109 protein-coding genes, 1 tRNA gene and 3 pseudogenes (1 of these 113 running past the window's edge) are annotated in these 115,343 nt (G+C 56.2%); 82 read left to right on the forward strand and 31 right to left on the reverse strand.

The genetic code is table 11. From position 1 onward, the window contains the following. Positions 1-177 precede the first annotated feature (177 nt). From K0F75_RS03065 to K0F75_RS03075, 3 genes are all read right to left on the reverse strand, one after another. A complete protein-coding gene (locus tag K0F75_RS03065) occupies positions 178-507 on the reverse strand; it encodes an Arc family DNA-binding protein (protein WP_219060378.1) in 330 nt (109 codons plus the stop codon). A gap of 454 nt (positions 508-961) precedes the next feature. Beyond that, on the reverse strand, positions 962-1,147 hold the full coding sequence (locus tag K0F75_RS03070; protein WP_219060380.1) for a PA3371 family protein: 186 nt from the start codon (positions 1,145-1,147) through the stop codon (positions 962-964). 41 nt (positions 1,148-1,188) lie between these two features. Beyond that, positions 1,189-1,434 carry a hypothetical protein gene (locus K0F75_RS03075; RefSeq protein WP_219060382.1) on the reverse strand — a complete coding sequence of 82 codons (246 nt, stop codon included), beginning with the start codon at positions 1,432-1,434 and terminating at the stop codon, positions 1,189-1,191. A gap of 323 nt (positions 1,435-1,757) precedes the next feature. On the opposite strand from K0F75_RS03075, the gene K0F75_RS03080 reads away from it, so the two are divergent. Further along, positions 1,758-1,834: transfer RNA gene (locus K0F75_RS03080), tRNA-Arg, on the forward strand. A 14-nt stretch (positions 1,835-1,848) separates the two neighbouring features. Here the strand turns inward: K0F75_RS03080 and K0F75_RS03085 are convergent. After that, positions 1,849-2,178: a DUF6388 family protein gene (locus tag K0F75_RS03085; RefSeq protein WP_219060384.1), complete on the reverse strand. Its 330-nt coding sequence runs from the start codon at positions 2,176-2,178 to the stop codon at positions 1,849-1,851. A gap of 116 nt (positions 2,179-2,294) precedes the next feature. Beyond that, positions 2,295-2,534, reverse strand: a complete 240-nt coding sequence (locus K0F75_RS03090; protein WP_219060385.1) for a hypothetical protein — start codon at positions 2,532-2,534, stop codon at positions 2,295-2,297. A 510-nt stretch (positions 2,535-3,044) separates the two neighbouring features. On the opposite strand from K0F75_RS03090, the pseudogene K0F75_RS26145 reads away from it, so the two are divergent. Together K0F75_RS26145 and K0F75_RS03095 are read left to right on the forward strand one after the other, a co-directional pair. Next, positions 3,045-3,320 (forward strand): annotated as a pseudogene (locus K0F75_RS26145) (PAS domain-containing protein); the annotation flags it as partial. Positions 3,321-3,557: 237 nt separating this feature from the next. Continuing rightward, on the forward strand, positions 3,558-4,610 hold the full coding sequence (locus K0F75_RS03095; protein ID WP_374028597.1) for a methyl-accepting chemotaxis protein: 1,053 nt from the start codon (positions 3,558-3,560) through the stop codon (positions 4,608-4,610). Positions 4,611-4,682: 72 nt separating this feature from the next. On the opposite strand, the gene K0F75_RS03100 is transcribed toward K0F75_RS03095, so the two are convergent. From K0F75_RS03100 to vioA, 18 genes are all read right to left on the reverse strand, one after another. Then, a complete protein-coding gene (locus K0F75_RS03100) occupies positions 4,683-8,558 on the reverse strand; it encodes a CHASE domain-containing protein (RefSeq protein ID WP_219060840.1) in 3,876 nt (1,291 codons plus the stop codon). Between the two features lie 120 nt (positions 8,559-8,678). Continuing rightward, positions 8,679-10,382, reverse strand: coding sequence for an EAL domain-containing protein (locus K0F75_RS03105; RefSeq protein ID WP_219060387.1), 1,704 nt, complete (start codon positions 10,380-10,382; stop codon positions 8,679-8,681). Between the two features lie 475 nt (positions 10,383-10,857). Next, positions 10,858-11,931, reverse strand: a complete 1,074-nt coding sequence (locus K0F75_RS03110; protein WP_219060388.1) for a diguanylate cyclase — start codon at positions 11,929-11,931, stop codon at positions 10,858-10,860. A gap of 176 nt (positions 11,932-12,107) precedes the next feature. After that, the gene (locus K0F75_RS03115; RefSeq protein WP_219060841.1) at positions 12,108-12,914 is read right to left on the reverse strand and encodes a glycosyltransferase family 2 protein; all 807 of its coding nucleotides are present in this window, start codon (positions 12,912-12,914) and stop codon (positions 12,108-12,110) included. Between the two features lie 14 nt (positions 12,915-12,928). Continuing rightward, complete coding sequence (locus tag K0F75_RS03120) at positions 12,929-13,285, reverse strand: EamA family transporter (protein WP_219060389.1); 357 nt, start codon at positions 13,283-13,285, stop codon at positions 12,929-12,931. Then, entirely contained in the window at positions 13,282-14,121 is an 840-nt protein-coding gene (locus K0F75_RS03125; RefSeq protein WP_219060390.1) for a sugar phosphate isomerase/epimerase, read from the reverse strand. Before K0F75_RS03125 ends, K0F75_RS03120 begins: the two co-directional genes overlap by 4 nt. Further along, on the reverse strand, positions 14,118-14,966 hold the full coding sequence (locus K0F75_RS03130) for a pyridine nucleotide transhydrogenase (protein ID WP_306823017.1): 849 nt from the start codon (positions 14,964-14,966) through the stop codon (positions 14,118-14,120). The genes K0F75_RS03125 and K0F75_RS03130 overlap by 4 nt, the downstream gene beginning before the upstream one ends. Further along, a complete protein-coding gene (locus K0F75_RS03135) occupies positions 14,914-16,404 on the reverse strand; it encodes a hypothetical protein (protein WP_219060391.1) in 1,491 nt (496 codons plus the stop codon). Before K0F75_RS03135 ends, K0F75_RS03130 begins: the two co-directional genes overlap by 53 nt. Further along, positions 16,388-17,377 (reverse strand): FAD-dependent oxidoreductase, encoded by a 990-nt coding sequence (locus K0F75_RS03140; RefSeq protein WP_257604251.1) that lies wholly within the window; start codon positions 17,375-17,377, stop codon positions 16,388-16,390. The genes K0F75_RS03135 and K0F75_RS03140 overlap by 17 nt, the downstream gene beginning before the upstream one ends. Next, positions 17,361-17,495, reverse strand: coding sequence for an FAD-dependent oxidoreductase (locus K0F75_RS25565; RefSeq protein WP_257604252.1), 135 nt, complete (start codon positions 17,493-17,495; stop codon positions 17,361-17,363). Before K0F75_RS25565 ends, K0F75_RS03140 begins: the two co-directional genes overlap by 17 nt. Next, positions 17,495-18,526 (reverse strand): glycosyltransferase, encoded by a 1,032-nt coding sequence (locus K0F75_RS03145; protein WP_219060392.1) that lies wholly within the window; start codon positions 18,524-18,526, stop codon positions 17,495-17,497. The genes K0F75_RS25565 and K0F75_RS03145 overlap by 1 nt, the downstream gene beginning before the upstream one ends. 590 nt (positions 18,527-19,116) lie before the next feature. Next, positions 19,117-22,374 (reverse strand): glycosyltransferase, encoded by a 3,258-nt coding sequence (locus K0F75_RS03150; RefSeq protein WP_219060393.1) that lies wholly within the window; start codon positions 22,372-22,374, stop codon positions 19,117-19,119. A 301-nt stretch (positions 22,375-22,675) separates the two neighbouring features. Then, the gene (locus K0F75_RS03155) at positions 22,676-23,407 is read right to left on the reverse strand and encodes a bifunctional 2-polyprenyl-6-hydroxyphenol methylase/3-demethylubiquinol 3-O-methyltransferase UbiG (RefSeq protein ID WP_219060394.1); all 732 of its coding nucleotides are present in this window, start codon (positions 23,405-23,407) and stop codon (positions 22,676-22,678) included. A gap of 2 nt (positions 23,408-23,409) precedes the next feature. Continuing rightward, positions 23,410-24,189: a phytanoyl-CoA dioxygenase family protein gene (locus K0F75_RS03160; protein WP_219060395.1), complete on the reverse strand. Its 780-nt coding sequence runs from the start codon at positions 24,187-24,189 to the stop codon at positions 23,410-23,412. After that, positions 24,189-24,746: a GNAT family N-acetyltransferase gene (locus tag K0F75_RS03165; protein WP_219060396.1), complete on the reverse strand. Its 558-nt coding sequence runs from the start codon at positions 24,744-24,746 to the stop codon at positions 24,189-24,191. The genes K0F75_RS03160 and K0F75_RS03165 overlap by 1 nt, the downstream gene beginning before the upstream one ends. Then, positions 24,743-25,723 (reverse strand): hypothetical protein, encoded by a 981-nt coding sequence (locus K0F75_RS03170; protein ID WP_219060397.1) that lies wholly within the window; start codon positions 25,721-25,723, stop codon positions 24,743-24,745. The genes K0F75_RS03165 and K0F75_RS03170 overlap by 4 nt, the downstream gene beginning before the upstream one ends. After that, positions 25,716-26,525, reverse strand: a complete 810-nt coding sequence (locus tag K0F75_RS03175) for a WbqC family protein (RefSeq protein WP_219060398.1) — start codon at positions 26,523-26,525, stop codon at positions 25,716-25,718. Before K0F75_RS03175 ends, K0F75_RS03170 begins: the two co-directional genes overlap by 8 nt. Before the next feature lie 3 nt (positions 26,526-26,528). Next, positions 26,529-27,647 carry a dTDP-4-amino-4,6-dideoxy-D-glucose aminotransferase VioA gene (gene vioA, locus K0F75_RS03180; protein WP_219060399.1) on the reverse strand — a complete coding sequence of 373 codons (1,119 nt, stop codon included), beginning with the start codon at positions 27,645-27,647 and terminating at the stop codon, positions 26,529-26,531. Between the two features lie 380 nt (positions 27,648-28,027). Between vioA and K0F75_RS03185 the strand changes: the two are divergent. Together K0F75_RS03185 and K0F75_RS03190 are read left to right on the forward strand one after the other, a co-directional pair. Next, positions 28,028-28,396: pseudogene (locus K0F75_RS03185) on the forward strand (glutamine synthetase); the annotation flags it as partial. An 81-nt stretch (positions 28,397-28,477) separates the two neighbouring features. Beyond that, positions 28,478-29,836: an MFS transporter gene (locus K0F75_RS03190; RefSeq protein ID WP_219060400.1), complete on the forward strand. Its 1,359-nt coding sequence runs from the start codon at positions 28,478-28,480 to the stop codon at positions 29,834-29,836. Positions 29,837-29,957: 121 nt separating this feature from the next. On the opposite strand, the gene K0F75_RS03195 is transcribed toward K0F75_RS03190, so the two are convergent. From K0F75_RS03195 to flgA, 4 genes are all read right to left on the reverse strand, one after another. Then, the gene (locus tag K0F75_RS03195; protein WP_219060401.1) at positions 29,958-30,707 is read right to left on the reverse strand and encodes a flagellar brake protein; all 750 of its coding nucleotides are present in this window, start codon (positions 30,705-30,707) and stop codon (positions 29,958-29,960) included. A gap of 84 nt (positions 30,708-30,791) precedes the next feature. Then, complete coding sequence (locus K0F75_RS03200) at positions 30,792-31,259, reverse strand: flagella synthesis protein FlgN (RefSeq protein ID WP_219060402.1); 468 nt, start codon at positions 31,257-31,259, stop codon at positions 30,792-30,794. Positions 31,260-31,308: 49 nt separating this feature from the next. Next, positions 31,309-31,632, reverse strand: a complete 324-nt coding sequence (flgM, locus tag K0F75_RS03205; protein WP_219060403.1) for a flagellar biosynthesis anti-sigma factor FlgM — start codon at positions 31,630-31,632, stop codon at positions 31,309-31,311. Between the two features lie 142 nt (positions 31,633-31,774). After that, entirely contained in the window at positions 31,775-32,536 is a 762-nt protein-coding gene (flgA, locus tag K0F75_RS03210; protein WP_219060843.1) for a flagellar basal body P-ring formation chaperone FlgA, read from the reverse strand. A 79-nt stretch (positions 32,537-32,615) separates the two neighbouring features. Here flgA and K0F75_RS03215 point away from each other — a divergent pair, with 79 nt between their 5' ends. The 7 genes and pseudogenes from K0F75_RS03215 (at position 32,616) to K0F75_RS26030 (ending at position 39,749) form a co-directional block, all read left to right on the forward strand. Beyond that, positions 32,616-33,545: a chemotaxis protein CheV gene (locus tag K0F75_RS03215; protein ID WP_219060404.1), complete on the forward strand. Its 930-nt coding sequence runs from the start codon at positions 32,616-32,618 to the stop codon at positions 33,543-33,545. 54 nt (positions 33,546-33,599) lie between these two features. Continuing rightward, positions 33,600-34,427, forward strand: coding sequence for a protein-glutamate O-methyltransferase CheR (gene cheR, locus K0F75_RS03220; protein WP_219060405.1), 828 nt, complete (start codon positions 33,600-33,602; stop codon positions 34,425-34,427). A 267-nt stretch (positions 34,428-34,694) separates the two neighbouring features. Further along, complete coding sequence (gene flgB / locus K0F75_RS03225; RefSeq protein ID WP_219060406.1) at positions 34,695-35,102, forward strand: flagellar basal body rod protein FlgB; 408 nt, start codon at positions 34,695-34,697, stop codon at positions 35,100-35,102. Positions 35,103-35,105: 3 nt separating this feature from the next. Continuing rightward, entirely contained in the window at positions 35,106-35,549 is a 444-nt protein-coding gene (gene flgC / locus K0F75_RS03230; protein ID WP_219060407.1) for a flagellar basal body rod protein FlgC, read from the forward strand. Positions 35,550-35,564: 15 nt separating this feature from the next. Continuing rightward, positions 35,565-36,266, forward strand: coding sequence for a flagellar hook assembly protein FlgD (locus K0F75_RS03235; RefSeq protein WP_219060408.1), 702 nt, complete (start codon positions 35,565-35,567; stop codon positions 36,264-36,266). A gap of 28 nt (positions 36,267-36,294) precedes the next feature. Continuing rightward, entirely contained in the window at positions 36,295-37,608 is a 1,314-nt protein-coding gene (flgE, locus tag K0F75_RS03240; protein ID WP_219060409.1) for a flagellar hook protein FlgE, read from the forward strand. Positions 37,609-37,937: 329 nt separating this feature from the next. After that, positions 37,938-39,749: pseudogene (locus K0F75_RS26030) on the forward strand (flagellar hook-basal body complex protein). Positions 39,750-39,923: 174 nt separating this feature from the next. Here K0F75_RS26030 and pseH read toward each other — a convergent pair. Together pseH and K0F75_RS03255 are read right to left on the reverse strand one after the other, a co-directional pair. Next, a complete protein-coding gene (gene pseH, locus K0F75_RS03250; protein ID WP_219060410.1) occupies positions 39,924-40,472 on the reverse strand; it encodes a UDP-4-amino-4,6-dideoxy-N-acetyl-beta-L-altrosamine N-acetyltransferase in 549 nt (182 codons plus the stop codon). 122 nt (positions 40,473-40,594) lie between these two features. Further along, positions 40,595-40,804 (reverse strand): hypothetical protein, encoded by a 210-nt coding sequence (locus K0F75_RS03255; protein WP_219060411.1) that lies wholly within the window; start codon positions 40,802-40,804, stop codon positions 40,595-40,597. Positions 40,805-41,095: 291 nt separating this feature from the next. Between K0F75_RS03255 and K0F75_RS03260 the strand changes: the two genes are divergently transcribed. From K0F75_RS03260 to K0F75_RS03550, 59 genes are all read left to right on the forward strand, one after another. Beyond that, entirely contained in the window at positions 41,096-41,836 is a 741-nt protein-coding gene (locus K0F75_RS03260; RefSeq protein WP_219060412.1) for a flagellar basal body rod protein FlgF, read from the forward strand. 46 nt (positions 41,837-41,882) lie between these two features. After that, on the forward strand, positions 41,883-42,671 hold the full coding sequence (gene flgG / locus K0F75_RS03265) for a flagellar basal-body rod protein FlgG (protein ID WP_219060413.1): 789 nt from the start codon (positions 41,883-41,885) through the stop codon (positions 42,669-42,671). 93 nt (positions 42,672-42,764) lie between these two features. Then, positions 42,765-43,478 (forward strand): flagellar basal body L-ring protein FlgH, encoded by a 714-nt coding sequence (gene flgH / locus K0F75_RS03270; RefSeq protein WP_219060414.1) that lies wholly within the window; start codon positions 42,765-42,767, stop codon positions 43,476-43,478. A gap of 13 nt (positions 43,479-43,491) precedes the next feature. Beyond that, the gene (locus K0F75_RS03275; protein WP_219060415.1) at positions 43,492-44,601 is read left to right on the forward strand and encodes a flagellar basal body P-ring protein FlgI; all 1,110 of its coding nucleotides are present in this window, start codon (positions 43,492-43,494) and stop codon (positions 44,599-44,601) included. A 10-nt stretch (positions 44,602-44,611) separates the two neighbouring features. Then, positions 44,612-45,907, forward strand: coding sequence for a flagellar assembly peptidoglycan hydrolase FlgJ (gene flgJ / locus K0F75_RS03280; protein WP_219060416.1), 1,296 nt, complete (start codon positions 44,612-44,614; stop codon positions 45,905-45,907). Between the two features lie 10 nt (positions 45,908-45,917). Next, positions 45,918-47,987: a flagellar hook-associated protein FlgK gene (gene flgK / locus K0F75_RS03285; protein WP_219060417.1), complete on the forward strand. Its 2,070-nt coding sequence runs from the start codon at positions 45,918-45,920 to the stop codon at positions 47,985-47,987. A 13-nt stretch (positions 47,988-48,000) separates the two neighbouring features. Continuing rightward, positions 48,001-49,590 carry a flagellar hook-associated protein 3 gene (locus tag K0F75_RS03290; RefSeq protein ID WP_219060418.1) on the forward strand — a complete coding sequence of 530 codons (1,590 nt, stop codon included), beginning with the start codon at positions 48,001-48,003 and terminating at the stop codon, positions 49,588-49,590. A 114-nt stretch (positions 49,591-49,704) separates the two neighbouring features. Beyond that, entirely contained in the window at positions 49,705-53,292 is a 3,588-nt protein-coding gene (locus K0F75_RS03295; RefSeq protein WP_219060419.1) for a glycosyltransferase, read from the forward strand. Between the two features lie 238 nt (positions 53,293-53,530). Continuing rightward, positions 53,531-56,461, forward strand: coding sequence for a TIGR00180 family glycosyltransferase (locus K0F75_RS03300; RefSeq protein ID WP_219060420.1), 2,931 nt, complete (start codon positions 53,531-53,533; stop codon positions 56,459-56,461). A gap of 27 nt (positions 56,462-56,488) precedes the next feature. Then, the gene (pseB, locus tag K0F75_RS03305) at positions 56,489-57,490 is read left to right on the forward strand and encodes a UDP-N-acetylglucosamine 4,6-dehydratase (inverting) (RefSeq protein WP_219060421.1); all 1,002 of its coding nucleotides are present in this window, start codon (positions 56,489-56,491) and stop codon (positions 57,488-57,490) included. After that, on the forward strand, positions 57,487-58,656 hold the full coding sequence (gene pseC, locus K0F75_RS03310) for a UDP-4-amino-4,6-dideoxy-N-acetyl-beta-L-altrosamine transaminase (protein ID WP_219060422.1): 1,170 nt from the start codon (positions 57,487-57,489) through the stop codon (positions 58,654-58,656). Before pseB ends, pseC begins: the two co-directional genes overlap by 4 nt. A gap of 34 nt (positions 58,657-58,690) precedes the next feature. Further along, positions 58,691-59,311: a pseudaminic acid biosynthesis-associated methylase gene (locus K0F75_RS03315; RefSeq protein ID WP_219060423.1), complete on the forward strand. Its 621-nt coding sequence runs from the start codon at positions 58,691-58,693 to the stop codon at positions 59,309-59,311. Beyond that, positions 59,308-60,018: a pseudaminic acid cytidylyltransferase gene (gene pseF, locus K0F75_RS03320; protein ID WP_219060424.1), complete on the forward strand. Its 711-nt coding sequence runs from the start codon at positions 59,308-59,310 to the stop codon at positions 60,016-60,018. The genes K0F75_RS03315 and pseF overlap by 4 nt, the downstream gene beginning before the upstream one ends. Continuing rightward, a complete protein-coding gene (gene pseG / locus K0F75_RS03325; RefSeq protein ID WP_219060425.1) occupies positions 60,015-61,523 on the forward strand; it encodes a UDP-2,4-diacetamido-2,4,6-trideoxy-beta-L-altropyranose hydrolase in 1,509 nt (502 codons plus the stop codon). The genes pseF and pseG overlap by 4 nt, the downstream gene beginning before the upstream one ends. Further along, positions 61,516-62,568: a pseudaminic acid synthase gene (gene pseI, locus K0F75_RS03330; protein ID WP_219060426.1), complete on the forward strand. Its 1,053-nt coding sequence runs from the start codon at positions 61,516-61,518 to the stop codon at positions 62,566-62,568. Before pseG ends, pseI begins: the two co-directional genes overlap by 8 nt. Before the next feature lie 228 nt (positions 62,569-62,796). Further along, the gene (locus K0F75_RS03335; protein WP_219060427.1) at positions 62,797-63,723 is read left to right on the forward strand and encodes a ketoacyl-ACP synthase III; all 927 of its coding nucleotides are present in this window, start codon (positions 62,797-62,799) and stop codon (positions 63,721-63,723) included. 80 nt (positions 63,724-63,803) lie between these two features. Then, a complete protein-coding gene (locus K0F75_RS03340; RefSeq protein ID WP_219060428.1) occupies positions 63,804-65,096 on the forward strand; it encodes a motility associated factor glycosyltransferase family protein in 1,293 nt (430 codons plus the stop codon). Continuing rightward, on the forward strand, positions 65,093-65,356 hold the full coding sequence (locus K0F75_RS03345; RefSeq protein WP_219060429.1) for a hypothetical protein: 264 nt from the start codon (positions 65,093-65,095) through the stop codon (positions 65,354-65,356). The genes K0F75_RS03340 and K0F75_RS03345 overlap by 4 nt, the downstream gene beginning before the upstream one ends. 385 nt (positions 65,357-65,741) lie before the next feature. Further along, positions 65,742-66,899 (forward strand): flagellin, encoded by a 1,158-nt coding sequence (locus K0F75_RS03350; protein WP_219060430.1) that lies wholly within the window; start codon positions 65,742-65,744, stop codon positions 66,897-66,899. A 289-nt stretch (positions 66,900-67,188) separates the two neighbouring features. Further along, entirely contained in the window at positions 67,189-68,040 is an 852-nt protein-coding gene (locus K0F75_RS03355; protein WP_219060431.1) for a flagellin domain-containing protein, read from the forward strand. A 74-nt stretch (positions 68,041-68,114) separates the two neighbouring features. Beyond that, positions 68,115-68,465: a flagellar protein FlaG gene (locus K0F75_RS03360; protein ID WP_219060432.1), complete on the forward strand. Its 351-nt coding sequence runs from the start codon at positions 68,115-68,117 to the stop codon at positions 68,463-68,465. A gap of 81 nt (positions 68,466-68,546) precedes the next feature. Next, the gene (gene fliD, locus K0F75_RS03365; protein ID WP_219060433.1) at positions 68,547-69,962 is read left to right on the forward strand and encodes a flagellar filament capping protein FliD; all 1,416 of its coding nucleotides are present in this window, start codon (positions 68,547-68,549) and stop codon (positions 69,960-69,962) included. Between the two features lie 130 nt (positions 69,963-70,092). Further along, positions 70,093-70,476: a flagellar export chaperone FliS gene (gene fliS, locus K0F75_RS03370; protein ID WP_219060434.1), complete on the forward strand. Its 384-nt coding sequence runs from the start codon at positions 70,093-70,095 to the stop codon at positions 70,474-70,476. A gap of 23 nt (positions 70,477-70,499) precedes the next feature. Further along, complete coding sequence (locus K0F75_RS03375) at positions 70,500-70,796, forward strand: flagellar protein FliT (protein WP_219060435.1); 297 nt, start codon at positions 70,500-70,502, stop codon at positions 70,794-70,796. A 171-nt stretch (positions 70,797-70,967) separates the two neighbouring features. Further along, positions 70,968-72,443 (forward strand): sigma-54 dependent transcriptional regulator, encoded by a 1,476-nt coding sequence (locus K0F75_RS03380; RefSeq protein WP_219060436.1) that lies wholly within the window; start codon positions 70,968-70,970, stop codon positions 72,441-72,443. Between the two features lie 139 nt (positions 72,444-72,582). Further along, entirely contained in the window at positions 72,583-73,782 is a 1,200-nt protein-coding gene (locus K0F75_RS03385) for a PAS domain-containing sensor histidine kinase (RefSeq protein ID WP_219060844.1), read from the forward strand. Beyond that, a complete protein-coding gene (locus K0F75_RS03390; RefSeq protein WP_219060437.1) occupies positions 73,782-75,227 on the forward strand; it encodes a sigma-54 dependent transcriptional regulator in 1,446 nt (481 codons plus the stop codon). The genes K0F75_RS03385 and K0F75_RS03390 overlap by 1 nt, the downstream gene beginning before the upstream one ends. 189 nt (positions 75,228-75,416) lie before the next feature. Further along, entirely contained in the window at positions 75,417-75,743 is a 327-nt protein-coding gene (gene fliE / locus K0F75_RS03395; protein WP_219060438.1) for a flagellar hook-basal body complex protein FliE, read from the forward strand. A 14-nt stretch (positions 75,744-75,757) separates the two neighbouring features. Then, entirely contained in the window at positions 75,758-77,542 is a 1,785-nt protein-coding gene (gene fliF, locus K0F75_RS03400; RefSeq protein WP_219060439.1) for a flagellar basal-body MS-ring/collar protein FliF, read from the forward strand. After that, the gene (gene fliG / locus K0F75_RS03405) at positions 77,535-78,554 is read left to right on the forward strand and encodes a flagellar motor switch protein FliG (protein ID WP_219060440.1); all 1,020 of its coding nucleotides are present in this window, start codon (positions 77,535-77,537) and stop codon (positions 78,552-78,554) included. The genes fliF and fliG overlap by 8 nt, the downstream gene beginning before the upstream one ends. Before the next feature lie 10 nt (positions 78,555-78,564). After that, the gene (gene fliH, locus K0F75_RS03410; RefSeq protein ID WP_219060441.1) at positions 78,565-79,386 is read left to right on the forward strand and encodes a flagellar assembly protein FliH; all 822 of its coding nucleotides are present in this window, start codon (positions 78,565-78,567) and stop codon (positions 79,384-79,386) included. Then, entirely contained in the window at positions 79,376-80,734 is a 1,359-nt protein-coding gene (gene fliI, locus K0F75_RS03415) for a flagellar protein export ATPase FliI (protein ID WP_219060442.1), read from the forward strand. Before fliH ends, fliI begins: the two co-directional genes overlap by 11 nt. 6 nt (positions 80,735-80,740) lie before the next feature. Beyond that, on the forward strand, positions 80,741-81,190 hold the full coding sequence (gene fliJ, locus K0F75_RS03420; protein ID WP_219060443.1) for a flagellar export protein FliJ: 450 nt from the start codon (positions 80,741-80,743) through the stop codon (positions 81,188-81,190). 91 nt (positions 81,191-81,281) lie between these two features. Continuing rightward, on the forward strand, positions 81,282-81,587 hold the full coding sequence (locus tag K0F75_RS03425; protein ID WP_219060444.1) for an STAS domain-containing protein: 306 nt from the start codon (positions 81,282-81,284) through the stop codon (positions 81,585-81,587). Positions 81,588-81,590: 3 nt separating this feature from the next. Next, a complete protein-coding gene (locus K0F75_RS03430) occupies positions 81,591-83,297 on the forward strand; it encodes a fused response regulator/phosphatase (RefSeq protein ID WP_219060445.1) in 1,707 nt (568 codons plus the stop codon). A gap of 81 nt (positions 83,298-83,378) precedes the next feature. Beyond that, positions 83,379-83,693, forward strand: coding sequence for an Hpt domain-containing protein (locus K0F75_RS03435; RefSeq protein ID WP_374028598.1), 315 nt, complete (start codon positions 83,379-83,381; stop codon positions 83,691-83,693). Between the two features lie 65 nt (positions 83,694-83,758). Then, the gene (locus tag K0F75_RS03440; protein WP_219060447.1) at positions 83,759-85,153 is read left to right on the forward strand and encodes a flagellar hook-length control protein FliK; all 1,395 of its coding nucleotides are present in this window, start codon (positions 83,759-83,761) and stop codon (positions 85,151-85,153) included. Between the two features lie 216 nt (positions 85,154-85,369). Beyond that, positions 85,370-85,864 carry a flagellar basal body-associated protein FliL gene (fliL, locus tag K0F75_RS03445; RefSeq protein WP_219060448.1) on the forward strand — a complete coding sequence of 165 codons (495 nt, stop codon included), beginning with the start codon at positions 85,370-85,372 and terminating at the stop codon, positions 85,862-85,864. A gap of 9 nt (positions 85,865-85,873) precedes the next feature. Then, positions 85,874-86,842, forward strand: coding sequence for a flagellar motor switch protein FliM (fliM, locus tag K0F75_RS03450; RefSeq protein WP_219060449.1), 969 nt, complete (start codon positions 85,874-85,876; stop codon positions 86,840-86,842). A gap of 62 nt (positions 86,843-86,904) precedes the next feature. Beyond that, complete coding sequence (gene fliN, locus K0F75_RS03455; protein ID WP_219060450.1) at positions 86,905-87,369, forward strand: flagellar motor switch protein FliN; 465 nt, start codon at positions 86,905-86,907, stop codon at positions 87,367-87,369. Continuing rightward, positions 87,370-87,813 (forward strand): flagellar biosynthetic protein FliO, encoded by a 444-nt coding sequence (gene fliO, locus K0F75_RS03460; protein ID WP_219060451.1) that lies wholly within the window; start codon positions 87,370-87,372, stop codon positions 87,811-87,813. It begins immediately after the preceding gene. Next, entirely contained in the window at positions 87,813-88,571 is a 759-nt protein-coding gene (fliP, locus tag K0F75_RS03465) for a flagellar type III secretion system pore protein FliP (protein ID WP_219060452.1), read from the forward strand. The genes fliO and fliP overlap by 1 nt, the downstream gene beginning before the upstream one ends. 19 nt (positions 88,572-88,590) lie before the next feature. Then, on the forward strand, positions 88,591-88,860 hold the full coding sequence (gene fliQ / locus K0F75_RS03470; protein WP_219060453.1) for a flagellar biosynthesis protein FliQ: 270 nt from the start codon (positions 88,591-88,593) through the stop codon (positions 88,858-88,860). A gap of 4 nt (positions 88,861-88,864) precedes the next feature. Next, positions 88,865-89,650, forward strand: coding sequence for a flagellar biosynthetic protein FliR (gene fliR, locus K0F75_RS03475; protein WP_219060454.1), 786 nt, complete (start codon positions 88,865-88,867; stop codon positions 89,648-89,650). A gap of 1 nt (position 89,651) precedes the next feature. Next, positions 89,652-90,788, forward strand: a complete 1,137-nt coding sequence (gene flhB, locus K0F75_RS03480) for a flagellar biosynthesis protein FlhB (RefSeq protein WP_219060455.1) — start codon at positions 89,652-89,654, stop codon at positions 90,786-90,788. 112 nt (positions 90,789-90,900) lie between these two features. Further along, positions 90,901-93,030 (forward strand): flagellar biosynthesis protein FlhA, encoded by a 2,130-nt coding sequence (gene flhA, locus K0F75_RS03485; RefSeq protein ID WP_219060456.1) that lies wholly within the window; start codon positions 90,901-90,903, stop codon positions 93,028-93,030. A gap of 11 nt (positions 93,031-93,041) precedes the next feature. Further along, positions 93,042-94,364 carry a flagellar biosynthesis protein FlhF gene (flhF, locus tag K0F75_RS03490; protein WP_219060457.1) on the forward strand — a complete coding sequence of 441 codons (1,323 nt, stop codon included), beginning with the start codon at positions 93,042-93,044 and terminating at the stop codon, positions 94,362-94,364. A gap of 111 nt (positions 94,365-94,475) precedes the next feature. Then, entirely contained in the window at positions 94,476-95,309 is an 834-nt protein-coding gene (gene fleN, locus K0F75_RS03495; RefSeq protein WP_219060458.1) for a flagellar synthesis regulator FleN, read from the forward strand. Next, a complete protein-coding gene (gene fliA, locus K0F75_RS03500) occupies positions 95,306-96,046 on the forward strand; it encodes an RNA polymerase sigma factor FliA (RefSeq protein WP_219060459.1) in 741 nt (246 codons plus the stop codon). The genes fleN and fliA overlap by 4 nt, the downstream gene beginning before the upstream one ends. Positions 96,047-96,309: 263 nt before the next feature. Then, on the forward strand, positions 96,310-96,684 hold the full coding sequence (locus K0F75_RS03505) for a chemotaxis response regulator CheY (RefSeq protein WP_219060460.1): 375 nt from the start codon (positions 96,310-96,312) through the stop codon (positions 96,682-96,684). A 19-nt stretch (positions 96,685-96,703) separates the two neighbouring features. After that, a complete protein-coding gene (locus K0F75_RS03510) occupies positions 96,704-97,492 on the forward strand; it encodes a protein phosphatase CheZ (protein WP_219060461.1) in 789 nt (262 codons plus the stop codon). Positions 97,493-97,525: 33 nt separating this feature from the next. Further along, positions 97,526-99,751, forward strand: a complete 2,226-nt coding sequence (locus K0F75_RS03515) for a chemotaxis protein CheA (protein WP_219060462.1) — start codon at positions 97,526-97,528, stop codon at positions 99,749-99,751. Between the two features lie 51 nt (positions 99,752-99,802). After that, positions 99,803-100,963, forward strand: coding sequence for a chemotaxis response regulator protein-glutamate methylesterase (locus tag K0F75_RS03520; RefSeq protein ID WP_219060463.1), 1,161 nt, complete (start codon positions 99,803-99,805; stop codon positions 100,961-100,963). Then, positions 100,963-101,703, forward strand: coding sequence for a flagellar motor protein (locus K0F75_RS03525; RefSeq protein WP_219060464.1), 741 nt, complete (start codon positions 100,963-100,965; stop codon positions 101,701-101,703). Before K0F75_RS03520 ends, K0F75_RS03525 begins: the two co-directional genes overlap by 1 nt. A gap of 10 nt (positions 101,704-101,713) precedes the next feature. Then, entirely contained in the window at positions 101,714-102,601 is an 888-nt protein-coding gene (motD, locus tag K0F75_RS03530) for a flagellar motor protein MotD (RefSeq protein WP_219060465.1), read from the forward strand. A 44-nt stretch (positions 102,602-102,645) separates the two neighbouring features. After that, on the forward strand, positions 102,646-103,434 hold the full coding sequence (locus K0F75_RS03535; RefSeq protein ID WP_219060466.1) for a ParA family protein: 789 nt from the start codon (positions 102,646-102,648) through the stop codon (positions 103,432-103,434). Between the two features lie 105 nt (positions 103,435-103,539). After that, complete coding sequence (locus K0F75_RS03540; RefSeq protein ID WP_219060845.1) at positions 103,540-104,358, forward strand: CheW domain-containing protein; 819 nt, start codon at positions 103,540-103,542, stop codon at positions 104,356-104,358. A 54-nt stretch (positions 104,359-104,412) separates the two neighbouring features. Beyond that, on the forward strand, positions 104,413-104,892 hold the full coding sequence (locus K0F75_RS03545; RefSeq protein ID WP_219060467.1) for a chemotaxis protein CheW: 480 nt from the start codon (positions 104,413-104,415) through the stop codon (positions 104,890-104,892). Continuing rightward, positions 104,893-105,321, forward strand: coding sequence for a DUF2802 domain-containing protein (locus tag K0F75_RS03550; RefSeq protein WP_219060468.1), 429 nt, complete (start codon positions 104,893-104,895; stop codon positions 105,319-105,321). A 17-nt stretch (positions 105,322-105,338) separates the two neighbouring features. Here the strand turns inward: K0F75_RS03550 and K0F75_RS03555 are convergent, their stop codons facing one another. Further along, positions 105,339-105,662, reverse strand: coding sequence for an EscU/YscU/HrcU family type III secretion system export apparatus switch protein (locus tag K0F75_RS03555; protein ID WP_219060469.1), 324 nt, complete (start codon positions 105,660-105,662; stop codon positions 105,339-105,341). Continuing rightward, positions 105,662-107,239 carry a flagellar hook-length control protein FliK gene (locus K0F75_RS03560; RefSeq protein WP_219060470.1) on the reverse strand — a complete coding sequence of 526 codons (1,578 nt, stop codon included), beginning with the start codon at positions 107,237-107,239 and terminating at the stop codon, positions 105,662-105,664. Before K0F75_RS03560 ends, K0F75_RS03555 begins: the two co-directional genes overlap by 1 nt. Before the next feature lie 197 nt (positions 107,240-107,436). On the opposite strand from K0F75_RS03560, the gene ccmA reads away from it, so the two are divergent. The 11 genes from ccmA to K0F75_RS03615 all read left to right on the forward strand — a co-directional run. Beyond that, the gene (gene ccmA, locus K0F75_RS03565) at positions 107,437-108,072 is read left to right on the forward strand and encodes a cytochrome c biogenesis heme-transporting ATPase CcmA (protein ID WP_219060471.1); all 636 of its coding nucleotides are present in this window, start codon (positions 107,437-107,439) and stop codon (positions 108,070-108,072) included. Next, a complete protein-coding gene (gene ccmB, locus K0F75_RS03570) occupies positions 108,069-108,740 on the forward strand; it encodes a heme exporter protein CcmB (protein WP_219060472.1) in 672 nt (223 codons plus the stop codon). The genes ccmA and ccmB overlap by 4 nt, the downstream gene beginning before the upstream one ends. 79 nt (positions 108,741-108,819) lie before the next feature. After that, positions 108,820-109,605 (forward strand): heme ABC transporter permease, encoded by a 786-nt coding sequence (locus K0F75_RS03575; protein ID WP_219060846.1) that lies wholly within the window; start codon positions 108,820-108,822, stop codon positions 109,603-109,605. Then, the gene (gene ccmD, locus K0F75_RS03580; protein WP_219060473.1) at positions 109,602-109,778 is read left to right on the forward strand and encodes a heme exporter protein CcmD; all 177 of its coding nucleotides are present in this window, start codon (positions 109,602-109,604) and stop codon (positions 109,776-109,778) included. The genes K0F75_RS03575 and ccmD overlap by 4 nt, the downstream gene beginning before the upstream one ends. Further along, positions 109,775-110,242, forward strand: a complete 468-nt coding sequence (gene ccmE, locus K0F75_RS03585; protein WP_219060474.1) for a cytochrome c maturation protein CcmE — start codon at positions 109,775-109,777, stop codon at positions 110,240-110,242. The genes ccmD and ccmE overlap by 4 nt, the downstream gene beginning before the upstream one ends. A gap of 4 nt (positions 110,243-110,246) precedes the next feature. Beyond that, a complete protein-coding gene (locus K0F75_RS03590) occupies positions 110,247-112,220 on the forward strand; it encodes a heme lyase CcmF/NrfE family subunit (RefSeq protein ID WP_219060475.1) in 1,974 nt (657 codons plus the stop codon). Beyond that, complete coding sequence (locus K0F75_RS03595) at positions 112,217-112,753, forward strand: DsbE family thiol:disulfide interchange protein (RefSeq protein ID WP_219060476.1); 537 nt, start codon at positions 112,217-112,219, stop codon at positions 112,751-112,753. Before K0F75_RS03590 ends, K0F75_RS03595 begins: the two co-directional genes overlap by 4 nt. Further along, positions 112,750-113,220 (forward strand): cytochrome c-type biogenesis protein, encoded by a 471-nt coding sequence (locus tag K0F75_RS03600; protein WP_219060477.1) that lies wholly within the window; start codon positions 112,750-112,752, stop codon positions 113,218-113,220. Before K0F75_RS03595 ends, K0F75_RS03600 begins: the two co-directional genes overlap by 4 nt. Further along, on the forward strand, positions 113,217-114,455 hold the full coding sequence (gene ccmI, locus K0F75_RS03605; RefSeq protein WP_219060478.1) for a c-type cytochrome biogenesis protein CcmI: 1,239 nt from the start codon (positions 113,217-113,219) through the stop codon (positions 114,453-114,455). Before K0F75_RS03600 ends, ccmI begins: the two co-directional genes overlap by 4 nt. 12 nt (positions 114,456-114,467) lie before the next feature. Continuing rightward, positions 114,468-114,890 carry a hypothetical protein gene (locus K0F75_RS03610; protein WP_219060479.1) on the forward strand — a complete coding sequence of 141 codons (423 nt, stop codon included), beginning with the start codon at positions 114,468-114,470 and terminating at the stop codon, positions 114,888-114,890. Between the two features lie 172 nt (positions 114,891-115,062). Then, positions 115,063-115,343, forward strand: partial view of a hypothetical protein gene (locus K0F75_RS03615; RefSeq protein WP_219060480.1) — the start only. It continues 301 nt past the right edge of the window; only the first 281 of its 582 coding nucleotides appear in the window; the start codon lies at positions 115,063-115,065; its stop codon lies beyond the right edge, outside the window.

Here is a 115,343-nt window from a genome sequence, read left to right on the forward strand (position 1 = left end):
GCCCCGTATCTTTCGGTACGGAGCATTTTCGTTGAGCCTTGTGCAGATTGCTAGGTTTTCACACAGTCTGTGAAGGCGGTTTTTTTTAGCTTGAAAAAAAGTACGACAGCGACCCGATAATAAAAATACCCATAAAAAAGCCAGCTGGATGCTGGCCTGAATATTTTGATCTCGCTGTCAGGACTCGTCGTCGACAGCGTTTTCGGTATCGTGAGCAATCAGCGAAACAAGTGCGTTTTGCTGGCGATGAGAGAGTTGGCGGAACCGCTGCAGCAATTCGCGCTCGTGCATGGACAGTTCCGGGCTGTCGAGACGCAGACTTGGCTCGTCGCCCAGCGCGCCTTCTTGAATCAAGCTCTGCTCAAGGCGAGCAATGATCTCGGAGTTCATGCTGCGGTGATGATTTTTGGCAACCTCATACACGCGGTCACGCATGCCATCAGGTAGTCGTACTACGAACTTGTCAGCCGTGCGGCTGGAATAAGTAGCCTGTTTCATAGGGCTCATATATTTAACCGGTTAGTTCAGAGGGAGCGGTTTTAGCAATTGGCCGCAAGATGTCATGTTGAGACAGCCTTTCTGGACAAATGTTCAACCTGAATGTCAAAGAGGTCAGCATCATGCCTGACTTTTGCCAGTTCCTTGGCGCCAATTCTGTGACAAATATTGAGCCTCATAAAGGCGGTTCGCCAGCACCAATTATCAGAATTGCGGGCTGCTTTGCAAAGTATTCATGTTGCCGACGATCCGAAAGTCCTATTTTAGGCCGATTCAGGCGCCATGTGGTGCACAACAGGCTTCTCATGAGCGTAGAGCGGTTTGATCGATTTGCCAGGGACCATGGGTAAATCAAGCAAATGAAGAGGGCGGGAGATAGTTCTGAGGCGTGCGCGGTCAAATGACCCGTTAGGGTAACGGGTGCTTACTTGCCTTTACAGGTGGAAGCAGAACGGCAGTAAGGTCAGCGCAGCAGCGGGTCGAATTTGATTTTGCGGCCGACGACCAGCGCCACAATGAAGAGCACGATAAACAGGCCACTGGCGATTTTAAGCAAAGAGCTCATGGCATTCGCATCCAGCGGAAGCAGCATATCGATGACGATTGCCATCAGTGCCAGGACCAGAAATGACAGTGCGGATTTTGACATGGCAGTTCTCGTAGGGATTGATACCGGAAAAAATCAGGCGATTAAAAAACCCAACGTTCGGAACGATCAAGCGACAGCGGCATGACGTCGTTGCTGTCATTGGCAAGCATAGCCTTGTTGTTGGAGGACTGGTCGGTCATCACTGCGAAATGTGAAGCCTGCTGCACAAGGTGGTGCGGCTGTACCGGAGCACTGACCTGTCCATCGTCGCTGCTGTTGCCTTGAAACTGAAATGTCACCAGCGCGACGAGGGCAGCAGCATTGAGGAACGAAAGGGCAATGTTCATATTAAGTACCTCCACCTGGAACTTTTTGCAGGGGTTTCCTGTATGAGTAGCTTGTGCATGCCCTGTGCCAAATGAAAATCATTAAAAATATGATTTAAATCAATAGCTTGCACTTGTATTGGTGTGCGCCTGTCTTGCAGTTTGCAATGATGGCCTTTTGCGACAGTGCAATTTGCATGATTACAAACGGGGACGTCATCCAGAACCGTTTCATAGGCGCAGTACTACGGCTTAAAAAGCCAAGGACGACATGACAAAATCATGCAGTGCCGTTAACATGCACGCCGTCCCTGCTGGTGCCTTTCCTGTGCTCCAGCACTCGTGTCTCAGTAGCTCAATTGGATAGAGCATCCCCCTCCTAAGGGGAAGGTTGGCAGTTCGAACCTGCCCTGGGACACCATATTTTTCAGGCACTCAAGCCTTCAGGCCGTGCATCTCGCAATACTCCGTCCACTCCATGCCCGCCATCTCGGCAACTTCCTTGTGCACCTCAATCCGCTGCGCCTCAAATTCTTCAGGGGAGGCCGCCGTCAATTGCAGGGTCAGCTCCCAGGCAAAGAAGCCCAAGCGCTCGGCCTCAGCCTCAAACGCCTGGTGCAGTCGCTCATCGCGGTATTGCGTCATTGGCACGCCGACGGCTTGGGCCTCGAGCGGATTCAGGTTGTCCAATTCTTCGCGGAGGGCAGGGTGCTCCGCGAGAAATTTATCCAGTGCGATTTGGTGCGGCTGTTCAGTTTGGATCATGCAAAGTCCTTAATCGGCTGTGGGTATCGATGTGATTGATCAACTCGTCGTCTATGCCGCCCTGATTTTGTCGGGCGGCATGTCTTGCGTTGGCGTGTTGAATTCCATGAGGATCTTTAATCGTCCGACCTTCGTCCGAGCCTTCCGGTTTTTAAGCTGTCCGTGTACCTGCGAAGCATGTATTCATTTTCTTGAAGCGACAGGATTACCTTCCCTATAAGCTGAGAGGCTTGCTCATTACCCCCCTCGATCAGCTGCGCTGAAAAATCTGAAAGCTGACTCATCGTCTGCTTTAGATTGTCAGCAACATCACCAAGATCGCTTTCCATCGAGCCATTTTTTTGTAGTTTTCTCATCACGCCGCCCTGGCAAAAAAAATCGTTGTAACCGTTGGCTATCGTTTGTTTTGAAGTGCTCGGTCCCTTTTGATTTTAGCCGCTGCTTTCCCTTGCCGTGGTTTTCCGTTATCGAATGAGTGCGCTAGCCAGCTGCATGAAGAGCGTAAGGGCCGCAGGCCATCTGTTCGAGCAGAAAAATCCAGGCATACCCTTGTCTTTTCCGAGCCTGACACTCGTACTGTCCTCGCTGCGCATCCGACCTGAGCCGCGCGCGTCACTGCGAAAATGCGCTGGCATTGCCGGCCGTTTTCATAGACATAACAATGGGAGACGTCCAGAACGAACCATACCTGATGTACGGTGAGGTTTATTGATCTAATGTGTACATACTTAAACAAAGTTGAACTGTTTATTGTCGTGCTTAAGATGTTTTCATGCTTTTTAACTGTTTAGTTAAGTGCGCGATAGGCGCAGTGATTTTGTGGACTATGATGTCGGGATGACAGTAATCTCATGCGGGTATCAATCATGCGTACACCTCGTTCTATCACTGCAGTGGAACAAGTATTTCCGATTGAGCAACGCCTGATCTCGGCGACTGATACTCATGGAAAAATCACTTATTGCAATGATGAGTTTGCAAAAATAAGTGGCTATTCTCGGGAGGAACTCGTGGGGAATCCACATAATTTAGTGCGTCACCCCGACATGCCTTCTGCCGTTTTTGGATTGATGTGGAACTACCTGAAAGCAGGTAAAAGCTGGATGGGTATTGTAAAAAATCGGTGTAAGAACGGTGACTACTATTGGGTCAGTGCCTATGTCACGCCGATCCTCGAAGACGGCCATATAAAAGGCTACGAGTCTGTCAGGGTCAAGCCGACTCAAGCGCAAGTAAAGCGTGCGCAGGTGCTTTATGAGCGTTTACGTGCGGGTAAAAAAGCGGTTCCAAAAAGACGACACCTCGTGGCCACACTGAAAACAATGACCGTCCCAGTCATCGCGGGAGCGGGGGCTGTTGGCGTGATTGGGATGGCCTCTATGCCCGTCGCCCAAGGGGTCACGGCCGGGCTGTTTATTGCGGCAGGTTGGTGGTCGGGTAGTCGGTTTAATGCCCAGTTGACTCAGATTATTAAAAGCTCGCCTGATGCCTTCACGGACCCGGTCAGTGCGCTCACTTACAGTGATGCTTATGGAACGTCAGCTCAGGTCGAAATGATCTTGATCAGTGAAGATGCGCGCCTCAAAACGGCCCTGACTCGCCTGAGCGATCTCGCGAACCAGGTGTCTGAAGCGGCTGCACATTCCTCGCTGCTGTCTAGTCAAACGGAACAGGCCTTGCTGGAACAGAGAGCTGAGACGGACATGACAGCTGCTGCGGTGACGGAGATGGCCGCCTCGATCACTGAAGTCGCCAGGCATGTGCAGCAAACAGCCACTGAAGCGAACACTGCCAACGAACTGGCGGAGCAAGGTGGCAAAGTAGCCGGGGACTCTCGCGACGCCATTCAACTTCTGGCCGGTACGGTAACCAGTATTAGTAATGCTGTGGATAATCTTGCCAATGAAACCCAGCAAATCATGACGGCTGCCGGGATGATTCAGTCCATTGCCGATCAAACAAATCTACTGGCACTTAACGCGGCCATTGAGGCCGCAAGAGCGGGCGAGCAGGGACGTGGTTTTGCGGTCGTCGCAGATGAGGTTCGTGCACTGGCGGGGAAAACGCGTGAATCCACGCAGCAAATCCAGCGTGTCATCGAAACCCTTAAAAAGGGGGCTGACGAGGCCGTAAGCATTGCCCGGTTAGGTATACAGGAGGCCGATCACGGCGTTGAGCATGTGATAGGCGCACAGCGAGCACTCCAGGGTATTCGCGAGGCGATTGAGCGAATAAGTGGTATGGGCCAACAAATGGCCGCAGCCTCTGAAGAACAGGCCCATGTAGCGGAAGATATTGCCCGACAAATTAATAATATGGCAGGCACGGTTGAGATCACGGCCAGGAACGCTAACGCCGCAGTCATTCGTGGCAATGAGCTTGAAAGTACCTCTCGTGGTTTGCGGGCATTGGTTGAGCGGTTTAATCGATAGTGATCTGATCGGCCACGCCCAAATAAATCCCGGGGTGGCCTCGCTATTTAATTAAACAGTACCCATCGTATTTTAAAGCAGGGTGAAGTGCCCGTCAGTGGTGTCAATGGCCGTGGGGTGTGCGATATCAAACTGAACATGCAACTGTTCAACGCTTTCCGTAAGAAGTTGACTTAATTCGTTCAGGCTATGGGCAGCAAGGAGGCGGTCCTCAGTCTGAAAGTTCCCGTGGATCAGTTGCTGTTCAAACTGACTGGCTCGAAGCGACAGGGCCACAGCGCCCATGGTACCCGCACTGCCTTTAATCGCGTGCAACACGGAGGCTGCACTGACCCTGTTTTGTTGTTCGATGTGCTGTTGTAGTTGGGTTATTTGCTGCTGTAATTCAGGACCAAAACCCCTCAATACATTACGAATAAGATCAATATTTCCACCCAAGCGATGGATCATCGATGCGCGTTGCTCGATGATCCACGTACTTTCTTGTTCATGCTCTGTAGTAGTAATCGCTTGCTGGATGATCTCACGCCCTGTCTGAGCGATCAGGGTCGTAATCAGTTGTTCCAGGTCGATGGGCTTGCCAACATGCTCGTTCATGCCCGCGGCGAGACAGGTTTGACGGTCACTTTTTGACGCGTTGGCGGTCATCGCTATGATTGGAAGGGTCGCGAAGCGAGGATTGGCGCGGATGCGCCGGGTGGCCTCCAGGCCGTCGATATCCGGCATCTGTATGTCCATCAACACCGCATCGAACGAGTGAGCATCCGTCATGATCATGCCGACGCCTTCAACGCCACCCTCGGCCAGTAGAACCTGAGCCCCCTCACCGCTAAGAAGCGCCTCGGCGATCTGCCGGTTTATCATGTTGTCCTCGACCACCAACAGACGCAGGCCCGCGAGTCGATTTGACGAGTGAAATGCGGGTGATTGGGCGTTGGGGGAGGGCATGCCAATGCCCTTTATAGCCCGCTGGACGGTATCAGCCAGTTGTTGGGGCGTTACTGGTTTGGTGAGGAGTTCAACGAAGGGGGCATCTCGCTCTTGGTAAACATCGGCCAGCATCTCTCGCCCATAGGCGGTGATCATGATGACGATTGGAGGAGGGAGGCCAGCGCCTTGCTTACGGATCATTTGAGCTGCACTTAGCCCATCCATATCGGGCATCTGCCAGTCCATAAGGACCACGCTATAACGTTCACCTCGCTCTTGGGCTTCCCTTACTCGCTCTACGGCCTTGACGCCCCCGCTGACATAATCTGCTTTCCAGCCTAGCTCATTCACTGTCCGCAGGAGTAGCCCTCCGACGGTGGTATTGTCATCGGCAATTAATATGCGCAGGGCTGAGTCTACGTCTGCACAGGGTGCGTCACGCGGCGATTTTTGCGCTACATCAAGTGTGATATCGAACCAGAAACGGCTGCCAACGTCGGGCTGGCTATCAACCTGAAGCACTCCGCCCATCAGTTTTACCATGCGCCTGCAAATCACCAAGCCAAGACCCGTGCCGCCAAAACGTCGAGTGGTGGAGGCCTCCGCTTGAGTGAAACCATCGAAAATTCGTTCAAGTTGCTCTGGACTTATGCCGATGCCGGTATCCGTAATGGCGATGCGCAGGGACGCAGTATCGGCGGAGCGCCTTAACTGTTTGATGCTGACCACTACTTGGCCTTTTGCTGTAAATTTTAGAGCGTTACCGGCCAGGTTGATCAGAATTTGTTGGAGTCGAAGGCTATCGCCGATCAACACGGCAGGCAGATCAACGTCAAGATCGAACATCACTTCGACCTCCTGCTGTCCATGGTTACCCGCCAATACCACGGCAAGATCGCGCATTAAGGGTTCAAGTTCAAAGGGATGTAAATCCAGTTGCAACTTGTCGGCCTCGATCTTCGAGTAGTCGAGAATGTCATTGAGCAGGCCCAGGAGTGATTTGGCTGCGCTCTGTGCCTTGGTCGCGTAATCGAATTGACGGACATTCAGCTCGGTCTGCAGGACCAGTTGCAGCATGCCGAGGACTGCATTCATCGGGGTCCGTATCTCATGGCTCATATTTGCCAGGAAAGAAGATTTGGACGCACTCGCCGCGTCTGCCTGCTCCTTGGCATGCCGCAGGCGGGACTCCAGCTCCCGCTGGGCGGTAATGTCCATGGCAATGCCCAGATAACCGCCTATCTGCCCTGTCTCATCGCGCATGGCGGTGACTACCAGCGTGACCGGGAAACGCGAACCATCCTTGCGCACGTAATTCCAGTCGCGCGTTTCTGCCGTTCCCTCGATTTCCGATTTGTGCACCAGTACGCGGAAGCCTTCAATGGGGTGGCCGTACTCCTCTGTCAACGCAGCTCCGCGGGCAGCTAACTCCTCGGGTACATGGACTAACGCAGACGTGCTGATATTCAATACTTCATCGGCGTGGTAACCCAGCAAACGCTCCGCGCCCCGATTGAATACGCGAATGATCCCCTGAAGATCTGTCGCGATGATCGACACCTCGGAAGCAGAGTTCAGCACGCTGCCCAGCAGAACATTCAGTTCACTCAACTCTGAGGTGCGCTGAGCGACTTGCACTTCAAGGCTTGAGTTAAGCTCAAGGATTTTTGCTTCAGCGGCCTTTTGGGCAGTGATGTCCCGTACCGTTTTGGAGGCCCCGACGATGTGGCCATTTTCGCCGTAGATTGGCGAGACGGTGACCGACGTATCAATCAGGCTTCCATCGCGACGTCGGCGTAGTGTTTGAAAGCTCTGAATGCGCTCTCCACAACGGATGCGATTCAAGATATTGCTTTCTTCGTCCTCTTTACCCTCAGGCACAATCAAGCTGGCAAGAGGTTGGCCGACGGCGTCTTCGGCGCTATAACCAAACAGGTGTTCAGCGCCTTTATTCCAGCTGGTAATGACACCGTTCAGGGTCTTTCCGATGATGCCGTCCGATGAGCTTTCGACGATTGCCGCCAACCACGCCTGCTGGGCAACAACTACCCGTCGACGCTCGCGGTTCAGGTTCGCCAGCGCAACCAATGCGGCCAGCAGCAGGCTGACTAGCCCACCCAGAGAGAGCGCGAGCTTTGGCGATAGCTGATGCAGGCGTTCTATAAACAACGGGTGGGCACTGAATTCGATTTGCCAGCGCCGACCAAAGACTTCTCGCTCCAGGCGACGGGCAAATAATTTCTCCATATTTGGCGGATCACCGGGGCTGGTGTAGAACGTCTTCTGCCCCGCCGTTGTGATGTCACTTAACTCCAAATGAACCGCCTCATTCTGTCCAGGCAATCCCGCTAGCACGTCTGCTATCCACAGCGGTGCGAAACTCCAGCCAAAGGCCGTTTCCTCTCGTTCGGCAACAGTCGCCGGGGCAGAATTCCCCCTGTAGATGGGCATTAAAATCAAAAATGACTGCTGATGCTTGTCATCGGCTTGAGCCAAATAAATGGGCCCGGTCAGCTTGACCTCTCCTGTACGAAGGGCCGTCTCGGCGGCTGCCCGGCGGTTTTGTTCCGATGCGATATCCAGACCCAATGCAGGCAGATTGTGTTCTGTGGGCTCAATGTACTGAATGACGAAGCGCTCACCTGAATGAGGCATGAGTTGATGAATAGCAAAGTCAGGTTGTCCGTCAGCCTTGGCGGTCTCTAGAAACGTACCCTCGCTACCTGCTGGTACGCGCCGAATAAAGCCAAAACCCATGGCGCCCGGGAATTCAGCTTTTAGGTCACGGGTCAGGCTGTAGCGATGGAATGCATCGCGGGTAATCGAGTACTCGCCCGCCGTGAGCACCGCCCCGCGTGCGCCACGCAAGCCGTATTGATAGAGGTTCAAGCGGCTCACTACGGCGTCAGCGGCCTCTTCTGCCTCGCTGGCCACTGCGGCCTGTGCCTCATGCTCATTAATGCGGTTGATAAAAAAAGCGGTGAGCAGACTGATGAGCAGGCCAAGCCCGAGTGTCATGGCCACGCTGCGATTGATGATGGCGAATGTGGTTCTATTTTTCACAAGGTCATACCCACTGGAAGATTTTATTGCCAGCAAACAATAAGTGAGCAGTACGGCTTCAAAATAAGTGCGGTGTCATGGGGTGACGTCATTCGTTGCGGCTTCAGCCAGGAACGTGCACATGTGCGCAAAAGGAATGGGGCGGGAGTAGAGGAAGCCCTGCATGATGTTGCACCCCAGTGAACGTAGCGTTGCCGCTTGCTCGCAGGTCTCTACCCCTTCGGCCACCAACTCGAGCCCCAGCGCCTCGGCGAACGCGATGATTGCCACAATGATTGCCGCATCGCTTTTATCGACGAGCAGATCCTTCACGAAACTCTGATCGATCTTCAGTACATCAATCGGGAATCGTTTGAGGTAAGTCAGGTTCGAATAACCGGTTCCAAAATCGTCAATTGAAATGCGTACGCCGAGCGCTCGAAGGGCTATCAAGGTTTCCCGGGTGTTATAGAGGGGGCTGGCGTGTACCCCTTCGGTAATTTCAAGCTCCAGTAATTCAGGGCTTAATCCCGAGTCGGCGAGGATATTCATGACCATGCCGAGAAAGGACTCTTCCTGAAGCTGCACGGCGGAAATGTTGACGCTGACAGGAATGGCCTGACCATGTTCATAAAACTTCTTGGCGTCCATGCAGGCCTTTAACAGGACAAACTGGCCAATGGGGACGATCAAGCCGGTTTCCTCGGCCAGAGGAATGAAGTCCATGGGCGGTATAAAGTTGCCGTCGCCATCGCGCCAACGTATCAATGCCTCCACACCCATCACGCGGTTGTCACGGGCATCGATCTTGGCTTGATAAAACACGTCGAAAAGACCGTGCTCTAACGTATTACGCATACCTTGCTCAAGCAGCTGTTTAGCTCGAATACTGCTTTCAATGTCCGAGGAGAAGAATCGATAGCGATTGCGCCCTTCCTGCCGGGCTCGACACATGGCCGAGTCTGCATGCTGGTACAGCGAATCCAGGCTATGGCTGTCATCGGGGAACACGCTGATACCAATACTGGCGGACAGATCGTAACGGTTCGCCTGGATGGAAAACGGAGCGGAAACTGCCGACAGAAGCCGCACGGTTAGAGCGCCTATGGCGTCAACACCGCTGACGTCGGGAAGAAGGATGATGAACTCTTCACCGCGCTGCCGACTGACGGTGTCGACTGCCTGCGAGCATGCTGTCAGCCGTGAACTCACTTCACGCAGCAACTCGTCGCTAACGGATTGACCAAATGAGTCGCTGATCGCTTTTAAGTTGTCCAGATGAATCAAGAGCATCGCAACTTGCCCCTGACTCGACTGAGCATTTTGCAGGGCCTGTTCAATACGATCCTGCAACAAAAAACGGTTCGGTAAACCGGTTAACGCATCATGATTGGCTAGTTTTTTTGCTTCATTGCGCAACGCGATATGCGCCTTGATGCGCGCGCGAGCCAAGGGGATATTCAGTGGTTTTTGGAGAAAATCAATACCGCCGTAATCAAGCGCTCGCAGCTCGTTTTCCGTCTGTGTATGAGAGGTAACGAAAATAACGGCAGCATCACACGTTTTGGGATCGGATTTCAGCGCCCTGCAGACTTCAAAGCCATTCATGCCGGGCATTTCAATGTCGAGTAGCACAACATCAGGTCCCCACCGACGGGCTGCCAGAATTGCGCTTCGACCATCGGTCGCGAGCTGAACATTGCCCAAGTCTCGTACGGCTTCGCTTAGCATCCTGATATCAGTGGTCTGGTCATCGACAACCAAAATAACGGGCTCAAGGCCAAAAATCTTCCTGTGCATTGCGTTGATCCCTGATCGGTTTTCCAGATATTAGTGAGCTTTTCGATGAGTTTTTGCGCTGAAGTGAGGGGGCCTAAAGCCTGATTTAGCATTGCAGACCGGGAAGGCGCCACGTTTGAAGCTCAAACACTTGCCCAGTCCCTTCCTGGACATTCATCATTGGAAAAGTGCGAGTTTAATAGGTCGCCGCTGCGGACTCAGGCCTGCTGAGCGGGCAACGATGTGTTCAATACAAGGTAAGGCGGAGTAGGTGAAACACCTAATTGATGGCTTTTTAATATCATAGACCAAAGATCGTTCTGCACACTAGTTATAAACCAAACAGCACAAAATACTACTCAGTAAAAAGCGTGAATTTTCCTCTGGTGTGTTCAACTTTGTGCAGGTTCATTTAAGTTTGTATGAGTCTTGATACTTGAGGTGATTAGGTGTTTAAGATTGGAGGCTTTGGCACTTTGATTTTTTCACATACTTATTATGTGGTTATTTTGGAAGTGCTTTGAGCTGTTTCGAAACAGGCAACTTGGTTGCGCCCACGCGCTTTTGCTTCGTACAGTGCCAAATCCGCCTGTTTGAACCATTCATTGAACAACATTGGATTGTCGAATGCGGTTAGGCCGATGCTTAAGGTCGCAATGGCCGTCTGTTTTTGACCGAATACAGCGTCAGCGACCTCTACCCTCACCCTGTCAAGCACCTGAAAGGCGGTCACCCTGTCGGTATCAGGCAGGAACACACAAAACTCATCCCCACCGAATCTCGCGACAATATCAGTCGAACGCAGGTGAGACCTGAGTGCGGAAGCCACGTGTCGCAGCACTTCATCCCCAACGAGGTGGCCATGCGTGTCGTTAATCTGCTTGAAATGATCCAGGTCTACGAGTGCGAGACAGCCGTTCGAGACGCCATACCCGCAGCGTTTATATTCGTTTTCGAGCAGCGCGTTCCAGTAACGACGGTTGTAGAGACCTGTCAGGCTGTCGGTCTCACTCAACTCACGCAACACTTCACGGTTCTGCCCTAGTCGGAGCGCCAGTCTGTATAGCGTCCAACCGATGACCAATGGCTGGATGACGATCATTGGTATCGACGAGTAAACCACCAAGGGGCTGCTATAAAGCGAGAAACTTAAGCCGAATATCGCGACGGAGACGGCGATTCCCACCATTTTGGCCAGCCAGCCGCGTAATACAAAGGCCATCCCGCCTGTAGCAACGTTGTTCATTGCCAGCATCGAGAGCATCACTACGCTGGGGAGCAAGTTGAACCCTATGGTCGCGACCCAAAACGCGGAAAAAGCTGAGTCAAGCAGAACACTGCGCCGTTCAATATGCGCTGGATGTTCGGCGGAGCGTGCCAGTGCGAAGGCTATCCACGGCCAAACGAAGCAAAAAGTGATGAGCAGTGCCCACATGAAAGGTGGACGACCTTGCTCCCAAAAGACCCCGGCGACGCAGAAAAAACCAGCTGCCAGCCCTATCGCACGAGGCATCAATGCACGTTTTGCGAAGGCTTGGCTCCTGTTCCTTGCTCCGAATGAACTCGTCATCACTGTATCCATACATCCCGATTATGCAGCTACGGCCTCGCTCAAGGGCTGGCCAAATCGAGCATGAAAATGCATGCGCGCTCGATAATTTAACAGACTTATCGGGTTGTATATCAAAATGCCATCGTTTGCGGCGGAAATGCTCCTGGAGGCTTGTAAGCTGCACTGATTACAACCTACGGGTTGTAAGCCCCAAAACAGGCTCGAAACAGCACCTCAAGCACCGACAGGTTGCCCTTGACGCTGCTGATTTTGGTTGGCACTTCGCCTTTGGGGTAACGCCTCACCGTCGGTAGCTCGACGCAGCGATAACCCAGCTTCGGTGCTCTATACGAAAGATAGGCGAGCAGCTCGTAGGTCATGAACACATCGCGGAATATCGCCACTTTCGGGTCTAACAGTAATTTGCGGCTGTAGGCACGGAAGCCCTGGGTGGTGTCTGTCCATTTAAAACCGGAAGACAGGCTCAGCATTGGCGCATGGATAAAGCGGATCGCGAAGTCTCGCGATTTAGGGGTGTTCTCTGCGACACCTCCCGAGACAAAACGGGACGCCTGGACGAAGTCCTCGCCTTGCTTGAGCGCGTCAATGAAGCGAGGTATGGCCTCAGGGTCGTCCTTGTCGTTACCGTCAATCGTGACGATGCCCTCATAGCCTTGGTCGAGTGCAAAGGCATAAGCGCAACGCAGTTGAGCGCTTAGTTTTCCCGGAGCGGTCTTGAGCAGCAGTCCCCGCACACCGACCTGTTGCAGCGCTTGCAACTCAAGCGAGCCATCTGTGGTGCCGCCGTCCACGATAATGATGTCGGCAATCCCGTGGATGTTGAGAGCCGCCATCCTGGCCAGCAGGCTCTTGATCCGTTCACCTTCATTGATGACCGGAATCACCACGCACCAAGGGTGCTGACGGCCGAGCCATAGTGGGGTTTCAAAGGAAGGTACTTGCCAGGTCTTACGCGCCGCAGACGTTATATCGGTAGGCATCATTGTGTTTACCATCAAGCGACGCGCGCTGTAATCAGCGCTACGCCAGCAATTACCAGTAGAATTCCTGCCCCTGTGGTCCAGTGGAAGGGTTCACGAAAAATCAGCACAGAAGACAACGCCACGGTCGCCACTGCCCCGGCGGTCAGCACTGGGTGCGCCACATTTAGAGGGAGGCGAGCCAACGCTGCGGCATAGAGTAGAAAGGCGCCACCGTACAATCCGAGGCCCAGCCAGAACGGCCAATTACTCAGCGCGCCCAGTGGGTCACTGAGGGACGGAAATTTGCGCGGCGGCATCATGGCCATCTTCACCAGCACGCTGGCGGAGGCATTGGAGAGAATCCCGACAAGCAGGATGAGCCACTTCATACGTTGCCCCCCACGCTATGCCTACGGTAATGCTGGATCGCCACGTTCAATGCTCGCTCAATCGACACTGCATGTGGTTCGTCCTTGGTCGCGAGCATCTCGATGGTCACAACAGCAGGGTTGGGTAGATAGCGCTCAAGGGCCGTCACCATCAGCCCATGATCCGTGCTGCCATCCCCCAGAGGAAGCAAATCGGGCTCGCTGGCATGCACATGCCCGATAAGGGCGGCGCAGTCTTGCAGCACCAGACAGGGATCTTCGCCATTGATGGCCAGCGCACCAGTGTCCAGCTGCATCCTGATGGCGGGATGATCGACCTGCTTCACCACCAGGGCCGTTTCAGCGCTGCTGGTCATGAAGTTGGCGCCATAACACGTGGGATTAGGCTCAAGACAGATCGTCACACCATGGGTCTGAGCGATGTCCCCCAACTGTCTGAAGAAAGGCACCGCCAGGTCCAGTGTTTCCTGGTCATCAAGCCCGGTGCGATCACGATTCTTTGGTGAGCCAAAAACCAGGCGTGTAGCGCCCAGCCCCGAGCCAATACGGCACACGGCGTCCAGGTGTTTCAAAAGTGCGCACTGGCTTTGGGCTGAACCAAATACATTCAGCCCGGTGGTGCCGAACAACAGCGCCTGCATCCCGGTGATGTCGATCCCTCGCTTGGCCCACCAGTCTTTGACCTGAGTAATCTGCTCATCCGTAGCGTTGGCGGGAACAGGAAAATACTTGCCGGGTGCGACATCGATCGCATCAACCGCAAAGCGCTGAAGGAGCGTGGCGATGGCCTCATCTTCTGCGGTGTCCCACGCAATGTTGGAAATAGCCAACCTCATGCTTTCGCTCCCGCATCGACTTTGATCGTGAGCGGCTCGGACTGAGCGTAGGCCCTGACCGCCTGCAGCGTTTCACGGGCGCTGTACTGATAGCGCCCGGCGGCCCCAAACACGTGAGCATGCTTGGTCTGCATGTCGTAGGTCGCTGCCGGGGTAGCCAGGGCATTCGTGAACGGCCTGCCGAACCCCCGTTGTGACACATCCGCCACACTGATCGGCTCTGCGGTGAGGTGAATCAACTTCAAGCCAGCGTTCAGCGCGATTTGAATGTCGTACCAAAGATTGACCATCGGGTAAAACTGGAAGATACCGCGGCTATCGATGGCCTGAAGATTGTTGTTATTCAGAAAGTCGAAGATCACGTTCTTGCGTAGGCCCGGCCCGACAAGCCCAGGCAGACGGACGATCAAATGATTGGGGAAGTGGCTTTCGACAAACTTCTCCAGCTGCCGACGATGCAGGCCATAGGCGTGCAGGTCCGACTCATTGACAGGCGTATCCTCATCAACGCCTATGACGGTGCTGAAGACGTCGACCGTGCTGATCAAAATAAAGGTGTTGCACTGAATGGTTTTCAGGTGGGCGATCAGGCCCTCGATTTTCTGCCGATCCGCTTCAGGTTCGCGGTTGGCAATCCACTTTTGGGCGGGCGCGCCTGCGCAGACGATGGTATTAAACGAATGGCCTTCAATATCGCCTATAGTGGTTGATCGATAAACCGACTCAAAGACAGCCTGCTTTGCAATCGTAGAGCCTACAAATCCGCTAAACCCAATCAAACAATTGTTCATATTATTCATGGTCCACCCGGCAGTGCATACGAAGCAACTCGGCATTGTGAACATACAGAACCGAGGTGTACTGACAATCAAATGTATTGATTTCAGTTTCAATCTCTGCGGTAATCCCCTTGTTATCGTCCTGGCGATCAAGGTGCGACAGTAATAAGTAAAACTCACCCGCGGGCCTGAGTTCAAATAACGTCCGGATCATTGAGAAGAACGTTGTCATCTCCATGGCCGGGTCCCGGGTCTGCGTCGTTTCGTCCAGTACACTTGTATAGTGATGTTTTTTTAGCCGGTCATCCAGCCGTAAATAATATTCAAGAGAAGGTTGCGCGTCCGGGTAAACTAAAATGTTGCTGGGTTCCATTTTTGCGAGGTACTCGTACAGGCTATTATTGGCCGTGTATTCATAATTCTCCCCTGTAAAATTCTTGTAACACGCTTTGCCTGCCTGAAGGGCCAGGACAACAAACAGAATCCAACCCAGCACTTTAAAAGTCTTGGCTGGGCTTGATGTGAACTCAAGGATGGCGCAGCTGGAAATAACCAGGCTGAAGGGGATCAGCCAAATCACATGTCGGGGGTAGGTGGCGGGATAAAAACCAAAAATTTTGCCTGCCACGACAACACACACCAGCGCGCAAAAAAATAAATTCAGCCTGAAAATAAACCCTCTGTTATTGAAGGTGAACAGTGCAATGCTCGACAGGCAGGACGTGATGAGCAGGGCTTTTCCGTAGGCCCCCAGTATCGCGTCCCCCAACGATTTCATTGACACTAAAAGAGATTTACCCCCTCCGTACTCAGCGTAGTTACTCAGTTGATAGATGGTCAGGTGTTTCATGTAAAGGTACGAGAAGGCCACGCACGCAGCCGCGCATAAAAACGCAACTATTGTTGTGTTGCGTCGGGGGAGTTCTCTGTTCGCCAGGCACCAGAGAAACGCATAGCCTAATAGTCCTCCTGAAACGATAAGCGTGGAAAACCCGATGAGGCTGATGACGGCCGAAATTAAAAGGGCCCAAAAAATATTTTTATGTTCTTCAGCCTCCCATATCGCATAGATAGCCAGAAAACTCCCGCTGACTTCAAGAAAGTAGTATTTGAGCTCTGTCACGTGAAAACCGGAAGAAAACGTATTTCCGATGATCGCCACCAGGAAAACAAAAAGACCCCACTTGTATTTCTTGAACAGGAGGCAGACAGGCAAAATCATTAATACCGACGCGGCCAGTACCGACAGCCTGAGGGGCTTGATGTCATAGTGGAAAATCGTCATCACCGCCTTAAAAAAAAACGAAGCCGGTACGGGTTCTGCCTGGTCGTAATAGGGCAGCGGTGTCATGAAACCACTCAGTGTATTGACCTCTATGATGTTTTTCAGAAGCATGGCTTCATCAAGCCATATCGACCGGGACGCCAACGATAGAAAGATACTGACCAAAAAAAGCAAGGCGATGCCCGTGCACAGTGTGGGTAGATCAAAATACTTCTTCATTCATCTTCTCCAACACATCATAAATATTGTCAATCTTTCCCCCCAGCACTGAATAACAGCCAGGTAACGCTGCGTGCTTCTCAAAAAGAATGGGCCTCCCGTCATCGCCTTCATTCTTCACCAGCACCGTTTTGACTTCGAATAATGAATCGACATGCTTAGCCTTGAGTACCGCCGGGACATACCTGCCCACGTCCCTGACCATACGATCGACGCGGGTTGCGCGTTCGTGATGCTCGAGTTTTTCGTAGGGATCGATCCCTTGCTGATCGGTCCAGTGCAGGTGTGGGGTGAAGCGGACGTGGGAGAGCGTATGCAGTCCGCGGGCGGGAAATGGCATCATCGAAAAGAAAGGACCGTCCATCACCGTAATCCCCAAACCGTCGAGAGGTGCAGGCATCTGCATCAGGGCCATTTCGGTGATTTCTTGTTTCAGACCCGTTTGCACGCCGGGGAAGTCACCCTTGAATTGGTTGGTGCCGCTGTAGGTGCAATTAAATACATAACGGCAGGAGATTAACGCTGGGGCGCTGCCCTCGGTTTCTGTGACGACTTGCAGCGTTGCGTTTGGCCCTTTCGAAATCTCCGTTGCGCGGGTCTTGTAGTGGATCTGCACACCGCACTCTGCCAGCTCGCGCTCAGCCCAGCGCGCCAGTTTGGTGGAGTCGAAAGCGTACTCTTCGACCAGGAACACATTTTCGATGAGGCGTGGTTCAAACAAGGCTCGCACCACAGGGGCTGCTGGCTGAACCTTGGCGCCAATGTCACGGCAAAATCGCTCGAACTGTTTTGCCGTGACCTTCGAGTTGTGGCGGGCAATCGCGTAGAGTTTGATGAAATCCTGCGTTACCGCTTCGGGCCAGTCATGCACGAATCTGGGCAGGTTTATCCGGCTGCGATACGCGGTCGTGAAACAGCGAGGGTAGTGATAGCCGTTGTGCACGCGTGCCTGATTGTTATGCGAGGCACGCACGCTCTACCAGCATGATGCGCTTGAGGCCTCGCTGCTTCGTCAGGTAAACCGCGATGGCCGAGCCATAAAACCCACCGCCAATAATAACCGCATCGTAGTTAGGGTCGACACTTGGCATCAGGACATTTCCCCCCGGGCCAGGTTTGTCGTATTGGCGGGGGAGGACGACACCTCTTCGATATTCAGTTTGTCGAGTCGCGTCATGCGAGCGCTGGTGAACTCTTGGGCCACATGGTAGAGCGGACCTTCATTCGAGAAGCTGGCCATGTTCAGGATGTATTCGCCGAGCACCAGAAGCACGAGTGATATCAGGAAAAACATGCCCGACTGTTGCAGTGAAAGGCTAATCCAGCCAGGCGCGACGTCGGTTTTAAAAAATCCGATGCCGACCACATAGCCGCAGTAAACAAGGTTAACGATGGCGCCAAACAAGGAGAGTGCTGTCACAAGACGCATCGGCGCACGCGTGGTCGACACAAGCAGGCGTATGCCACGGTCGATGCTGTCTCCCAGTCGCTTGGGACGCTGGAATGTCGGCGACGCGCAGTAGCTATAGCTGAGGTGAGAGCGCGCAAACCCACCCGTAGCGGGCAGATGGCGATAGGTCATCGCCGGCTTGGGATGCTGAAGAATGAAGTTAATCACTCTTTTGCTCAGGATGCGGTACTGCGGCGCCTCTTTGGCGAGATGGATGCCATTGAACCAGTGGTAGAGCATATGGAACACGGCGAAAGCAGCCCGATAGGCAAGGCTTTGCGCAGGCTTTTGCTCGTTACTGACAAAAACCACATCAGCGCCGGCAATCGCTTTTTTGAGCATTTCCGGTAAAAAATTGATGTCGTCTATCATCGGATCAATGACGGCGACAAAATCACCCAGTGCATTCTCCAGCCCGACCCATGAAGCAGTGTCGACATCCACCTCCTTGGTCAGTGCATAGACCTGCAGATTGGCAAATCCATCTTCGCCCGTCAGGCGCTTCATGACGGAAATGCTGTCGTCGTTCGATGCATTGTCAACAATGATCAACTCATAATCACTGACGATGGAGGCAATCACCGAGGTTGCCTCAAACAGAATGCTTTCAATGCGCTCTGACTCGTTGCGGACAACGAAAACCACCGACAAAAAACAGGGGAAAAATGCCATTTTAAATTCCCTTTAAAAAGTCAATAACCCTTGAACGCTGCTTGGTACGCCACACGCAGCTCCTAAGCGTAAGCGGGATCAAATCAATGTCGTTGGCCTGGGCACTCTTAATGCCGACGCATTGGCCAGTCTTGAAGGCTAGAATTGCCGCAAGGGCTGACGGCAGACGAACGTCATGCCAGGTGTTCTGAATGAGCCGAAGCACAGCAGGAGGTTGTCGAGATGGAATGCTTGAGAGGAGGGGAGGGCGGAACGTCAAATTAGTCACAAGAAAGTACCCCTGACTGCTTGCTAGATGTTGTTCAATCCAGAAAACAAAAAGGTACCAACGCGTGAACGCTGCACTTTTTCATGGCGTTATGCTACTGAGGCAGGCTAGACCAGAGGCCAGCAATTCGCTAGGTGAACGCTGAAAAAGACTTTAAAAGTTGGGGGAGGGGAGTGCCATTCGCGCTGAATGGCGGAGCCCTGATGTTCCTTTATATGACTTTAATGCAGGAGCAGGGCTGGCGCATTTTTGAGGTGCGGCAGCCCATGTTGCGGATATTGCTCAGAAAGAGGGGCAGTCCGGTCCTGCCCCATTATCAATGTCAGTCAGGCAGCCATGCGTCACGCCACACCACAGCGTTGCTCGCATCCAGCATCCATTCACTTAACACCTTGGTGCGCAATTCGCCACCCAGCCTGGCCGAGGCAGCCTTATCGTCCAAGTGGGCATGGATCGCCTCTAGCCAAGCTTGCGTGGTGTTCTGTACCAAGGTCACTGGCAGGTCACCTTGATAGGCGCGAACGTCGCTGCATATCACAGGGAAGCCGCAGGCGCCGTACTCGATGACACGCAGATTGCCTTTGCAGTCGTTGAATAGGGTTTGCTCGAGTGGTGCCAGAGCCAGGTCCAGATTCAGGCTCGCCAGAGCGGCGGGATGGCGAGAAAACTCAATGTTGCCGTAGATTTCTCGAGCGAATGCACGCAGGTGCTCGGGGCATTTGCCCATGAGCACCCATTCCACATCGTTGGCGAGTTGTTTGATCACGTCTTCGATCAAATGCAGATCGACATCCGTGACGCAACCCACTCTAGGTTTTTTGCCGCGCTGGCGCTCGGCACTTAAACTTTGCCACAAGTGGGCAGGTAGCCGGTTTTCTACTATGCGGATATCAGGGTGCAAACCCGCAAACAGGTCCGCCATGTAAGGTGTGGATACCACAAAGCGATCAACGAAACTTAATCCTTCTGCTAATGCTTTCATCACGTCTGTGGGCAACTGCATACAGTAGGTATGTCGAGTCGGCAGATTGAGAAGGTCATCATCGAGATCGTAGACCTTGAATGCGGGGGAAAACGCTTTCACGCGCCGCATGACTTCAAGGCGTTCATCGTTAATGTGACGGTGCAAGACTATTACGTCGGGGCTGTAGCGTTCGAGATCCACCACCGACAACGGCGCCTGGCTGGTAAAACCGTCTATAAGACCTGCATCACGCATTGCCTCAAACGGCATGATAATCCGATAGTTACCTGACTCCATGGTGTCGGCAGGATGAGCCAATACCACAGGGAGCGGCCGCCACGAGAGCGGCCGCCAAGTCAGGTTGGCATTGGTTTCCAGTCCAAAACCACCGCCATTGAGCGACAGGTTGCGATTGTAGGCAGGGTCTTTAGCCAATGTCGGCAGCCATTTGGCATACATAGCATCTTGTTCTTGGACGAAACGTTTTCGCTTCTCGTCAAAGTTTGGGGTGGCAGCATTCTGGCTCACGGATCCTTCGTGTAAAAGTAGGGCGTGAGGCGTCCAGACGGTCAGGTAGCCCAGTGCGCCTACCTTGAGGCAAAGATCAACATCGTTATAGGCGACTTTGAACGCGCCCTCGTCCATGCCGCCCACTTCCTCATAGACCGATTTCCGGATCATCATGCACGCAGCCGTCACCGCGCTGTAGTTCTGATCGAGTACTCTGCGTTGCATGTAGCCAGGAGCGCTTCCGGGTTCGCCAATGAAGGGATGATCGGCGGGCCCCCTCAAACCGGTTATCACACCCGCATGCTGGATCGTCGCATTGGGGTATAGCAGTTTTGCCCCGACGATACCGACTTCGGGGCGAAGGGCATGGTTGAGCAACTTGTCCAGCCAGTCGTCACGCAGGATCGCTGTGTCATTATTGAGTAACACAAGGTATTCGCCACGCGCTTCGCGCACGGCCATGTTGTTCATGGCCGAGAAATTGAACGGGTTTGGGTAGCGCAGAATCCTTATTTTCTGCCCGCCGATAGCTTCCATGTTAGCCAGCCATTGCCGCGCTTCCGGAGTCTGGCTGCCGTTGTCGACAATCAAAATTTCGTAGTGACTATAGGCAGTTTTTTCCAGCAGGGTTTCGACGCACCGTTCGAGCATAGGCAATTGATCCTTGGTCGGGATCACGATCGACACCATCGGTTGTTCCGTATGCCCATACTGCACGTGGTAGTGCCTTGATGGCGACTCAATCACTTCACTTTGCGGGTATCCGCGAGCGATCAGGTGACGCTGTAGGGTGGTTATTTCATCCGGGTTGTTTTCAAGCGTCGGGCTGTTGCAGACCAGCAAGGGCTCTCCAACATGACCGATGCCGTCCAGACCGTCACGCTCAATCATGCGCAGTATTAAATCGAACTCCAGGGCATGCGGAAGCTCGGAATTGAGTCCGCCAGCCTCAAGCGCATACTGGCGACGGAAAAGCCAGTGGCGAGCCATGCTCACGGGGAAACTCAGCAGGTAATCCAGATTGATGTCGGGGCGAAGGACCACCCCGCGATTTTCTCCGTAGCGGTGAATTTCATCGAAATAGACCATTCGACAATGCGCCGCTCCGGGTAGCTCAAGTTCCAGCATCAGTGTGCCGTTACTCAAAAACTCATCGCCGGCGTTGAGTAAAATAAACCAGTCGCTGCTGTCCGACTCAAGTATTGCGTTGAGCTGCACAGCCAGCTCGTGAGGATAAGGTAGCCATTCGATATCGGGGGATACGTCATCGGGAGGTGTTTCTTCGCTCAGAACGACGGAGCGTAGCCGGGTAGTTTGTGACTGCCAATTCGCCAGGCTGCTGAGGGTGGCCTGCAACGCCTGACTATCACCGGATGCATGCAGTACGATGGCGGTGATGCTGGTCTTGTCCTGAAGGATTCGTCGGCGTTCGGCGACCAGCTGTGATTGCATGGGGGTAAGCGTTCGCGCCTTAAGCCAGTCTCGCAAGGGACGGGAATGTCCCGTGTCCTGATAGTGCTTGACCGCTTGTTGGGTTAGCGCAACGAAATGCTCGAACTGGCTCCAGAAAGTGGTTTCGATGTCCAGCCAACGTGCTCTGGCGTCGAGTACTGTAGCTTTGGCGCGCTCGTATCCGCCCGGCTCGTCATACATTGCTGATCCTGCCTCGCCGAAATGCTCGGTGAAGGGCAAGGTTTCGATGTGACCGCCTTTGAGGTAGATAACCGGGCAACCGCAGAGCATTGCCTCGGTGCAGGTGGCTGAGATTTCGTAGGAGTAAAGTACGTGCGCAGTTTTGAAAACGTCTGCCAGTTGCGACAACGTTTTGGGGTTGGACAGTGAGAGGATTTCAATGTCGGCGGGCAGCAGCGAGAAATCCACATTATTCACAGCGTAACGATGCAGGTACAGGTAGCTCTTGGTGCGTACAACTGGGTCGGAGGGGGGTGAAAATAGCTCCGAATCGATGACAGGCAACGTGAGCATATTGGTTTGTATGCTGTCATCCCGAAAGTCGTGGGCGTAGTAAAAGAACAGGTCATCCTCCGTAGCCTCGACCGAGTTACCCGTCAGGAAGCCTTCACGGTTCAGGATGTAGCGCACCACCACTGGGCCCGATAACGGGTTGCCTTCGATTACTTCTGGATAAACCGTGATAGGCGTCAGGCCGGCCTCTTTATGCCGATTGATGATCTCGTAGTTGAGGATCGGCGTACGCAGGCTCGGGTTTACAACGTCGCACAGAGTGACATAGGCTTCATGCCCGGCAATATTGAGGGCGTGACACAAATAATGCAGCACGCAAACGCCTGATGACGTTTCTCGGTAATTCGGCGCGTAAATGTAATAGGGGCTCGGCGTTTTACGGTGCAGATTGCGACTTGTCATACGGTACTCACTCGGCTGATCAGGCGTGTTCACAGACCACAAAAATGCTCGCGCACAAATCTGGGTATTGCCGGCCCAAGGTGTAGCAGCCATCCATGAATTGATCATCGATCAATTGGGTTTCCATGGCCCTGTCTAGTTGGAAGTTAGCCAACGGTTTGAAAAATACGCCGCCTCGGTGTTTGATCTTCCAGCCCGCCGAGTGAACTTCCTGCTCAAGCGTATCCTGTGTGTAAGTGATGCGATGGCCGTGCAGTCGTTCACCTTCGGTTACAGCACTGACGTGATCGATCAATCCCATCGCCACGGCGATTTGACGTGAGGGGGCATTGGCGTTGGGCACTGCGATGAACAAACGCCCGGTGGGCGTCAGCCAGCGAGAGATCCGCTGCAGTACGGTTTGCCGATCATCAAGGTGTTCAAGGGTGTGGATCAAAAAAATGTTGTCGAAGCGTGGAGCAAGTTCCGCGGTTTCGAAGGTGCTGCATACAAACTCCACCGACGGGGTGACCCGGGCTCGGGTAACTTCGATCAGCTCGCTGGCTGCTTCGATAACGGTTAAGTCAGAAAAGCGTTCAACGAAAATTTGGGTAAAGTCACCCTCAAAGCAGCCGAGCTCCAATGCCGGTCCATCGCTCAGCCAAGGGGAAAACGTATCCATCATATATCGACGTAGCCGCGCATCGAAGTTGTAGGCGTAGTGACGGTGAGCGTTATCCTGGAACTCGTTGTTATAGTTGCGTGTGGACATGGCTATCCCTGACTCTTTCGGTAGAAGCGCTGATCTTCAGGCTGGTACCACTCGTGAAGGTTGGAAGGCGTTCGGGCATACCAGCCCAACAGTTGCTGTAGCGTAGGCGCTTGCGCTTCGCAGAAGTCTTGGCCGAGCGCGCGACAGTAATCGAATTGCTGTTTGAAAAAACTCCGGGTGAACGTCAGCGTCAGGCAGCGACGCGGCCCGGAAGTCTGGTTGATTCCTGCGGCATGCCATATCCGCGAATCGAATAGATAAATTGAGCCGATGCCGCCCAGCGCTTTAATCGCGTGGGCATCGAAAGTTGCGTCATCGGGCTTTTCGGGTGACCGGTGAGAGCCAGGCAAAAAGAGGGTTGGCCCGTTATTGGGGACGAAGTCGTCCAACAAGACCAGTGCTTGCGCCATTTGCATGGACTCGCCCGACCAGGAGCGCACATCACGATGGACGTTGCGCACATAGGCGTTGGTCGAGCTGAGGTTGTTCAGGCCACCAAAGGAGTTGAGTACGGCCGCTCCACCCAGCATGTGCTCCAGAAGGTCGAGAATCCCCCAATCCGAAAAATGTCCCAGCAGATCGATGAAGCTATTGTCGCGCTCAAGAATATGATGAGCGGTTTGTTCAGTGCGCTGAGTAATGTTGTTTTCCAGCTGCACATGTCGGCAACGCTCGATAGCTGTGGCCAAGTCGTCTTGCAGTCGGCTGAGCAGCGTGGCATCTATCAAAGACGGCAAACTGACGAAGCCTTGTTCGTTCAAAGAGGTCCAGATTTCTTTCATCAGTGCTGTCCTTGTCGGGTCGCATGCCATTGCCTGTAGTCGTCAGCGGTGACGCCAAGCAAATAGCGATCCCAGCGTTGCCCCTTGCGGTAATACCACTGGCGCTGCCGGCCCTCGATTTTCCAGGGGGTCTTGCGGGTATAGGTGGCCAGGGAGGCTTCGTTATACTCGATGATGGTGGTCGCCAGACGGCTCAAGCCTAGCTCGTCGAATGCATAACGCATCACTGTCGCAATCACCTCCGCTCCGTAGCCTTGGCCACGCAGAGTTTCGTCGCCGATCATCATGCCGTGCTCGGCCGTGCCATTCTTCCAGTCGATGTCGACAAGGTTGGCCGTTCCGATCAGGCCATGCTCCTTGACTTCGATCCCAAAGCGCTGGTTAAGGGGGTTGTCTTTGAGGTTCATCAGCCATTCACGTTGAGCCTCTCGGGACGTTGGAAAATGCCAGCCACCCAACATAGACCACAGTGCCTCGTCATTGGACCAGGCGTGGAGCAGTGGCAGGTCTTCCATTTCCAGGGCCCTGAGTAAAATTCTTTTACCGCGGATGCTCATGATGTCCCCATAGCGAGATGAATGATTGACGCTAGCCGGTCCATATCATTGAGGCCGTAGCGTTGATCGATCGGCAGCGGTAGCAGGCGTTCGGCCCAAGACTTTTCCACCAAGGGTGTCGTCGGATCAACTGCGACTTCATGCCAATAGCCAGGCACATAGACTTTCTGACGCAACAGCTCTTCGCGCAGCGCGATGGTTGAGCTTAGGGAGTTGGTTAGCAATGGATAGCACAATGCAGGCGTAGGGGTCGCTGGCCACGTATCGAAACTATTGACCGAGTCGAGTGTGTTGCGCAGGTGCGTCAGGTTTTCTGTCCGACGGGTTCTGATGTTTTCGTAATCAATGCTGTCGAGTAGCCGTGCGGTGCTTTTCGACATGCTTTTCAGGCCTTCGAGCCCTAGCGCTTCCTCGATTTTCAGAAATGCCGAATAGTGCGTCTGAGGCTCGTCGACGAGGCGCCCCAATAGAGCCTGGAAACGACCTTCGGCGGTGCCCTGCTCTGGCATGCTCAACGGGTCGGGTCCATTGACCAGCCAACCTCCGTCCGGCACCCCGACGAATTTGCGCGGCGAATACAACGTAGCAACATCGTTCACCGGCAATGAGAATAGCGCTTGCGAGTTATCGACGATCAGCCGGGCTCGGTAACGAGGAACCAGAGTGTTCTGGATATAGGCCGTTTTCAGGCCGAAGTAGTCGACATATAGCAGCCTGTCGTCCGTGTCCAGTTCCGGGTACTGCAGCAGTTCAAGTGTATCGGACAGGCTATAGCGAACGACTTCGACGCCAACGGTCTTTGCGGCATCAGGCATGACTGCGCAGAGGTAATGTGGCATGAACACCCGGCGGACGTTGCAAGCCAGCAACAAGGCTTTGAACGCTGAGCGAGCCGAGTTGAAAGCGTGCGCAGTGGGATAAGGGTTGCAGCCACGTTGTAGCTCCATCTCGAAATACCCGCCTATTGCCTCAGCCACGCGAGATCACTCCCTGTCTTGCCCAAGCCGCAACTACCTGTGGCTCGTTGAACATCAAGGCATCGAGGATTGATAGACCAGGCACAAATGGCTTGTCTCGTTGCTCATAGGGTGTCAGAGACGGAGTAAGCATTTCCAGGGCTACGCCAGCCTTGGAAAAATCAGTGGCGTGATAAAGTTCTCCCCCTGCTACGGGGTTCAGGTAACGGGCTCCGCCTACAATCCTCAACAGTTCAAGTACTCGATCCTGTCCCGTCAAGTTGGACGGGGGCATGAGTTCGCTTGCTTTCAGAATCGGGGTATTCAGTTTCAGCAGGCCGCAGCACGAACGCAGCACATGTTCATTGAGTTCGGCGATATTCTCGGACGGCCGACTCAGTAGCGCTTCAAGCCAGGCCAGCATGGGTCGTACATAAGGAGCACGACGGTAGGCAAAGGCGAGTTTATTGAGTACCGATCCAATCTCGAAATGCGAAGCGATGCGTTTGTCCATGATGAGTTGGGTATGGCTGCTTTTCGCCAAGGGAATACCGAACCACTTGGGTTGGCCGTCGAGCAGGTACCGATTGCGCTCAATCCAGCCGTTTTTGATGAACTGTACATTGTCATAGATGATGAAGCAGTCTGCCGCTGCGATCAGTTGGAAGTAACCCAGATAGGGCAGAAAGTACGGTTGCATCAGCGCTACTCGACCCTGTAGCAGCGACGTCAGGTCTTGAGAATGAGGCGCGTAACGATGCGGTTGTTCGTACAGCTGCTCCCGCGTCTGGGCGGTGAAAGCTCGATGTGTGAGGTACGACACGTATCAACCCCCGCTAGCGCTGAGCAGTATGTCGACGACTTCATCCTGGTTTTCGAATGACAGGTCAGGAAAAATCGGTAAACAGAGTACTTGGCTGGAAATCGAATGAGCGTGTGGGAGGCGTGAAGCGTCCCCGCTGGGCAGGCTTCGGTACATAGGGAATTCAGTAATAAGCGGGTAGAAATAGCGACGAACCATGATGTCGCGAGCACGGTAACGGTCATAAAGTTCATCGCGGCTCGCGCCAAACCTGGATTCATCGACCAGGATTGGAAAATAGGCGTAGTTCCAGTCCACGTGGTCGGGCACGTGCAGCAGCTGGATACCGTTTACGCCTGTCAACGCGCGTTGGTAACGTTCAAAAATACGTTTTCGTTGTGCCAGGGCCGAATCGATGTGTTTGAGTTGCAGCATGCCGAAAGCCGCTTGAATCTCATTCATCTTGCCGTTGATGCCGGGTGCCATGATGGTGACTTCATCAGCGAAACCGAAGTTCTTCAGGTAGTCGATGCGTTGTTTGATCTTCTTGTCCGGGCAGACAATGGCACCGCCTTCGAACGTATTGAAAACTTTGGTCGCGTGAAAGCTGAGAATCGATAAATCGCCTTGTTTCAGGATGCTGGTACCGTTTTGTCGAACGCCGAATGCGTGCGCGGCATCGTAGATAACCTTGAGCCCATAGGTGTCGGCTATTTTCTGGATGGCTTCGACGTCACAAGGTATGCCGTAGCAGTGAACCGGCAGGATGGCGGTGGTCGCGGGCGTGATCGCTTCCTCAACGCGTCGTGGGTCGAGATTATTGGTCAGCGGGTCGATATCGACAAAGACTGGCTTGACGTTGTTCCAGAGTAACGAGTGGGCAGTTGCGACGAACGAGTAAGGTGTGGTGATGACTTCGCCCGTGATGCGCAATGCCTGCAACGCGGTGACCAGCGCTAACGTGCCGTTGGAAAACAGGCATATATGTTCGACGCCCAAGTATTCTGCGAGCGCCGATTCTAATTGTTCATGAAAGGGCCCCCCATTCGTCAAACGCTTGCTTCTCCAGATTTCTTCGAGATAAGGAATGAATTCCTCTAAGGGAGGCAGCAGCGGACTGGTAACAGGGATCATTTTCGGCATGGAATGCACTGCTCAGTGTGATTTTAAAAGCCTCACGACACCTGTACCCTTTCGGCAAAAGCGGGGTTCAGCCAAGCACAATCTATAATCGGTTTGCCTGCCATGGAAATGGCGTTTTATTCTTGGCTCAATATAAAAAGCAAAAAGCTAGCCAACTTTCCGTGCACGTTGCGTAGTGCGCGGCGGGGCCAAACTGCTTGAAATTTCGAACGGGCGATGCGTATTTTGTACAAGGTGCCGGTGAATGGCTTGCACAGCAACAAAGGATGTAGAGTCATGACGATTAATGACCACCGCTCCCCTGCGGAGCGATTGGCGGGCATTGATGAGATTGAGTGTGTAACTCCTGGCTTGAACGGTGTACCACGGGGCAAGGTGATGACCGCCGAGGGTTTTCTCGAAGGGCGGCGAGTGCACCGGTCGCTAGAAAGGTGGAGAATCGGCTGCCTGGTGCGGACGCCAACCCTTATCTCGCCATCGCCGCAAGCCTTGCAGCCGGTCTTTATGGTATTGAGCATGAGCTGGAGCCAACAGCGCCGATCCAGGGTGAGATTCAAGTGCCGGATGAATTGTCATTACCGTGTACCTTACATGCCGCTCTGGAGCGTCTGAAGCGTAGCCAATTGGCGAAAGAGCTGTTTGGTAAAGCGTTCATCGAAGGCTACATCGCTTCGATGAGCATGGAACTGACCCGCTTTTTTGATGAAATTACTCCCTGGGAACGGCGCGTGCTGGCTGCTCAGGCTTAGAAACGTTGGTTTTGGAGTCGCCTGTCTGGGTGGCTCCATTCTTTTGCTCTTCTTCTTTTATGTGGAAAGCCTGGAACGTCGATGCGTCAAATCTGGAAGTCCTTTCGAGCGCTTTATTTTGCCTCGCTGATGATGCTTATCGGCTCGGGTCTGTTAAGTACCTATCTTGCTTTGCGCCTGGCGGCCGACCAAGTCGATAGCCTGTGGGTCGGCGCGTTGATGGCGGCCAACTACTTCGGTCTGGTATTGGGCGGCAAGATCGGTCACCGGCTGATTGGCAGGGTCGGGCACATTCGCGCCTACGCCACGTGCGCAGGTATTGTAGGCGCTGCGGTGTTGGGGCACGGGCTGGTCGACTGGCTGCCGGCGTGGTTGTTCCTGCGGGTCATCGTGGGCCTGGGGATGATGTGCCAGTACATGGTGATCGAAAGCTGGCTGAACGAGCAGGCACATGCCAAACAACGCGGCATTGTGTTTAGCGGTTACATGATCGCGTCTTACCTTGGCCTGGTGCTGGGTCAGCTTATTCTGGTTATTCACCCGTCATTGGGCCCCGAACTGCTGATGCTGGTCGCGTTGTGTTTTGCCCTGTGCCTTGTGCCGGTGGCGATGACCCGCAGTATTCACCCGGCGCCCATGCACCCGGCACCGCTGGAACCCCGTTTTTTCCTCAAGCGGGTGCCGCAGTCGTTGAGCACCGTATTGGGGGCCGGGCTGATCATCGGCTCGTTCTATGGTCTGGCGCCGCTGTATGCCTCCCAGCAGGGTTTGTCTACCGAGGCGGTGGGTTTGTTCATGGGTAGCTGCATTCTTGCGGGGCTGTTAGTGCAATGGCCGCTCGGCGCCTTGTCGGATCGCTATGACCGTGCCTTGTTGATTCGGATTTTTGCCGGTGCGCTGGCCTTGTTGGCTTTTCCCTTGGCGGTCATGCCGCAGGTGCCTGTGGAAGTATTGTTCGGGGTCGGCTTCTTCGCCTCTTTGATGCAGTTCTGTCTTTATCCGTTGGCCGTGGCCTTTTCCAATGACCACGTCGAAGGCGAGCGCCGTGTGTCACTGACCGCCATGTTGCTGATGACCTACGGTATCGGTGCCAGCATTGGCCCGTTGGCCGCGGGCGTAATGATGAAGATGTTCGGCAGCAACATGCTCTACGCTTTCGTCTGTTTTGCTGCCGTGATTCTGGTCTGGCGCATCCGGCCTAAGGCGGTGACCAATCTGCACCAGGTCGAGGACGCACCGTTGCAACACGTGGCGATGCCGGACAGCATGTCCAGCTCACCGTTGGTGGTCGCGTTGGACCCGCGTGTCGATGAGCAGGTGGTTCAGGATCAGATGCAGACGGCAGTCGAACCGCAAGAGGGGGCTGAAGCCGAAGGCGAGCCGCAAACGGAATCGCAGGCGACGGCTTCTACAGACGAGAGCGCTGACAAGCCTGTTTGATAGCGGAAAATTGCGCGATTGAGCGATTGAACTGCGAGGGAGAAGAAGCTGTACTCAGGGAGGAAAGGAGCATGCGATTGCGGCAGTCATTCGCCGCAATCGCTGATACTGCACACGCTGATCAGAAGTCGTCGTCTTTATCGAATCGCCGCGCTTCGCGCTGCAGCTGATAAACGAATCGCTCAACCTGGCGCTGTACCAGACCGCTCATGTTGTGGAAGCGCACACCGGCGAACGTGATGTTGATTCTTTCTTCGAAATGCAGGTAACGCAACTCGACGGGTGCGCTCATGTTGCCAAAAGGCAGGCCTGCAACAAAGCGTTCGTACACCTGGCCCAGCTGAAGTTGTTCGGAAATATCACCTTCAAATCGCAATTTGCAGCCCGTAGCGGAAATATCCAGGAGCTTGCCGTTCAGTGCTGATTTAACTTTGTCGCCGTTGACTTCAACATTGACCAATTGAGCCAGTTTCAGTGCTGCGCGAAAGGCGTTACGGCGCTGGTGATAAACCACTTCCGTCGGCATGGCGCCACGGTAGCAGCGATGACCGTCGTGATCGTCAATGGTCAGCGTCTCTTCGCACTCCCACGCAATCCTAACGCCGTCATGAAAGCCTTCAACGCGAAACGGTTCGCCGCTGGTCAAGAAGCGCTCGCCGTCGCGAGGGATCATTTCGTCGAGGGCAATTCCATTGCCGTCGCGATTTACCTCGATCAGATAGCTTTGAAAGCGCTGGGTGCGCTCATGAAAGGTAATGATCAGAGGGTCATGGCTGTCTAGCAGTAACCGCAGATTTGCGGCAATTTCCAAAGGTGTGGTGAGTACCTTTGGTGGCTGCGGAGCATCTTCCGCGCTTAAGGCATTGAACACGGTTCATCCTTCTCCAGGCAAAATACGACAGCACGTAATCGAGGGGCATTTTGCCAGCATGTTTGGTGCCTTGATACAGGAAATTTACGCCTGGCTCAGCGGGCGCGGCTTATGGACGCTGGATGTCGACCCACGGCTGTCATATAACATTGGCGCTTCACCGCCGGTGATAATTCTCATCTGATGGGCCGTGGAGGCTTGCTGAAGCTTGATCGAGTGACCATTGAGCTCGTTGGTGGCCCGGCAGTCGCTCATCAGGGCGCTGAGTGCGTCACCTTGGCTGAGCAACTCTTCACCGATCGATGAATGACTCGCCAGTTCCTCAAGGCCTTGACGATCAGGCCTCAGATTCAGGCTGGCAAGAATCTGGCTGCGTTTGCGGCCATGCTGCTCAAGCATGATCACCAGCGATTGTTTCTGCGCAAGAATATCTTCGAGTAAGAACATATCCCGACCATGCAGCGCCAGGGATTCGGCTTGCAATAGTTCCAACAGCTGTTGGGCCGGTGCGATATCGTCGGTAATCAGTTGCAATAGAGTAGTGTCGTGCATTGCATGCTCTGGGTTTTAGGCGTCCAAAAGCCCTGGCGCAGGCCTTTGGCTAGCGCTGGGCTTCGAAATTAAGCAGCTTGCTGGCTACACGACCGCTGTCGACCGTATAGCTGCCATCGGCAACGGCCTGTTTCAACTCTGCCACACGGGCACTGTTGACAACCGGCTGGCCGCGCAGCTTGTCGCTGATAGTCTGCAACTGTTGAGCCTCGTTACTAAGGTGCACGGCTTCTCCACTCGACGTGTTGACCGCTTCGGTGGTGGCTTTCGCGCTGGCGGAGGTTGCGGCATTGCCGGTCTCCTTGACATTGCTGGTGCGCGAGCCCGTCGACACGGAGGAGGAGCTGTTTAAACGACTAAAGTCGATGACCATGGTTGAGAACCTCTAGGTGTTTGGACGCTTGCCATGTTTTCGGCCAAACACAAGAAAACTTTAGGTGCGTTATTGAAACCAATAGAAACGCTGCCTGGCACAGGTTCTCAGTCTAGGAAACTCCGCGCCATCCCGCCAGCGATCACAAGGTCACTTCAACTTGCCCGGGTGCGGTTACATGCGCTTTGATCACCCGTTTCGAGTTCAGGTTCCGTACCCTGATCTGCTCACCCAGGCCGCCATCGGACAATGCCTCGCCAGGCATGCGGACCAGCAGTGTACCGCTCTTGGCAATAATCACCACCTGGTCGCCTTTTCGTATCAATTCTGCCTGTTCCATCTGCAGTGGGGTGATGATTTGCCCATTGACCATTTGTCGGGTCATCTTTTGCCCGATCGCCTCATCAAGAGACGTGATATAGCCCTGGGGCATCTGGCTGATATCGCGCTCGCTCAGGGATACGTCGTCTTCGCCGATGATGCCGCCACGCTTGAGCGGGCGTTTGACGATCACGACCTGACGAAATAAATGCACCTGGGCCGGCACGTATACAGTCCAGGGTAATGATCCTTCGCAACGAACCTTGACGGTCACGCGTCCCAGTGGCTGAGCGGGACTTTCGAGACTCGCAGTCAATTCCTTGTCGCACTGTGTCAGCGTCATGCGCGGATCGAGCTGGTTGACCTGAATTTGGTAGCGGCCTTCGGTTTGGGTCGTCGCCAGATAATCCTCTATGGAGAATTCAAGAAACCCTTGGGTCACGCCGATAAGCTGATCAGGAAGGCTTAAAGGCTCGCTCTGTGCGAATTGGCCGCCACTAAAAAGCCACAAAACGGCCGCCGTGCAGCGTAAGCTGCCGGAGCCAGATGTCATGCGTCGGAAAAATGTCGTTTTTGCATTCATAACAGTTAAAAAGCAAGCCCCGTGCCGCTTAGTCATTTAGGCAATTATGGGTTCGAAGCTTTGGTTCGGGAGTTAGGGCATGGCGGGTGTAATGGATTCGGTGAACCAGCGCACACAGCTGGTGGGGCAGAACCGTCTTGAGTTGTTGTTGTTCCGTCTCAACGGCCAGCAGCTCTACGGGATTAATGTGTTCAAGGTCAGAGAGGTGCTGCAATGCCCCAAGCTGACCGTGATGCCTAGGTCCAACCCAGTGGTGCGTGGCGTTGCAAATATTCGTGGGGCGACCATTCCGATCATCGATCTGGGGATGGCCACCGGCGCGAAAGCATTAGAGCGGGGTGTGAATGACACCTTCGTCATCATTACCGAGTACAACACCAAAATTCAGGGTTTTCTGGTGCATTCGGTAGAACGCATCGTCAATATGAACTGGGAGGAGATCCATCCGCCGCCCAAGGGAACCGGGCGCGATCATTATCTGACCGCGGTGACCCGAGTCGATAACCAGTTGGTCGAAATCATTGACGTGGAGAAAATCCTCGCGGAAGTGGCGCCGACTTCGGAAAGTATTTCGGTCGGTGTTGTCGATGAAGAGACACAGGCCAAAGCGTTGACCCTTCGAGTGCTGACCGTCGACGATTCGTCGGTTGCGCGTAAGCAGGTGACGCGTTGTCTGCAGACAGTCGGGGTCGAGGTGGTAGCCTTGAACGACGGTCGTCAGGCGCTGGATTACTTGCAGCGAATGGTCGAAGAGGGCAAGAAGCCTGAAGAGGAGTTTCTGATGATGATTTCAGACATCGAAATGCCCGAGATGGATGGGTATACCTTGACCTCGGCAATTCGCAACGATCCGCGCATGCAAAAAATACACATCATCCTGCATACTTCCTTGTCGGGCGTGTTCAACCAGGCGATGGTCAAGAAAGTCGGTGCAGATGATTTTCTTGCCAAGTTCCGGCCTGATGAGCTCGCCGCCCGGGTAGTTGATCGGATCAACGCAGTGAAATAATCGCCAAAGGGCGCCGCCCTTTGGCTGTACGCAAGATTGTAAGAGGCGGTTTCTTTGTCTACAGGTAATTTGGATTTCGAACAGTTCCGGGTCTTCCTGGAAAAAGCCTGTGGCATTTTGCTCGGTGAGAATAAGCAGTATCTGGTCTCAAGCCGTCTCAACAAACTCATGGACCAGCAAGGCATCAAGTCGCTGAGGGAGTTGATTCAGCGAATCCAGGCTCAGCCTCGCAGTGGTCTGCGCGAGCAGGTCGTGGACGCAATGACCACCAACGAGACGCTCTGGTTTCGCGACACCTACCCGTTCGAAGTCATGAAGAACAAAGTGCTTCCAGAAGCGATCAAGGCCAGCCCGAACCAGCGCCTGCGTATCTGGTCAGCGGCATGTTCTTCAGGTCAGGAACCGTACTCGCTATCGATGACGATCGACGAGTTCGAGCGCAGCAACCTCGGTCAGCTGAAGCAGGGCGTGCAGATCATCGCTACCGATCTTTCGGGGTTGATGTTGAACAACTGCAAGACGGGCGAATACGACAGTCTGGCGCTGGGTCGTGGGCTATCCCAAGAGCGTCTGCAACGCTTTTTCGATCCCAAGGAAGCGGGGCGTTGGGCAGTCAAGGCGCCCATCAAGAGCCGGGTCGAGTTTCGCTCTTTCAACCTACTCGACAGCTATGCAAGCCTGGGAAAATTCGACATCGTTTTTTGCCGCAATGTGCTGATCTATTTCTCGGCAGAGGTGAAGAAGGACATTCTGTTGCGTATCCACAGTACGCTTAAGCCCGGAGGCTACCTGTTTCTTGGGGCATCGGAAGCGCTCAATGGTTTGCCTGATCATTATCAGATGGTCCAGTGCAGCCCCGGGATCATTTACCAGGCGAAGTGATCGCTGCGCTAACAAAAGAGACCTTCGGGTCTCTTTTTTTGCATCAAGCAAACCGTTACTGCCCATCTGGGAGGAAACGGCAATGGCAAGAAAACGGCGCTGTGATTGCCGCTTTACCCCCGTATAGCGGAAATGCCTTGCCGCTTTTCTGTCGTTGCCGCCCCCTGATAGCCCGCAAGCCCTTGATTTGTGGCGCGGGCGAAGCTGGCACGCTGATTGCTTTGTGACTGATACGAAATTCAGGTCAGCCGCTAAAGGTTTCCCGACATGAGCATCAGCTTCGATAAAGCGCTAGGCATCCATGAGCAAGCCCTTGGCTTTCGCGCTCAGCGTGCAGAAGTCCTGGCCAACAACATCGCCAACGCCGACACGCCGAACTATAAGGCGCGAGACCTTGAGTTCTCGGCCGTGCTCGCAGCGCAAAGCGATAAAACCAAAAATGGCGCGTTTGGTCTTAAAACGACCAACACTCGGCACATTGACGCCGAAGGTCTGAGCGGTGGTGACGGGGCTCTGCTGTATCGCACGCCTAGCCAGCCTTCGCTTGACCAGAATACCGTCGATACGCAGGTTGAACAGGCCAGCTACGCGCAGAACGCCGTAGGCTTCCAGGCCAGTTTCACCCTGCTCAACAGCAAATTCAAAGGGTTGGTATCAGCCCTTCGTGGAGAGTAATCCATGTCCCTTGCAAGTGTTTTCAACATTGCCGGCAGTGGCATGAGTGCTCAGACCACGCGCCTGAATACCGTGGCCAGTAACATTGCCAACGCCGAGACAGTCTCGTCGAGCATGGATCAGACCTACCGCACTCGTCATCCTGTGTTTGCGACCGTGCTCCAGGGGCAGGGCAGCGGCGACGGCGGTTCGCTGTTCGGCAGTCAGGACGAAGCGGGTCAGGGTGTTCAGGTCAGCGGTATCGTCGAAGATCCGAGCAACCTCGAAGCACGTTATGAGCCCACGCATCCGGCGGCTGACAAGAACGGTTATGTCTACTACCCCAACGTCAATGTTGTTTCGGAAATGGCCGACATGATCTCGGCCAGCCGCTCGTTTCAGACCAATGCGGACATTATGAATACCGCCAAAACCATGATGCAGAAGGTCCTGACCCTCGGTCAGTGATAAGAGGCGCAGTCGATGACAACTACTAGTAGCGTCGGTCAGTCGGTTCTGGACCAGCTTCAGAAAACGGCAAGCTCAAGCAGCACAAAAAGCACCACCAGCACAACGGGAACTGCTTCGCTTGGCAAGGATTCGTTCCTGCAACTGCTGGTTACGCAGATGAAGAATCAAGACCCTCTCAGTCCGCAGGACAATACGCAGTTTGTATCCCAACTGGCCCAGTTCAGCAGCCTCGAGAGCATGCAGAACCTGAGCAGTACGGTTGATACGATTGCGAGCACTTATCAGTCGTCCCAAGCCTTGCAGGCTTCTTCTCTGGTTGGGCGTTCGGTGATCGTCAGCAGCGGTTCGGCAGTGGTCGATACCACAAAAGGTCTGACCGGTTCAGTGGTCATCCCGGCGTCGAACTCCTCTACCACGGTCAAAATCTCCGACGCGAGTGGGAACCTGGTCGACACCATCGATCTGGGCGCGCAGGCGGCGGGTACTACCAGCTTTACCTGGAACGGTCAGAACAGCGATGGCACGACGGCGGCGTCCGGTACTTACAGTGTCGTCGCCACCGGTACCGCCAATGGCACTGCTACTGCCTTGAGCACCTATCTGCCAGCCACCGTCAACAGTGTGACGATGGGTGTCAGCGGTGCGGAAATGACGCTCAACCTGGCAGGCGGCAGCAGTGTTGGCTTGTCCAAAGTGCAAACCATCGGAATATAGAGCCGACTAGACGGCAAAGGAGTTGAGCATGTCATTCAATATCGGCCTCAGTGGGCTCTATGCGGCAAACAAAAGTCTCGACGTTACCGGTAACAACATTGCCAACGTTGCGACCACGGGTTTCAAGTCGTCCCGTACCGAGTTCCAGGACCAGTACGCTGCTTCGATTCGCGGTACTTCCGGCGGTACCACTGCGGGTAGTGGCGTCAGCACGGCCGCCGTGTCCCAACAATTCACGCAGGGCACTTTGACTACTGGCACCGGCCGCAGCCTTGATTTGGCGATTAACGGCAACGGTTTCTTCATGGTTAGTAATAACGGCGAAAAACTCTATACCCGTGCCGGTGCGTTCTACCCTGACAAAAGTGGTAACGTCGTCGATGCCTCCAACAACAAGTTGCAGGGCTACAGTGTTAATGCGGCAGGCAATGTCGTGAACGGTGTATTGACCGATCTTAAAATCGACTCGTCGAATCTGGCACCTAGCCCGACAGGTATCGTCACCATTGCGTCCAACCTGAATTCTTCGTCGAAACTTCCGACGGTCGCGCCGTTCGATCCGAGTGACGTGAACAGCTACACCAGCACGTACAGCACGCCGCTCTATGACAGTCAGGGCAACGAGCACTCCATGAGCCAGTATTTCGCCAAGACGGGCACTAACGCCTGGACGATGTACACGTTGGTTGATGGTCGCAATGCAGCTGACCCTACGAGTGCGGTGGCGGACCCGATGAACCTGACCTTCAAACCTGACGGTTCGCTGGACACTACTGCGCTGGCTACAACGGGGAACCTGGCCGTCAACGCGGACGGTACTTTTACCTTGAACAACTGGAAGCCAGCGGCACAAGTCGGTACGACAGGCGTCTGGGCGATCAACGGTGCTGCGGCCAAAGTGGGCGGTGTCAAGCTGGACATGCTCGCGACCACCCAGACTAACTCGGTGTCGGGAGCAATCACCAAGACTCAGGACGGCTTCGCAACAGGTCAGTTGTCGGCCATGTCGGTTGACCCAGCCGGCAACCTGTTCGCCACCTACACCAATGGTCAGTCCAAGGTCATTGGGCAAGTGTCGTTGACCAACTTCGCCAACGTTCAGGGTTTGGCTCCAGCAGGCGGTACTAGCTGGCGTGAAACCTATGCGTCTGGGGTTCCGGTCACGGGAGTGCCGGAGTCAGGCACACTTGGCAGTCTCACGGGTGAGGCGCTGGAAGACTCTAACGTCAATCTGACCAGTGAACTGGTCGACTTGATCAAGGCGCAAAGCAACTATCAGGCGAACGCAAAAACCATTTCGACTCAAAGCACTATTATGCAGACCATCATTCAGATGGCGTGATAAATATGCGTTGATGCAGTGATGAATGAAGCCCCTTTTCGAAGGGGTTTTTTATTGGGTACGATTTAGTATTTCTATCGTTGGTTGTCCAGTCGCTATTGAGGTTTGTCGTCACGCCTTGAGTGCGATTCAGGTAGGTAATTGCGCTCAAGTTAAGGTGTGAAAGTTATAGCTGATTCCTACTGTATATGTAGAAAATTTCTACTTTCGATAATGCGAGAATAAAACTCAGAAGGAAACAGGCGGTACTTAAGTTCAAGTATTGCAAGGTTTTGCTGTGAAAAAAATGCATTAACGAGAGCGTCGTTCAATACGACACAGGAGTGTTTATGTCATTCAATGTTTCCCTGAGTGAGCTGCACGCTGCTCATAAAAGACTTGAGGTCGCCGGCAACAACATCGCTAACGTGGGGACTCATGGTTTCAAGTCATCCCGTGCGGAATTTGCTGCACTGTATTTAAGCGCGCAACTGGGCAATGGACACAACTCTGTCGGTGATGGTGTTCGTCTGGCGAATGTCTCGCAAAACTTCAGTCAGGGTGGCGTTGATGCCAGTTCGGGTGGGGTTCTGGATATGCGTATACAGGGTAAAGGCTTTTTCGTGGTAAGCGACAATGGAGCGCTGAGCTATACCCGCGCCGGCGCGTTCAAAATGGACAAGAACGATTATATTGTTGATAACGAAGGCAACCGTTTGCAAGGCGATGGCGTAAACGCCAAAGGTGATGTCGTCAATGGTGTGCGCACCGACCTGAAGATCGATACCACTAACATGGCACCCAAGGCCACCACTGAGGTGATCGAAACAATGAACCTTGATTCTTCTCAAGCCGCACTCTCGGCACTTCCAGTGTTTAATCCGGATGACCCGAGTACCTATTCGAAAGTGATCAATAGAACAGTTCAGGATAAAGGAATCGATGCGGTTGCGGAGGTCAGGGGCAAGGATGCGCAAGGGAATGAAATAGTGCTAATCCAGGCCCAGCCTGCCGTTCCTCCTGCGGACCATGAACTAAAACAGTATTTCGCTAAAACCGACGCCAACCAATGGGTTATGTACACCCTTGTTGATGGCCGCAATCCAGTGGATCACTCAGCGACCACGCCGCTGAAGGTAATGATTACGAAAAACCCTGACGGCAGCCTGTCATCGGCGGGCGAGGGTGAACATATCAAAAAAACAGGTGACACAGAGTTCACCCTGAACGGTTGGAAACCCGCCCAGCAACTCAATGGTCTTTGGGCTGCCAGTCCTGCCGCTAACGACGGATCGATTATGCTTTCTTTAGACGACGGTGCAGTCAACGGAGTTGATGAGGGCGACGTCGTGATGGGGTGACGTGTTCCGATGTTCGACCCCAACGATGTCACGACGTTTAACAAGTCGTTCGCAACCCCGATCTACGACAGTCTGGGCAACAAACATGAGATGACTCAATACTTCGTCAAGGATGATACGAACAGTTGCAAAATGCATGTTCTCGTCAACGGTCGAAACCCGGCGGCCCCGGAGAAAACCGATCCGGCCTCGGCGCAGATAACATTCGATTCCTACGGGTCGGTTCAAGCAATCACCGGCAGTGAAGGTCTTGCGGTAGCAAACCGGACATTGACCCTGGGGCGGTGGGTACCTGCCAAGGTGATTGACGGGGGTACCAATAGCGAAAAATGGGTATCCAACGGTGCCCGGAGCAGTTCGGGTGGTATTGCCATTGATTTGAACAAGCTCAGCCAACATAACGCAGAGACTGCGCGCGTTTCAGCTCAGCAGGACGGGCATGCGGCAGGTAATATCAACAACATCAGCATCGATATGAATGGCGTTGTGAGTGCTGGTTTCACGAATGGGCTGTATAAAAAAATCGGCCAGGTCACGCTCGCCAGCTTTGCCAATGAGCAAGGTTTACAGCCAGGCAGTCATACCCATTGGCGGGAAACAAATGCTTTAGGTATCGCCAATCTCGATGCGCCCAAAGTCGGTACGTTGGGCAGTATTGTCTCGGGTGCACTTGAGGGCTCCAACGTCGAATTGACCAACGAACTCGTGGAGCTGATCCAGGCGCAGGTTGCCTATCAGGCCAACTCCAAAGCCTTGTCTACAGAAGCGACATTGATGCAGACGCTGATCCAGGCGACGTAAGCTGCGGTCTCTGGTAAGTCCCGACTTGTCGGGGCGTTCCACTCCAACCCAGTGGAGCCCGGAAGCTACTTGACGACGTCAGTTTTTACAGCGCTCGAACACTGTCCACCGCAAGAGAATCATGCGGTTGAGTTAAGCGGGGCTCCACACATTTTTCAGAGATCTGAACGCGTTTCAGCGACTCAGCCGTGCAATGACGTTCAGCATGTTCGGTCGTTGAGCAGTCCATTCATCTTTGGTGATGCCGAGCATTACCACGTCCACGCGACAGCCGTCTTTCAAGATGTTTTTACGGCGAATACCCTCAATGGAAAATCCAAATTTTTGGTGCATTTTAATAATCGAAGGGTTCGTTTCAAGCACCTCGCAATTCAGCTTTTCGAGGCATCCTTCGTTGAAAGCATGGTCAAGCATCCAGAACTCAAGGAGGCTTCCGATACCCTTTCCCTGTTGCGCGACGTCTAGATAAAATGCCCAATCTGCTGTTTTCTGAGTCGCATTTATTGCGTTGAGTAAAACGACGCCAGCGAGATGCCCTTGGCTCATGACGACGAATACCGACTGGCGAGTATTTCCAGCGAGAGACGCTAACCAATGGTTGTGTTCATCCTCACCGATCTCGTGGGAGGTGTACATGTACTTTCTAACCTCTGGCTGGTTGCGCAGTTTGCGCACCTGAGCTTGGGTTGCCTGACTTGCGTTGATGAGTGGAACGAATTCCATTTGCCTAACCTATGCCTTGATGAATAAGGGGCTGAATGCAAGATGGCATCGTGCTCTCCTGCTCAATTCTTGCCTTGGCGGACGCGTCTGCGAAGTCGGTATTTCAGGCACTACCCGCACATTTAACTCGGCCGCCCTGGATATCGGCAACTCGCGTCTCTGTAGGGGCCGTCAATCAGCTTGAATGCCGATTTTGGATTGACCCACTGCTTGCAGATAACCCGTGTCGCGCCTTGCCATTTGTACCAGGGCGCCGTGGCGGCTTGGGCCTGGATCGGGATGAAGGTCAGGCCGGCCACAAGTGAAAAAATCAAGCGGGTTTGAAGGGGCATATAGACCTCGTTGGGTATTGATCAAATGTTACCGCGATGAACCCTTTTGTATCCTGCTTTTATTGCTTTCTCCCTCGGTGAGGGTTTTCTGACGGCAACATCCCGTCATTCGGCCAAATGCGGCAGTCCGCCGCCGCGTACGCCCGAGCTGCGCTCTCTGTTCTGGCGTTTTCCCTCGTTAATGGTGGAAAATCAAGATGTTGTGTCGTGAAAGATTAGTTGGTTCGAATATTGCTACAACGTTTTTAGAACGGCTACAGGCGGCAAACGTCTGTCAGGGGAGGAAAGACTGTGGACAAGTTGCTTTACGTGGCAATGAGCGGTGCGTCTGAGAACGCCATCGCACAGAAGGCTCATGCGAACAACCTGGCGAACGTCTCGACCAACGGTTTTCAGCGTGACCTTGAGCAGGCGCGCTCGATCCCCGTGTTTGGTGAGGTCATGCCTTCGCGTGCCTATGCCATGAGTGAGCGTCCGGGGACTGATTTCTCAGGCGGCGCCATGATCGACACGGGTCGTGATCTGGATGTTGCCGTGAAAGGGGATGGCTGGATCGCGGTACAGACCGCGGACGGCGGTGAGGCGTACACGCGCTCTGCCAGTCTGAATGTCGATGCGCTCGGTGTTTTGCGGGCTGGCAATGGTTTGCCGGTCATGGGCAATGGTGGGCCGATTGCCGTGCCGCCCCAGCAACAAATTGAGATCGGTGTCGACGGCACCATCAGCGTTCGCTCGATGGGTGAAGGTCCAAAGGTGATGGCGCAGGTGGACCGGATCAAGCTGGTCAAACCTGACATGAAAAACATGGAGAAGGGTGCCGATGGCCTGATCCACACCAAGGACGGCAAGGCTGCCGGGGCTGACGGCACCGTCCAGGTCGAGTCAGGATTTCTGCAAGCGAGCAACGTCAATGCCGTTGAGGAAATGACATCGGTACTGACACTGTCCCGTCAATTTGAATTGCACATCAAGATGATGAAGACAGCTGAAACAAACGACGAGTCGATGGCTCGGGTCTTGCAGATTAGCTAAATATTGACAGCTTGCGCCGATAATCAGGCGCTCGAGGAGAGAAAGAATGCTTCCGGCACTTTATGTAAGCAAGACCGGTCTGGCCGCTCAGGACATCAACCTGACGACGATCTCCAACAACCTGGCGAACGTATCGACCACAGGTTTCAAACGTGATCGCGCCGAGTTTCAGGACTTGCTCTATCAGATCAAGCGTCAACCAGGCGCTCAGTCGACTCAGGACAGCGAGCTGCCATCCGGTCTGCAGCTGGGTACCGGTGTGCGCATTGTCGGAACGCAGAAAAACTTTTCGGCCGGCAGCCTGCAAACGACGGATCAGCCGCTCGATCTGGCGGTCAACGGACGCGGCTTTTTCCAGATCATGCAGCCCGATGGCACCGTGGCCTACAGCCGCGACGGTACGTTCCACCTGAACAGCAACGGCCAGATCGTGACCGCCAATGGTTATGCCCTGGAGCCAGCGATTGTCGTCCCAGCCCAGGCTCAGACGTTCACTGTGGGCCAGGACGGGACAGTGTCGGTGACCCTGGCAGGCGCCAACGCCACCTCCCAGGTGATCGGCAACCTGCAAACCGCTGACTTCGTCAACCCGTCAGGTCTGCAGTCGGTGGGCAGCAACCTGTTCCTGGAGACCGCTTCAAGCGGTGCTCCTCAAGTGGGTACGCCAGGGCTGAACGGTTTTGGTACGACACAGCAGAACACCCTGGAAGCCTCCAACGTGAGCACCGTCGAGGAGATGGTCAACATGATCACCACCCAGCGCGCCTACGAGATGAACTCCAAAGTGATCTCCACCGCTGACCAGATGCTGCAGTACGTGACGCAAAATCTGTAAGGCTCTGATGGGCCTGTTCGGCCTGTCGATACACCTGATCAATTGGACGGGGTGCCCGGTCGGCACCTGCTACACCGCGAGGTTTTAAGTGTCATGAAACGGCTTCTTGTTCTGCGGCTTTCCGTGCTGGTCGCTTCGCTCTGCGGAATCGCTCTCCTGGCGGGCTGCGTCGCGCCTGTGGCCAAGCCTAATGACCCTTATTACGCGCCGGTGTTGCCGCGCACGCCACTGGCTGCTGCCGCGAACAACGGTTCGATTTATCAGGCCGGTTTTGAGCAGAACCTGTATGACGACCGCAAGGCTTATCGGGTCGGTGACATTATTACCATCACGCTTTCCGAGAAAACCGCCGCGAGCAAGGCAGCCAGTTCCGGGCTGACAAAAAACAGCACTAACAGCATAGGTCTGACGTCGTTGTTCGGCGCTGGGGTGACCACCAATAACCCGGTGGGCAGCGGCGATCTGAGCCTCAACGCGGGCTATAACGGCGCACGCACCACCAAGGGTGATGGCAAGGCGGCCCAAAGCAACAGCCTGACGGGGTCGGTGACGGTCACGGTGGCTGACGTCCTGCCCAACGGTATCCTCGCGGTTCGCGGCGAGAAATGGTTGACCCTTAACACGGGGGATGAGCTGGTGCGTATCGCGGGCTTGATCCGTGCTGACGATATCGCCACGGATAACACGGTGTCCTCCACTCGAGTGGCCGATGCACGCATTACATATTCGGGTACCGGTTCGTTCGCCGATACCAGTCAACCGGGGTGGTTCGATCGGTTCTTCCTCAGCCCGTTGTTCCCTTTCTGATCGCGGGATAGACATGCATACGTTCAAGCAACTGATGGCTGCGGTACTGCTGTTATCCACCACACTCGGCGTTCATGCCGAGCGTTTGAAGGACATCGCCAGCATTTCCGGGGTTCGGACCAACCAATTGATCGGCTACGGCCTGGTGGTCGGTCTCAACGGTACCGGCGACCAGACCACGCAGACCCCGTTCACGCTGCAGACGTTTAACAACATGCTGGCCCAGTTCGGTATCAAGGTGCCGAGCGGCTCAGGCACCGTACAGCTGAAAAACGTCGCCGCGGTGGCGATATATGCTGATCTGCCGCCATTCGCCAAACCGGGTCAGATGGTCGACATCACCGTGTCGTCCATCGGTAACTCGAAAAGCTTGCGCGGCGGCAGCCTGTTGATGACCCCCATGAAAGGTATCGATGGCAACGTCTACGCCATTGCCCAAGGCAACCTGGTGGTGGGTGGTTTCGACGCCGAAGGCCGCGATGGCTCGAAGATTACGGTCAACGTTCCTTCGTCCGGTCGTATTCCGGGTGGCGCTTCGGTCGAGCGTTCAGTGCCAAGTGGATTCAATCAGGGCAATAGCCTGACCTTGAACCTCAACCGATCCGACTTCACCACCGCCAAGCGTGTCGTCGACAAAATCAACGACATGCTCGGTCCAGGCGTGGCTAAAGCGCTGGACGGTGGATCGGTGCGGGTGACTGCGCCACTGGACCCGAGTCAGCGGGTCGACTACTTGTCGATTCTCGAGAACCTGGAGATCGATCCGGGTCAGGCGGCGGCCAAGGTCATCATCAACTCGCGTACTGGCACCATCGTGATTGGCCAGAACGTCAAGGTTTCACCGGCAGCCGTGACGCACGGCAGCCTGACCGTGACCATCACCGAAGACCCGATTGTCAGTCAGCCGGGTGCGTTGTCTGGCGGTCAAACGGCTGTGGTCCCGCGTTCGCGAATCAATGCGGCGCAAGAGCTGCACCCGATGTTCAAGTTCGGCCCGGGTACCACGCTGGATGAGATCGTGCGAGCGGTCAATCAGGTCGGCGCAGCGCCAGGTGACTTGATGGCGATTCTCGAAGCCCTGAAGCAGGCCGGCGCGCTGCAAGCCGACCTGATCGTCATCTGAGGACTTGAGTATGGACATGCCGAAAAGCGGAGTGCCGTCGGCTAGCGACTCAGGCGCTTATACCGACCTGAATCGTCTGAACGCCCTGAAAACGGGGGACAAGAACAGTGACGCTAACCTGAAGAAGGTGGCTCAGGAGTTCGAGTCGCTGTTCGTCAGCCAGATGCTCAAGTCCATGCGTTCTGCCAACGAGGTGATGGCCAAGGACAACCCGATGAATACGGCAGCGACTCGGCATTACCAGGACATGTACGACCAGCAGTTGTCAGTGAGCTTGTCCAAGCAGGGTCGCGGTATCGGCTTGCAGGATGTGTTGATGCGACAGCTGTCTAAAACCAAGGGGGCTCATCCTTCCGAGTCTGCGTCTGGCAATCTGACAGCCACCACGTCGCTCAACAAGAGTCCGGCTTCGACGGGTTCGGATCAGGACAGTACTGCCCTGGCGACCAATATTGCTCAGCGACCGCTGTGGGCCACGCGGTCGGTTGCAGTGGATCGGGCGCATGCGGCGACTGCCGCTGCTGCTTCCGTCAGCGGTGTCGAGCGCAATGATGTGGCAATGCTCAACCAGCGCCGACTGTCGTTGCCAAGCAAGCTTGCTGACCGTTTGCTGGCGGGCATTGTCCCGGCCACGACAGTCGCAAGCGAAAGCAGTGTGAAAAATCGTATTGCGGCACCGGGTGCTGCTGGCGGCAGCGCCACATTCGCCGGCAACGGCGATTGGACTCAGGACCCGAACCTTTCCCTGTCGGCGCGTGCGCAGGGTCGCACAATAGCTCAGCCACCGCTGGCGCCGGGGGGTAAAGCGTTCCGTACTGCTGACGACTTTGTCGCGACCATGTTGCCGCTGGCCAAGGATGCTGCGGCGCGCATTGGCGTCGATCCAACCGTATTGGTGGCACAGGCGGCCCTGGAAACCGGTTGGGGCAAATCGGTCATGCGTCAGCAGGATGGCAGCAGCAGCCATAACCTGTTTGGCATCAAAGCGCAGGGTAACTGGCAGGGCCCCGAAGCGCGGGCCATCACCAGTGAGTTTCGTGATGGGCAGATGGTCAAGGAGACGGCGGACTTCCGTTCTTACGACTCTTACTCCGACAGCTTCCATGACTTGGTCACCCTGTTGCAGAGCAACAATCGCTATCAAGGTGTGCTGAAGTCGGCCGATAACCCTGAACAGTTTGTGAAAGAGCTGCAGAAGGCCGGTTACGCCACGGACCCGGACTACGCCAGCAAGATTTCGCAAATTGCCAAGCAGATGAAGAGCTACCAGAACTACGCGGTAGTGAGCTCTTCCACGACTTTATAAGGCTTGAATCATGTCACTGATTTCAATTGGGCTCTCAGGGCTGACTGCTAGTAGTGCGGCGATCAACACGATCGGTAACAACACCGCCAACGTTGATACCGCAGGCTATTCTCGTCAGCAGACGATGACCGTTGCTTCGGCCTCGCAGAACATCGGCTCGGGCTTTATCGGCACCGGGACGACGCTGTCTGACGTGCGGCGAATCTACAACAGTTACCTCGACAGCCAGTTGCAATCCAGTACTGCCCTCAATTCAGATGCTACGGCGTTCCTGGGGCAGGCCAGTGCGACCGATACGTTGCTGTCTGACAGCAGCACCGGGATCTCGACCGTGCTGGCCACTTTTTTCACTCAGTTGCAGGGTGTCTCGACGACGGCAACCGATTCCAGTGCTCGATCACAGTTTCTAACGACAGCCAATGCGCTCGGTGCTCGGTTCAATTCGATTTCCACGCAATTGGCCGCACAAAATTCATCTATTAATAGCCAGCTGACTAGCATGGCGGGTCAGGTCAATGCGCTTTCGTCATCGATTGCGAGCTTGAATCAGCAGATTACTCAGGCCTCTGCCAGCGGCTCAACGCCCAATAGTCTGCTCGATGCTCGCAACGAGTCAGTGCGTCAGCTCAACGTGCTGGTTGGCGCGAAAGTGGTGAGTAACAACGGCAGTTACGATGTGTACATCGGTACTGGTCAGTCGCTGGTCAGTGGCACGACCGCTAACAGCTTGTCTGCGGTGCCAGGCACGAGCGATCCTTCGCAGTACAGTTTGAAAGTGAACTACTCACAGACCAGTTCAGACGTGACGTCGGTCGTGACCGGCGGCACCATCGGCGGTCTGTTGCGCTACCGCAGCGATGTATTGGCACCTGCCGTTAATGAGTTGGGGCGTGTGGCTTTGGTCGTTTCAGACCAGGTCAACAGTCAGTTGAACCAAGGTATCGACAGCAACGGCAACTTTGGTAGCAATCTGTTCAACAGTATCAATGCTACCGATCAGATCAATCAGCGCAGCCTTGCCTCGTCAGGCAACAGAGCAGGGTCGGGTAATCTCGACGTGACTATTGCCGATACTGGCAAGCTCACTGCAAACGACTATCAGGTCACTTTCACCGGCAGCCCCGGCAGCGTCAGCAGCACCTACAACGTCAAGCGCCTGCCTGATGGTTCGAGTGTGGGGGGGACCTATGATATCAGTACTCTTCCGCCGCCGATCATCGACGGCTTTTCGTTGTCGCTCAATGGCGGTGGCGCGAGCACGATGCGCACGGGGGACAGCTTCAAAATCACCCCGACCCGGAATGCGGCGGCAGGTATCGCGACCGTGATGAGTGATGCCAAGACCATTGCCGCTGCCGCGCCGCTGACCGCGACCGCTGGCGCGAGCAATATAGGTTCAGGCTCGATCACCCAGCCCGTGCTGACGACTCGTCTGGATATCTACAATTCGACCGCCAGCACCGACTTGCGCACGGCCTTGAAGGATTCGACGCCGGTCAAACTGGTTTTCGGGGCCGTTAGCGGCGGAGCTCAAAGCTATAAGTTACTCGATGCCAAGGGGCAGCCGGTGCTTGATGCGTCGGGCACTGCCGTTACCGGCTCCATGGTGCCTGGGCAGAGCAATACGCTGAGTTTCTCCGTGAGGTATTCCGATTCCTCCGGCGCAGCGCAGGCCTACAAATTCGAGATGACAGTGGCGGGTTCACCGAGCCCGAACGATACCTACAGTATCAGCCTCACGGGTGCTGGTTCTGCGGATAACCGCAACGCTCAAGCTGCATTGACGTTGCAGACCAAGCAGACGGTGGATGTTTCTTCGGCCAACAATGGGATGAGCCTGTCCGGCGCTTACGGCAAGCTGGTCGTGAACGTGGGGGCACAAGCCAGTCAGGCCAAAAGTGACAGCTCTGCGACCACGGCGGTACTGACTCAGGCCAAAAGCGCGCGCGATGGTGTCTCTGGCGTGTCTCTCGATGAAGAGGCTGCCAGCTTGGTCAAGTATCAGCAGTACTACACCGCCTCTTCGCAGATTATCAAGGCTGCGCAGACCATTTTCAGCACGCTGATCAACAGTCTTTAAGGAATCGTAAACCATGCGTATTTCCACTGCCCAGTTTTACGAAGCCAGCGCCACGAACTACCAACGCACCTATAACAATGTGATCACGACCGGTAACGAGGTTTCCAGTCAAGTCAAGCTCAACACCGCTGGCGACGATCCGCTCGGTGCGGCACGCGTGCTTCAGCTCGCGCAACAAAGCTCAATGCTCGACCAGTACAAGACCAACATCAGCACTGTTAACTCCAATATGACCCAGGCCGAAACGGCGCTGAGCAGCATCTCTGATGCATTGCAGACAGCCAAGGAATTGGTGATCAAGGCGGGTGGGGTGTTTACAGATGCCGACCGAAAAGCCAATGCTGCCGAACTGACCCAGCTCCAGGCTCAGATAGTGGGACTGATGAACAGTCAGGACGCCAACGGCCAGTATTTGTTCTCTGGCTCCAAGTCCACGACGCCGCCGTATGCATTGAACAGTGACGGTACCTATAGCTATAACGGTGATCAGACGTCGATAGACCTGCCCATCGGCGACGGGCTTAAAGTGGCGAGTAACACCACTGGCTGGGATGCTTTCGAGCAGGCGATCAATACTACGCGCACGTCCAGTACCCTGACGTCGCCAGCGGTGGATGACGGCAAGGTGAGTTTGTCGGGTGGTGTTGCGGGTTCAAGTAGCACCTACAATTCAAAATTTGTTGGTGGCCAACCTTACACCGTGGCGTTTCTCAGTAGCTCGCAGCTGAAGATCACAGATGCAGCAGGCAACGATGTGACGACTGAAGCCAATCAGGCGGGTGTATTCAGTTCGACCAGTGCTGCGAATCAGACTGTCAGTTTTCGTGGCGTCAGTTTGAACTTGAACATCAACCTGACGGATGCGGAGCGGGCGACCACCGCTTCCTCGGATGCCGCTATCGCGGGTCACAGCTTTCAATTGGCTGCCACGCAGAGCAGTATCAGTACGTCGCGCAGCCCAGGTAATCCGTCGTCCGCAACGATTACGGCTGCATCAGCGGGCACTAGCGCTGCTGACATGACTGCATACAACAACAGTTTCCCGGCGGGTGGGGCAATTCTCAAGTTCAGCAGTGCCACCAGCTACGATCTCTACGCATCACCGATCACGGCGAGTAGCACGCCGGTTTCCAGCGGCAGCTTGAGCGGTTCTACAGCCAAGGCATCGGGCGTCAATTTCACCCTGAGTGGCTCACCAGCGGCAGGCGATCAATTCGTGGTGCAAGCCAGCACCCATCAGACTCAGAATATTCTGAATACGCTGACGTCAGTAATTACCGCACTGAACACTCCAGCCGACGGCAACCCGGTTGCCACGCAGAAATTGAACAGCTCGCTTGATTCAGCGTTGGGCAACCTGACCAGTGGCACCGAGCAGATAAGTACTGCGATCAGCTCCGGCGGTGCGCGACAGAATGCTACGACTAATCAAGGCATCACCAATGACAGTCTGCAGGCATCCAACTCCACGAACCAGTCTGCGATCACTGCTTCCGACCCAGTGGACGCCATCGCTCGCCTGACGATGCAGAAGACCATGTTACAGGCGATGCAATTGGTATTTACCCAGGTCTCCCAATTGAACCTGTTCAGCAAAATTTAAATGTCTGCCCGGAAGGTAGCGCGACCGTCGCTATAGCTACCGAGCGATAACCGTTCTTCAACGGTTCAGGGGTTCGCTCGACTGAGTGAACCCCACCGTTCGTGAGTTTTCGCCGTGAATCCAGTCCCCCTCGTCAGTATTGTCATCCCCGCTTTCAACCCGCGTTTTTTTGAAAAAGCATTGGTCAGCGCTTTGCACCAAAGCTACGGAAATCTGGAAGTCATCGTGTGCGACGACAGTTGCAGTGATGAGATCAAGGATATCGTCGAGTCATTCGCGGAGAGCACTGTTGTGTCCTTGCGCTACGTGCGAAATCCGCAGTATTTGGGCTTTGTTGGCAATCTTGAGGCGTGCCTGGGGGAGGCGCGCGGTGAGTTCATCAAATTTCTCTGTGATGATGATCAGCTGTTCCCTGCGAGCGTGGAGCGTCAGGCGCAAGTATTGATTGAGCACGCGGATGTGAAATTGGTGTTGGCCCAGCGGTTGTACCGGGATGCCGACGATAATCAATTGCCCGTACGTCTGGAAAATACACCGCTGGCGCCGACCGACGGATTGTTCAAAGGCGAGGATTTACTGTCGATTTTCGAGACATTCCCCCTCAATTTTTTGGGTGGTTTCAGCAGTGTCCTGCTGCGGCGTCTGGATGTTCTGGAGTTTTTACCGACCTTGACTCAGTCCGGCCAGGGTTTTGTCGCAACGCTCGATTTTGCTTTGTACATTTGTCTGTTACGACGCGGGAACATGGTTTCGCTGAACCTGATCCTGAGTGTTGAGCGCCTGCACCCGGATCGTCTGAGTCGGCAGCAGCCAATGAAAGACGCAGCAGAGACCGAAATGAAGTGGCTGGTGCAAATGCTTGAAGCGCGTAGTGGTGAGCCAGCACCGGCAAAGGGTTGGGTTCGTTACATACCACTCAAGCAAGCGGGTGAGTCGCCGCGAGATTGGGAAGAGCTGCCCTTGAGCCGCATGCTAGGCACCAAGCAGTCCACCCAGAAATGGCAGGTGGGTGTCGCCAGCGAGAGTTTTTCTGAGCTTTATGCGGTATGGCTGGCGTGCCGTACGCTTTCGGAGCCTCAGCGTAAATTGCTGCCAGACACCCTTGCTGGTTGGTCGCAGCAGCCGAAAATTGTTCCAATTGTTATCGATGAGCAGGCCAGCAGCGCCGGGCTTGATGTCACCCTCAGGAGCCTTGCAGGTCAGCTCTATCCTTCGGAGCTGGTGTTGGTGTTGTCCAGTTCCTGTACTGAAGCGGTGCTTAATGATCGAGTCTTCAGTTTGCCACTGCAGGACAACTGGCATCAGCAACTCAATGAGCTTTTGCCGCAACTCGAAGGCGCGCACTGGTTCTATTTACTGGGTGCCGGGGACCGTCTGGTAGAGCCTGCATTGCTGGTGCTGGCCGAACGCATTGCCATGTCCCCCGGCGCACTGTGCGTTTACAGCGACGAAGGCGCCTTGCGTGAGGGCGAGTCAGCGGACCCGGTGTTCAAGCCTGACTTCAACTTGGACTTGCTGCGTAGTTATCCCTACGTGGGCCGGAATTTAGCCTTTCAGCGTCAGCGCTTTCTCCAGTTGGGTGGCTTTAATCCGCTCTATGGCGAGCTCGCCGCCCAGGATCTGCTCTGGCGTCTGGTTGAAAGTGACGGTCCTCAGGTCATAGAGCATGTTGCCGAAATTCTGCTGGAGTCGTCTTTTACCTTTTCCCAGTGGCTGTCTTTACCCGAAGTGATCGAGAGCAATCCGCTGGTACTGGCTGCGCATCTGCAGCGTATGGGTATTGCCCATGAAGTTCGGCGCGGCAGCATTCAGTTGCTCAACCGGGTTGATTACCTTCACGCCGAGCGGCCGTTGGTGTCGATCATCATCTCCAGCAAGGATCAGTTGGTCGCGCTGCAGCGCTGTGTTGAAAGCCTGCTGGAAAAAACGGCCTACAGCGAATACGAACTGTTGATCGTTGACAACGACAGTAAGGGTGCCGAAGCCCGCGCCTGGCTGGCCAGCATGGCGCTGTTGGGCAGCGACAAATTACGTGTCCTGGAGTACCCGCTGGAGCCCAACGTCGCGGCGATCCGTAACTTCGCAGCACAGCAGGCACGCGGCGAATACCTGCTGATGCTCAGCCCTTACGCGGTAATCACCAACGCTGACTGGCTAGATGCTTTGCTCAACCATGCCCAGCGTCCAGAAGTCGGGGTGGTGGGTGCCAAGTTGTTCAATCCTGATGGCTGCATACTGCACGCCGGTTTGATTCTCGGCCTTCAAGGCCCGGCCGGTGTCCCGTTCTTCGGGCAATCCCTGTATGCAGCCGGTTACATGCAACGCTTGCAGGTGGCTCACGATCTGAGCGCAGTTGGTGCCGATTGCCTGATGGTGCGAAAACAGGTCTTCGACACGTTGGGCGGGCTGGATGAGGTGAACTTCGCGCAAACCTTTAATGAGGTGGACTTGTGCTTGCGGGTTCGCCAAAAGGGCTACCTGATAGTCTGGACGCCCCATGCTCAGTTGGCGTTGGGTGCCCAACCGGTTGTTGTGCAGGACATCGCTTTTGAGGCGTTGCGTGCTAAGGAGCAGGAAAGGCTCTACAAGCGTTGGCTACCTATTATCGCCCGGGATCCTGCTTATAACCCGAACCTGACCCTCAATACCCCCAGCTTTAGCCTGGAGCCTGGGTTGAATAGAGGGTGGAGCCCATTTTCCAATCGCCAGCTGCCGAATATTCTTGCGCTGCCAATCAATGCCTCGGCGGTTGGGCATTATCGCGTAACTCAACCGCTTATCGAGCTGCAAGCAGCGGGCAGGGTGGTTGGGCGCATCTGCTACGAGTTGCCCTCGATAGTTGAGGTCGAGCGCCAGTCGCCTGACGTTATCGTTTTGCAGGGGCGTTACAGTGAAGGGCCGATCAATGAGATACCGGTCTTGAAAACCTACTCCAGTGCGCTACGGATTTTCGAGCTGGACGACTATGTCATCAGCGTTCCGCATAAAAATTCGCATATTCGAAATATGCCCGGTGGCGCGGATATGGAGCGCCTGGTTCGGCGCGGTATCAGCTTGTGTGATCGAGTGGTGGTGTCGACTCAGCCTCTGGCCGAAGCGCTGTCGGACATGCACCACGACATTCGTGTAGTGCCGAATATGCTGGCGCCAGACTTATGGAGCGGGCTGTCCAGTCGGCGCCGGACGTCGAGAAAGCCACGGGTAGGGTGGGGCGGTGGTACTAGTCACTCTGGTGATCTGGAAGTCATCGCAGAAGTCATTCGTGAGTTGGCGAGTGAAGTGGATTGGGTTTTTTTTGGCATGTGCCCGGAAGCGTTGCGGCCTTATCTGCACGAATTTCATGGCGCGATCGACATGGGTGTCTACCCTGCCAAGCTGGCCAGCCTGAACCTCGACCTGGCTGTGGCTCCTCTGGAATTCCATCTCTTTAATGACTGCAAAAGTAACCTGCGCTTGCTGGAGTACGGCGCTTGCGGTTATCCGGTGGTGTGTACCGACACCGCCGCCTATCGAGGTTATCTGCCGTGTACTCGGGTCATCAGCAACAGCACCGAGGAATGGCTGCAGGCCATTCGCATGCACCTGGCCGATCCAGATGCCAGCTACCGCATGGGCGACGAACTGCGTGAAACGGTACTGCGTGATTATATGTTGCGCGGGGATAACTTGCGGTATTGGGAAAATGGCTGGTTGGCGGATTGATACCGAAAAACTGAAAACGATACCACCCGTTCCTGGCAATTAGGGTGGCGCGGTTCCTGCAGGCCCTCTGAATATCGCCATAAATCGGGCGCGCGTATCAAGTAAAGAGTCGTGCCTAACAGCTGGGACGGCGATCGAAATCGGCGGTAAGTCAATGCTCTGGCGCGCATCAAGCAATACCCGGCAAAGAGGGGGGCGCTGACGCCGAATTAAATTTTATTGGGGATGGGAAAGAACAGTGACTCAAGCATTCAAAGCCAACAAAACTGCTTCTCTGAGCGAACTCCTCACGTTGGTGGTAATTACCCAAAACCAATCCGATTTTTTGCGGCGCGCACTGCAATATTACTGCACGTATCCCTGCGTGATCATGGTGCTGGACTCGTCAGCGGAGTCGGATGCAGGTATCGAAGTTGACTTCCCCGGTGTTGTTTATCAGCACGTGCCCCAGTTTTCCAATTCGGCCCTGCAGGGCAAGTTGGCGTATGGCGTCGAAAGGGTCGCCACACCGTACATGGCCTTCGTGGCCGTCGATGACTTTGTACTTCAGGACGCGTTGACGCAGTGCGTAGTGTTTCTTGAAGAGCATCCTGACTACGGTGTGTGCCATGGCTACACGCTGCTTTATCGAAGCATGGGTACTCAGGTCAATTACTACCGACGCGACAAGAAGGTATGCGAGGACTACTCGTTCGAGCGTGCCGAAGATCGTGTACTGAGCACCCTGGAGCAGTTCATCCCGCCATTCTATGCCGTCACCCGAGCCGCGTTACAGCGCAGTTGGTTTGGTTTGCTGCCTCCTGGAATGAGCGTTGAATGGCAGGAAATTGGTCTTGCCTGTTATTTGTCGCTGTGCACCAAAATGCGGATTCTGCCCGTGGGCTATGCCGTGCGTGAGGCCAGCGCTGCACACCCTGAGCACTACACGGCGATCCTTCCGACCTTGAGCAGTACCGATCCGAAGTCGACAGCAGAGCGCGAGGTTTTTGCTGAGTTTCTGGTGTCGATTTCCACGAGTGTTATTGGTCATGACGAGGAACACGCCAGGCAATTCGTCCTGGAAAGTTTAGCAGCGCTGCGTGAGTGCCTGCGCACCCGTCGCTCATTGGCTTTTGAGTTGATTATCGAGTCCGCCTGGAAAAGCCCGTTAACACTACCCGTCAGGTGTTTTGCTCCGAGTCAGTACGTTGAGATGCCTTTTTACAATCAAGCTTTCTTCGATCAACTGACTGAGTTGGAGTTTCTGATTGGCGCATTACCCGCGGGTCGTGTTCAGCTTCAGGCGCTTGAAGGCATATGGGTTGAGCAAGAGGAACTGCTGCACACCCATGGCAATGATTGTGCCGAGACCATCACCAGCCGTCTGTGGCTGGCGCTGGATAGCAATCCCTTCAATCAGCGCGTTATTAACCGTTTGCGGCAACAACTGGAAAACCTTGGCGAGGAGGATATTGCGAAAGACCTGTCCGACTGGGGGCTGCGTCTGGACGCGGTTTCAGCTCCGGACCGCCGCTCGCTTCTAGCGGCCACGCCATCCGGTCGCCTGCTCAACTGGCTGGAAGCGCGTAACCCGAACGCCGATGAGGCCGAGTCGATTGCCGGGTATCTGGCCACCCATCAAGGGGGGCCGCAATTTGGTCTCTTGTTGCTGGATCTGGACAACGACATGGACAAATTACAGATAACCCTGGACAGCCTGGCCGAGGGTTACTGCAAAGCATTCAAAATCGTGGTGTTCACGACAGGTGAACTGCCAGCAGCGACCTCGATGAGTAACACCCTGCACTTCATCAAGGTCAGCGAAACCAACTATGTCGATAAGTTGAATCAGGTTGCTCGCCAATTGTCTTGCGACTGGATCCTGCTGGCGGAGGCGGGTGACCAGTTCACGGCCACTGGCTTGCTGCAGGCCAGCCTTGAGTTGACCGCAGCGCCCGAGTGCCGTGCCGTGTCGACGGATGACATTCAGCGTCAGGCCAATGGCGCCTGGGTCGATGCATTTCGCCCGGGTTTCAATCTCGATCTGTTGCAAAGCCTGCCAGCGCTGATGGCACGGCATTGGCTGATCCGTCGCGATGTGCTGGTCGACGCGGGTGGTTACTCCGTGGACTTCACCAAGGCGCTGGAATTCGATCTGCTGTTGCGAGTAATCGAGCAGGGAGGTTTGGCCTGGCTGGCCCATTTGGACGAGCCGCTACTGATCTGTGAGGCGCCAGTGCTGGAGGAGAACCCGCATGAACGTCAGGCATTGATCCGTCACCTCGCCACCCGAGGCTACAAGGCTCAGGTCAGCTCAGTGCAACCGGGCACTTATCAAATCGATTACCGCCACGACGAGCGTCCACTGGTGTCGATTACTCTGCACAGCCAAGACAACCTGCCACTGCTGGAGCGTTGTCTGGTCAGTGTCTTGCAGCGAACCCGCTACACGCGCTACGAAGTGTTGATCGCCGCCAATCAGAGTCAGTCGCCCGAGGTGATGGCTTGGCTGGATCGTCAGGAGCAACAGGGTGGCCGGGTGCGCGTCCTCAGGTGCGATCAGCGTCTCAGCGCCTCAGCGCTGCATAATGCAGCCTGCCTGGAGGCCAAAGGTGAATACCTGATTTTGCTGGCTGCCGACAGTGAGGTGGTCAACCCGAACTGGATCGAGTCGTTGCTTAACCAGGCGCAGCGCCCGGAAGTGGGTGTTGTCGGTGCCAAGCTGGTCGATCGCGACGGCTGTGTGACTCAGGCCGGGCTTATTCTCGGCATGCATGGCGGGGTAGGTTCAGCCTTTGTCGGCGAACCGAAAGAGGCCAAGGGTTATTTGCATCGTCTGGTGGTTGAACAGAACTATTCGGCGGTCTCCGCTGCGTGCTTGATGGTCCGTAAAGAGCTGTATGAATCTGTTGGCGGTCTGGACGAAGCGCACTTCTCTGAGGCTTTCAGTGATGTCGACCTGTGCTTGAAAATCGGCCAGGCTGGCTACCTGACAGTCTGGACACCTCAGGTGCAGATCATTCATCCAGGCAACCTGCCTGAGTCGTCACAAGCCCTTGAGGCATTGCGCGAAAAATGGGCCGGACCGTTCCAGCATGATCAGGCCTATAACAAGAACCTGGCCCTGACCGGCAAGGGTTTTACCCTCGGCACCCCGGCCAGCGTCAACTGGACGCAATTGCTCGGTTAAGCCCGATACAGAAAAAGGACTCACGGCATGTTCAACGGCAAATCAATTTTTATCTCGGGTGGCACTGGCTCGTTCGGTCGCAACTTCATCCGCCGTTTGCTTGAGCAGTATCAGCCCAAGCGTGTCGTGGTGTTCTCTCGTGATGAGCTCAAGCAGTACGAGATGCAGCAGACGTTTAACGCGCCGTGCATGCGTTATTTTCTGGGGGATGTGCGCGATGCCGAACGGCTGCGTCTGGCCATGCGCGGGATCGATTATGTGGTGCATGCGGCAGCCTTGAAGCAGGTGCCGGCTGCCGAGTACAACCCGACCGAATGCATCCGCACCAACGTCAACGGCGCGGAAAATATCATTGCTGCGGCCATCGACAACGGGGTGAAAAAGGTCATCGCCTTGTCAACCGACAAGGCTGCCAGCCCGATCAACTTGTATGGCGCAACCAAGCTGCTGTCGGACAAGTTGTTCGTTGCGGCGAATAACATTGCCGGTGACCAGCCAACGCGTTTCGCCGTCGTGCGGTATGGCAATGTGGCCGGTTCTCGCGGATCAGTCGTGCCGTTCTTTAGCAAGCTGATCAGCGACGGTGCGCGGGAGTTACCGATCACCGACGTGCGCATGACACGTTTCTGGATCACTCTGGATCATGGTGTGCAGTTCGTGCTCGACAGCTTTGCGCGCATGCACGGCGGCGAGGTGTTTGTGCCGAAAATTCCGTCGATCCGGATTATCGATCTGGCCCTGGGCATGGCCGAGCATCTCCCGCATAAAAATGTCGGGATTCGTCCCGGTGAAAAACTCCATGAGTTGATGGTGCCGCTCGACGATGCGCGAATGACTCTGGAGTTCTCCGATCACTACACCATCCAGCCGTCGATCCGTTTTACCAACGTCGACGTCGACTATGCCGTCAATGGCCTTGGTGAGTGTGGTGCCCAAGTCGACGAAACCTTTGAGTATCGTTCCGATACCAATCCAGAGTTTTTGAGCGTGGGGCAGATCGCGGATCTGCACGCTGAGCTGCACTCATGACTTCATACTCGATTCCCTATGGGCGACAGAGCATCGACCAGGCGGATATCGACGCGGTGGTGGAGGTTCTCAAGTCGCCGTGGCTGACTCAGGGCCCAACCATTGAGCGCTTTGAAGCGGCAATGGTTGAGCGTTGTCAGGCAGATTTTGCAGTTGCGGTGTGCAATGCCACGGCGGCACTGCATATCGCCTGTCTGGCGGCAGGCTTGGGCCCCGGTGATCGGCTATGGACCACGCCTAATACCTTCGTCGCCTCCGCCAACTGCGGGCGTTACTGCGGCGCCGATGTGGACTTCGTCGATATTGATCCACACACTTGGAACCTCGATGCCGGCTTGCTGGCGCAAAAACTCGAAGCCGCCGAGCGCGTCGGAAAACTGCCAAAGGTGGTGGTGGCGGTGGCATTCTCTGGTCAGAGCTGCGACATGCACGCCATTGCCGGGCTCGCCGAACGTTACGCATTCACCTTGATCGAAGACGCCGCGCACGCGGTCGGGGCGTCTTATGACGGACGCCCAGTGGGTTGTGGCGCGCATGCGACGATGACAGTCTTCAGCTTTCACCCGGTGAAGATTATTACCTCGGGTGAAGGCGGTATGGTCCTGACCAATCGGCCAGAGCTTGCCGAGCGTTTGCGTCGGCTGCGCAGTCATGGCATTACCAGCGATCCGTCGCAGATGTCGGTACCCAGCCAAGGGCTTTGGTACTACCAGCAACTGGAGTTGGGTTTCAATTATCGGATGACCGACCTGCACGCGGCATTGGGCCTTTCGCAGTTGGCCAGGCTCGACGGTTTTATCGCGAGGCGGCGCCAATTGGCCGCGCGTTATGAGCGACTGTTGGCTGAACTTCCGTTGGTGTTACCCACTGCGCAGGCAGGCGCCGAATCTGCTTGGCATCTGTATGTGGTGCGTGTGCGGTTTGATCAAGTAAAACTTAGCCAGCGAGACCTTTTCGATGCGTTGAGAGCTGCCGGAATCGGTGTGAACCTGCACTATATTCCGGTGCATTTACAGCCTTACTACCGCGAGTCAGGATTCGCTGATGGCGATTATCCAGAGGCCGAGCGTTATTTCGGCGAGGCGGTCACTTTGCCGCTGTTCCCGGACCTGACTGACGAGCAACAAGACTATGTGATCGAGCAGTTGCATAGCCTGCTTGGCTAAGTGCTTTGCCCCGATCCGTTGATGAGAGCAGTGCATGCGTGAATTAAGTGAGCAAGAGCAGTTCTGGCGGGGTGAGTTTGGTGATCAATACGCGGGGCGCAATCAGGGGCAGCCGCTGATCGCTGCCAATCTGGCGTTGTTTGCCAAAGCGCTGGCGCGAACCTCACGGCTAGAGAGTCTGTTGGAGTTGGGCACCAACACGGGCAATAACCTGCAAGCGTTGCATCAGCTATTGCCAACGTGCGTGTTACAGGGGGTCGAGATCAATGCTCAGGCTCAGGCCTGTGCGCAGGCACTGGGGATTGCGGATGTATGGCATGGCTCGTTGTTCGACTATCCACATGATCGGACTTTCCAATTGACCCTGAGCAAAGGCGTACTGATTCACCTGGCGCCTGAACTGTTGCCTGCGGCTTACGCTCAGCTGTACCAACTGAGTCAACGCTATATCCTGATTTGCGAGTATTACAACCCGGTGCCGGTAGAGGTGTCCTATCGCGGTAACAGCGGCAAGTTGTTCAAGCGTGATTTTGCCGGGGAGATGCTTGATCGCTACAGTGATCTGCACCTGCTCGACTATGGGTTCAGTTATCACCGCGATCCGCAGTTTCCGACCGATGACATCAACTGGTTTCTATTGGAAAAGCGTCCGTGACAGCTGTAGCGATCATCCCTGCGCGGGGCGGCAGCAAGCGGATCCCGCGCAAGAATCTCAAGCTGTTCAACGGCCAGCCGATGATTGTCTGGTCGATTCTGGCTGCGCTGCGGAGTGGCCTGTTCGATCAGGTTGTGGTCAGTACCGACGATGAAGAAATTGCTGCGATCGCCAGGGCTCACGGTGCGTGGGTGCCCTTCATGCGCCCGGCACAATTGGCCGACGACTTCACCGGGACGGCGGCGGTGATCATGCATGGGCTGGCGACACTGCAGGAGCAGGGGCACTCCTTCGATTACGCCTGTTGTATCTATGCCACAGCGCCTTTGCTGCAAGGGCGCTATCTGCGTGAAGGCTTGACGACCCTCGAGCAGAATCCGGGAAAATCCTTTGCCTTTTCCGTGTGCGAATTTGGCTTTGCCGTGCAGCGCGCCCTGAGCCTGAATGAGCAGGGTGCCCTGCAGCCACTGTATCCGCAGTACCGGGAAACCCGATCCCAGGATCTGCCCGTGGCCTATCAGGACGCCGGACAGTTTTATTGGGGTCGTACTGAGGCGTGGTTGCGTGGCGATGTAGTGTTTTCTGAGCAGAGTTTGCCGGTGATCTTGCCCCGGCATCTGGTCCAGGACATCGACAGCGAAGAAGACTGGACCCGCGCCGAGTACCTTTATGCGGCGTTGCTGGCTGGCGGGGAGTTGGAGTCGTGAGAGTGCTGATCCGCGCGGATGCTTCACACGCCATCGGCAGCGGCCATATTGCGCGGTGCCTGACCTTGGCCAAGGTGTTGCGTGATGGCGGGCACGACGTGGCTTTTGCCTGTCGCTTATTGCCTGGGCATTTGCTCGATCATCTCGCGACTCAAGGGTGGCGCGCTTATGGGTTACCTGCGACGTACGCTGAGCAAGCCAATGCCGGGCAAGACATCGAAGCTGCGTTGCCTTGGCAGGCGGACATCGCGGCACTGCAGCGGTTGCTGACGGTAGAGGAGGCGTTCGACTGGATCATCGTCGATCACTACGGCCTTGATCATCATTGGCAGACCGCCGCCCGACAATGGGCTCCACGGATCGCCGCAATCGATGATCTGGCCAACCGCCGTCATGCCGTTGATCTGTTGCTCGATCAGAATTTCAGCGGTACGCCGAGCGCTTATGCGCCGTGGGTGGGACCCGAGTGTCGAACGTTGTTCGGCCCACGCTTTGCCATGATTCGCGATGAGTTCAAGCGCGACCCCGTGCCGATTCAGGCCCAGGCGTGTCGGGTTCTGGTGAATTTCGGCGGCTTCGATGCTGCAGGGGAAACCTGGAAGGCGATGTTGGCGCTGAGTGAGCTCAATGGTCTGGAAGTCGACTTTATTGCGGGCACCGGTAACCCCGAGTGGGCGCGGATGCAGGCACTGGCCTCAGAACGTCCCACCTGGCGATTGCAAACCCACACGGACCAGTTCGCTGAATTGATGGCGCACGCTGATCTGTTTGTCGGCGCGGGCGGCGGTACCAGTTGGGAGCGTGCCGCGTTGGGACTGCCAACGATCTGTATCGCGGTGGCGGCCAATCAACAGGCCAACGCTGAACGTTTGGCTGAGGTCGGCGCGCACCTGTACCTGGGGCCGCGTGACCAGGTTTCTGTTGAGTCATTGCGTCAATCGATCAGTGTGTTGTTGGCCAACCAGGGTTTGCGCCGGAGTTTTGCCGAGCACTCTCGCCAATTGGTTGATGGCCTTGGCGCACGTCGTGTGGCAGCGGCCCTGGCTGGAGAGGTGCTGCAATTGCGCCCGGCGACGATGGACGACGCACGTCTGCTGTTCGATGGGCGCAACGCTGAGGAGGTCCGGCGCTGGTCGGTGGAGTCGCACGCCATTGATTGGGCCAGTCATCTGATCTGGTTGGCTGCCACCCTCGTGAATGACCAACGCCTGCTGCTGGTTGCAGAAACGGTCGATGGGCCGGTGGGCGTGCTGCGCTATGACAGGGTGGATACAAGGGCCGAAGTATCGATCTACCTGTTCGAAGGGCGGTTCGGTCTAGGCTGGGGCAGGGCGCTACTGGCCGGAGGGGCGCGATTCATCAAGCGTCACTGGCCGCAACTACGAGTGATCGATGCGCAGGTGCTGCCGGCCAATCAGGCGTCGATCAACCTGTTTCGCGATGCGGGCTATCGGCAGAGTGCCTGCCGTTTCGAGTGCGTCTTAAAGGATCATGCCGATGACTAGTTTCAAGATAGGCTCGCGTTCGATTGGTGCCGATACCGCGCCTTTCATCATCGCCGAGATGAGTGGCAACCATAACCAGTCGCTTGAGGTCGCGCTACAGATTGTTGAGGCGGCGGCCAAGGCCGGTGCTCACGCCTTGAAACTGCAAACCTACACCGCCGACACCATGACTCTGGACCTTGATCGCGGCGAGTTTTTTATCAAGGACCCCAATAGCCTGTGGGCGGGGTCGTCCCTCTACGCGTTGTACGAGAAAGCCCACACACCCTGGGAGTGGCACGCGCCGATTTTTGCCCGGGCCAAAGCGCTGGGGATGTTGGCATTTTCGACGCCATTCGATGACAGTTCGGTGGACTTTCTTGAAAGCCTGGATGTGCCGGCTTACAAAATCGCCAGTTTCGAAAATACCGATTTACCGTTGATTCGCCGGGTCGCGTCGACCGGCAAGCCGTTGATCATCTCGACCGGCATGGCGAGCATTGCCGAACTGGACGAGACGGTCCGTGCAGCCCGTGCTGCCGGTTGCAAGGACCTGGTATTGCTCAAATGCACCAGTACTTATCCGGCCTCGCCAGAAAACAGTCACGTGCGCACTATCCCGCATCTGCGCGATTTGTTTGGTTGCGAAGTGGGGTTGTCCGATCACTCCATGGGCGTTGGCGTTTCCGTGGCAGCCGTGGCGCTCGGGGCGACGGTGATCGAAAAGCATTTCACGCTGGATCGAGCCGCCGGCGGGGTGGATGCCAGCTTCTCTCTTGAGCCAGCCGAAATGGCCAGTCTGGTCATTGAAACCGAACGTGCCTGGCAGGCCATGGGGCACGTGCATTATGGCGTTACCGAGGCCGAGCGCCCGTCACTGGCCTATCGCCGATCACTGTATGTGACTCGGGACATGGTTGCAGGTGAAGTCTTCAGTGCTGACAACCTGAGAGCCATCCGTCCGGGCTTTGGATTAGCCCCGAAACACCGCGATGCGCTCATCGGGCGATGCGCTGGACAAGCCTTGAAACGGGGTACACCTCTTGACTGGTCGTTGGTCGAATAACGGCTTCTGTGGCTGATTCGGCAAAATAGCGTGACCTGTGAGTCATAACGCGCATCTTCACTGTATTGTATTAATAGGAAATGATGGCGCTCGGCCCTTTATTGGCCCGGCGATGGCCATTTATTTCCTTCGCTGTCGCTCCTTGAGGACGACAGGAAATCTCTGTTGGCCAGCGCTCTCGATTGCAGAGAACGGTGATATTCAGCTGTTTATTATTGGGAAGCCATAATGATTGGCATAAAAAGCATAGCGAGTTACGTGCCCGTAGCCGGCGTCGATAACTACGCACAAGGTGCTAAGTTCGCCAAGGATGAAGAGTTCATTCTGGGCAAAATCGGTTCTGCGTTTCTGCCGCGCAAAGACGCCGGGCAAGAAACGTCTGACCTGTGCGTCGAGGCCGTCAACGCCTTGTTTGCAAAGAATCCTGACCTCAAGCGCGAATCCATCGACGTGCTGATCGTCGTTACCCAGAACGGCGACGAAGAGGCCTTGCCCCACACGTCTGCCATCGTTCAGGACAAACTCGGCCTGTCGACCCATGTGGCCGCGTTCGATATCTCCCTCGGGTGTTCGGGCTACGTCTACGGTCTCTATGCGCTCAAGGGCTTCATGGATGCCGCAGGGCTGAAGAACGGTCTGTTGGTGACCTGCGACCCGTACTCGAAAATTGTCGACCCCGAAGATCGCAATACCACCATGCTGTTTGGCGATGCTGCGACGGCCACGTGGATGGGCGAGGGGGCTGACTGGCAGTTGGGCAAGGCCAAGTTCGGCACCGACGGTTCCGGCGCACCGCACCTGAAGGTCAGCAACGGCGTATTTTTCATGAATGGCCGTCAGGTCTTCAACTTCGCGTTGCTTAAAGTGCCCGCGCACCTGCACGAGTTGCTGGATGAGTCTGGCTTGCACTCGGACGACATCGACGCGTTCTGTATTCACCAGGGCAGTGCGGCGATTGTCGATGCTGTGGCCCGGCGTTTCGAAGGCGACCCAGAGAAGTTTCTCAAGGACATGCTCGAAACCGGTAATACCGTTTCTTCGAGCATTCCTTTGTTGCTGGAAAAACACGTGCTCGACAGTGAGTGGAATCGGGTTGCGTTGAGTGGCTTTGGTGTCGGCTTGTCCTGGGGCTCGGCGATCATTCATCGGTCTTGATCGCATAGGCTTCTAAAATGGCGCTTCAGGTGAGTTAACCTTGAGCGCTATTTTTTTGCGTACGTTTTGAGTGAGGCAGCATGAGCGAGAGCTTTCAGCAAAATGCCGAGGTGCTTCAGGCGCGCTGGCCGGAGGTGTTCTCCCGGTTGTTGGCTGAAGACCGTGAATCATTGCAGGCCGAACTGGTGGAAGGGTTGGGTTCAACCCTGAGGATTTCCGGTATTCAGCTGACCAGCCGCCATGACCGCACCGCCGAAGCTCGCCTGCAAGCGGCCAGTCTGCCACCTGAGAGTCCGATGCTGCATGTGTACGGCACGGGTCTGGGTGATCTGCAGCAGGTCTTGCTGGAAAATCCCGAGCTACTGCGGTTGCAGGTGCACATTCTTAACGGTGGGCTGTTCGCTTTGGTTCTTGGTCTACTTGACCAAACGCCCTGGCTCAGCGATCCGCGGGTCGAACTGAGCTATGCCGCCGATTACCGGGAAATCCAGTTGCCGTTCTTTGCGCTGCCATCCGAGTTGGAATTGGCGGATGAATTTAATGCCCGGATTCGTGATCGACTAATCAGCGAAGTGCACCTGAGCTTCAATAACCGTGAGTTCGATCCGCAATCGCCGCTTATTCTCCAGCGCTTGCAGGACAGCCTGGAGCTGTTGCGCAGTGATCGTGATATCGCTGAGCTGTTCGGCTCGCAGGTGGGCCAGGAAGTCTATGTGATCGGTACGGGGCCGAGCCTTGAACACCACTTCGAAAAGCTTCTGGCTATTCGTGCGCAGGCACAGCGGCCTCTGTTTGTTAGTGTTGATACGGCCTATCGGCCGTTAATTGAGCGCGGCATCAAACCGGACTTGGTAGTGAGTATCGATAAGGGGATCACTGCTCGGCACTTGCCGCCGTCGGACTCCGATTCTATCCCCCTGGTGTATATGCCAATGAGTGATCCGCAGGTGCTCCAGGCCTGGAAGGGCCCGCGCTATGTCGGCTATTCCGCCAGCCCCATCTATGCCGCGCTGCGCCAGCAAATTGCCAAAGCGCAGTTGTACGTTGGCGGCAGTGTGCTTCACCCCGCAGTGGATCTAGCGGTGAGGATGGGCGCGGCGAAAATCACCTTGTTCGGAGCCGACTTTGCCTTCCCGATGAACAGAACTCACGCCGGTTGGAATGATGGCGAGCTAGGCCCAGGGGTTGACCTCGCCAAGCACTGGGTGCTCGACGGTCATGGGCAGCGCGTCAAGACGCAGCTCAATTTTCGTCGCTACCTGGGCGAGCTGGAACGTTACATTGCCGGGCATCCAGAGGTGCGCTTTTTTAACAGCAGCCGGGCAGGCGCGATGATCGCCGGTACGGCCTATGACCTGGAGTTCTGCCAATGAGCTCGCATGCGCAGTGTGTCCTCGACTGTCGGCAGTGTGCCGGGCTGTTTCGTCTTGGGCGTAATGTCGAGGCGGCATTGGCTATGGTCGACGTGTTCGACCGCGCGCAGAGTCTGTTAAGTCGGGGCTCGCCAGCAGCGCAACAACAATGGTTGCAGTTATTGCCGCCGATGCTGGCCTGCCAGGAAGGGCTGGACTGGTTGGGGTTGGCTGACTACCTAGAGTATGAGTTGGTGGCGTTACTCGAGAGTGAATCGTAGTTCGGGCGCGTTCAGGTTGCCCGGTCGACGCTTTTGCATAGATGTGTCCCTTGCCCGACTCCCCATCACGACCCCGTTCCGGATACGTCACGAATTTTTCTCTCGTCCCCGCTCGAAAAATGTGTGAGGGGAGGTTTTTTTCGATTTTTTTTCATCTTTTTTTGCAAAAAAATTCGTAAAAAATAAAACCTTTGAAAATCCACGCTTATAACCGAAACACCCTACAAATGTCGGGTATGTAATTGTTATAATTTCCAAACAGTCTTAAAAAGCCTGTTAAAGCCGCTTGTAATTTTTCCGATAAACATTTTGTAGGTTTTCAGGGCGTGCCGGATGCAGCCTGTTTTTGGAAGCCCGCAATCTCTTTTTTGCGAGGAATTTCACAATGGCTTTAACCGTAAATACCAATGTCGCGTCGTTGTCTGTTCAGCGAAATCTGAACCGCTCTTCTGATGCCGTCAGTACTTCGATGGCGCGCTTGTCTTCAGGCTTAAGGATTAACAGCGCCAAGGACGATGCCGCAGGCATGCAAATCGCGAGTCGCCTGACGACCCAGATTAAAGGGATGACGGTTGCGGCCAGAAATGCGGGCAATGCAATTTCCATTGCGCAAACGGCGGAGGGGGCGTTGCAGGAGTCGACCAACAACCTGCAGCGGATGCGTGAGCTGGCGATTCAATCGAAAAACGGTGACAACAGTCAGAAGGAGCGGGATGCACTCAATTCCGAGTTCAATCAGTCGGTTCAAGAGCTGACCCGTCTTTCGAAGAGCACCACGTTCGGTGGTGGTTTAAAGCTGCTGGATGGCAGTGCCGGGACGATGACGTTTCATGTGGGCGCCAACGTGGGGAGAACTGAGGAGATCAGCCTCTCGCTCTCGGACGACTTCTCTGCCGAATCGTTGTTTATAGCGGCTAAAAGCGCTGCTGCTGTGTTGGGCGACGATAAGACAACCGGCTCCGTAGAGGTTGTAAAGGGCGAGTACACGGCTCTTGCGATTGATGGGCGCGGAAGTCGAAATCTATTGCCGATCAATGTGACGGAAAAAATGACCGATGATGCTCTACAGAAAAATACAGCACTTGCTGCTGCTGAATCTGCACTGGGTGCGATTGATGCGGTTGCTGATCCTGCTGCCTATACGGCTCAACAAGCCGCTGTGGCTACCGCAAAAACGGAAGCTGATGGTGCGACGACAATTTTAAAGGACGCAACCGAACTGGATAAAAAGAGCAAACCGCTCAACGATCAAGCCATGGCCGACAACATCGAGGCAACTATCATCTCCATCGACAAGGCCCTGGAAACCATTGATGCCGCTCGTTCCAATCTGGGTGCCAAGCAAAACCGCTTCGCCAGCACCATTTCCAACCTCAACAACATGGTAAAGAACACCACGGCTGCGCGCGGCCAAATCGAAGATGTCGACTTCGCCTCGGAAACAGCCGAACTGACCAAGCAGCAAACGCTGCAACAGGCTTCGACGGCTGTCTTGGCTCAAGCCAACCAGCTACCGGCTGCGGTTCTTAAGTTGCTGCAATAAAGAGAACGCCTTCGGGCGAGTGCCCACGACTGGCATCTGAATAAGGATGTCAGTCCTCAAATGGCTGGGGGTGCAGGGCTGACGTTTGGTTAACGGCGGGTAAAAGGGGGAGCGGAGGTGCTCTGCAGTCCCCGACAGCTGTAGGGATGTCAGAGTGGTGGCAATATTTTTTTAAAAAGCCCTCAAGCTCCTTGCTATCTCGACGATAACTATTACGAAGGTTCTCTAGGCCACACCCGGCGGTTGCCAGGGCCGGAAGCCGCAGTACCCAATCATTGAGGAACTCATCATGTCTTTAAGCGTAAACACCAACGTTACATCCCTCTCTGTTCAGAAAAACCTGAATAACGCGGCGAGCTCTCTTTCTCAATCCATGACTCGCCTGTCTTCCGGCCTGAAAATCAACAGCGCTAAAGATGACGCTGCCGGCCTGCAGATCGCTACCCGTATGAGCAGCCAGATCCGTGGTCAGACCGTGGCAGTGAAAAACGCCAACGACGGTATCTCGATGGCTCAGACCGCTGAAGGCGCTCTGCAGGAATCCACCAACATTCTGCAACGTATGCGTGAACTGGCTGTTCAGGCACGTAACGGCACTAACGGCACTGCTGACCAGACTGCGACCAACTCAGAATTCGCCCAGATGTCCGACGAATTGACTCGTATCTCCGCCAGCACCAACTTGAACGGCAAGAACCTGCTGGACGGTTCTGCAGGTACCATGACCCTGCAAGTAGGTTCCAACACAGGTACTGCTAACCAGATTGACTTGGTTCTGAGCAGCAAGTTCGACGCCACGAGCCTCAGCGTAGCCAGCGGTACTGTTGCACTGACCGGCGCCAGCGTCAGCGGCGCGAACGCTAACATCGATAACGCAATCACTGCAATCGATGCGGCCATCGCCTCTATCGGCAAGACTCGTGCAAACCTGGGTGCTTCGCAGAACCGTCTGACCAGCACCATTGCTAACCTGCAGAACATCACTGAAAACGTGACCGCTGCACAAGGTCGTGTACAGGATACTGACTTTGCTGCTGAAACTGCTCAGTTGACCAAGGCTCAAACCTTGCAACAGGCTTCCACTTCTGTTTTGGCTCAGGCCAACCAGTTGCCTTCCGCTGTACTGAAACTGCTTCAGTAATTTCGGGATAAGTTTTGGCGGGGGGGTGCGCTTGTCGTGCTCTCTCGCTTTTTTACTTTATCGAGGTGATGGACATGGATATGAGTGTCAAGCTGAACTTGTCTTACCCTGCTGCTGCTCCGTTGGGCAGTGCCGTAAATAAACCGACTGTGGCGCCTCAGGTTGATAATGTGGCGGCGGTGACTGCGAGCAAGGAATCTGACTCGGGCAAGTTGAAAATAGCCGTGCAAGAAATTGAGAAGTTCGTTCAATCGGTCAAGCGCAACCTGGAATTTTCGATTGATGAAACGTCCGGCAAAGTGGTCGTGAAAGTGATCGCCAGTGAAACGGGTGAGGTGGTCAGGCAGATTCCCTCAGAGGAGGCGCTGAAATTGGCAGATAACTTGAGTAATGCGAGCAGCGTGTTGTTCAACGCAAAAGCTTGACGCTGGCATGAATAGTGTCTGTATATTCCTTGGTTCGTTGTAGTGGTCAAAAGACCGACGAAAAACTGAAAGGAGACGCACATGGCAAGTCCAATTGTTCCAAGTACAGGTCTTGGTTCGGGCCTTGATATCGGCACTATCGTCACTGCATTGGTCAATGCCGACAAGTCGGCCAAGCAAACCCAGATCACCAAGCAAACCGCACTCGCGACATCGAAGATTTCCGGCGTGGGTTCGCTGAAAAGTGTTTTGGCTGCCTACCAAACGGCGTTGACCAATCTTGGCAGTGCAACCAACCCGGCTTTTTCGGGTTTTGCGGCGACCTCGTCTACCCCTGCAACTTTGACCGCGACCTCCAACAACACGGCGGTCAACGGCAGTTACAGCATTGTTGTTAAAAATCTGGCCACCAGCTCCAAAGTTGCCACGGCCTCTTTTTCTGGAGGTGCTGCCAGTGCTATTCCGAGTGGTAACTTGACTATCACTCAAAATAGCACTGCGACCAGCTTCACTATTCCGGCGGGTTCGACCTTGCAGTCGGTTCGTGATTTGGTAAACACACAGGCAGCCACCAGCGGCGTCAGCGCCAACATCGTGACGGATAGCACAGGTGCCTCGCGTCTGGTATTTGGTTCCGCGACCACGGGTGCTGGCTCGGATATCACCACCACCAGTGATGTTGCTGGGCTGACTATCGCCAAGAATATTCCGCTCGATTCAACAGTTCCTGGCAGTGCAGGCTATATCGGTAGTCAGGCGCTGGATGCAAATCTCACCATTGATGGGCTGGCGGTCAAGAGTTCGTCCAACACGGTGAGTAATGCAATCAGTGGTTTGAGCATGACATTGGTTGCCGCTGGCAACTCGACGGTGACGGTTGCGACCAATACCGATGGCTTGAAAACCTCATTGCAGTCCTTTGTCGACGCCTACAACACAGTGGTCAAGACCATTACCTCCTTGACCAAGGCCACTGCTGACAGCAGCGGCAACCTCACTGTTGCCGCTGCAATGACCGGTGATTCTCTGCCGCGGACATTGCTGGCGTCTTTGCGTGACGAGTTGGTTGCGCCTGGTCCAGGCAGTCAGTTGTCGGTGCTTTCGCAACTGGGTATCCAGACGGACCAGAAGGCCGGTACGCTGACCTTCGATAGCACCAAGTTCACGACAGCGATGACCAGCAAGAGTCTGGGCGGCCAGGTTCAGCAGTTGTTCAGCGGTACCACGAGTACCAACGGCCTGCTGGCGCGGATGGGCGCGGTCCTTAAGCCCTACACTCAGGCGGGCGGTATTCTCGATGCGCGTTCGAGCAGTTTGACCACGCAGAGGAATGCCCTCACCAGCCAGCAGGCTGCGCTGGACTTGCGGGTGACCAATATGACCGCCGCGTTGACAGCCAAATACAACGCGATGGACCTGTTGGTGGGGCAGATGAAGGCGACTTCGACCAGTATCACGTCATTCTTCACTGCGTTGAGCGCGTCGAAGTCGGGCTAATTACCGCCTCGGCACCGAAAGCCCGGCTGCTTTTAAAGCATGCCGGGCTTTTTGGCTTCTGGCCTAAAGTTTTGGGGCGTTGCGTCGATACCTTGGGTATATGAACTCTTGAGTTTTGATGAGGTAGAACATGAATCCGATGTTAGCTCTTCGGCAGTATCAGAAGATTGGTGCGCAAGCCCAGACTTCCGAAGCCAGTCCCCACCGTCTCGTGCAAATGCTGATGGAAGGCGGTCTGGATCGTATCGCTCAAGCCAAAGGTGCGATGGAGCGTAAGGACATTCCTGGCAAGGGTATGTTGATCAGTAAGGCCATCGGCATCGTGGGCGGTTTGCGCGAAGGTCTGGATCTGGAGAAGTCGGCTGACTCTCTGGGTAATCTGGACAACCTCTACGTCTATATGATGAAGCGCCTGGCAGAAGCCAATATTCACAGCGACCCGAAAGCCCTGGACGAAGTCAGTGACTTGCTGGGCACGGTCAAGGATGGCTGGGATGCCATTGCTACCCTATAGCGTGCTGTTTTGAGGAGGTCATCATGAGTGCTGTACTGCAGCGTATCGAAGAAACCCGTGAAGCGTTGGTCGGTGCATTGGCTGAACGCGACTGGGAGGCTATTGGGCAGCTGGATCTGGCTTGCCGCGCTTGTGTTGACGATGTGATCAGCGAGGTTCCGCTAAACGAAACCGAAGTGAGAGGCAATCTGGAGCGATTGTTGGGGGTATATCGACAGCTGATTGAGGTTGCTACGGGTGAGCGTCAAGCAATCGTCGATGAGATGACGCAGATCCAGCAAGCGAAAACCGCAGCAAAGGTTTACCATCTGTTCGGTTGACGCTTGGTTGATCGAAAAAATATATTCGCCATAAATTTGACTGTGCGCGGATTTTTGACTTAACTAGTGCGGTTTACTATTTTCTGACGTCTAAATCGCCATATGGGTCGTAGACGCCAAGCTTGCCCCCATTTCATGGGCATTGAGTTTGACTAGGGAAGTTGCTATTGCATGTGGCGTGAAATCAAGATTCTGCTGATTGATGACGATAGCCTGCGCCGCCGCGATATGGCGGTCATTTTAAATTTTCTTGGCGAAGAAAATTTGTCCTGCTCAAGCCTTGATTGGCAGCAGGTCGTCGGTTCTTTGACCTCTACTCGAGAAGTGCTTTGCGTGCTGGTGGGCGAAGTGAGCGCTCCGGGTACTCTTCAAGGACTGCTTAAGACCATCGCTGCCTGGGATGAGTTCCTTCCTGTCATGTTAATGGGAGAATTTTCTTCCGCCGACCTGCCAGATGACTTGCGCCGTCGTGTGCTGTCGTCTCTGGAAATGCCGCCCAGCTACAGCAAACTGCTCGATTCCCTACACCGTGCCCAGGTTTATCGTGAAATGTACGATCATGCCCGTGAGCGTGGTCGTCATCGTGAACCGAACCTGTTTCGCAGCCTGGTGGGTACCAGTCGCGCGATTCAGCATGTTCGGCAAATGATGCAGCAGGTTGCCGACACTGATGCCAGCGTGCTGATCCTCGGCGAGTCCGGTACTGGTAAGGAAGTGGTCGCGCGCAATCTGCACTATCACTCCAAGCGTCGCGATGCGCCGTTCGTTCCCGTCAACTGCGGTGCAATACCCGCCGAGCTGCTGGAAAGCGAACTGTTCGGCCATGAGAAGGGCGCGTTTACCGGGGCGATCACCAGTCGTGCCGGGCGCTTTGAGCTGGCCAATGGCGGCACCTTGTTCCTCGACGAAATTGGCGACATGCCGCTGCCTATGCAGGTCAAGCTGTTGCGTGTGCTGCAAGAGCGCACCTTCGAGCGGGTCGGCAGCAACAAAACGCAGAGCGTCGATGTGCGAATCATTGCGGCGACGCACAAGAATCTCGAGCACATGATCGAGATTGGTACGTTCCGTGAAGACCTCTATTACCGTTTGAATGTATTCCCGATCGAAATGGCCCCGTTGCGCGAGCGTGTCGAAGACATTCCGCTGCTGATGAACGAATTGATTTCGCGTATGGAGCACGAAAAGCGTGGCTCGATCCGTTTCAACTCGGCGGCCATCATGTCGCTTTGTCGTCACGCCTGGCCGGGCAATGTTCGTGAGCTGGCCAATCTGGTCGAGCGCATGGCGATCATGCATCCCTATGGGGTGATCGGCGTCGTCGAGTTGCCGAAAAAATTCCGTTACGTCGACGATGAAGACGAGCAGCTGGTTGATAGCTTTCGCACTGACCTGGAAGAGCGGGTCGCTATCAACGGTCACACGCCCAACTTTGCTTCCAGCGCCTTGTTGCCACCTGAAGGTCTTGATCTCAAGGACTATCTGGGTGGGTTGGAGCAGGGCCTGATTCAGCAGGCATTGGACGATGCTGGCGGCATTGTGGCGCGCGCGGCTGAGCGTTTGCGTATTCGCCGTACAACGCTGGTGGAAAAAATGCGCAAATACGGCATGAGCCGGCGTGATGGGGATGAACAGGCGGAGGATTGACGCTTCTATTCTTCTCGGATAATCAAACCCCTGATAAATCAGGGTTTTTTTTTAGGCACGGGTATTGCTATGTCTCTTTATACATACCGTTTAATGACGGTTCGCCATGCGAGAGACCACTATGCCCCAGGCCGCCCAGATGTCTTCTGCCCTTTCTTCTTATGAGGCGCAGCCGTCCCTCGAGCCGGAAAACCGGACCGGGCTTGAGCAGGCGTTCTCGCGGTTCGATCAGATGTCGAGCCAGTTGAGTGACTCCTACAGCTTGCTTGAAGCACGGGTGACGGAGCTCAAGGGGGAACTGGCAGTCGTCAGTGCTCAGCGAATGCAGGAATTGGCGGAAAAAGAACGTCTGGCTAACCGCCTGCAAAACTTGCTCATGCTGTTGCCCGGTGGGGTCATTGTCATGGACGGTCAGGGCGTGGTGCGTGAGGCCAACCCTGCGGCGTGCGACCTGTTGGGTGAGCCACTGCTGGGCATGCTCTGGCGGCAGGTGATCAGCCGGTGTTTCGCGCCGCGCGAAGATGATGGTCACGAAGTGTCTCTCAAGGATGGGCGACGCCTGTCCATTGCCACGCGTTCACTGGATACGGAGCCGGGGCAGTTGGTGCTGCTCAATGACTTGACCGAAACCCGTCACCTGCAGGGCCAGCTTGCTCGTCACGAGCGCCTGTCTTCGCTGGGTCGGATGGTCACCTCGCTGGCTCATCAGATTCGTACGCCCCTGTCCGCAGCCCTGATCTATGCCAGCCATTTGGCCGAGCAGGAGTTGCCGGTGGCGACTCAGCAACGTTTTGCCGGACGCTTGAAAGAGCGTTTGCACGAGCTTGAGCATCAGGTGCGCGACATGTTGGTCTTTGCGCGTGGCGAGTTGCCGATGACCGATCGTCTTGCACCCGACCTATTGTTCCAGGCCTTGCAGGCGGCGGCGCAAACCCATGTGCAGGGTCTATCGGTACGTTGGCAGTGCGACAGCCGCGAAGGCGCGTTGTTGTGTAATCGCGACACGCTGGTGGGCGCGCTGCTTAATTTGATTGAGAACGCGGTGCAGGCCAGCGCAGGAAAAACGCGCTTGAAAATCCATCTCTACAGCCGCGATAACACGGTGCGTTTATGCATCAGTGACAACGGCAGCGGGATCGACGCCTCGGCACTGGCGCGCATCGGCGAGCCTTTCTTTACCACCAAGTCTACCGGCACCGGTCTGGGGTTGGCGGTGGTCAATGCAGTCACCCGTGCACACCAGGGGCAACTGCAATTTCGCTCTCGTCCCGGTCGTGGCACGTGCGCGATTGTTACCTTGCCTTTGATTCCGGGTACCCGTGACGCGGGAGTCAACTGATGGCGATCAAGGTTTTGCTGGTCGAGGATGACCCTTCACTGCGTGAGGCGCTGGGTGAAACCTTGATGTTGGCCGGGCACGACTTCCGTGCCGTCGGTTCGGCTGAAGAGGCGCTTGAGGCCGTGGCTGAGGAGTCCTTCAGTCTGGTGGTGAGCGACGTCAACATGCCTGGCATGGATGGTCATCAATTGTTGAGCGTGTTGCGCAGCCGTCATGCGCAATTGCCTGTGTTGTTGATGACCGCGCACGGCGCGGTCGAGCGTGCGGTGGATGCGATGCGTCAGGGCGCCGCGGATTATCTGGTCAAGCCTTTCGAGCCCAAGGCATTGATGGAGTTGGTAGCACGGCACGCACTGGGTCGCCCCGGACCTGCTGACAGCGAGGGGCCGGTGGCTTTCGAGCCGGCCAGCGCGCAATTGCTGGATCTGGCCGCTCGAGTGGCCAGAAGCGATTCGACGGTGCTGATTTCCGGTGAGTCCGGTACAGGCAAGGAGGTGTTGGCGCGTTTTATTCACCAGCAGTCTACTCGGGCTAACAAACCGTTCATTGCGATCAATTGCGCCGCGATCCCGGACAACATGCTTGAAGCGACGTTGTTCGGTCATGAGAAAGGATCGTTTACCGGTGCCATCGCGGCGCAGGCGGGCAAGTTTGAACAGGCGGATGGCGGCACCATTCTGCTGGATGAGATTTCTGAAATGCCCCTCGGTCTGCAAGCCAAATTGCTGCGTGTGCTTCAGGAGCGGGAAGTGGAGCGGGTGGGCGGGCGTAAGCCCATCGTCTTGGATATTCGTGTGCTGGCAACCACCAACCGCGATCTGGCCGCAGAAGTGGCGGCAGGGCGTTTTCGCGAAGATCTTTATTATCGGATTTCGGTGTTTCCGCTGGCTTGGCGACCACTGCGTGAGCGGACTGCCGATATTCTGCCGCTGGCCGAGCGGTTGCTGTCCAAGCACGTCAATAAAATGAAACATGCCGCCGTACGATTGTCGGCGGACGCGCAAGCCTGTCTGGTCGGCTACCCGTGGCCAGGCAATGTCCGCGAGCTGGATAACGCGATTCAGCGGGCATTGATCCTGCAGCAAGGTGGGGTGGTTCAGGCACAGGATTTCTGTCTGGCGGGCCCGGTAACGGCTTCGCCAGTGCCGGCGTTGGGCGTTCCGACGCAGCCACGGGTAGTCGCGCCGGCACCGATGCCTTCAGTGTCAGTGCCTCCCGTCGATGGCGTGGCGTCACACAACCAGATCGGCGAATCTGCCGGGGCGCTGGGTGATGACTTGCGGCGTCGCGAGTTCCAGATAATCATCGACACCCTGCGCGCTGAGCACGGCCGCCGCAAAGAAGCGGCGGAACGCTTGGGTATCAGTCCTCGGACCTTGCGCTACAAACTGGCGCAAATGCGCGATGCAGGGATGGATGTTGAAGCGTCTCTATTCGCTACTTGATGCCGTGTGGTGTATAAGGCGCACCGCATCACGCTATTCGCAGGCTGGCGCGTGTTCCTACAGACTTCATACTATTGGATGTGCAGGTTGCGGCTAAAGGCCATCACTTGGCTGGCACTCTTGTTGCTTTGTCATATATAACCGCGTAATGAGTGTCAAAAATCTGCGGCCCCTAGTGAGAGAAACGTCATGAGCCAAGGTGTTGAATTTAATCGCTTGATGTTAGACATGCGCTCCATGCAAATGGACGCCATGGCTATGCCAAAAGCAATAAGCACCCCGGAAATCGGCGCCAGCAGCTTTGCCGATATGCTTGGCCAGGCCGTCAACAAGGTCAACGATACTCAGCAAGCCTCTAATCAATTGTCGAATGCGTTCGAAATCGGCAAAAGCGGCGTTGACCTCACTGACGTGATGATCTCCTCGCAGAAAGCGAGCGTCTCGTTCCAGGCGTTGACCCAGGTCCGCAATAAACTGGTTCAAGCGTATCAAGACATCATGCAGATGCCGGTTTAAGGACGTATTGAGTCATGGCTGAAGCAGTCACCGATAACGTGCCGGCCAAATCGGGTGCCCCTCAAGGTAAGCCGCCGTTGTTTGGTTTGTCCTTTCTGGAAAATCTCTCCGAGATGACCATGTTGCGTCAGGTTGGCCTTATGGTCGGTCTGGCAGCGAGCGTGGCGATTGGTTTTGCCGTGGTGCTCTGGTCCCAGCAGCCTGATTATCGGCCGCTGTACGGCAGTCTGGCCGGTATGGACGCCAAGCAGGTCATGGACACGCTGGCGGCTGCTGATATCCCTTACACCGTCGAGCCGAATTCTGGCGCCTTGCTGGTCAAGGCCGATGACTTGCAGCGTGCACGGATCAAACTGGCTGGCGCGGGCGTAGCGCCAGGCGACGGCAACATCGGCTTCGAAATTCTCGACAAGGACCAGGGCCTGGGTACCAGCCAGTTCATGGAGGCCACGCGCTATCGTCGCGGGCTTGAAGGCGAGCTTGCCCGGACCATCTCCAGCCTCAATAACGTCAAGGGTGCACGCGTGCACCTGGCGATCCCGAAAAGTTCGGTGTTCGTGCGTGACGAGCGTAAGCCGAGCGCTTCGGTACTGATCGAGTTGTACGCCGGCCGCTCATTGGAGCCGGGCCAGGTCATGGCGATTATCAACCTAGTGGCAACGGCGGTTCCCGAGCTGAGCAAGTCGCAGATTACCGTGGTCGACCAGAAGGGCACGTTGCTGTCCGACCAGACTGAAAACTCCGAATTGACCATGGCCGGCAAGCAATTTGATTACAGCCGCCGCATGGAGAACATGCTCACCCAACGTGTACAGAACATCCTCCAGCCGATTCTGGGTAATGATCGCTACAAGGCCGAAGTCTCGGCCGATGTGGATTTCAGTGCCGTTGAGTCGACAGCTGAAAGCTTCAACCCTGATCAACCTGCGTTGCGCAGCGAACAGTCGGTCGACGAACAGCGTTCGTCCGGTGGTGGTCCGCAGGGCGTTCCGGGCGCGCTGAGCAATCAGCCGCCTGGTCCGGCCAGCGCGCCTCAGCAGGCGGGTGCGGGTGCTGCGGCCGCAGGCTCCATACAGCCGGGTCAACCGCTGCTTGACGCAAATGGTCAGCAGATCATGGACCCGACGACCGGTCAGCCGATGCTGGCACCTTATCCAGCGGACAAGCGTAAGCAGTCGACCAAGAACTTTGAGCTGGACCGTTCCATCAGCCACACCAAGCAGCAGCAGGGGCGGGTGAACCGCTTGTCTGTGGCGGTGGTGGTGGATGATCGGGTTAAAGTCGATCCCAAGACAGGCGAGACAAGTCTCACGCCTTGGAACGCCGACGAACTGGCGCGTTTCACCCGGCTGGTGCAGGACGCAGTTGGGTTCAATGCCAGTCGCGGCGACAGCGTCAGCGTGGTCAACGTGCCATTCTCTACCGATCGTGGCGAAGTAATTCCTGATATTCCGTTCTATTCCCATCCGTGGTTCTGGGACATCGTCAAACAAGTGCTGGGTGTGTTGTTCATCCTGGTGCTGGTGTTCGGTGTTCTGCGGCCGGTGCTCAACAACATTACCAGTGGCAAGAACCGGCAACTGGTTGGCGCCGATGGTGATGCCGAACTCGGTGGCATGGGCGGTCTGGGCGGCGAACTGTCCAATGATCGTGTCAGCCTTGGCGGGCCGCAAAGTATTTTGCTGCCTAGCCCAAGCGAGGGTTATGACGCACAGTTGAACGCAATCAAGAGCCTGGTGGCTGAAGATCCAGGTCGTGTGGCTCAGGTCGTGAGAGAGTGGATTAACGCAGATGAGTGACAATCGAGCGCTTACCGCCAAGATGACCAAGGTCGACAAGGCTGCCATTCTCTTGCTCTCCCTCGGTGAAACCGATGCCGCTCAGGTGCTCCGGCACATGGGGCCTAAAGAGGTTCAGCGGGTCGGTGTCGCCATGGCGCAAATGCGCAATGTGCACCGCGAGGAAGTCGAGCAGGTGATGAGCGAGTTCGTCGAGATCGTCGGCGACCAGACAAGTCTCGGCGTAGGCTCCGATGGTTATATCCGCAAAATGCTGACCCAGGCCTTGGGCGAAGACAAAGCCAACGGCCTCATCGACCGGATCTTGCTGGGGGGTAATACCAGTGGTCTGGACAGCCTGAAATGGATGGAGCCTCGGGCGGTTGCGGATGTGATCCGCTATGAACACCCGCAAATTCAGGCCATCGTTGTGGCTTATCTCGACCCGGATCAGGCTGGTGAAGTGCTTGGTCATTTCGATCACAAGGTACGTCTGGATATCATTCTGCGTGTCTCCTCGCTCAACACCGTGCAGCCGGCGGCGTTGAAAGAGCTGAACCAGATTTTGGAAAAGCAGTTCTCCGGCAATTCCAACACATCGCGCACCACCTTGGGCGGCATCAAGCGTGCGGCCGATATTATGAACTTCCTCGACAGCTCCATCGAAGGCCAGTTGATGGACTCGATCCGCGAAGTCGATGGGGACCTGTCTGGTCAGATCGAAGACCTCATGTTCGTGTTCAACAACCTTTCCGATGTCGACGACCGTGGTATTCAGGCGTTGCTGCGCGAAGTGTCTTCCGATGTGCTGGTGTTGGCGCTCAAGGGCTCCGACGAAGCGATCAAGGAAAAAATCTTCAAGAACATGTCCAAACGTGCTGCCGAATTGTTGCGCGACGACCTCGAGGCCAAAGGCCCGGTGCGCGTCAGCGATGTGGAAACCGCGCAGAAAGAAATCCTCACTATTGCTCGCCGTATGGCCGAAGCCGGAGAAATCGTTCTCGGTGGCAAGGGCGGCGAAGAGATGATCTGAGGATCACTACATGTTTAGCTCCAACAAAGAGCCGCCCAGCGATCTGATCCGCGCCAAGGATGTCGGCGGCTTTGATGTGTGGTCGTTGCCCAGTTTCGACCCGCACCGTGAAGCGCCGCCAGAGCCTGAACCGGTTGAGGCAGAGCCGGCGGAGATGGAAGAAGTGCCTCTGGACGAAGTCCAGCCGCTGACCCTTGAAGAGCTGGAAGGCATTCGTCAGGAAGCCTACAACGAAGGTTTTGCCACGGGTGAGAAAGAGGGTTTTCACAGCACCCAGCTCAAGGTCCGGCAAGAGGCCGACGTAGCCTTGAGCGCCAAGCTTGCGAGCCTTGAACAATTGATGGTCCACCTGTTCGAGCCTATCGCCGAGCAGGACACGCAGATTGAAAAGTCGCTGGTCGAACTGGTAGGGCACATTACCCGGCAAGTCATTCAGCGCGAGTTGACCACTGACTCCAGTCATATCGGTCAGGTATTGCGCGACGCCTTGAAGCTGTTGCCAATGGGCGCGCAGAACGTACGCATCTTCATCAATCCTCAGGATTTCGCCCAGGTCAAAGCCCTGCGTGAACGCCATGAAGAAACCTGGCGCATCGTCGAAGACGATACCCTTCAGGCAGGTGGTTGCCGGGTCGAAACCGAGCACAGCCGGATCGACGCGACCATCGAAACCCGTATCTCGCAAGCGTTGGCGAAAATGTTCGATCAGCTGCACGATCAGGCTTTGCACCCTGCGCCTGCGGACATGAGCCTCGATCTGGATACCGTCGTCGACGCCCCCGTCATTGCAGATGACGCCTCTCCTGAAAAAGCAGACCCAGATGCGCCTTGACCGAACCAGCTTCGGCAAGCGTCTGGGTTCCTACGTCGAAGCCATCGAGCTGGCAGGTCAGCCGGTGGTGGAAGGTCGTTTGTTGCGCATGGTCGGTTTGACCCTGGAAGCCGAAGGCTTGCGGGCTGCGATGGGCAGTCGGTGCCTGGTGATCAACGATGACAGTTATCACCCGATGCAAGTCGAAGCTGAGGTGATGGGTTTTTCCGGGTCCAAGATATTTCTGATGCCGGTGGGCAGTGTTGCCGGCATCGCACCGGGTGCGCGGGTTGTGCCGCTGGCCGATACCGGTCGTTTGCCGATGGGCATGGGGATGCTGGGTCGGGTCCTCGATGGCGCCGGACGTGCGCTCGATGGCAAAGGCGGAATGAAAGCCGAAGACTGGGTGCCTATGGATGGCCCCACCATTAACCCGCTCAAGCGCAACCCGATCAGCCAGCCCCTGGATGTGGGTATTCGCAGTATCAATGGACTATTGACCGTCGGCCGTGGTCAGCGTCTCGGTCTGTTCGCCGGTACCGGCGTGGGCAAGAGCGTGCTGCTCGGGATGATGACGCGCTTCACCGAAGCCGACATTATCGTGGTTGGCCTGATCGGCGAGCGGGGGCGTGAGGTCAAGGAGTTCATCGAGCATATCCTCGGCGAAGAGGGGCTCAAGCGCTCGGTGGTGGTCGCTTCACCCGCCGATGATGCGCCCCTGATGCGGATGCGGGCTGCCATGTATTGCACACGCATTGCCGAATACTTTCGCGACAAGGGCAAAAATGTTCTGTTGCTCATGGATTCGTTGACTCGATTCGCTCAGGCTCAGCGGGAAATCGCTTTGGCCATTGGCGAGCCGCCCGCCACCAAAGGTTATCCACCGTCGGTTTTTGCCAAATTGCCCAAACTGGTGGAGCGCGCCGGCAATGCCGAGGCGGGGGGCGGCTCGATTACTGCGTTCTATACCGTGCTGTCTGAAGGTGACGATCAGCAGGATCCGATTGCCGATGCCGCACGGGGTGTGCTCGACGGGCACATCGTGTTGTCCCGTCGTCTGGCCGAAGAAGGGCATTACCCGGCGATCGACATCGAGGCGTCCATCAGTCGGGTCATGCCTTCGGTGGTCAGTCCTGAACACATGGGGCAGGCTCAGCATTTCAAACAATTGTGGTCGCGCTACCAGCAGAGTCGCGACTTGATCAGCGTCGGTGCCTACGTGGCCGGTGGTGATCGGGAAACCGACATGGCGATTGCCTTGCAGCCAACGTTGGTGCGCTACCTGCGCCAAGGGCTCAATGACAACGAGAGCCTGCAGGAGAGCAAGGCGCGTCTCGCCGCGGTGTTCAATCCCGCAGCGGGCGGCTGATAAGCCATGGCCTCAAGTCGAGCGGTACGCCTGGCGCCGGTGGTGGACATGGCTGAAAAGGCAGAGCGCGCAGCGGCTCAGCGCCTGGGGCACTTTCAGGGACAGGTCAGGCTGGCTGAGACCAAACTGGCCGAACTCGAACGTTTTCGTCATGAGTATCAGTTGCAGTGGATCGACAAAGGCGGCAGCGGGGTGTCGGGGCAGTGGCTGATAAACTATCAAAGCTTTCTCAATCAGCTGGAAACCGCTGTGGCTCAGCAACAGAAGAGCCTTGCCTGGCATCAGGAAAACCTCGGCAAGGCTCGGGGCGCTTGGCAGCAGTGTTATGCGCGGGTCGAGGGTTTGCGCAAGCTGGTTCAGCGCTACATTGATGAAGCGCGGCAGCTTGAAGACAAGCGCGAACAAAAGCTTCTCGACGAACTTTCCCAGCGCTTGCCCCGCCACGATCAATTTTAGTGCAGGTAATTGAATTCATTAGGGTTGCTGCTAATGCAGCAGAATGCTAAACCTTTCTCACCGTGTCTGTGTTAACCCAAGGAAGCCTCCAATGTCCGTAAACTCCGAGCTCTCTCACGACGGGCAAGAACTGACCATCTTCATCGAGGGGCGCTTTGATTTCGCCGCACATCAAGATTTTCGTGATGCCTATGAGGGCGCTGCCGGGACTCCGCAGCGCATCGTTGTCGATCTAAAGGGCACGAGTTATCTGGACAGTTCCGCGCTGGGCATGCTGTTACTGCTGCGTGACCATGCAGGGGGTGAGCGTGCGAAAATCCGGCTGATCAACTGCAATGCCGACGTGAACACTATTCTGACCATCTCCAATTTCTCAAAACTGTTTCAGATCGGCTGACTTGTGCTAACTCTGCCCGAAAGCCTGTGCGTGCTGATTGCTGACGACAACGCCAGTGATCGCCTGCTACTCACGACCATCGTCCGTCGCCAGGGCCATACAGTGCTCAGCGCCAGCAATGGCCTGGAAGCGTTGGCGTTGTTTGAAAAAGAGCGTCCGCAGTTGGTGCTGATGGATGCTTTGATGCCGGTGATGGACGGTTTTGAGGCTGCGCGCCGAATCAAACAGGTGGCAGGCGAAGCGTTGGTGCCCATCATTTTCCTCACCTCCATGAGCGAAAGCGAGGCGTTGGTTCGATGCCTTGACGCAGGGGGCGACGACTTTCTCGCCAAGCCCTACAGCGAGGCGATCCTGACCGCGAAGATCAATGCCATGGAGCGCTTGCGGCGATTGCAGGAAACGGTCCTGGAGCAGCGTGACCAAATCGCCAGGCATCATGGTTATTTGCTTAATGAACAGCGGGTAGCCAAAGCAGTCTTTGATCAGGTAGCGCACTCTGGCTGCCTGAGTGCGCCGAACATCCGCTACCTGCAATCGCCCTATGCCTTGTTCAATGGCGATCTGTTGTTGGCTGCGTACACGCCTGCCGGCAACATGCACATTTTATTGGGCGATTTTACCGGCCATGGTTTGCCCGCGGCGGTAGGGGCGATGCCCTTGGCTGAAGTGTTTTACGGCATGACCGCCAAGGGGTATGGCCTGACCCAAACCTTGCGGGAAATGAACGCCAAGCTAAAACGCATTTTGCCCGTAGACATGTTTTGCTGCGCGACCCTGCTGTCCGTGAACTTCAATTTGCAGCAAGTGGAAGTGTGGAACGGTGGTCTGCCTGACGGCTATCTGTATCACGTTGCCAGCGGGGAGCGCACGCCGCTGGTGTCGCGGCATTTGCCATTGGGTGTGCTGGACCCGGCTCGCTTCGATTACAAGACCGAAGTGCACCCGTTGGCCTTGGGTGACCGGATTTTCCTGTTGTCCGACGGCGTACTCGACACCAGCGACAACGATGATCAGCTGTTTGGTGTCGAGCGATTGCAGGCGGTGTTCGCCGCCAATCGCCAGCCGGGCGAGCTGATCAATGAAATCCAGCATGCCTTGGACGGCTTCCGTGGGCAGGCCCGGGATGATGTGAGCATGGTCGAAATCAGCCTAGTCGACCCGGCCCTGCTGGGGCCTCCGACGGTGACGTACTCGGACAGCGGTGAGTCCAGCCCACTGGATTGGTCGGCGAGCTTCGAGTATCGCGCCACGACGCTCAAACGTTTCAACCCTTTGCCTTACTTGTTGCAGTTGCTGTTGGAGGTCCATGGTCTGCGCAGTCAGAGCGGGCCGCTGTACAGCGTGCTCGCCGAGTTGTACACCAACGCGCTGGAGCATGGCGTGCTGGGTCTCGACTCGGAGCTAAAGCGCGATGCCCTGGGTTTTGCCCGGTACTACCGGGAGCGCAATGAGCGCCTGGCGAGTCTTGAAGACGGTTATGTGCGCCTGCACTTACAGATTGTGCCGCGCGGGCAGGGCGGTCATTTAACGATCCGAGTTGAAGACAGCGGTGCTGGATTCGACGTCGATCGTGTTTTGGCGCTGTCGGCGCAGACGCATGAGTTATCAGGGCGAGGCCTCAACCTGGTACGCGAATTGAGTGAGCATTCCCACTGGTCGGAGGACGGACGTACAGCGTGCGTGGAATTTTCCTGGGGGGCTCTGGCATAATCAAATGATTCTTGATCAAGGAGCGAACAAGTGTCAGTGACTCATCTGGACTACCGTGTATTGAACGGCTTGCAAGAAGTGATGGAGGCCGAATACCCGATCTTGCTTGATACGTTTCTTAAGGACTCCGAACAGCGTCTGGTGCAACTGCACCATGCACTTGCTGCGCAGGCGCCTGGTTTGCCAGCGCTGGGCATGGCTGCCCACAGCCTCAAGGGCAGCAGCGGCAACATGGGGGCGACACGGTTGGCTGAGCTGTGCCAGCAGCTCGAAGAGCGTGCTCAGTGCAATGAGCTGGCCGGAGTCGATGAGCTGCTCAGGAAAGTCGACGTTGAATTCATCACGGTCCGGCGTTTGTTCAACGTTGAGCGCCAGCGTTTCATCGGTCAGGGCTGAGATAAGCTGAAGCTGGCCCGCCCCTTGCTTGGTGACTTGGTAATTGTGCCCGTACGGAGACTGACATGCCCCTTGCCACTCACCCGCTTCTCCAGGCTACTGCCGTAGCCAAATCCCAGTCGGCTGTCGCCAGCAGTGCGGTAAAACCTGCTGAGACCGGCAAGGAAGACACTCCCAGCTTTGCTCGAGTGTTTGCCAGGCATGCGCAGCCCAAGCCTGTGGTGAGCAATGACACCCGCACAAAAGCTGTCCACGACAAGCCCGATGCAGGTAACAGCAAGCAAGCGATGAACGATAAACCTGCCGCTTCCACCTCGACGGTTGCCGATAGCGGCAAATCTTTGCCTGCCGATAACGTCAGCGAAAAGGCGGATGATGCGAGTAAGGACGCGTCGGGCGACAAGACGACCGACCCGGCGCTGAGCGATGTTGCGCCCGTTGATCCGACCCTTGATCCAGCTGCCTTGCAGGCGCTGGTCGTCCAGCCGGCTGCCGAGCCTGTTGTGCCGGTCGCTACCGCTGTTGAGCCTCCGGTCGAAGTGCCGGTAGCCGTGACTGCTGCGGTAGCCACGCTACCGTCCGCTGTCCCGGTTGCGGACACGGGTTTCGACCCCGCGACTGATCCTCTGGCAGGGTTGCCTGCCGTGCAAATGGCCCTGGAGCAAAGTGCCAGAGCCTCGGGGTCGGCGCCCGTGCCTGCGACATCTACCTCCGCGCAGGCTGCCGCGAAAACATCTCCCGCTCAAGCCGATGCGGATCCCTTCCAGGTCATCGCCAATAACCTGACAGTCCTCGCGGATCAGCCGTCCACTGATGGCGCAGGTACTGAGGGTGGCGATAAGGCCTTTAAAGGTCTTATTGAAGACGGTTTGAGCGACGTCAAAGCGTCGGCCAGTGACACTCGGATCGATGATTTTGCCAATCGCCTTGCCGCCCTGAGTCAGGCAGTGCAACCCAGGGCGGCGGCAGCTTCGCCTTTGCCGTTGGCCCAGCCATTGGCCATGCATCAGAGCGGTTGGAGTGAGGGGATCGTGGATCGGGTCATGTACTTGTCCAGTCAGAACCTGAAGTCAGCAGACATCCAGCTCGAGCCTGCCGAGCTGGGTCGTCTGAATATTCGCGTTAATATGGCGGCTGACCAGCAGACCCAAGTCACGTTCATGAGTGCCCATGTCGGTGTGCGTGAAGCGCTGGAAGCGCAGATGCCCAAGCTGCGTGATTCGTTTACTCAGCAGGGGCTGGGCCAGGTTGAGGTCAATGTGTCTGACCAGTCCCGTGGCTGGAATGGGCAAGGGCAGGACCAGCAGCAGGCTAGCCAGGGGCAGCGAAGTAGCGGCGTGAGGAATGGTGGCTCTGATCCAGTCAACGGCCTCGATGACGGATCCATTCATGATGTGGCGCAGGCTGTCAGTCAGCCAATGCAAGTCATCGGCTCCAGCGAAGTGGATTACTACGCTTGATGCTGTAACGCGCTATGTGAAAGTGTGTTGTAGGCGCGTGCTTGTGGCTGCGCGCGCCGCGACTGCGGTGTGTCGGCACGCCGCATCAAGCCCTTCGTGGATGAGTTTGCGCCTACAGAATGAAACCCTCTGTCGATCCTGTCACGCATCTGGCATAACACTTGCTCTGCCTCTGTCACGCATTGGTGAACCCCCGAATAGTGACGGATTATTGGCATGGCGAAGACCGAAGCAGTGAAAGACCCCGCAGCGAAAGGCAAACTCAAGCTCATTATTATTATTGTTGTGGCATTGTTGCTTGCGATCGGCTTGTCGGTCGGCGCCACATGGTTCTTTTTGCACTCGTCCCAAAGTAAGCCCGAGCCAGCCGTAGCGGCCAGCAACGTCAAGGCGCCTGCGATTTTCGAGCCTATGACGCCAGCCTTTGTGGTCAATTTCAACCAGAACGGTCGTCAGCGTTATATGCAGGTCAGTATCACGCTGCTGGCACGTAACCAGGGTGACCTGGATGCGCTGAAAGTCCATATGCCGGTTATCCGCAACAACCTGGTCATGCTCTTCTCCGGGCAGACTTTCGACTCTTTGGCGACGCCAATCGGTCAGGAAATGCTCCGTCAGAAGGCCACCGCCAGCGTCCAGGAAGTGGCGCAGAAAGAGGTTGGCAAGGTGGTGGTTGAACAATTGCTTTTTACTAACTTCGTACTGCAGTAGGACCACGACATGGCCGTGCAAGACCTGCTGTCACAGGATGAGATCGATGCGCTGCTGCACGGTGTCGACGACGGTCTGGTCCAGACCGAAAGCGTCGCCGAACCCGGCAGCGTCAAAAGTTATGACCTGACCAGTCAGGATCGTATCGTCCGGGGGCGGATGCCGACCCTGGAGATGATCAACGAGCGTTTCGCCCGGTATACCCGTATCAGCATGTTCAACATGCTGCGCCGCTCCGCGGATGTGGCGGTGGGCGGTGTGCAGGTCATGAAATTTGGTGAGTACGTGCACTCGTTGTACGTACCGACCAGTCTCAATCTGGTCAAGATGAAGCCGTTGCGCGGCACTGCGTTGTTCATTCTGGACGCCAAGCTGGTGTTCAAGCTGGTGGACAACTTTTTCGGTGGTGACGGGCGGCATGCAAAGATCGAGGGTCGTGAGTTTACGCCGACCGAATTGCGCGTCGTGCGCATGGTGCTCGAGCAAGCATTCATCGATTTGAAAGAAGCCTGGCAGGCGATCATGGAAGTGAGCTTCGAGTACATCAACTCCGAAGTAAACCCGGCCATGGCCAACATCGTCGGCCCTAGCGAAGCGGTTGTAGTCTCGACGTTCCATATCGAACTCGATGGCGGTGGCGGCGACCTGCACGTGACCATGCCTTACTCGATGATCGAGCCTGTGCGCGAAATGCTCGATGCCGGTTTCCAGTCGGACCTTGATGATCAGGATGAACGCTGGAGCAAAGCCTTGCGTGAGGACCTGCTGGATGTCGCTGTGCCACTGAGTGCCGTCGTCGCTCGTCGCCAATTGCGCCTGCGCGACATTCTGCACATGCAGCCGGGTGACGTGATTCCCGTTGACTTGCCTGAAGAACTGATCATGCGTGCCAATGGCGTGCCGTCGTTCAAGGTCAAGCTGGGTTCGCACAAGGGGCATCTGGCGCTGCAAGTTATTGAACCAATTGAACGCCGCTGACCTTTACCGTCAGCGTGAATAATGTGATGTGTTAACGAATCAATGCCCGCCGAGGACAACTGATGGCTGATGAAAACGAAATAACGTCTGCTGAAGATCAGGCATTGGCCGATGAATGGGCAGCTGCGCTGGGTGAATCCGGCGATGCCAGCCAGGATGACATCGACGCGTTGCTTGCAGCCGATACTGGTCGTTCCTCTGCCAGTCGCTTGCAAATGGAAGAGTTTGGCAGCGTGCCAAAGAACAACGCGCCCGTAACGCTGGAGGGTCCAAACCTGGATGTGATTCTGGATATCCCGGTATCGATTTCCATGGAAGTGGGCAGTACCGACATCAATATTCGCAACCTGCTGCAGCTTAATCAGGGTTCGGTGATCGAACTCGACCGGTTGGCCGGTGAGCCGCTGGACGTGCTGGTCAACGGCACGCTGATTGCTCACGGTGAAGTGGTTGTGGTCAACGAAAAGTTCGGCATCCGCCTGACTGACGTGATCAGCCCAAGTGAACGCATCAAGAAGTTGCGTTAAATGAATAGGCTCCTCGGTGTGATGCTCGCCTTGCCGTTAAGCGCGATGGCTGCGGAGCCGGCAGTTCAGGCTGCTGCGCCGCAAGTCAGCAGTGCATTGGGCAGTGGGGTGGGCGGTCAATTGACGCAATTGGTATTGGGCCTGTTGCTGGTGATTGGCCTGATCTTCGGGTTGGCCTGGTTGCTGCGTCGCGCCCAGAGTGCCGGCCCGCGCAACGGTCAACTCATCGAGTTGCTGGGCTCGCGCGCACTGGGTCCGCGTGACCGGCTGGTGCTGGTGCAAGTGGGCAGCGAGCAGATTTTGCTCGGGATTACGCCCGGACGCATCACGCCCTTGCATGTGCTCAAAGAGCCGCTGCAAGTGCCCGATACCTCGCAGGCCACACCGGAGTTTGCCCAGCGTCTGATGGAGCTGCTGGGCAAGGATCATAAGGATAAGAAGTAATGGGCGCGTTGCGCATAGTCTTGACGTTGCTGCTGGTGCTGGCAGCGCCCTTGGTGTTCGCGGCTGATCCACTGTCGATACCTGCGATTACTTTGTCCAGCGGTGCCAACGGTCAGCAGGAATATTCGGTCAGCCTGCAGATCCTGTTGATCATGACGGCGCTGAGCTTCATTCCTGCATTCGTCATGCTGATGACCAGCTTTACCCGGATCATCATCGTTTTTTCGATTTTGCGTCAGGCCCTGGGTTTGCAGCAGACACCGTCGAACCAGATACTCACCGGCATGGCGCTGTTTCTGACCATGTTCATTATGGCGCCAGTGTTTGATCGGGTGAACCAGGATGCATTGCAGCCCTATCTGAGTGAAAAACTTACCGCGCAGGACGCAGTGCTCAAGGCTGAGGTGCCGATCAAGGACTTCATGCTGGCGCAGACTCGACAGAGCGATCTGGATTTGTTCATGCGACTTTCCAAACGCACCGATATTTCTAGTCCTGATCAGGCGCCGCTGACCATCCTGGTCCCGGCGTTCGTGACCTCGGAACTTAAAACCGCGTTCCAGATCGGGTTCATGATCTTCATCCCGTTCCTGATTATCGACCTGGTGGTTGCCAGCGTATTGATGGCGATGGGCATGATGATGCTGTCGCCGCTGATTATCTCTCTGCCCTTCAAGATCATGCTGTTTGTACTGGTGGACGGATGGGCCTTGATCATCGGCACGCTGGCGAGCAGCTTTGGCGGGATCTCGCCATGACTGACGGGGAGCGTGCGCAATGACGCCTGAAGTCGCTGTCGACCTGTTTCGCGAAGCGTTATGGTTGACCACGATGATGGTCGCCATACTGGTGGTGCCCAGTCTGATCGTGGGGTTGTTGGTCGCCATGTTTCAGGCCGCAACGCAGATTAACGAGCAGACGTTGAGCTTTCTGCCTCGTCTGTTGGTGATGCTGATCACCCTGATCGTCGTGGGACCTTGGCTGGTTCGGGTGTTCATGGAGTACATCCTGTCGCTGTACGGCAGTATTCCGCAGTTGATCGGTTAGCAACGTGCCCTCCGTGCTTGCCCTGACTGACGCGCAGATCGGGACGTGGGTAGCGAGTTTCATGCTGCCTTTGTTCCGGGTCGCGGCGGTATTGATGACCATGCCGATCTTTGGCACGACGCTGGTACCAAAGCGTGTGCGTCTATATTTCTCGGTAGCGATTACCGTAGTGATTGCCCCCAGTCTGCCGCCGATTCCCGAAGTCCATGCGCTGGATCTGAGCGCGCTGCTGCTGATAGGTGAGCAGATCATCATCGGTGCAATGCTCGGCTTGTCCCTGCAATTATTTTTTCAGGCGTTCGTGATTGCCGGACAGATTGTCGCGGTACAAATGGGCATGGGCTTCGCCTCGATGGTCGATCCTACCAACGGCGTGTCGGTGGCAGTGATCGGGCAGTTTTTTACCATGCTGGTGACCTTGCTGTTCCTGGCCATGAATGGCCATTTGGTGGTTTTTGAAGTGCTGGTGGAAAGCTTTACCACGCTGCCGGTCGGCAGTGGGCTGGATCTCACGCACATTTGGGAGCTGGTTGGTCGCTTAGGCTGGGTGTTGGGCGCCGGCTTGCTGCTGGTCTTGCCAGCCATTACGGCGTTGTTGGTGGTGAACGTTGCATTTGGGGTCATGACGCGTGCTGCGCCGCAGTTGAATATCTTCTCTATCGGCTTTCCGCTGACGCTGGTGCTGGGCATGGTGATCCTGTGGATTACCCTCGGCGACATTCTCAATCAGTATCAGCCGTTGGCGGTGGAAGCCTTGCAGTTGCTACGCAGTCTGGTTAAGGCCCGCTGACATGGCTGAGAACGAGAATGGCCAGGATAAAACAGAAGACCCCACGGCCAAGCGGGTCAAGGAGTCTCGCGACAAGGGTGAGACGACCCGCTCCAAAGAGCTCAACACCTTGGTCATCATGATGGCGGGGGCGGGCGGATTGCTGGTGTTTGGTGGTCAGTTGGCGGAAATGATGCTCGAGTTGATGCGGATCAACTTCACGCTTCCGCGTGAAGTGATCATGGATGACCATTACATGGGGCTGTATTTTCTCAACGCTGGCAAGGCGGCGCTGGTGGCGATCCAGCCGCTGATGCTGACCATGGTTCTGGCGGCGCTCATAGGCCCTATCGCGCTGGGAGGCTGGCTGTTTTCTACTGACACAATGGTGCCCAAGTTCAGTCGAATGAACCCGCTGTCCGGGATCAAACGCATGTTTTCCGTTAATGCATTGGTCGAGCTGGTCAAGGCGTTTGCCAAGTTCTTCATCATTCTGATCGTGGCGTTGGTGGTGCTGTCCAAGGACAGGGGTGATCTGGTCTCCATCGCCCATGAGCCATTGGAGTTGGCGATCATCCACAGCGTGCAGGTGGTAGGTTGGAGTGCGTTATGGATGGCGTGTGGGTTGATCATTATCGCGGCGGTGGATGTGCCGTTCCAGCTATGGGAAAGCCATAAAAAGCTGTTGATGACCAAGCAGGAGGTGCGTGACGAGCACCGAGACAGTGATGGGCGGCCAGAGGTCAAACAGCGGATTCGTCAGCTGCAACGTGAGATGTCCCAGCGCCGGATGATGACGAAGATCCCTGATGCCGACGTGATTATCACCAACCCGACGCACTTTGCCGTGGCGCTGAAATATGACCCCGAGGAGGGCGGGGCGCCAATGTTGCTGGCCAAGGGCAGTGACTTTCTGGCGTTGAAGATTCGAGAAATCGGCGCCGAGCACAACATCCTCCTCCTTGAATCGCCTGCTTTGGCGCGTTCGATTTATTACTCCACCGAGCTGGATCAGGAAATTCCCGCAGGCCTGTACCTGGCCGTGGCGCAGGTATTGGCGTACGTCTATCAAATCCGCCAGCATCGCGCAGGCAAGGGCAAGCGCCCGGACCCATTGGGCGATATGCCGATCCCGAGCGATCTGCGGCGTGATTCATAAGCGCGCACACAAGTTTGCGCAGCGAACCCATAGTTGGAAAGCTTCTTGCACTGACCTCGCTACGTCGCTTGATGGCGTCAAAAGTTTGATTTAGCAGGCAGGAAAAGAATTGGTGGATCGCTCTCAATTAATCAACGCAGCACGCAGCAACCTGCTAGGCCTGGGTCGTGGGCAGCTGGGTGTGCCGTTGCTGCTGTTGGTCATGTTGGCAATGATGATGTTGCCGATGCCTCCCTTCCTGCTCGATGTGTTTTTCACGTTCAACATTGCGCTGTCGATCGTCGTCTTGCTGGTCTGCGTGTACGCCCTGCGACCACTGGACTTCTCTGTATTTCCCACTATTTTGCTGGTTGCCACGTTGTTGCGCCTGGCGCTGAACGTGGCGTCGACGCGGGTGGTCATGCTTCACGGTCAAGACGGTCACGCCGCTGCCGGTAAGGTGATTCAGGCCTTTGGTGAGGTGGTGATCGGTGGCAACTACGTCGTCGGTATCGTGGTTTTCGCGATTTTGATGATCATCAACTTCGTCGTTGTGACCAAAGGTGCCGGGCGGATTTCCGAAGTGAGTGCCCGCTTTACCCTCGATGCGATGCCCGGCAAACAGATGGCCATCGACGCAGACCTCAACGCAGGCTTGATCGATCAGCCAGAAGCAAAACGCCGCCGTCTGGAGGTCGCTCAAGAGGCTGAGTTCTATGGTTCGATGGACGGTGCCAGCAAATTCGTACGCGGTGATGCGATTGCCGGCCTGTTGATTCTGTTCATCAACCTGATTGGCGGCGTGGCCGTCGGTATTTTCCAGCACAACATGTCCTTCGCCGATGCCGGCAAGGTTTACGCGCTGTTGACCATTGGTGACGGTTTGGTGGCGCAATTGCCATCACTGCTGCTGTCCACCGCTGCGGCAATCATGGTGACCCGTGCTTCCGGTTCGGAAGAGATGGGCAAGCAGATTAATCGGCAGATGTTTGCGTCTCCCAAGGCGTTGGCCGTGGCCGCAGGCTTGATGATAGTCATGGGGCTGGTGCCGGGCATGCCCCACCTCTCCTTTATCAGTCTGGGGCTGGTGGCCGCTGGAGCTGCGTATCTGCTCTGGAAAAAACAGAACATGGTCAAGGTCAATGCGTTGCAAGAGGTCCAGCGCCAGCAGGACCTCTTGCCTTCACCAACGCGAGCTCAGGACTCAAAAGAACTCGGTTGGGATGATGTCACGCCGATCGACATGATTGGCCTGGAAGTGGGCTACCGCTTGATTCCTCTGGTGGATCGCAATCAGGGCGGTCAGCTCCTGGCGCGGATCAAGGGCGTACGTAAAAAGCTTTCCCAGGAGTTGGGCTTTTTGATGCCGACCGTGCATATCCGCGACAACCTTGATCTGGCGCCCAGCGCCTATCGTCTGACACTGATGGGTGTGACCCTGGCTGAAGCCGAGATTTACCCGGATCGCGAACTGGCGATCAATCCGGGGCAGGTCTTTGGCACGCTCAACGGGATTACCGCCAGGGACCCAGCGTTCGGTCTGGAGGCAGTGTGGATCGAAGTCAGTCTGCGGAGTCAGGCGCAATCGCTCGGTTACACCGTGGTGGATGCCAGCACAGTGGTGGCGACTCACCTCAATCAGATTCTGTACAAGCATTCTCATGAGCTGATTGGCCATGAAGAAGTTCAGCAATTGATGCAGTTATTGGCCAAAAGCTCGCCCAAACTGGCCGAAGAACTGGTGCCAGGTGTTCTTTCGCTCTCGGCATTGCTCAAGGTGTTGCAGGCGCTGCTTTCCGAACACGTCCCTGTCAGGGATATCCGCAGCATCGCAGAAGCCATCGCGAACGCGGCACCTCGGAGTCAAGATACTGCCGCGCTGGTCGCTGCGGTGCGTGTCGGGCTGTGTCGCGCTATCGTCCAAAGCATTGTAGGGGCTGAGCCGGAGCTGCCTGTCATCACCCTTGAGCCAAGATTGGAACAAATATTGCTAAATAGTCTTCAGAAGGCTGGTCAGGGTCAGGAAGAGGGCGTTCTTCTCGAGCCAAGCATGGCTGAAAAGCTCCAGCGTTCGTTGATTGATGCTGCCCAGCGCCAGGAAATGCAGGGTCAGCCAGTGATTTTGTTAGTCGCAGGCCCGGTTCGCGCCATGCTGTCACGATTTGGACGGTTGGCTGTACCGAACATGCATGTTCTGGCGTATCAGGAAATTCCTGACAATAAGCAAGTCACCATCGTCGCGACTGTCGGGCCCAACGGCTGAGGTAGTGAGTCATGCAAGTTAAGCGTTTTTTCGCCGCCGACATGCGTCAAGCCATGAAACTGGTTCGTGATGAGTTGGGCGCTGACGCCGCTATCATTGGCAACCGGCGGATTGCCGGTGGTGTAGAGCTGACTGCTGCCCTGGATTACAAGCTTTCCGCGCTGGCGCCGCGTGTGCCGAACATTGAGCTCGAAGACGAGTTGCGCAAAACCCAATCGCGCATCGTCTCGGCTCAGGCTGAACTCGGCACCCGTGGCGACAGTGATTCATCGATCAATCGCCAGCTTTACTCCGGCCTGCCGTTGACCGCTGGAGACTCGCACATCGAGCCTACGTTCAGCGAACCGCCACGTCCGGCCGCTCCGGCCCCATCCGCTGAGCCCGTCGCCGGGCATCATGCTTACGAGTCCATGCGGTTTGAATTGAACGGCCTGCGCGAACTGCTTGAAGTGCAACTTGGCTCGCTGGCCTGGAATCAACTGCAGGGTAGCCGGCCGCAGCAAGCCAACCTGTGGCGCCGCCTGCAACGCATTGGCCTGTCGGGTCCGTTGTCGCGGGACCTGTTGGCAATGATTACTGATATTGAAGAACCCCGTCAGGCGTGGCGCATGTTACTGGCCCACCTGGCACGGATGATTGTGACGCCCGACGTCGAACCTCTGGAAGAGGGTGGGGTGATCGCCATGGTCGGTCCGGCCGGCATGGGCAAGACCACGACGCTTGCGAAACTGGCCGCGCGGTATGTCTTGAAATATGGTCCGCAAAATATTGCACTGGTGAGCATGGACAGCTATCGGATTGGTGCCCAGGAACAACTGAAAACCCTGGGACGTATTCTCAATGTGCCGGTCACTCATATCGATCCGGGCCAGTCGCTTGGCCAGGCGCTTGAGCCATTGGTACGCAAGCGCGTGGTCTTGATCGACACCGCCGGCCTGCAGGCCAGCGATCCAGCGCTGCGCCTGCAGCTGGAAAGCCTCGCCGGGCGTGGTATCAAGGCGCGTAATTATCTGGTGCTGGCAACAACCAGCCAGAAACAGGTCCTTACTGCGGCATACCACAGCTACAAACGCTGCGGTCTGGCCGGCTGCATTCTCACCAAGCTGGATGAAACCGCCAGCTTGGGTGAGGTGTTAAGCCTGGCAATCAGTCATGAATTACCGGTGGCCTATCTGACGGATGGGCCACGGATACCGGATGATTTGCACTTGCCGCGCCGGCACCAATTGGTGAGTCGAGCGGTCAGTGTGCAAATGCAGGAAGAGCCGAGCGAGGAAGCTATGGCGGATATGTTCGCGGATCTTTATCACAGCCCGAACAAAAGGGTTGGGTAAAGCAAGACACTGGAATGTACCTACATCATGGTCTGCCTTGCTTTGTTCTCTCAACGAACTCGCAGTCAGTAATGTGGCCTCGGTCTAAGCAACACAAGGTAAAGAAATAACATGGGCAGCATGCATCCCGTACAGGTTATCGCGGTGACCGGTGGCAAAGGTGGCGTCGGCAAGACCAACGTGTCAGTGAATCTATCACTGGCTCTGGCTGAGCTCGGTCGGCGCGTCATGCTGCTGGATGCCGACCTGGGTCTGGCTAATGTCGATGTGTTACTCGGCTTGACCCCCAAACGTACCCTCGCCGACGTTATCGAAGGACGCTGCGAGCTTCGCGACGTGCTGCTTCAGGGCCCGGGCGGGATTCGTATCGTGCCGGCTGCGTCCGGCACCCAGAGCATGGTTCACCTGACGCCAGCACAGCATGCCGGGCTGATCCAGGCGTTCAGTGATATCGGCGATAACCTCGATGTGCTGGTGATTGACACAGCCGCGGGCATCGGTGAATCGGTCGTCAGCTTCGTGCGCGCTGCCCAGGAAGTATTGCTGGTGGTGTGTGATGAGCCGACCTCGATCACCGACGCTTACGCGCTGATCAAGCTGCTCAACCGCGATTACGGGATGAATCGCTTCCGGGTGCTTGCCAACATGGCACAAAGCCCTCAGGAAGGCCGCAATCTGTTCGCCAAGTTGACCAAGGTCACTGATCGCTTCCTGGATGTCGCCCTACAATACGTCGGCGCCGTGCCTTACGACGAATGCGTGCGCAAAGCCGTGCAGAAGCAGCGCGCCGTGTATGAAGCGTTCCCGCGCTCGAAGTGCTCCCTGGCATTCAAAGCCATCGCGCAGAAAGTCGACACGTGGCCGTTGCCGGCCAACCCGCGCGGGCATCTGGAATTTTTCGTTGAGCGGCTCGTACATCCAGCGAGTGCAGGACCGGTGCTATGACAGCCAGCGGCTATCGCATGTACAGCAAGGCGTCAAAAGACTCCCAGTACGAGCTGATCGAGCGTTATGCGCCGCTGGTCAAACGCATCGCTTATCACTTGCTGGCGCGTTTGCCAGCCAGTGTGCAGGTCGAGGACCTGATCCAGGCAGGCATGATCGGCCTGCTGGAAGTCTCGACCAAGTACGACGCCACCAAGGGTGCGAGTTTCGAGACCTATGCCGGGATTCGTATTCGTGGCGCCATGCTCGATGAAGTGCGCAAGGGCGATTGGGCCCCGCGTTCGGTGCATCGCAATACACGCATGGTCAGTGACGCAATTCGGGCAATTGAAGCTAAAACCGGTCGTGACGCTAAAGATCACGAAGTTGCGGCCGAACTCCAATTGAGTCTCGATGATTATTACGGGATTTTGAATGACACCTTGGGCAGCCGACTGTTCAGTTTCGACGATCTGTTGCAGGACGGCGAACATGAAGGGCTGCACGAGGACGGCGCAAGCGCTCACCTTGAGCCGTCGCGCGATCTGGAAGATGAACGCTTCCAGGCTGCGTTGGCAGATGCGATAGCCAATTTGCCGGAGCGTGAGCGACTGGTGTTGGCGCTGTACTACGACGAGGAGCTGAACCTCAAGGAAATTGGTGAGGTGTTGGGGGTCAGCGAGTCGCGGGTCAGCCAGTTACACAGCCAGTGCGCAGCTCGTTTGCGAGGGCGTTTGGGGGAATGGCGAGCGCGTTGACAGACAGTGCGTGGCCCTTGGTGGTTTCGCGCTATCTGCAGGCCGGCTGTGCAAAGCGTTGCGTGCGAAGAAGATAAGACTAGGCAGGAGCCGGTCAGTCAGGGTCCTGTAAGGCCTGATGTGCCAGCGTCCCGACCTGTTGATTTACCAAGCTCGTCGTCGTTTTCGTGCAGCCGTTGTGTGCTGCGCCGGTTTTTGATTGAACAGCGTATTCAGGTGCTGAATGCGTTAAAGACTGCTTGGAGGTCGAATTGAACAAGAACATGAAAATCCTCATCGTTGATGACTTCTCAACGATGCGGCGGATCATAAAAAACCTGTTGCGTGACCTGGGGTTTACCAATACGGCTGAAGCGGATGACGGGACTACCGCGTTGCCGATGCTGCAAAGCGGGAGCTTCGACTTTTTGGTGACTGACTGGAACATGCCTGGCATGTCCGGCATCGATCTGTTGCGTCATGTGCGTGCAGATGAACGCCTCAAGCATCTACCGGTGTTGATGGTAACGGCTGAAGCCAAGCGTGATCAGATCATCGAAGCCGCTCAGGCTGGTGTGAACGGTTATGTGGTCAAGCCTTTCACGGCTCAAGTGCTGAAAGAAAAGATCGAAAAGATCTTCGAGCGCGTCAATAGCTGATGTTTGCCGCGAGGGCTCTATGGAGCACACAGAATCGTCATCGGGCGACTTTGAGTCGACCCTGAAAAAACACGCACACGAGTTGGTCGATAGCCTTGAAAAGGGCCGGTTCGGCGATGCGGCGCAACTGATTAATGAGCTTAACAAGGCCCGCGACAGCGGCCTGTATCAAGAAGTCGGCAAACTTACCCGCGAACTGCACAGTGCGATCGTCAACTTTCAGATTGACCCGAACACGCCGCAAGCCGAAGAAGTCTCGCAGATCAATGATGCTACCGAGCGGCTGTCCTATGTGGTCAGGCTGACCGAGGCAGCGGCCAACCGCACCATGGATCTGGTGGAACTCAGTACACCGTTGGTGAACGGAGTTGGCGCCGAGGCTGCAGCCCTGAGTGCCGATTGGGGACGCTTCATGCGTCGCGAAGTCGGTGCTGAAGAATTTCGTGAACTGGCCCGACGTGTCGATGGTTTTTTGACGCGCAGCGAAAAGGAAACCCGGGAAGTGTCGGGCCACCTCAACGATATTTTGCTGGCTCAGGATTACCAGGACCTTACCGGTCAGGTGATCAAGCGCGTGACCCAGTTGGTTACGGAAGTTGAAAGCAACCTGCTCAAGCTGGTGCTGATGGCCAGTCAGGTCGATCGCTTTGCCGGGATCGAACATGACCATCAATCGATGCGCGCAGAAAAAGAACAAGAAAAACATCTGTCTCAGGGTGAAGGTCCGCAGATTCATGCCGATAAGCGTGATGACGTTGTGTCCGGACAGGATGATGTTGACGATCTGCTATCCAGCCTGGGCTTCTAGGTCGGTTGATGGTTAATTTTAGGGAGCACCCCAATGAGCTTCGGCGCCGATGAAGAAATCCTTCAGGATTTTCTGGTAGAGGCCGGCGAGATTCTCGAGCTATTGTCCGAGCAGCTGGTCGAGCTGGAAAGCCGACCAGATGATGCGGAATTGCTCAATGCAATTTTTCGCGGTTTTCACACTGTAAAAGGGGGCGCCGGCTTCCTCCAGCTCCATGAGCTGGTGGAGTGCTGCCACATCGCCGAGAACGTCTTCGACATCCTGCGCAAGGGTGAGCGGCGGGTCGACTCGGAATTGATGGACGTGGTCCTTGAAGCATTGGATGCGGTCAATGGCATGTTCACTGAAGTGCGTGAGCGCACTACGGTGACCCCGGCCACGCCCGAATTGCTGGCTGCATTAGCACGACTGGCAGCGCCAGCATCTGCCGATGAGATCGCTGCGACAGCGCCCGTCAGCGTCGAAGAGCCACCTGCTGAGGCTGCAGGCGACATCACCGATAACGAATTCGAACAACTGCTCGATTCGCTCAACGCCGTCAAGGCGCAAGCGGCCGCGTCAGCCGCTGCGCCCGCGGCGGTTGCGATGCCTGCTATTGACCCCAATGCCAGCGACGAGATCAGTGATGCTGAATTCGAATCGCTGCTTGATCAGTTGCACGGGAAAGGCCAGTTCGCCGCCGATGCCGCGCCTGTTCAGGCTGCGCCTGTGGCAACCGCGGCAGCGAGCAATGAGATCACCGACGACGAATTCGAAGCACTGCTCGATCAGTTGCACGGAAAAGGTTCGTTCGTAGCCGATGCACTGGAGCCTGCGGTACTGGCTCCAGTGGCCGTCGCCAAGGCGCCTGCAAGTGCTCCGGGCGGCGATCAAATCTCCGATCACGAATTCGAAGCGTTGCTTGATGAGCTGCATGGCAAAGGCAAGTTTGAGCCTGATGCCGTTGTGGCAGCGGTTGCTCCAGCACCAGTCGTGGCTAAAGCCGCCGTGGTGAAGGCGTCTGCGCCTGCGCCGGCCAAGGCTATTGCTGCAGCCCCAGCCCCGGCCAAAGCGCCGGTGCCGGTGCCGGAGAAGCACGCGGCGTCTGAAGCCGAAACCACGGTGCGGGTCGACACCGCACGCCTCGACGAAATCATGAACATGGTCGGCGAGTTGGTGTTGGTGCGTAACCGCTTGGTTCGCCTGGGCCTCAACAGTGGCGACGAAGCCATGTCCAAGGCAGTGTCGAACCTTGACGTGGTCACGGCTGATCTGCAGACCGCGGTGATGAAAACCCGCATGCAGCCGATCAAGAAGGTCTTCGGGCGCTTCCCGCGTCTGGTCCGCGACCTTGCACGTCAGCTGAAGAAAGAGATCAATCTGGAACTGGTCGGCGAAGAAACCGACCTGGATAAAAACCTGGTCGAGGCGCTGGCCGATCCGCTGGTCCACTTGGTACGCAACGCCGTCGACCACGGCATCGAAACCCCGGAAGAGCGTGACGCGGCGGGCAAGCCTCGGTGTGGTCGTGTGATTCTGGCGGCCGAACAGGAAGGCGACCACATCCTGCTGTCGATCTCCGATGACGGCAAGGGCATGGACGCCAACGTGTTACGTGCCATCGCCGTGAAGCGTGGGGTGATGGACAAGGACGCTGCGGATCGCTTGAGCGAAACCGATTGCTACAACCTGATCTTCGCGCCGGGCTTCTCGACCAAGACCGAGATTTCTGACGTGTCCGGACGCGGCGTGGGCATGGACGTGGTGAAAACCAAGATCGCCCAACTCAATGGCTCGATCAACATCTACTCGACCAAGGGCCAGGGTTCGAAGATCGTCATCAAGGTGCCGTTGACCCTGGCAATCATGCCGACCCTGATGGTGATGCTGGGCAATCAGGCTTTTGCCTTCCCGCTGGTCAACGTAAATGAGATTTTCCACCTCGACCTGTCGCGGACCAACGTCGTCGACGGCCAGGAAGTGGTCATCGTGCGCGACAAGGCTTTGCCACTGTTCTATCTCAAGCGTTGGCTGGTCGCCAAGGCCGCTCACGAAGAGCAGCGCGAAGGTCATGTTGTGATCCTGTCGGTCGGCACGCAGCGTATCGGTTTTGTCGTCGATCAGTTGGTGGGCCAGGAAGAAGTCGTCATCAAGCCGCTGGGCAAAATGCTTCAGGGAACACCGGGTATGTCGGGCGCCACCATTACCGGTGACGGTCGAATTGCCTTGATTCTCGATGTACCAAGCATGCTCAAGCGTTACGCTGCACGGCGTATTTGATTCTGGGGCTGCGGGCCGCTTTTGGTGCCCGCAGCACCTAATGGAGTGTTTATGGCAGTCAAGGTCCTGGTGGTGGATGATTCAGGTTTCTTCCGCCGCCGCGTCTCGGAAATTCTTTCTGCGGACCCGAATATCCAGATAGTCGGCACGGCGACTAACGGCAAAGAAGCCATCGAGCAAGCGCTCGCGCTGAAGCCCGATGTGATTACCATGGATTACGAGATGCCGATGATGGATGGCATCACGGCAGTGCGTCACATCATGCAGCGCATTCCGACACCGGTCTTGATGTTCTCCTCGCTGACCCATGAAGGTGCCCGGGTTACGCTGGATGCGCTGGATGCGGGGGCGGTCGATTTCCTGCCCAAAAACTTCGAAGACATCTCGCGCAACCCCGAAAAGGTCAAACAGCTGCTGTGCGAGAAAATCCACACTATTTCCCGCAGCAACCGTCGTTTCACGGGATACAGCACTCCGACGCCGCAGGCGGCTGCGCCATCGGGCGCCAGTTCCGCGCTGTCCACGGCCAGCAGCACCTTGAGTGGCGGGTCGACGACTTCTCGTGCTGTACCCGTGCGTTCGGCGGCTTCGCCGACAAGCGCTTCCTCGACGTACGTGCCAGCGCATGCTTCGCCTGCTCCAAAGCGCAAGGCGTACAAGCTGGTGGCAATCGGTACATCAACGGGTGGCCCTGTGGCATTGCAGCGCGTGTTAACGCAACTGCCCGCCAGCTTCCCTGCACCTATCGTTCTGATCCAGCACATGCCGGCAGCGTTCACCAAGGCATTCGCCGAGCGCCTGGACAAGCTGTGCCAGATCAGTGTCAAAGAAGCCGAAGACGGTGATATTTTGCGTCCGGGCCTGGCATTGCTGGCCCCTGGCGGCAAACAAATGATGATCGATGGTCGTGGCGCGGTGAAGATCCTGCCCGGCGACGAGCGCTTGAATTACAAACCCTGTGTGGATATTACCTTCGGTTCTGCAGCCAAATCCTACGGCGACAAGGTGTTGGCGGTGGTACTGACTGGCATGGGGGCCGATGGTCGCGAAGGTGCTCGCCTGCTCAAGCAGGGTGGCAGCCATATCTGGGCGCAGGATGAGGCAAGCTGTGTGATTTATGGCATGCCCATGGCGATCGTCAAAGCTGACCTGGCGGATGCGGTGTACAGCCTGGACGAGATTGGCAAGCATTTGGTCGAGGCTTGTCTCTGATGGATGTGCTGAGCCTGATTGGGATCATCCTGGCGTTTGTCGCCATCATCGGCGGCAATTACCTGGAAGGCGGACACCTGAGCGCATTGCTCAATGGTCCGGCGGCCTTGATCGTGCTGGGCGGTACTCTGGCGGCGTCGCTGCTGCAGTCGCCCATGAGCTCATTTATGCGCGCCCTGCAGATTGTTGGCTGGATTCTGTTTCCGCCACGCATCGACTTGCCGGGCGGTATCGACCGTGTCGTCAACTGGAGCCTGACTGCGCGCAAGGAAGGGTTGCTCGGGCTTGAAGCCATCGCCGACGGGGAGCCCGATACCTATTCGCGCAAAGGCTTGCAGCTGCTGGTCGATGGTGCTGAGCCCGAAGCGATTCGGAGCATTCTGGAAGTGGACTTCATGACCCAGGAAGCACGCGATATTCAAGCGGCCAAGGTTTTTGAAAGCATGGGTGGCTACGCTCCGACCATCGGCATCATCGGTGCGGTCATGGGCTTGATCCATGTGATGGGCAACCTTGCCGACCCGAGTCAGTTGGGCAGCGGGATTGCCGTGGCATTCGTCGCGACCATTTACGGGGTGGCTTCAGCCAACCTGATTTTGCTGCCGATCGCGAGCAAGCTCAAAGCGATTGCCCTGCGTCAGTCGCGTTATCGCGAGATGTTGCTCGAAGGCATTTTATCCATCGCCGAGGGCGAGAACCCGCGCTCGATCGAATTGAAGCTGCAAGGGTTCATGGAGTGATGCAATAGCCATGGCCCGCCGTCGCCGCCCCGAAGAGCATGAAAACCACGAACGTTGGCTGGTGTCTTACGCAGACTTCATCACCTTGCTGTTTGCTTTTTTTGTGGTGATGTATTCGATTTCATCGCTCAACGAGGGCAAGTACAAGGTGCTGTCGCAGGCCTTGAATGGTGTCTTCAGCGATGCCGAGCGCAGTCTCAAACCGATTCCTATCGGTAACGAGCGGCCACTGTCGATCAGGCCGTCAGAGCCGGTTATCAAGGACAGCGAAGAGGTCGATGCGGGCTTGTCGTCAAGCTCGGTTGACCCGCTGCAGGCGATTTCGGACGACGTGCGCAATGGCTTTGGCGATTTGATCAAGTCCAATCAGTTGACGGTCCGCGGCAATGAGCTGTGGATTGAGATCGAGCTCAACTCCAGTCTGTTGTTCGGTAGCGGCGATGCCATGCCCAGCGACATGGCGTTCAATATCATCGAGAAGGTCGCGAAGATTTTGCATCCCTTCGATAACCCGGTGCACGTTGAAGGCTTCACCGATGACCAGCCGATCCGCACGGCGCAGTACCCGACCAACTGGGAGTTGTCCTCGGCGCGGGCGGCAAGCATCGTGCGCATGCTGGCGATGGATGGGGTTAACCCGGCACGCATGGCATCGGTGGGTTACGGCGAGTTTCAGCCGGTGGCTTCAAATACAACGGCCGAAGGGCGTGCCCATAACCGGCGCGTGGTGCTGGTGATTTCACGCAATCTGGAGGTACGCCGCAGCCTTACAGGCTCCGGCACTGCCAATGCAAAACCGGATGCCGCGTTGAGGCGTGCTGGCACACAAACTGCACCGACCCATCGTACGCAGCCGGTAAGTGGGAACGCCGTCAATTCCCCGTCACCCGCCTTATAGTCAATTCTCGGTATGGCAAACGTCATGTCGGGAGGAAAAGCACAATGAGAGTCTGGGCAGTAGCCAATCAAAAAGGTGGCGTCGGTAAGACCACCTCTTCCATCGCTTTAGCCGGCTTGCTGGCAGAGGCGGGCAAGCGCGTGGTCGTTGTCGATCTCGACCCTCATGGTTCCATGACCAGTTACTTCGGGCATAACCCCGACACGCTGGAACACAGCGCTTACGACCTGTTTCTGCACAAAGGGGTCGTGCCTGATGGTCTGCCGGGTCAGTTGCTCTTGCCTACCAGCGATGAGCGCATTTCCCTGCTGCCATCAAGTACAGCGCTGGCGGTGCTGGAGCGTCAGTCGCCGGGGCAAAGTGGCCTGGGGCTGGTGATTGCCAAAAGCCTGGCCCAGCTGTGGCAGGATTTTGATTACGCCATCATCGACAGCCCGCCATTACTTGGCGTGTTGATGGTCAATGCTTTGGCGGCCAGTCAGCAGTTGGTCATTCCAGTGCAAACCGAATTCCTTGCGGTCAAGGGCCTTGAACGCATGGTCAGCACGCTGGCGATGATCAATCGTTCGCGCAAACAGGCACTGCCTTACACCATCGTTCCGACCTTGTTCGACCGCCGCACGCAGGCGTCCATGAGCACCTTGAGGGTGCTGCGCGACAACTACCCGGAAAACATCTGGAAGGCGTATGTGCCAGTGGACACGCGTCTGCGCGACGCCAGCCGGGCCGGGTTGACGCCTTCGCAGTTCGACAACAAAAGTCGTGGCGTGGTGGCCTATCGGGCGCTGCTCAAAGACCTGCTTTCCCAGCAACTTGTTGCTCAGGTCGCTTGAGGTGTTTGTGCATGACTCTCGGACACATTCAAGTCGGGCGCCAGCGCAGCCGATAACAAGAAACAGTGAAGGTTATTTCTACGGAACTCGTTTATGGGCACCCTTATGAGCCGCCCTGTCGATATAGCAACACGGCCACAATTGGCGCTGCAGTCTTATCTGGATGCCCTGCTGCAGGAAGCGACTGAAGAGCTGACGCTCAGCTCCAGTCTTGACGAATTCCAGGCGGCGGTCCTTGAAGAGCAGGCTCGCGATGCTGTGGTTCGCGTGGCGCTCGATTCGCCAGTGGTTGCGGTTGTCGCACCTGTGCCGGTTGCCGTTATCGCCGACGTTGCACCGTTGGAACCTGTTTTAAAATCGGTTGAGACCCCGGCTGTGGCCTTGGTTGAACCTGTGGTGGAGGTGCATCTTGCGGCCGGTCATCGCACGCCGCCGCCATCGTCTGCTGACGGTAGGCCGGCATGGGCTGCCGAACCGTTCGAATGCCTGTTATTCGATGTCGCCGGGCTGACCCTGGCCGTTCCGTTGGTGTGTCTGGGCTCGATTTATTCACTGGCAGGGCAGGAGTTGACGCCGCTGTTCGGTCAGCCGAACTGGTTTCTTGGCATTCTGCCCAGTCAGAGCGGCAACCTGAAGGTGCTCGATACCGCACGTTGGGTCATGCCGGACCGTTATCGCGACGATTTACGTCAGGGCCTGCAATACGTTATCTCGGTTCAAGGCTATGAGTGGGGGCTGGCGGTGCATCAGGTCAGCCGCTCGTTGCGCCTGGACCCGAACGAAATCAAATGGCGCACCCACCGCGGCCAGCGTCCCTGGCTGGCGGGCACAGTGATCGAACATATGTGCGCGCTGTTGGATGTTTCCGAATTGGCCGAGCTGATAGCCAGTGGCGCGGTCAAGCAAATGCACACCATCAAATAATCACAGGGCGGTGCAAAGCACCGTCTGCACAGCACACACTTGAGGGGTTAGGGTATGAATAGGTCGTCAGCACAGGGTTCCGAAGATCCTATCCTGCAGTGGGTTACCTTCCGTCTGGACAACGAGTCTTACGGCATCAACGTGATGCAGGTTCAGGAAGTGCTGCGCTATACCGAAATCGCTCCTGTGCCAGGCGCACCAAGCTATGTGCTGGGGATCATCAACCTGCGCGGCAACGTGGTGACCGTGATCGATACTCGTCAGCGCTTCGGCCTGGACCCGGTAGAAGTCAGTGACAACACCCGCGTCGTGATCATCGAAGCCGACAAGCAAGTGGTCGGGATTCTGGTTGATAGCGTGGCCGAAGTGGTTTACCTGCGTCAGTCCGAAGTCGAAACTGCGCCGAACGTAGGTAATGATGAGTCCGCCAAGTTTATTCAGGGCGTGTGCAACAAAAACGGTGAATTGCTGATCCTCGTCGAGCTGGACAAGATGATGTCCGAAGAAGAGTGGTCCGATCTGGAGAACATCTGATTGATTTTAGAGGTTGCTGTCATTTTTCTGGGCCTTCTCTGGGCGTTGTCGCTGGTGCTGTTCCTTGCGTACAGCAAGCGCCAGCGGTTGTTGGTTGCGCAGCAGGTCGAGGATGACGTGTTGCGCGATCAACGGCTCAAAGAGCTGGCCAGGCGCCTGGATGACTACCAGAGCGGCACCATTCGCATGGGTGAAGACCTGCACGAACTGCGCGCGGTGGTTGGGCCCTTGCCTGACAAATTGATCCAGCTCGAACAGCGCGACCCTTCCAGCCTGTCGTTTGCCCAGGCAGCACGACTGGTCGGCATGGGCGCGAGTGCCGATGAACTGACCCAGTCGTGTGGCCTGACTCAGGCGGAAGCTCGGCTCATGAGCAAAATGCACCAGTCGCCAGGGCGCAGGTTGGGCATGGAAGAGTCCGATAACTAAACCGTGCTGCGTCGTTTTCAGGCAGTCGGCGTTATATCTCTTTCCACGGGCGGTGCATCTGGATCCTGCCCTTCGGGAAATTTGCCTTTGAGGTGCCAGGCGAACGCAATGATTTCGGCGATGGTGCGGTACAGGGCCTCGGGAATGCTGTCGCCCAGCTCCATGCGAGCCAGTAATTTGACGAGCTCGGCATTCTCATAGATAGGCACGTCATATTCCCGGGCGATGGCCAGGATCGCCTCGGCCAGTTGGTCATTGCCTTTGGCGGTAAGCGTCGGGGCGTGTTGTCCGTCGTAGCTGAGGGCGATTGCCTGGCGCGGAGTGTGTTCGGGAGGGGTCATCAGGCGGTCTCGTCGATCCAGCGTTGTTCCAGGGCGGTGCGCGGCCCTTGTGGCGGCGTGCCCTGACGGCACGCCAGTTCGCCCACGGTCAGACCTGATGCGATCAAGCGCTCGCGCAGGTGGTCCAGTTCTCGGGCAATCAGGTTCGCGCTTTCAGCGCGTTCGGCCCATAGCTGACTGGACAGGCTGCCTCTGATCAATTGTGCCTGGACCTGTAATGGCCCCAGTGGCTCAAGATCAAACGCCAGTTCAACCCGCCACAGTTTTTCCTTCGCAGGCTTGACGGTATTGTCGTCCTTGTCGGCTGGCTCGTCCTTGTCCGGCGTTTCTTCACGCTGCAATTTGACCTGCAAAGGCACGATGTCCTGCAGGTTGCGCATGGGTATTTCCAACTGCCAGGTGGTCAATTGAGTTCCGTCGGCGGTCGTGCGGGTCTGCTCCAGGCCTGACAGTTGATGGCTTTGCAGGCGCGACACGGCGGCGGCGGCAAGTTTGAGCAGGGTCTCCAGGTCTTCGCCGCGTTCCCCATTCATGTTGCGCGTGGGCAGGGGGAAGCTACTCGGTTGCGCGCGAGGACTGACCAGGCCCAGCGTGCCCAAGGCGCTACGGATCATGCTGGGCATGACGCGAGCCAAGGTATTGGCGGCTGCAGCTGCGTCGTAATTACTGTTGCCGGGCAGACCGGGAAGAATTTGCGCTATCAGGCGCATCAGGTTGGCCTTCAAGTCCGGGGCTGCGGCGGGGTTCTGACCACTGAGTAATTTGGCTTCAAGGAACAGTCCGCTGCCGTTCAACGCCTGCGCGAGCGCTTTTGGGTCTGCGAGTTGACGGATATCCGGCAGGTCGTCCAGCAGGGTCTCGATGCTGGCACGCAGGTTTGGTGGCAGATCGCCGTCTTGCTGGACGGTTTGCAGCGCTTTGATCAGCCCGTCCAGCGAACCTTGGCGGCTTTGCTGAACGCTCAGTTGTTGCGCAACTGCCAACTGGTCGAGCCGACCACTCAGTGGGACGAAGTTCAGCGCCTGCGTCCCCTGGACTTGCGCACTGAGCAGGCTGCCGACGGTCAACGGCTTCGGGCTGTCCACTGTCAGGCTGGCACCGGCCAGCAGGGTGTTGAGCAAGCTGATTACGTTCCGATACAGCGCCGGTTGGCCAGCGCTTTGCGCAAGCGCCTGGCTGCTCATTACGGTGCCCTGTAACAAGGTGCCAACCGGTAATTGTTTGGTGTCGATACTCGTCAGGCTGGCGACGGCGGCGCTCAAGCTTTGCTGCACAGTGATTGCCAGGCTGCTCGGCGTTGGCTGGGTGACGATCAGGTTGGCGCCGGCGGGTAGAGGCTGCTGGCTGATGGCCTCTACCAATGCTTGGCGGCCACCGTCCAGCGTCAGCCGCATCAGCACTTGAAACGCCTGATCGACCGGTTTCAGGTTCACGACTTCGGCCTTGACTGACTCGCCAGCGGCCAGCAAACCGTCCACAGGTTGTATCAATTTGAGAATTTCATTCGGCGTGATGCCCGCTTTCACCAGAACGGCGGTCGGGGCAAGCGGTGCAAGGCTGCTGATGTCGCCTGTCATTGGTTACAACCTGTCGAAATTGCCCTCTTGGTATCAGGACATGACATGTATAATGCCGCCCCGTCTACGGTGGCGCGCATAAGAATCTCTGCGATCCACGGTTTCAGGCTGGATGTTCATTTAATCGTCATCAGTATAACGGCTGCTGTTTAGCCGACTTGAACCGCTCAGCTCTTGATCAAAAGAAAAGGTCAGCCATGCCCAGCCCTCTTCTAGAAGCCGTGGCGCTTGCTTGCGAGCGTGACTGGCGGATGCTCTTCGAGAATCTCGAATTGCGTCTGGCCGCCGGTGACATGCTGCAAATCAGTGGCCCGAACGGCAGCGGCAAGACCAGTCTGCTGCGGTTGTTGGCCGGTTTGATGCAGCCCACCTCAGGGGAAGTCCGGCTCAACGGTCAGCCTCTGGCGCAGCAACGAACCGAGCTGGCACGCAATCTGCTCTGGATAGGTCATGCCGCAGGCATCAAGGACCTGCTGACCCCGGAAGAAAACCTGACCTGGCTCTGTGCCTTGCACCGTCCCGCCGAGCGCGATGCGATCTTGCAGGCGCTGGAATCAGTTGGCCTGCGCGGTTTTGAGGATGTGCCGTGTCACACCTTATCGGCCGGGCAGCAACGACGAGTGGCATTGGCGCGTCTGTATCTGGCAGGACCACCGTTGTGGGTTCTGGATGAGCCCTTTACAGCCCTCGACAAACAAGGTGTGGCCCAACTTGAAGAACATTTGGCCAAACATTGCGAGCAGGGTGGAATGGTCGTGTTGACCACCCACCACACGTTGACCCGGATTCCTGCCGGCTATCGGGACCTTGATCTGGGGCATTGGGCCGTATGAGTCACGTTTTTACCCTGTTGGTCGCCCGTGAAGCGCGTCTGCTATTTCGCCGTCCGGCGGAATTAGCCAACCCGCTGGTGTTTTTCGCCATTGTGATCGCCATGTTTCCGCTAGCCGTTGGCCCGGAGACTCAATTGTTGCAAACCTTGTCACCGGGATTGGTCTGGGTGGCGGCGTTATTGTCAGTCCTGCTCTCGCTTGACGGGCTGTTTCGCAGTGATTTTGAAGACGGTTCTCTGGAGCAGTGGGTCCTTTCGTCGCACCCCCTGGCTCTTCTAGTTCTGGCTAAGGTACTGGCACACTGGGCGTTTTCCGGGTTGGCGCTGGTATTGTTGGCACCGTTGCTGGCGCTGATGCTGGGTCTGCCCGGTGAATGTGTCCCGGTGTTGCTGATTTCGCTGCTGCTGGGCACGCCGGTATTGAGCCTGCTGGGTGCAGTGGGCGCGGCGTTGACGGTAGGCTTGAAACGCGGTGGACTGTTGTTGGCGTTGTTGATTTTACCCTTGTACATCCCGGTATTGATCCTTGGCAGTGGCGCGTTGCAAGCGAGCCTGCAAGGGATGCCGGCAACGGGTTATCTGCTCTGGCTTGGTAGCCTGACCGCCTTGGCAGTGACCCTGACACCTTTTGCAATAGCGGCTGGGCTGAAGATCAGCGTCGGCGAATAATTGAGGTTCTGATCACGCCCGCATACGACGGCTGGCGATCAGTAAAGACCCTGGATGCACCGTGATGAAAGGCAACGTGATGAAAGTCAGCATCAGTTGGGCCTGGTTCCACAAACTGGGCTCACCTAAATGGTTTTATGGCATCAGCGGGCGAATACTGCCCTGGCTGAGCATCGCCGCCGTGTTACTGATCGGCATCGGCCTGGTATGGGGGCTGGCCTTTGCGCCGCCTGATTATCAGCAGGGCAATAGCTTCCGTATCATCTATATCCACGTCCCTGCGGCCATGCTCGCTCAGTCTTGCTATGTGATGCTCGCGATCTGTGGTGTGGTCGGGCTCGTCTGGAAGATGAAGATTGCCGACGTCGCGCTGCAATGCGCTGCGCCCATCGGTGCCTGGATGACCGCTGTGGCGCTGGTCACCGGCGCCATTTGGGGTAAACCGACCTGGGGTTCGTGGTGGGTCTGGGATGCGCGACTAACGTCGATGTTGATCCTGCTTTTTCTGTACTTCGGTCTTATTGCGCTCGGTCAGGCAATCAGTAACCGTGACAGCTCGGCCAAGGCCTGCGCGGTGTTGGCGATTGTGGGTGTGATCAACATCCCGATCATCAAATATTCGGTGGAGTGGTGGAACACCCTGCATCAGGGCGCGACCTTCAGTCTCACCGAGAAACCGGCGATGCCGGCCGAGATGTGGCTGCCGTTGCTGTTCATGGTGTTGGGCTTCTACTGTTTCTTTGGCGCGGTGCTGTTGATGCGTATGCGCCTTGAAGTGCTCAAGCGCGAAGCGCGCAGCAGCTGGGTCAAGGCCGAAGTTCTGAAAAGCCTGGGCCATGTCCCGGTCAAAGGAGCCCCGCTGTGAGTTTTGCCTCCTTCAGTGATTTTCTCGCCATGGGTCACCATGGTTTATATGTCTGGTCGGCCTATGGCATCAGCCTGTTGGTCCTGGCCCTCAACGTGGCGTGGCCGGTGCTGGCGCGTCGGCGTTACCTGCAACAAGAGGCGCGACGTTTGCGCTGGGAGAATAAGAAGTGAATCCGCTGCGTAAAAAACGTCTGTTGATCATCGTCGCGATTCTGGCAGGGGTCGGCATTGCCGTGACCCTGGCCTTGAACGCGTTGCAGCAGAACATCAACTTGTTCTACACCCCGAGCCAGATCGCTAACGGCGAAGCGCCACATGACACCCGTATTCGTGCAGGTGGCATGGTCGAGAAAGGATCGCTGCAACGCTCCGGCGATTCACTGGATGTCAGGTTCATCGTCACCGACTTCAACAAATCGGTGACCATCACGTATCGCGGCATTCTTCCGGACTTGTTCCGTGAAGGGCAGGGCATCGTCGCGCTGGGAAAAATCAACGCCGATGGCGTGGTTGTCGCCGATGAAGTACTCGCCAAACACGATGAAAAATACATGCCGCCGGAAGTGACCAAAGCGCTGAAAGACAGCGGCCAGTCGGCGCCCATGACGTCCACCACACCATCCAAACAGGGCTGAAACCATGATTCCCGAACTCGGCCATCTGGCCATGATTCTGGCGCTGTGCTTTGCCATCGTGCAGGCAATCGTGCCGTTGATCGGTGCCTGGCGCGGCGATCGCCTTTGGATGAGCCTGGCCCAGCCGGCCGCTTGGGGGCAGTTCGCTTTCCTCATATTCTCCTTCGCCTGCCTGACCTACTCGTTCATGACCGATGATTTCTCAGTCGGTTATGTAGCCAATAACTCGAACAGCGCCTTGCCCTGGTATTTCAAGTTCAGCGCGGTGTGGGGCGCTCACGAAGGTTCGTTGCTGCTGTGGGCCTTGATCCTCGGCGGCTGGACCTTCGCCGTGTCGATCTTCTCCCGGCAATTGCCGCAAGTGATGCTGGCGCGTGTACTGGCGGTGATGGGCATGATCAGCGTCGGCTTCCTGCTGTTCCTGATCCTTACGTCCAACCCGTTCTCGCGCATCCTGCCGCAAATACCGGCCGACGGCCGCGACCTCAACCCATTGCTGCAAGACATTGGTTTGATCGTGCATCCGCCAATGCTGTACATGGGCTATGTCGGTTTCTCAGTGGCCTTTGCCTTCGCCATCGCCGCCTTGCTCGGCGGGCGTCTTGACGCTGCCTGGGCGCGCTGGTCGCGACCATGGACCATTGTTGCCTGGGCATTCCTCGGCATCGGCATCACCCTCGGTTCCTGGTGGGCTTATTACGAACTTGGCTGGGGCGGCTGGTGGTTCTGGGACCCGGTGGAAAACGCTTCCTTCATGCCATGGCTGGTGGGCACTGCGTTGATCCACTCTCTGGCGGTTACGGAAAAGCGTGGCGTGTTCAAAAGCTGGACCGTGCTGTTGGCGATTGCTGCGTTTTCGCTGAGCCTGCTGGGGACTTTCCTGGTGCGCTCCGGTGTGCTGACCTCGGTGCATGCATTTGCGTCCGACCCGGCTCGTGGCGTGTTCATCCTGATCTTCTTGCTGACAGTTGTCGGCGGCTCGCTGACGCTGTTCGCCTTCCGCGCGCCGGTGGTCAAAAGCCATGTGGGTTTTGCCCTGTGGTCGCGTGAAACACTGTTGCTGGGCAACAACCTGGTGCTGGTGGTTGCTGCGTCAATGATTCTGCTGGGCACTCTGTACCCGCTGGTACTCGATGCACTGACCGGTGCCAAAATGTCGGTCGGCCCTCCGTACTTTAACGCGTTGTTCGTGCCGTTGATGGCGCTGCTGATGGCTGTGATGGCGGTCGGCATGGTGGTGCGCTGGAAAGATACGCCGGTCAAATGGCTGGTGAGCATGCTTGCACCGGTGCTGGTCGGCAGTGCCATATTGGCCATCGTTGCCTGCTTCGTACTTGGCGACTTCCAATGGGCAGTGCTGGCGACCTTCATGCTTGCGGCCTGGGTGTTGCTGGCGGGCGTGCGCGACCTGCTGGACAAGACGCGGCACAAAGGTTTGATCAAAGGTGCTCGCGGCTTGACCCGTAGCTATTGGGGCATGCAAGTGGCCCACATCGGCATTGCCATCTGCGCACTGGGTGTGGTCCTGTCCAGCCAGAACAGTGCCGAACGCGACCTGCGCATGGCGCCGGGCGAATCGATGGAGCTGGGCGGCTATATGTTCGTTTTTGAGGGCGCCAAGCATGTTCAGGGCCCGAACTTTACCTCCGACAAAGGCACTGTCCGTGTGCTGGAAAACGGTAAGGAAGTCACCGTCTTGCACCCGGAAAAGCGTTTGTACACCGTGCAGCAATCAATGATGACAGAAGCGGGCATCGACGCCGGTTTCAGCCGTGACCTGTACGTTGCCCTTGGCGAATCACTGGGCGATGGCGCTTGGGCGGTACGGGTTCACGTCAAGCCGTTTGTACGCTGGATCTGGTTCGGCGGCCTGTTCACCGGCTTTGGCGGGCTGTTGGCCGCGATGGATAGGCGTTACAGGGTCAAGGTCAAAAGCAAAGTGCGCGACGCGTTGGGCCTGTCGGGAGCTGCGGTATGAAGCGCTGGATTCTGCTGGTGCCGCTTGCGCTGTTTTTGGGCATGGCGGCGTTTCTCTACCGGGGGCTGTACCTTGACCCGGCCGAGCTGCCTTCAGCGATGATCGGTAAACCGTTCCCAGCGTTCTCGCTGCCGGATGTACAGACCGGCAAAATCATCACCCAGGCCGACTTGTTGGGCAAACCTGCTTTGGTCAACGTCTGGGGCACCTGGTGCATATCCTGCCGTGTTGAACACCCGGTGTTGAACAAGCTGGCCGGGCAGGGCGTGGTGATTTACGGCGTCAATTACAAGGACGTGAACGCCGACGCACTGAAATGGCTGAAGGAGTTTCACAATCCTTATCAGATAAACATTCGCGATGACGCTGGCAGCCTTGGTTTGAACCTGGGCGTGTACGGCGCACCGGAAACCTTCCTGATCGACAGCAAGGGCGTGATTCGCCACAAGTACGTCGGCGTGATCGACGAGACCGTCTGGCGTGAAAAGCTGGCCGGGCTGTATCAAGGCTTGGTCGATGAGGCCAAACCATGAAGCGTTGGTTTGCAGCGGCTGTTTTAAGTGTCGGGCTGGCTAATGTGGCGCAGGCCGCCATTGATGCCTACGAGTTTCGTGATGAAGCCGAACGCGCCCGTTACAGCGAATTGACCAAAGAGCTGCGCTGCCCTAAATGCCAGAATCAGGACATCGCCGACTCCAACGCGCCGATTGCCGCTGACCTGCGCAAAGAGATCTACCGCATGCTGGGCGAAGGCCAGAGCAATCAGCAGATCATCGACTTCATGGTCGATCGCTACGGTGACTTTGTGCGCTACAAACCGGCGCTCAATTCAAGCACCTGGTTGCTCTGGTTCGGTCCCGGGATCTTGCTGATGGGTGGCGTGCTGGTGATGGGTGTGATCGTGATGCGTCGGCGCGGCAAGCGTGCCGAGGGTGCGGACGTTCTTTCTGACGAGGAGCGTCAGCGCCTCGACCAACTGTTGGATAAAAAACACGAATGATTGATTTCTGGCTAGCTGCCGGCCTGCTGTTGCTGGTGGCCCTGAGTTTCTTGTTGATCCCTGTTCTGCGCGGCCGTCGTGCGCAAAGCGAAGAGGATCGTACCGCGCTTAACGTTGCCCTGTATCAGGAACGCCTGGCCGAGCTGCAAGGTGAGCAGGATGAGGGTGTGCTCTCTTCGGCGCAGATGGACAGTGGCCGTGCCGAGGCCGCTCGTGAACTGCTGGCTGACACCGAAGGCGCCGATATCCCACGCACCTCACGCTTGGGCAAGCCCTTGCCGTTGCTGGCTGCGTTGCTGGTGCCGGTACTGGGTTTGGCGCTGTACCTGCATTTCGGTGCCAGCGACAAGGTCGAACTGACCCGCGAGTTTGCCCAGGCCCCGACGTCACTGGATCAAATGTCCAACCGCCTGGAACGCGCGGTAAAAGCCCAGCCGGATTCGGCCGAAGGCATGTACTTCCTCGCTCGCACCTACATGGCTCAGGAGCGTCCAGCCGATGCGGCGAACATGTTCGAACGTGCCGTGGGGTTGGCAGGACGTCAGCCGGAGCTGCTCGGACAGTGGGCTCAGGCGCTGTATTTCGCGGGCAACAAGCAATGGTCGGCGCAGATTCAGGCCCTGACCGATGAAGCACTCAAAGCTGATCCTAACGAAGTCACCAGCCTGGGGCTGTTGGGTATCGCAGCGTTTGAAGGCGAGCGTTATCAGCAATCCATCGACTACTGGAAGCGTCTGTTGGCCGTACTGCCTGCCGAAGATCCTTCCCGCTCTGCGCTCGAAGGCGGTATTTCGCGTGCCGGTGACAGGTTGGTGGCGAGCGGTGGCAAAGTGGCCGTGACACCGACAGTTGTCGCAAAAGCCGCGAGTGCTCCTGCGGCCGATAACAAGGTTGCCGGGCTGCTCAAGGTTCGTGTCGATCTGACGGCAGAAGTCAAAGCCAGCGTCCAGCCGAGTGACAGTGTGTTCATCTTCGCTCGCGCTACCTCAGGCCCACCGATGCCGTTGGCCGTCAAGCGCCTGACCGTGGCGGACCTGCCAGCCGAAGTAGAATTGGCTGATGCCGATGCAATGATGCCGCAACTGAAACTGTCGAACTTCCCGGAAGTCCAACTGGTTGCGCGGGTGTCCCGTGCCGGTCAGGCGACCAAGGGTGAGTGGATCGGTCGCAGCAAGCCGCTGGCCAGCAGCACCACGGCCCAGCAAGCATTGACCATCGACAGTCCAGATCAGTAGAGAGAACGTCCCATGACCGCTGTCGCACGCATCACCTTATTGAGTCTTGTCCTTGGCTTGAGTGCGTGTGCCGTCCAGCACCCCACGGGACCACAAAGCAGCGAACCGATACCGACACTGCCCAGCAAACCGCAACAGGGCAAACCGCAATCCGGCAAGCCGCACACTGCGCCGCAGACGTCTCCCCAGCGTCCGGCGCCCGCCACAGGCCCAAAAACCTCCGCCCACTTCGCTCCACCACCGGGTGGCAACAGCCACTGGGATGCACGCCTCGGTGTGCATGTACTGGATGACGAAGCCGATACCTTCTACCGTCAGCGCACTTACTACCACTGGAACAACGGCTGGAGTTGGTCTACCGGGCGTAACGGGCCATGGCAGGCGACAGATGCCAATGGCGTGCCGCCGGGGTTGGGGCGTCAGTACGGTCATTGAGTAGGCGTAATAAAAAACGGCGACCCTGGGGTCGCCGTTTTTTATTACAATATTTTCAGTCTTTTCCTACATTTTTCTTCTGTACTTGAAACTACCTATATAGGAAATTATTGCCAGTTATTTGTTTGACAGAAATATACTTCCGTACGCTCGCTTGCGATTGGGGAATGCAGTGAAATATTGGATCGCGGTAACGCTGATGGTAATGGCTGCGTCTCATGCTTCGGCTGAGTCCTGCGACTATGTAATACCAGGCACGGTATACCTGCCTTATCATAAAGGTGCCCATACGCCTGTCTATTTCTCAAAGTATCAGTTTAATTTGCCCAGTCAACCTGACGTGCTGTTGAGTGGTGATGGGTTTATGGCAAGTTATCCGAATCGGGATTATATAGGACAGCAGCATGTAGATCCGGAGCCATGGAGCGATCAACTCGGCAGGTTCACATCGCG

Source organism: Pseudomonas sp. UMAB-08 (assembly GCF_900095225.1).
Lineage (GTDB): Bacteria > Pseudomonadota > Gammaproteobacteria > Pseudomonadales > Pseudomonadaceae > Aquipseudomonas.

What these genes read in the sequence shown, in the direction of transcription:
- K0F75_RS03065 (WP_219060378.1), bottom strand. Translation starts at nt 507, where the DNA reads ATGAGCCCTATGAAACAGGCTACTTATTCCAGCCGCACGGCTGACAAG.
- K0F75_RS03070 (WP_219060380.1), bottom strand. Translation starts at nt 1,147, where the DNA reads ATGTCAAAATCCGCACTGTCATTTCTGGTCCTGGCACTGATGGCAATC.
- K0F75_RS03075 (WP_219060382.1), bottom strand. Translation starts at nt 1,434, where the DNA reads ATGAACATTGCCCTTTCGTTCCTCAATGCTGCTGCCCTCGTCGCGCTG.
- K0F75_RS03085 (WP_219060384.1), bottom strand. Translation starts at nt 2,178, where the DNA reads ATGATCCAAACTGAACAGCCGCACCAAATCGCACTGGATAAATTTCTC.
- K0F75_RS03090 (WP_219060385.1), bottom strand. Translation starts at nt 2,534, where the DNA reads ATGAGAAAACTACAAAAAAATGGCTCGATGGAAAGCGATCTTGGTGAT.
- K0F75_RS03095 (WP_374028597.1), top strand. Translation starts at nt 3,558, where the DNA reads ATGCCCGTCGCCCAAGGGGTCACGGCCGGGCTGTTTATTGCGGCAGGT.
- K0F75_RS03100 (WP_219060840.1), bottom strand. Translation starts at nt 8,558, where the DNA reads ATGACACTCGGGCTTGGCCTGCTCATCAGTCTGCTCACCGCTTTTTTT.
- K0F75_RS03105 (WP_219060387.1), bottom strand. Translation starts at nt 10,382, where the DNA reads ATGCACAGGAAGATTTTTGGCCTTGAGCCCGTTATTTTGGTTGTCGAT.
- K0F75_RS03110 (WP_219060388.1), bottom strand. Translation starts at nt 11,931, where the DNA reads ATGACGAGTTCATTCGGAGCAAGGAACAGGAGCCAAGCCTTCGCAAAA.
- K0F75_RS03115 (WP_219060841.1), bottom strand. Translation starts at nt 12,914, where the DNA reads ATGCCTACCGATATAACGTCTGCGGCGCGTAAGACCTGGCAAGTACCT.
- K0F75_RS03120 (WP_219060389.1), bottom strand. Translation starts at nt 13,285, where the DNA reads ATGAAGTGGCTCATCCTGCTTGTCGGGATTCTCTCCAATGCCTCCGCC.
- K0F75_RS03125 (WP_219060390.1), bottom strand. Translation starts at nt 14,121, where the DNA reads ATGAGGTTGGCTATTTCCAACATTGCGTGGGACACCGCAGAAGATGAG.
- K0F75_RS03130 (WP_306823017.1), bottom strand. Translation starts at nt 14,966, where the DNA reads ATGTTCACAATGCCGAGTTGCTTCGTATGCACTGCCGGGTGGACCATG.
- K0F75_RS03135 (WP_219060391.1), bottom strand. Translation starts at nt 16,404, where the DNA reads ATGAAGAAGTATTTTGATCTACCCACACTGTGCACGGGCATCGCCTTG.
- K0F75_RS25565 (WP_257604252.1), bottom strand. Translation starts at nt 17,495, where the DNA reads ATGCCAAGTGTCGACCCTAACTACGATGCGGTTATTATTGGCGGTGGG.
- K0F75_RS03145 (WP_219060392.1), bottom strand. Translation starts at nt 18,526, where the DNA reads ATGGCATTTTTCCCCTGTTTTTTGTCGGTGGTTTTCGTTGTCCGCAAC.
- K0F75_RS03155 (WP_219060394.1), bottom strand. Translation starts at nt 23,407, where the DNA reads ATGTCCACACGCAACTATAACAACGAGTTCCAGGATAACGCTCACCGT.
- K0F75_RS03160 (WP_219060395.1), bottom strand. Translation starts at nt 24,189, where the DNA reads ATGAAAGAAATCTGGACCTCTTTGAACGAACAAGGCTTCGTCAGTTTG.
- K0F75_RS03165 (WP_219060396.1), bottom strand. Translation starts at nt 24,746, where the DNA reads ATGAGCATCCGCGGTAAAAGAATTTTACTCAGGGCCCTGGAAATGGAA.
- vioA (WP_219060399.1), bottom strand. Translation starts at nt 27,647, where the DNA reads ATGCCGAAAATGATCCCTGTTACCAGTCCGCTGCTGCCTCCCTTAGAG.
- K0F75_RS03190 (WP_219060400.1), top strand. Translation starts at nt 28,478, where the DNA reads ATGCGTCAAATCTGGAAGTCCTTTCGAGCGCTTTATTTTGCCTCGCTG.
- K0F75_RS03200 (WP_219060402.1), bottom strand. Translation starts at nt 31,259, where the DNA reads ATGCACGACACTACTCTATTGCAACTGATTACCGACGATATCGCACCG.
- flgM (WP_219060403.1), bottom strand. Translation starts at nt 31,632, where the DNA reads ATGGTCATCGACTTTAGTCGTTTAAACAGCTCCTCCTCCGTGTCGACG.
- flgA (WP_219060843.1), bottom strand. Translation starts at nt 32,536, where the DNA reads ATGAATGCAAAAACGACATTTTTCCGACGCATGACATCTGGCTCCGGC.
- K0F75_RS03215 (WP_219060404.1), top strand. Translation starts at nt 32,616, where the DNA reads ATGGCGGGTGTAATGGATTCGGTGAACCAGCGCACACAGCTGGTGGGG.
- flgB (WP_219060406.1), top strand. Translation starts at nt 34,695, where the DNA reads ATGAGCATCAGCTTCGATAAAGCGCTAGGCATCCATGAGCAAGCCCTT.
- flgC (WP_219060407.1), top strand. Translation starts at nt 35,106, where the DNA reads ATGTCCCTTGCAAGTGTTTTCAACATTGCCGGCAGTGGCATGAGTGCT.
- K0F75_RS03235 (WP_219060408.1), top strand. Translation starts at nt 35,565, where the DNA reads ATGACAACTACTAGTAGCGTCGGTCAGTCGGTTCTGGACCAGCTTCAG.
- flgE (WP_219060409.1), top strand. Translation starts at nt 36,295, where the DNA reads ATGTCATTCAATATCGGCCTCAGTGGGCTCTATGCGGCAAACAAAAGT.
- pseH (WP_219060410.1), bottom strand. Translation starts at nt 40,472, where the DNA reads ATGGAATTCGTTCCACTCATCAACGCAAGTCAGGCAACCCAAGCTCAG.
- K0F75_RS03255 (WP_219060411.1), bottom strand. Translation starts at nt 40,804, where the DNA reads ATGCCCCTTCAAACCCGCTTGATTTTTTCACTTGTGGCCGGCCTGACC.
- flgG (WP_219060413.1), top strand. Translation starts at nt 41,883, where the DNA reads ATGCTTCCGGCACTTTATGTAAGCAAGACCGGTCTGGCCGCTCAGGAC.
- flgH (WP_219060414.1), top strand. Translation starts at nt 42,765, where the DNA reads ATGAAACGGCTTCTTGTTCTGCGGCTTTCCGTGCTGGTCGCTTCGCTC.
- K0F75_RS03275 (WP_219060415.1), top strand. Translation starts at nt 43,492, where the DNA reads ATGCATACGTTCAAGCAACTGATGGCTGCGGTACTGCTGTTATCCACC.
- flgJ (WP_219060416.1), top strand. Translation starts at nt 44,612, where the DNA reads ATGGACATGCCGAAAAGCGGAGTGCCGTCGGCTAGCGACTCAGGCGCT.
- flgK (WP_219060417.1), top strand. Translation starts at nt 45,918, where the DNA reads ATGTCACTGATTTCAATTGGGCTCTCAGGGCTGACTGCTAGTAGTGCG.
- K0F75_RS03290 (WP_219060418.1), top strand. Translation starts at nt 48,001, where the DNA reads ATGCGTATTTCCACTGCCCAGTTTTACGAAGCCAGCGCCACGAACTAC.
- pseB (WP_219060421.1), top strand. Translation starts at nt 56,489, where the DNA reads ATGTTCAACGGCAAATCAATTTTTATCTCGGGTGGCACTGGCTCGTTC.
- pseC (WP_219060422.1), top strand. Translation starts at nt 57,487, where the DNA reads ATGACTTCATACTCGATTCCCTATGGGCGACAGAGCATCGACCAGGCG.
- K0F75_RS03315 (WP_219060423.1), top strand. Translation starts at nt 58,691, where the DNA reads ATGCGTGAATTAAGTGAGCAAGAGCAGTTCTGGCGGGGTGAGTTTGGT.
- pseI (WP_219060426.1), top strand. Translation starts at nt 61,516, where the DNA reads ATGACTAGTTTCAAGATAGGCTCGCGTTCGATTGGTGCCGATACCGCG.
- K0F75_RS03335 (WP_219060427.1), top strand. Translation starts at nt 62,797, where the DNA reads ATGATTGGCATAAAAAGCATAGCGAGTTACGTGCCCGTAGCCGGCGTC.
- K0F75_RS03340 (WP_219060428.1), top strand. Translation starts at nt 63,804, where the DNA reads ATGAGCGAGAGCTTTCAGCAAAATGCCGAGGTGCTTCAGGCGCGCTGG.
- K0F75_RS03345 (WP_219060429.1), top strand. Translation starts at nt 65,093, where the DNA reads ATGAGCTCGCATGCGCAGTGTGTCCTCGACTGTCGGCAGTGTGCCGGG.
- K0F75_RS03350 (WP_219060430.1), top strand. Translation starts at nt 65,742, where the DNA reads ATGGCTTTAACCGTAAATACCAATGTCGCGTCGTTGTCTGTTCAGCGA.
- K0F75_RS03355 (WP_219060431.1), top strand. Translation starts at nt 67,189, where the DNA reads ATGTCTTTAAGCGTAAACACCAACGTTACATCCCTCTCTGTTCAGAAA.
- K0F75_RS03360 (WP_219060432.1), top strand. Translation starts at nt 68,115, where the DNA reads ATGGATATGAGTGTCAAGCTGAACTTGTCTTACCCTGCTGCTGCTCCG.
- fliD (WP_219060433.1), top strand. Translation starts at nt 68,547, where the DNA reads ATGGCAAGTCCAATTGTTCCAAGTACAGGTCTTGGTTCGGGCCTTGAT.
- fliS (WP_219060434.1), top strand. Translation starts at nt 70,093, where the DNA reads ATGAATCCGATGTTAGCTCTTCGGCAGTATCAGAAGATTGGTGCGCAA.
- K0F75_RS03375 (WP_219060435.1), top strand. Translation starts at nt 70,500, where the DNA reads ATGAGTGCTGTACTGCAGCGTATCGAAGAAACCCGTGAAGCGTTGGTC.
- K0F75_RS03380 (WP_219060436.1), top strand. Translation starts at nt 70,968, where the DNA reads ATGTGGCGTGAAATCAAGATTCTGCTGATTGATGACGATAGCCTGCGC.
- K0F75_RS03385 (WP_219060844.1), top strand. Translation starts at nt 72,583, where the DNA reads ATGTCTTCTGCCCTTTCTTCTTATGAGGCGCAGCCGTCCCTCGAGCCG.
- K0F75_RS03390 (WP_219060437.1), top strand. Translation starts at nt 73,782, where the DNA reads ATGGCGATCAAGGTTTTGCTGGTCGAGGATGACCCTTCACTGCGTGAG.
- fliE (WP_219060438.1), top strand. Translation starts at nt 75,417, where the DNA reads ATGAGCCAAGGTGTTGAATTTAATCGCTTGATGTTAGACATGCGCTCC.
- fliF (WP_219060439.1), top strand. Translation starts at nt 75,758, where the DNA reads ATGGCTGAAGCAGTCACCGATAACGTGCCGGCCAAATCGGGTGCCCCT.
- fliG (WP_219060440.1), top strand. Translation starts at nt 77,535, where the DNA reads ATGAGTGACAATCGAGCGCTTACCGCCAAGATGACCAAGGTCGACAAG.
- fliH (WP_219060441.1), top strand. Translation starts at nt 78,565, where the DNA reads ATGTTTAGCTCCAACAAAGAGCCGCCCAGCGATCTGATCCGCGCCAAG.
- fliI (WP_219060442.1), top strand. Translation starts at nt 79,376, where the DNA reads ATGCGCCTTGACCGAACCAGCTTCGGCAAGCGTCTGGGTTCCTACGTC.
- fliJ (WP_219060443.1), top strand. Translation starts at nt 80,741, where the DNA reads ATGGCCTCAAGTCGAGCGGTACGCCTGGCGCCGGTGGTGGACATGGCT.
- K0F75_RS03425 (WP_219060444.1), top strand. Translation starts at nt 81,282, where the DNA reads ATGTCCGTAAACTCCGAGCTCTCTCACGACGGGCAAGAACTGACCATC.
- K0F75_RS03435 (WP_374028598.1), top strand. Translation starts at nt 83,379, where the DNA reads ATGGAGGCCGAATACCCGATCTTGCTTGATACGTTTCTTAAGGACTCC.
- K0F75_RS03440 (WP_219060447.1), top strand. Translation starts at nt 83,759, where the DNA reads ATGCCCCTTGCCACTCACCCGCTTCTCCAGGCTACTGCCGTAGCCAAA.
- fliL (WP_219060448.1), top strand. Translation starts at nt 85,370, where the DNA reads ATGGCGAAGACCGAAGCAGTGAAAGACCCCGCAGCGAAAGGCAAACTC.
- fliM (WP_219060449.1), top strand. Translation starts at nt 85,874, where the DNA reads ATGGCCGTGCAAGACCTGCTGTCACAGGATGAGATCGATGCGCTGCTG.
- fliN (WP_219060450.1), top strand. Translation starts at nt 86,905, where the DNA reads ATGGCTGATGAAAACGAAATAACGTCTGCTGAAGATCAGGCATTGGCC.
- fliO (WP_219060451.1), top strand. Translation starts at nt 87,370, where the DNA reads ATGAATAGGCTCCTCGGTGTGATGCTCGCCTTGCCGTTAAGCGCGATG.
- fliP (WP_219060452.1), top strand. Translation starts at nt 87,813, where the DNA reads ATGGGCGCGTTGCGCATAGTCTTGACGTTGCTGCTGGTGCTGGCAGCG.
- fliQ (WP_219060453.1), top strand. Translation starts at nt 88,591, where the DNA reads ATGACGCCTGAAGTCGCTGTCGACCTGTTTCGCGAAGCGTTATGGTTG.
- flhB (WP_219060455.1), top strand. Translation starts at nt 89,652, where the DNA reads ATGGCTGAGAACGAGAATGGCCAGGATAAAACAGAAGACCCCACGGCC.
- flhF (WP_219060457.1), top strand. Translation starts at nt 93,042, where the DNA reads ATGCAAGTTAAGCGTTTTTTCGCCGCCGACATGCGTCAAGCCATGAAA.
- fleN (WP_219060458.1), top strand. Translation starts at nt 94,476, where the DNA reads ATGGGCAGCATGCATCCCGTACAGGTTATCGCGGTGACCGGTGGCAAA.
- fliA (WP_219060459.1), top strand. Translation starts at nt 95,306, where the DNA reads ATGACAGCCAGCGGCTATCGCATGTACAGCAAGGCGTCAAAAGACTCC.
- K0F75_RS03505 (WP_219060460.1), top strand. Translation starts at nt 96,310, where the DNA reads ATGAAAATCCTCATCGTTGATGACTTCTCAACGATGCGGCGGATCATA.
- K0F75_RS03510 (WP_219060461.1), top strand. Translation starts at nt 96,704, where the DNA reads ATGGAGCACACAGAATCGTCATCGGGCGACTTTGAGTCGACCCTGAAA.
- K0F75_RS03515 (WP_219060462.1), top strand. Translation starts at nt 97,526, where the DNA reads ATGAGCTTCGGCGCCGATGAAGAAATCCTTCAGGATTTTCTGGTAGAG.
- K0F75_RS03520 (WP_219060463.1), top strand. Translation starts at nt 99,803, where the DNA reads ATGGCAGTCAAGGTCCTGGTGGTGGATGATTCAGGTTTCTTCCGCCGC.
- K0F75_RS03525 (WP_219060464.1), top strand. Translation starts at nt 100,963, where the DNA reads ATGGATGTGCTGAGCCTGATTGGGATCATCCTGGCGTTTGTCGCCATC.
- motD (WP_219060465.1), top strand. Translation starts at nt 101,714, where the DNA reads ATGGCCCGCCGTCGCCGCCCCGAAGAGCATGAAAACCACGAACGTTGG.
- K0F75_RS03535 (WP_219060466.1), top strand. Translation starts at nt 102,646, where the DNA reads ATGAGAGTCTGGGCAGTAGCCAATCAAAAAGGTGGCGTCGGTAAGACC.
- K0F75_RS03540 (WP_219060845.1), top strand. Translation starts at nt 103,540, where the DNA reads ATGAGCCGCCCTGTCGATATAGCAACACGGCCACAATTGGCGCTGCAG.
- K0F75_RS03545 (WP_219060467.1), top strand. Translation starts at nt 104,413, where the DNA reads ATGAATAGGTCGTCAGCACAGGGTTCCGAAGATCCTATCCTGCAGTGG.
- K0F75_RS03555 (WP_219060469.1), bottom strand. Translation starts at nt 105,662, where the DNA reads ATGACCCCTCCCGAACACACTCCGCGCCAGGCAATCGCCCTCAGCTAC.
- K0F75_RS03560 (WP_219060470.1), bottom strand. Translation starts at nt 107,239, where the DNA reads ATGACAGGCGACATCAGCAGCCTTGCACCGCTTGCCCCGACCGCCGTT.
- ccmA (WP_219060471.1), top strand. Translation starts at nt 107,437, where the DNA reads ATGCCCAGCCCTCTTCTAGAAGCCGTGGCGCTTGCTTGCGAGCGTGAC.
- ccmB (WP_219060472.1), top strand. Translation starts at nt 108,069, where the DNA reads ATGAGTCACGTTTTTACCCTGTTGGTCGCCCGTGAAGCGCGTCTGCTA.
- K0F75_RS03575 (WP_219060846.1), top strand. Translation starts at nt 108,820, where the DNA reads ATGAAAGTCAGCATCAGTTGGGCCTGGTTCCACAAACTGGGCTCACCT.
- K0F75_RS03590 (WP_219060475.1), top strand. Translation starts at nt 110,247, where the DNA reads ATGATTCCCGAACTCGGCCATCTGGCCATGATTCTGGCGCTGTGCTTT.
- K0F75_RS03595 (WP_219060476.1), top strand. Translation starts at nt 112,217, where the DNA reads ATGAAGCGCTGGATTCTGCTGGTGCCGCTTGCGCTGTTTTTGGGCATG.
- K0F75_RS03600 (WP_219060477.1), top strand. Translation starts at nt 112,750, where the DNA reads ATGAAGCGTTGGTTTGCAGCGGCTGTTTTAAGTGTCGGGCTGGCTAAT.
- ccmI (WP_219060478.1), top strand. Translation starts at nt 113,217, where the DNA reads ATGATTGATTTCTGGCTAGCTGCCGGCCTGCTGTTGCTGGTGGCCCTG.
- K0F75_RS03610 (WP_219060479.1), top strand. Translation starts at nt 114,468, where the DNA reads ATGACCGCTGTCGCACGCATCACCTTATTGAGTCTTGTCCTTGGCTTG.